The organism is Planktothrix rubescens CCAP 1459/22 (assembly GCA_904830895.1).
GTDB classification, from domain to species: Bacteria; Cyanobacteriota; Cyanobacteriia; order Cyanobacteriales; family Microcoleaceae; genus Planktothrix; species Planktothrix agardhii.
The window spans coordinates 4,737,230-4,852,572 of sequence record LR882958.1; the positions used below are offsets into that span (position 1 = coordinate 4,737,230).

Consider the following 115,343-nt stretch of genomic DNA (forward strand, 5'->3'; position numbering starts at 1 on the left):
GTCGCCGCCGCGAGGTTGGGTAAAGCAAGGGCATTGTCGGCCAAAATCACTGCACCCCCGACGGTCAAGGGCAAAAATAACTCAAATACCGAGAGGTCAAAACAAACCGAAGTGGAGGCTAAAACCCCTGCCAATTCGTCAAAGCTAAACACGGTTCGCGCCCAATCTAGTAGGGTGACGGTACTGCGATGTTCAATGACGACCCCCTTGGGTTTACCAGTTGAACCAGAAGTATAAATTACATATACCGAGTTAGAGGAACTGACTTGACTCTTAGGATTGGTTTTAGGCTGTTGGGCAATAATCGCCGCGTCTCTGTCCAACACCACCCGATCGCCTGAGTAGTGGGATAGGTGGCTCAGTAAAGTCTGTTGGGTCAGCAACACAGGAACTTGGGAGTCTGTCAAAATCAGTTCTAGTCGTTCCGTCGGATAGTGGGGATCGAGGGGAACATAGGCTCCTCCTGCTTTTAAAATGCCTAGAAGTCCCACCACCAGAGATAAAGACCGCTCCAGACAAATTCCCACTAAACTTTCCGATTCCACTCCCAGGTTTTGCAGATAGTGGGCGACTTGATTGGCCTGTTCATTTAACTGGCGATAGGTTAAGCGTTCCTGATTCCAAACAATAGCGACAGCATCGGGACTGCGTTCAACTTGGATTTCAAATAATTGATGAACGCATTGTTGGGGCGGTAAGTCGGTTTGAGTACGATTCCAGTCCCACAAAATTTGTGCTTGTTCTTCGTCGGACAATAAACAAAGGTCTTGAAAGGATTGGGAAGGGTTTTGGGCGATCGCGGTTAGCACTTTTTGGTAGTACCCCGCCATTCGCTCCATTTGTGCTTGTCCCAGGCGATCGCCGTCATACTTGAGCGTTAACTCCACCTCCCCCGATAGCGGATGCAGACTAAAATTCGTCAGCAGAGTGAAATTGGTTTGATTAAAAAACTTACCCCCTAACACTTCCAAGTCCTGCACCCCGATAATGGCTTGGTAAATGTGAAAATGAACAAAATTAAAAGCCGTATCAAATAACGGTTGACCACCCAATCTTTTTTGTAACTCCGCTAAGGGATAACGTCGCCAGGCCAGACTATCCCGTTCCGTTGCAAAAACTTGTCGTACTAAGTCTAACCAGGTTCCACCCGTTAGCTGTAACCGCAGAGGCAAAGTATTGAGAAAAAGCCCTAAAACCCTTTCCCCATCAGTTTCTTCCAATCGGCCATTAGACACTAAACCTGTCAGTACATCTGTTTGATTATTGAGTAAGCTTAAGACCCGCAAATGAGCCGATAATAAAACACTTTTGAGAGGAACCCCCGCTTTTTTTCCTAACCGTTTTAAGCTCTGGGAAACCTCCGTTGGAATCGGCACTAACCAATCCCAATTTTTGTTTTTTTGACTAACCTCTGGCCATTCAGGTAAGGGAGTAATAGTCAGGTCTTCTAATTGCTTTTGCCAATATTCTTGACAGGGTTGGGATTTTAAAATGGTTTGCTCTAGAGCCACAAAATCCCGAAAATTAATCGTTGGCGGAGCCGCAAGCGGTAAAATATTTTGACCCAACCGATACAAATATTGTTGCAACAATTCTGTCAGTAAGGAAGCCACACTCCAACCATCTAAAATAGAGTGGTGAAAACTCAACGTTAAATTAAAGGTTTCTGTACTGCGAAGATGGATATGAAAACGTAGTAAAGGCGGAACTTGCCAATCAAAGGGATGGCTTTTTTCCCTTTCAATCCAGTCATCTAGGGCGGCTTCTTGTTCTAGGCTAGTGAGGGAACTCAGATCCGCTAAGGCTAAGGGAATCTCTACTTGATGGTGGACTAACTGGAGAGGTTCGGCATAGTCTGTGAGGGCAAAACTTGTTCGTAAAATGCCATGACGAGCAGCAATTTCTTGGATAGTCTGGTGTAAAACTGTATAATTAAAAACAGTGCGAATATGGTAGGTAAAAACGTCGTGGTAAACAGGCACATTTCCTTGATATTCACTGTGGAAGATCATGCCTAATTGTAAGGCAGTTAGGGGGTAAGCATCTTCAATATCCGGGGGGAAATTGAGCGGTTGATTTTCAGAAATTAAACTAAATTTTTCTGTATTTTGGGTTGGTAAAGGATTTAATTCCTGACTAACTAAACTAGCTAATTCTTGAATAGTTTGGTGTTGTAATAGTTGGGAAAGGGACAAATTAAAGCTCATTTTTCTAGCTTTAGCAATCACCTGAATACCCCGAATCGAATCTCCTCCCAATTCAAAGAAATTGTCGTGAATCCCAACTTGTTCTATACCCAAAACTTCAGCCCAAATCAGAGCTAATATTTCTTCAATTGGAGTACAAGGTGCGACAAAATTATCCGCCAACGACCGATGAATTTGTTCTGGGGAAGGTAAGGCACGACGGTCAACTTTGCTATTAGAATTAAGGGGTAAGGCTTCCAAGATCACGAAAGTATTAGGGATCATATATTCTGGTAATTTAGCCTTGAGAAATTGCCTAATTTCCTCAATTGTGAGTGTTATTGACCGTTGCGGTACCACATAACCCACAAGACACTTATCTCCGGGAGTATCTTCCCGAACTACTACCACGCTTTCCCAGATAGCCGAATATTGGGCTAATAATGCCTCAATTTCCCCTAATTCAATCCGAAAACCCCGAATTTTGACTTGATTATCAATCCGCCCTAAATACTCTAATTCTCCCTTTGATAAATAACGGGCTAAATCCCCCGTTTTATATAATTTTGATGGCGAGAAGGGGCTAGGGATAAACCGTTCTTCGGTCAATTCCCGACGGTTGAGATAACCCCGTGTGACCCCCGCACCCCCCACATACATCTGGCCGGTCACGCCCAAGGGTACGGGTTGCAAATATTGGTCTAGTATATAAACCTGGTTGTCGGGAATTGGACGGCCAATTACACTGGCTGTACTACCCAGGTCAGCCATACTTAAGGGACGATAAGTAACATGAACGGTGGTTTCGGTAATCCCGTACATATTCACTAACTGAGGATGTTGGTCGCCATATCGTTCAAACCAAGGCTGTAAACCGTTTATTTCTAAGGCTTCTCCCCCAAAAATCACCAAACGTAACTTTAAATCATCTTCTGTTCCCCGCCCCCCCAAGCCCCCCGTGCACGGGGGGTTTGGGGGGGCCTTTTCCACTTGAATTAACGAACGGAAGGCGGTGGGAGTTTGATTAAGAATTGTGACTTTCTCTTGACATAATAACTCCCAGAACAATTCAGGAGAGCGGCTAATTAAGTAAGGTACAATCACCAGTCGGCCACCATACAGCAATGCACCCCAGATTTCCCACACCGAGAAGTCGAAAGCATAAGAGTGGAATAATGTCCACACATCTTGAGAATTAAAATGATACCAAGGGTCTGTGGCGGCAAATAGACGAACAACATGGGAATGATTAACTAAAACCCCTTTTGGCTGACCTGTGGAGCCTGATGTATAGATAATATATGTTAAATTATCGGGTTTAGCCCCACTTTCCGGGTTTGATGTTTTCTCTTGAGTAATTTTTTCCCATTCTGTATCTAAACAGATAATACTCGCTTGATGTTGAGGAATAGACTCGACTAATTTTTCTTGAGTTAAGATTAATTTTACCTGGGAGTCTTCTAATATAAAGATTAAGCGTTCTTGGGGATATTCTGGGTCAAGAGGAACATAAGCCCCACCCGCTTTGAGAATACCCAGTATTCCGATAATCATTTCTAAAGATCGTTTGACACATAAACCCACTAAAGTATCTGGTTTAACTCCTAATTTTTGGAGATTATGGGCTAATTGGTTGCCACGATTATTCAATTCCTGGTAAGTTAGGGATTCATTTTCATAGACTACTGCGATGGCATTGGGAGTGCGTTTTGCTTGTTCTTCAAATAACTGATGAATACATTTATCGGCTGGATATTCAGTTTGGGTATTATTCCATTTTATCAATAATTGCTCCCGTTCACCAGGGGTGAGGATATCTATTTCTCTCAACTCCACATCGGGATTAATGGTGACAATTTCCAGAATTTGTAGAAAATGTCCTAGCATCCTTTGAACAAAATCTTTTCTAAAAGTATCTGGGGAAAAAGTGACAGAAACGGAACTATCGGTTGCCTCAATTTCAAAAACTAATTGAAATTTGTTCAATAAAGAACTGTGTCTAGAAAATCCTTCTTGAATCACCGCAATATCAAAAATGGTTTCGAGATTTCCGCCTCTGGCCAAAAACGTTTCTATTAGACCATTTAGATCATAATTTTGATGGCGGTATCCCTCTTGAAGATGACTGCGAGTGATTTTAAGTAAATCCTTAAATGATTTCAAGTTTTGTTGATTGAATCGGCAAAAAATTAAGCTATCAGATGTTTCTATATTTAAGGCTCCCGTTGCTAAAACAAATTCTTCTTGGGCCGTGTATTTTAAGATTAAAAATTGAATAGCTGCTAGGTATAAAGCTAACTTGTTAACCAAATTCTTAGCAGTTAAATTGTATATCCGGTCGCGTAAATTGATAGATATAGGAGCAATTATTTTGTCTTTATGTTCGGTTTTATTTTGACTTATACTATTAAATAAAGGTGTGACTGGCTGGATTTCTCGAAGTTGCCGAATTTGGTAATCTGTGGCAACAAGATGGGTTTCCGTAACTTCTCTAAACTTTTCCATAAATAGTGTTTTTGGTTTAAGAGGGTGAAATTCAAAAAGGCGAGATCAAACCTTAATGTTTGAGAGTTTGATAATCAGAGATAGAAGCAAGTCGCCAACTAGAATCTTCTGAAAGTTCTAAAACCCATTGATGATAGTTAAACAAACTTTCTCGATGTCCTACACTAATAAACGTTGTTTGGGTTTGTTGCAACTGTTGATACAAAAGTTCTTCATTTTTCAAGTCCAAAGCACTGGTAGCTTCATCTAAAATAACATAGCTGGGATGGGTAACTAACAATCGGGCAAAAGCTAGGCGTTGTTGTTCTCCTAATGATAATATATTTTCCCAAGGCACTTCCGCATCAAAGCTATCAACTTTTGTCACCACATTTTGAAGATTAACTTGTTGTAAAATCCCTTCCAGTTCGGAATCACTCATTTGACGATTATTTTTAGGATAAAGTAACTGTTCTCGTAAGGTTCCTAAAATTATATAAGGACGTTGTGGTAAAAACAGAAATTGTTCTAAGGAAGGCCGAATTAATCGACCAGTTCCAGCATTCCACAAACCAGCAATTGCCCTTAATAAAGAACTTTTACCCCGACCACTGGGGCCAACAATTAATAAACCTTCTCCTGGTGCAATAGATAATGATAAATTTTTGACAATTACCTTTTCATAATCGGGTGTTTGTAGGGTAACATCCTCAAAAGTAATATGGTTTTTTTCGATAGTTTTTATGGTACTAACATCGGTTGGTTGTTGAGTAACAACTTCTAAGGCTTGCGAAAATTCAGATAAACGGTCAACATAACTAGAAAACCGTCCAGAAGACCCAAATTCATTGATTAATTCACTAAAACCATTAGCAAACATACTGCAAGCGATAATAGCTTGGTTAACTTGTCCGAAATCAATTTCTCCGCGAATATAGGCGGGAGCGAAGACGATAAATGGAAATATTTGGATAATAGACCGATAGCCTCTGCTAAAAAGGTCTTGATTTCTCTCCCAATCAGTTTTGCTTAGAGAACTTTTTAACAAATTATTAAATCGGCGATAAATAATGTTTAATTCTTGATTTTCACCTTGAAAAAAAGCAATAGATTCAGCATGATTCCGAACATGAGTTAAGCCGTAAGCATAGTTAGCTTTAGATTCAAGTTCCTCTTGAGTAATCCTATCTAATTCTTTACTTAAATTTAGGGCAATTAAATTACCGATGATTGTATAGGCCAGCAAAATAGCTGCGGCTAGTTTAGAAATCGACAAAAGAATAATTAAAAAAGTCGTCATTTCTAGGACTTTTTCTAACAAGGTAGTGGCAAAATTGAGGGCATTTCTGGCAATGGGTTCGATTTCTTGAGCCAGACGTTGATCCGGGTTATCCACATCCGATCTAAAATTGATTTTATAATAGGCGCGATTACTCAAATATTTTTCTAAAATCTGCTGATTAAGCCATTCATACCAATTAAGAGCAATTCTTTTTTTGACAAATTTAGAAAATGCTATAAATAAGGTAATTAACAACAGCCCCAAACCGTAAAGTGATACAAGCGTAAAAAATTTAGAAGTATCTTTATCCTGAATAATAACATCGACTAAATAGCGATTAACAAAGCTATTAGCTGCATTGGCAGCCACAAGTCCAATAATTAATAATACCAGAAGAATCAGCATTCCCCAGGAGCGGATTACTTCTGAAAAACTTCGTCCTTTGGGGTCTGTTGGATACCAATAAGATCCAGAAATAACTTTTAAAGCATCCCAAAATTTATTAAAATTAGCTAAGGGTTGTTGGCTCGAAACTTGAGTTTGCATATTTTACAGATAGAGTAGTTGTCTCGGTGGGAGCGGAGTAGTTTTAATTCAATATCTTGAAAGTGGTTGACAATTTCCAGCATATTATAATTTGGCTGATTTAATCACTTAAAAAGTCCTCCAATTCAGAAAGTTCTCGCAAAATTAAATCTGCATCGACATCCTGCTGAACTTCTGTAGAATCAACAGTGGTCTGCACTATTGTCTGAACTTGCCAACCTAAAACCTGCTGAATCAGATAATCAACTAATCGTCTAATATTGGGAAAATCAAAAACTAAAGAAGCAGGTAAAGTCACTTCTAATCCTTTTTCTAAACGATTTTTTAATTCGATAGACAACAAAGAATCAATCCCCATTTCTGAGAATCCTTGTTCCGGGTCAGGCATTTGTTTAATTCCCAAAATCATCCCCACTTGTTTGCCAATATATTGAAATAAATGTTCTCGACGTTCTCCTGGTGCTATATCTTCTAAAAGACGGCGTGTAGAACTTGAATCTTGAACAGATTTAATTATATTTTGAGATTGTCCTAATTTTTTCAGAAGGGGTTTATCGCCTTGAAATTCATAGATATTTTTGAAGCGAACCCAATCTACATCAGCAACTAAAATTTGTGTTTGATTAGACTCAATAATAGCATCCATTACAGAAAACGCCCTATCTAGGTCAATTTCCTTCATACCAATCTGTTTAAGCCAATCTTCATAGTCTGGGGAAACAATCCCATTTCCTGCTAATAATGCCCAATTTAAAGTAGTAGCAGGTAATCCTTGAAGATGACGCATAAGAGCTAAAGAATCCATTGAATTACTAACTGCATCATATAAACCTTGTGCTTTGGCTCCCCAAATTGCACCCGCCGAAGAAAATAGCACAAAATAGTCTAATTTAGTTGCTAAAGATAACCGATGTAAATTCCAAGAACCTCGAACTTTTGCTTGAAAAACTATTTCGAGATCAGCAAATGTACATTCGCTTAATTGCGCTTGGCGTCCTGAAACTCCAGCAAGATGGAAAACCCCGCGTAGGGGATAGGCTGTTTTTTCGATTTTGGCCCATATTGCTTGTATCTGCTCAAAATCCCCGACGTCAGCTTGACAAACTTCGACAGATACTCCTTTTTGCTCTAAAATCCTGAGATTTTCCATGATTTTGGCAAATTCTGTGGATATTTCCGAACTCGGGGGAAAGGGGCGACGGGTGGTCAAAATCAGATGTTTTGCCCCTAAATCAACCAAATGACCAGCCAGGGCCAAACCGAGATGACCAATACCTCCGGTAATCAAATAGGTCGCTTCAGCTTGAATAGTCAATGGTTTTGTCGGTGGAGATGTCGATGGGACTAGACGCCCCAGATAGGCTTGGCCATTGCGGAATAGCAGATGATCTTCGCTGATGGAATGGGTCAATCCTAATAGTAAATCAGCAATATTTTGAGTAATATCGGCGCTGGGGTCAAGATCGATCATTCCTCCCCATAATTCTGGGTTTTCTAAGGAAATAACCCGCCCCAAGGCCCAAAGTGGAGACTGGGTAACAAAAGTGGGCTGTTTGAGTTCAAAGGGTTGACCTCCTTGGGTAACAACAAATAATTTGGGAGAATTAGGGATTTTTTGAATAGCTTGGAGAAGATTTAACAAATAGTGACAGCGATTTAATAAAATAGATTCAGGTTGATCTTGATGATTATCATTCAAAAGATAAATAATTCTATGGGGCGATGGATTTTCCGCAAACCATGCCTTTATTTGTTCTGGTTGATGGGCATTTAAACTATACTCGAATTGTGATAATTTAATCTTGTTTTGTCCTTGATAAATTATCGTACAGGAGCCATAATTTTTGCTTAGTTGCGCTTGAATGAAACGGGGAAGATGATCTTTTTCGGGGTGACTATCGGTAAAAATTAACCAATTTTCTGAAATATTACTGGCTTGTCTAGGATTTTGAGCAATAATAATACTTTGCTGGAATAAAGCACTGCCAATTTTTTGATCGGGAGATACAAATTCCGCTTGAGCAAATCCAGATTTAAGCAGAATAGATTGCCAAGTAGATGCGCTAATAATGGGATGATGGGAGCGTAAATGATCATCGCTAAAACGCCACCAACCTTGGGTAATACCGAAAATCAAATCAATCCATTTAGACTGATGAGTCAGTTCTAGTAATAGTAATTGACCGCCGGGACGCAGTAAACTTTGAATATGAGGTAAGGTTTCTGCTTGTAAATCTCGCGTAGAATGCAAGACATTAGCCGCAATAATTAAATCATAGGAATTGAGGGAAAATCCTTGGGATTTCGGGTCTTTTTCTATGTCGAGAACTTGGTAGTTGATGTTAGGAAATTGAGTAAAATTCTCTCTAGCAGTCTCCAGAAAGAATGGTGAAACATCGGTAAATGTATAGTTAATTTGATCGGACTTACAAGCGTTAAGAACTTGATGGGTAGTTGCTCCGGTTCCGGCGCCAATTTCGAGAATACGGAGGGGTTCGGAGGGTGAATAGTTGGATAATAAAAGTTCAACAGCTTTAGAGATACTCAGGTTGAGAACTTTTGCCCAGGATGTGTTTTTATAAAATTCGGCGGCTCCGATTTTTTCATTTTGAGAAAATAAGATAGATAAAGGCGCAATTTTTCCTGTCAGGATGGCGGCTAAATTAGCAGCAACTCGCTGAAATAGGGTGAGTTCTATTAGAGCATTTGGATATTGATTAATTAAGTTTTCTACTGTTAAATCTGGATGGGATTGTTGCGGTTTATTGATGATTTTCCAGCCAGAATCCTGCTTTTCTAAAATGCCTGTTTCTGCTAAGATTTTGAAACAATGATTCCAGAGTAATTTATATTCTGCTTTAATCCCAGCTTGACTAAAACTGTCGTCGGGGGAAAGCAGTGTATTGAGTTGAAAGAGTTCTAAATCTTTTAAGGCTTTAATAATAAAATCTACACTGAGTTTTTCCATTTCAGCAAAAGCTAAAGAAACTCCTGTTAATGATGCGAATTGTATTTGTTTTTCCATATAAACATCTAAATCCGCTTGAATTGTTGCGAGATTTTCTGATTTTTGAGTTGCTAAATTATCGGGGAACCATTTTACCTGATAGAGTAGGTTTTCAAAATCAAAATTATTTGTCTGTTGGTGATGAAGTTGAATTAATTGTTGAACAATAGCCGATACCGTTTGTTTTTCTGTTTCGGAATAATTCCCGGTTTCTAAAAGGGTTTGCATCAAGCTCTTAGTATTTTTATTAGATAACATCTTGACCAAACTAGATTCTTGAGTAACCGTTGGTAATTGAGTTTTTAAGGGAATCCAATGGCGGCTTTGTTGAAAAGGATAAGTTGGTAAAGAACATCGGCTACAATGATAATCTTTGTGAAAGCCAAACCAATCAATATTTGAACCACGAACATAAAGTTTACCCAGACTTTCTAATAGGACTTCCCAATCAGAAAATCCTGAGCGCAAACTTGGTAATATTAGGGGGTTAGATGAAGATATTGATGATTGAATAATACCTAAAAGAATGGGTTGGGGGCCGATTTCAATAAAAGTATCACATCCTAGGGATTGGAGAGACAAAACTCCTTGATGAAATTGTACGGTATGTAATAAGTGTTGCAGCCAATATTCGGGAGTAATAATACTATCATCGGCAATTTCTCCCGTTAGGTTAGAGATTAGGGGAATTTGGGGTTGAGCAAAAGTAATTTCCTGTAGAATGGTTTTGAATTGTTCACAAATTGGTTCTATTAAGGGGGAGTGAAAGGCATGGGAAACTTTGAGTTGGCGAACTTTAATTCCTGTATTATTAAAGTGTTCACAAAGTTGTTGAATTGATTTTTTATCCCCTGAAATAACGGTATGTTGATCGGTATTAATGGCAGCGATCGCAATTTTTATTCCCTGATTTTGGCACTGTTCAAGAACTGATTTTTGATCTAGGAAAATAGCGGCCATTGCTCCTTGATTATCAGGAAATTGACCGATAAGACGACCTCGATTGATCACCAGTTTTAAGCCACTTTCAAGATCAAAAACCCCAGCAAAACAAGCAGCAGCATATTCTCCTAAACTGTGTCCTAAAATAGCGATCGGTTCAATTCCCCAAGACTGCCATAATTGAGCTAAAGCAACTTCAATTATAAATAAAGCGGGCTGGGTATAGGAGGTTTGAGTTAAGATTTCATCGGAATTAGCAAATATAATTTCTAGTAAGGATTTACCTGTTAGTTTTTGATAGATGCTTTCCCCTTGCTCTAAGGTTTGCCGAAAAGTAGGTTGAGTTTGATAAAGTTGATGCGCCATTCCCGCATATTGAGAACCTTGTCCTGTGAACAAAAAGGCAATTTTTGGCGGTTGCTTTTCATCAACTTGACCCTGAATAATTAACCCTTGATCTAGTTGTCCAAACTGACGTAATTTCGTGATAAAATCGCTGTTTTCGGAGCCTATTACTGCTAAACGATTTGAGAAGTGAACTCGACCCGTATTAGCGGTAAAAACGACATCAGAAATATCACTTTCGGGGTGATTTTCCCAAAATTCTACATAGCTATTGGCTAAATCTTTTAAAGCCTGTGGGGTTCTGGCAGAAATTGTGAGTAAATTAATCGGCCGTTTAGTTTGATTTTGTTGGGGAATAATCGTAGGAGCTTCTTCTAAGATAATATGAGCATTAACCCCTCCAATTCCTAGGGAATTAACCCCCGCCCGTCGAGGCAATTCTTGTCCATTTTGTTGTTTAGTTTTCCAAGGTATGGCTTCAGTATTAATATAAAAAGGAGTCTTAGAAAAATCAATTTGAGGATTGGGATTTTGGAAATGTAATGTCGGGGGAATAATTTGATGTTTGAGGGCTAAAGTTGCTTTAATTAAACCCACAATACCGGAGGCAATTTGCATATGTCCGATATTTGTTTTGACCGAACCTAAAGCACATTCTCCCTGATTTGCCGCACCATAAGCTTTAGCTAAAGCATCAACTTCGATGGGGTCTCCCAGGGTTGTTCCTGTACCATGAGCTTCGATAAAACTAATCGTATTTGCATCAACACCAGCAAAGGCTAAGGCTTCGGCTGCCACTGAAATTTGACCTTCTCCTCCAGGGGCAGTGAATCCCAATTTTGTCCCCCCATCATTATTAATAGCAGAGCCTTTAATAACGGCATAAATTTGATCATTATCGGCTAAAGCATCTGGTAATCTTTTTAGTAAAACCACCCCGACTCCACTTCCAAAAATAGTTCCTTGGGCTTGAGAATCAAAGGCACGACAATGCCCATCGTTGGAAAGAATTAAACCTTCTTGATATAAATAACCAATTTTTTGCGGCGAGTTAATTGAAGCGGCTCCCGCTAAAGCCATATCACTTTCTCCATTAATTAGACTCTGGCAAGCCAGATGGACTACAACTAATCCTGTAGAACAAGCTGTTTGAATATTAATACTTGGCCCGCGTAAGTTTAGTTTATAAGAAATTCTTGTGGTTAAATAATCTTTGTCATTAGCTACCATTGTTTGAAACCCCCCCATCGAATCTAATGTGAAGGGTTGTAATTCATCATTACTATCTAATTGACCGCGATTTGGATAGCAATTGTTAATTAAATATGTGTTCATACTTGCCCCAGCAAATATGCCAATTGCTCCTTGATAGGAGTTAGGATTATAACCAGCATTTTCTAAACATTCCCAACTCGATTGTAGGAATAAACGTTGTTGAGGATCAAGCAATTCTGCTTCTCGGTTTGTGTATCCAAAAAATTCGCTATCAAAATATTCAACTTGGTCGATAATTGGTCTGGCTCTAATATAATTAGGCTGATTAAATAGTTCAGGAGAAACCCCCGATTCTAATAGCTCTTCCTCAGTAAAGAAAGAGATGGTTTCGACTCCATTTTGCAGATTTTCCCAGAAAGTTGTGAGATTGTTGGCGCCAGGAAATCGTCCAGCCATGCCAATAATTGCAATATCATGGGTTTCCTGTTGACGACGGGAGCGATTTTCAGCCCGTTGACGGCTTTTTTGTTGCGTTGCTGGGGTGGAATTTGATTCTTTACTTAAGAAACGGGCTAAGGTGGCAACGGTGGAATTTTTAAACATTTCAGCTATAGGTAACTGACGATTAAAAAGTTTTTCTAGTTGGTTGTGTACTCGAATTAAGTGTAGAGAATGTCCCCCTAGTTCAAAAAAGTTATCGTTTAAACCCACGGAAGTTAATTGTAAAACTTCACACCAAACTGTTGCTATTTGACGCTCATTTTCCGATTGGGGTAAGCTGCGGTTTTTCTGGCGATCGCTCTCTAAATATTGATTAATTTCTTGAATCCGACCAGCAAATAATCCCTGTTCAAAATCTTTTTTTAATTTTGATTTTTGGACTTTACCAATAGAGGTTTTGGGAACTAAATTGGTCTCTAAAGGAATCACATAAGCTGGAGCAATTCCGACTTTTTGAGTTAAATGACTGCGAATTTTTCTAACGACTTTTACCCATTGCTCAAAATGTTCTGATTCTGGACTAAAAATAATAATTAATAAGTCAGTCTCTTGGATTTGATCAAAGAGGGCGAATGCTGCCGTATAGGAAACATTTACTCCCTCTAATTCTTCTATTACTGTTTCAATTTCATGGGCAAAGTAATTAATTCCATTAATAATAATTTCTTGTTTTTCTCTCCCTGTGATAAAGAGTTCTCCATCCAATAAATAGGCTAAATCTCCTGTGGTAAACCAACCTTCATCCTGAAAAACTTCTTGATTCAGTTCGGGATTGTGATAATATTCTTTAGTGACAGATTTTCCTTTGATTTGAAGTCGTCCAATCTCGGCTTCTGGTAAAACATTATTCTCTTGATCGACAATGCGAATAGTAGCCCCTGGAATTGGCTTTCCCAGAGAAATAATAATGTTTTCTTCTGTTAGTTTATCTTGGCTTAAACCAACAGACCAAGTAATTCCAGAACAGGATTCCGTCATCCCAAATGCTGGTTTAATGGCTCTATCTGGTAATTGATGTTTTTCGAGAATTTCTAAAAATAGGCGGATAGTTTTAATAGAAACTTGCTCTCCAGCATTGACTAAAAATTTCATGGAGGAGAGATTATAAGAAGATTGATTAAGTTGTTCAGACTGTTGATTAATTAAGGAAAATGCAAAGTTAGGAGCCCAAGAAATAGTCGCTTGATGGTTTTGAATTAGCTCTAACCATTTCAGGGGTTGACGTAAAATTAATTCCATCGGAACATGGATTTGATCACAAGCTAAATCCACCGCCATAATTCCTAAAAAGACGATGGCTCCTGCATGGTCTAAGGGCATCCAATTCAGGGTAACTTCTTGTTGGCTAAAGTTATTCATTGCCACTGTTCCAGCAGACATGGATAACAGATTATTATGAGTTAACATCACCCCTTTTGGCATCCCTGTACTGCCAGAAGTAAATAGTAATAAGGCTTGATTTTCTGGGGTAAGATCAGGTAATAAATAACATTTTTTAGGTGTTTTATCGGGTTGGGAATTTGATTGAGATTCTATAGATCTTAGATAATCAATTGAGACTACTTGCAATCCTTTCAGATGAGATTGAGTTTCTAATTTTTGGATTTCAGTAATTAATTCATTATCGGATAAAATTAATGGTTGTTCTAAAATTTTCCAGACATTTTCCAGTTTTTTAACTGCCGAGTTTTCTAGCTCATAATGAGGGGCAACGGTCAGAGGTACCGGAATAATTCCTCCTAAAAAACAAGCCCAGAGTGCGGGAATAAAATCTTTATTTTTAGCAATTTGTAAGATAACTTTATCTCCCAACTTGATCCCACGCTGATCAAGCCCATCTAAAATATTGAGAGCATCATTATATAAATCTTGATAAGTCTGAAAATATTCGGTTACATCATTTCCAATATAGGTAATTCCCTGATTTTCATATTTAGCAGCATTGGCTAAGACTGCTGAAAGTGTCCGCCAATTATCTTTTAATTGCCCTCCAGAACTGATTGAATGCTTAAACATTTTTCCTTCCTATGTTTTTCCATAAAATTGAGTTTACCATAGTAAGTAGTTGCACAAAATAAATTACCTAGTTGAGAGAGGGAACAGCCCCCCCCAAACCCCCCGTGCACGGGGGGCTAGGGGGGGAGGGAACAGGGTAGAGGATGTGTAATTAATTTTGTTTAGGTACTTATCACCCTGCCGTACAGAGCAATGTACTTGATTTTAATTTATAAATTTATTTGATAAATTTCGATGGTAATATTCCATCCCTTGCCTAGAAATTAAAATCTTCAGCGAATAAGTCGCTATATTCTTGGCCAAAATTGCTTGATTCTAAAGATAGCTTGATCAATGGTTTGTCAGGGTATTTTATCACTTGCTCCATCAGATTTTCTAATAAGTTGATCATCAATAAAATTCGCTCATTAATAAATATATCTGTATTGTAGATTAGCTTCAAGTATAATTCTCCTTCCTCAACAAAAATGAATTCTAAATCAAATTTAGCTGTAGTCATCTCTGGGTCAATGGAGTTAACTGTAATTCCTTCTAGTGCGAGGTCTACATTTTGATTATTTTGGAGGGCAACCGCCACATCAAAGAGGGTATTTCTACTAGGATCACGCGGTAAATTTAGATCTGAAACTATTTTATCAAAAGGATATTCTTGATTTTCATAAGCCTCTAATGTGGTGGTTTTTACTGTGGTTAAAACATTCAAAAAACTGTCATCTGCTCTAATTTGATCCCGCAGGACTAAAGTATTGACATAAAAACCAATTTGTGATTCTAAATCGGGATGATTTCTGCCCGCAATGGGAGAACCTACTGTAATCTCATTTTGTTCGGTATAACGAAACAAAAAACTCTTAACTAAAGTCAGCAACCCCATAAATAAACTAGCTTCTTTATCTTTAATTAATATCTGAAAATGCTCGATTAGTTCTGAATTTGGTTTCCAGATCACCGTATTTCCTTGAAAACTTTGAACGGCGGGTCGAGGATAATCAAAAGGCAAGTTAAGATGTTGAGGAGCCGGAGTTAACTTAGTTAACCAGTAATCACGTTGAGCTTGAAGTTTCGACGTTTTTAGCTGATTTTCTTGCCAGTCAGTATAATCTTTATAGTGAATTTTTAGAGGGGGTAGTAACTCTGAATTTTGTTGTCGATATGTATGATAATGCCCTAGGAAATCTTTAATTAAAACCCCGGCTGACCAACCATCAGAAATGATATGGTGCATATTAAATAAAACGATATAATTCTCTTGACTTAGTTTGAGTAAGTTAACTCGGAGTAACGGCCCTACTTCTAAATCAAAAGTAGTTTTGGCATTATGGGAAATCGCTTCAGCAATCAGTTTAGCTTGTTCTGTTTCTAAATAATTTGTTAAGTCTATTTGTTTAATACCAAAATTCATTTGATTGTGTACAACTTGGCGCGGTTGATTATCTATTAAGCTAAAGGTAGTTCGCAAAATTTCGTGGCGTTGAATTAACTGTTGAAAAGCATTTTCAAAAGCCGCAATATTCAGATTGCCGTTAAATTGATAAACACTGGGCATTCCATAGGCATTATGATTTTGATCAAGAAATTCTAATGCCCAAAGACGACGTTGCCCATGGGACATCGGATAGGATTTTTGCAGAGGAATTGTGGGGATGGGTTCTTGATAATCATATTCAGTTTTAGAGACTAAAACGGCTAATCCGGCAATGGTAGGAACTTTAAAGAAGTCAGCCAATTTTACCGATACATTTAATTCTTTATGAACGTGGGTTACGATTCTCGAAAGCATCAGAGAATGTCCGCCAATTTCAAAGAAGTTATCAAAAATACCGATGGGATGTTTGGTTAGAATCTTTTCCCAGATTCTAACTAGGTTTGACTCTAAATTATTACGCGGTGCAACATAATTTACTTGGGTAGATTTCCCGGTTTCATTGAGTGCAATCATTGAGTTTAAGTCAAGTTTGCCGTGTTTAGTTAGGGGAAATTGCTTTAAGAAAATAAAGTAACTAGGAATCATGTAAACTGGCAGAAAATTAGCTAAAAATTCTCTAATTTCGGAAATTTCTATCTGTTTATCTGTTTGACAATAGGCTGATAATTGAGTTTGATTATTGACTGATATCGGTAGAATAATAGCTCTCTCAATCTGAGGATAACGATTAAGTTGATATTCAATTTCTTCGGGGTCGATACGATAGCCATTTACCTTAACTTGATTGTCTTTTCTGCCCATAAATTCAATCACACCGGGAGCAGTTTGTTTCCCTAAATCCCCGGTTCTAAACATCGTTGTTTTCTGATCAAAAAAGCCAGGTTTAAATTTTTCTTTTGTGATTTGAGGAAGATTGTGATAACCCGATGCTAAGGCTGCACCTTCGACACAAATTTCCCCAACTATATGCAGAGGAACTGGATTATTAAATTCATCAAGGAGAAATAGCCGATTATTATGGAAAACTTGACCTAGGGGTACGTCTGTATCTAAATTTTCGTTGATTTTGTATTGAGATACTCCGACACAAGTTTCTGTTGAGCCATAAACATTACTAACAATTTCTCCTGGAAAAAGTTGGCGTAAAGCTAGTGCTGTTTCTCGATCTAATTTCTCTCCCCCTACGGAAATATATTTTAAGCTAGAGATAGTTTCTCCTGGTTCGAGTAAAGCTAAAATTTCTCGATAAATAGATGGTGTTGTGTGGAGCGCGTTAATTTGATTTTCCTGTAAAAAAGAAACTAAATGTCCGATATATTTGACTTCGTAAATATATAAAGGAGCGCCTATTGTTAAAGGTAGAAAAATATTACGAATAGATGGGTCGTGAGTGACAGCAGCCGTAAAAATATAGCGCCATTCAGGATATTTATCTAAATTAAAGGTGAGTCGTAAACTCTGAATTACGTTCAAAATAGAGAGATGACGACCCATGACTCCTTTAGGATTTCCTGTGGAACCAGAAGTATAGAAAATATAAGCAATTTGGCTAGAATCCGGTGGAATATTAGGCTCTTGATTGCCATATTTTGCTAAAATATTATCAATTTTATCTAAGCAAATTGTCTCTATTTCTTGAGGTAATTTGGAGATCAAATTACTCTCAGTTAGACAAACATGACAACCACTATCTTTGATAATAAAATCTATGCGATTATTCGGATATTCGGCATCTATGGGAACATAGGTTGCCCCGGTTTTAAAAATTGCCAGGATGCTAATAATTAGGTTTTGATTCCGTCCCATCATTAGCCCCATTACTTTGCCTGCACCTAGCTGATATTGATGTTGTAGATAATGGGTTAAACGATTAACTTTTTGATTCAATTCTTGATAGGTAAGAGTGGTTTCTCCACAAACTAAGGCGGGGGCATTGGGAGTCGAGTTAACTTGAGAAACAAAATCATCAATGATGGTAGCATTTTCAGGTAATTCTCTGGTTTCTCCGATTAACTCAGCTAGTAAGTTTTCCCGTTGTAATTTGGTTAATAAAGGTAACTGATGGAGCCAACTATTGGCATTATTAATTACCCCATCTAACAAAATTTCAAAACTTTCGAGAAACTGTTTAATCGTCTCTTGTTTAAACAGTTCTGTATTGTAATTACAGTAAATAATCAGGTTATTATTGACTTCAATAAAGTTAAATCCGACGTCGAAAGGAGTGTAACCAATTGGTTCTGGTGGCAGGGATACTTTTAATCCCTCAAAATCAGGTAGAGTTAAACTAGGGTCTATATTAAAAGATACTGAAATTAGAGGAGAACGGGAAAAATCCCGTTGTAATTGTAAGGCGGCTAACAAATCTTCTAAAGTGTAACTTTGATGTCTAAAAGCAGCGATGAGTGTCTGTTTAGTCCGTTGCAAATGTTCAACAAAAGAATGGGTGATATCTACTTTAATCCGAATCGGTAAAAATTGTGAACAAAAACCAACTAATTGGTCACTACCTTCTATTTGTCGTCCCGAAATGGGAATCCCAATGACTAAATCATTATGGCCAGAAATTCGGCTTAAAAAAGCTGTGTAGGCGGCGAACATTGTCATAAATAATGTTGCTTGATTTTGGCGTCCTACAGTTTGTAAATTTTGCCAAAGTTCAGGTGTAACAATTTTACTTTCTTGACCTCCAGTGTAAGTTTTAACTGCTGGACGGGGAAAGTCGGTAGCAAGCTCAAAGGCTGGAATTTCTCCCTGATAGGTTTTTAACCAAAAATCACGATGCTCTAACATCTGTGGACTTTGCGCTTCTTGCTCTCGTAAAGCTAAATACTGGCGAAACTGCATTGGGAGTTCTAAAGGGTCTGTAGTAGCACCAATTTGGGTGGAATAAAGTTGACCAATTTCATTCAAAATTAACCCTAGTGACCAACCATCTACAACGATATGATGGGTTTTTAAAGATAACAGGTAATGGTCAGAGTTTAAGCGGATTAAGATAACATCAAATAAAGGAGCTATAGACAAGTCAAAAGGCTTTTTAGAAAACTGAGATCTTAATCCTAAAGCCATTGCTTGAGGATTCTGTTCATCGTTCAAATTAATTAAGGTTAACTGAATTTTGACGCTATTAATAACTTCTTGTACTTCCCCTTGTTCTAATATTTGAGTTCGCAAAGATTCGTGACGATTGATAACTTGATTAATCGCTTCTTGTAAAGCTGAAATATCTAAAGAACCCCTTAACTCTAAAGAAGCCGTGACATTATAGGAGGCGGAAGCATTTCTATCTAATTCTGCTAATAACCAAAGCTGACGCTGGGCTTCACTGGTAGGAAATTGCTGATTTATTGGGTTTAAATTTTCCCTCCCATCTTCATCTTCGCGCTCAACATTTTTATCTTGCTTATTTACTTTTAGAAGTTTGGCATTTTCAAAAAAACCCCCTTGCTGTAATTCAATAATTGCTGATTTTACCGTAGCTATAACTTTATCTATATCTTCATTTGTATGGCAGGTAGAAAGGAAACAAACTCGTTTTTCCCATGTATAAATACCTTTAAGATTTAACAAGTAATAAAACAAAGGTAATTCAATAGGTTGTAGGAAAAGACTATAGGCTCCAAAAGGTTCAAAGCGAAACAAAGAACCAAAATTAACAATGCGAATGGGAATTCCTATTTCTTGAAAGAACTGATTTACCTCAGTCGCTAATCTTTGGGTTAATTGATTTACCCGTTCCTGAATGGTTGGACTTTGTTCTTTAAGATATAAAAGCACCGCGCGACAAGCTGCCAGTGCCAAAGGATGACGACAGAAAGTTCCTCCAAAAGCGGTTAATTCTGTTTGGGGATGGGAGTCATCACCGTATTTCCAGAAACCACCATCAACGGTATCTAAGAAATCTGCTTTTCCGCAAATCATACTGATAGGTAAACCCCCACCAATTGCCTTACCGTAAATAACGATATCTGCCTCAATATTGAACCATTGTTGCGCCCCTCCAGGAGCAATCCTAAATCCCGTAATAATTTCATCAAAAATCAGTGCAATCCCTTTTTCCTGAGTTAATTTTCTTAACTTTTGCAGAAATTCTTGAGGTTGTAAATCGGGTTTACGACTTTGAACAGGTTCTACTAATACTGCTGCTAAATCATCACTATGAGCCGCAATAATTTCTAAACTTTCTTCGACTCCATAACTCAAAACAATTACATCTTCAACCATTCCTGATGGTGTACCCAGACTTACGGGAATGCTGGTTGAATCCTCTCCCACTCGCGCTAGAATGCCGTCAAAAGTGCCATGATAGGAGCCGGAAAATATAACAATTTTTGGGCGTTTTGTGCGAGAACGAGCAATCCGAACGGCCGCCATAATTGCTTCGGTTCCAGTATTACTAAAAGCCACCCTTTCTACCCCGGCCATTTCACTAATTAAAGCTGCCGTTTCTGCGGCCAGATTAGACTGCATTCCTAATCCGATTCCTTGCTGCATTTGTTCCTGAACTGCTGCTATGACAAAATCAGGACTATGCCCAAAAAAGTTAACCCCAAATCCCATAGCTAAGTCAATATAATCATTGCCATCAATGTCACGAAAACAGGCTCCTTGGGCTGATTCTGAGACAATGGGATACTGAAATTCTTTTAATGTCATCCGAAAGTCAATGGTGGGTTTGACATCAACCATTGTTTGACGGCTATTTTGGGAATAGGCTTTTGATTTTGCAGTTTTTTGGTTATAAATAGTCTGGAGATTGTTGATAAAATCCTGCTGTTTTTCGGTTAAAGATTTACTCTCATTTAGCTTTAATGCTAGGGGATTTAAACTGGGAGAACTTGGTTTTTGAGGTAATTTAGTTTGCTCTCGTTGAGCAGGAGATACTGTTTCTATTTGATAATTTTGAGATGGAATAATTTCTGTTTGAATTATTGGTTTTTCGGTGATAATATTGGGTGTAATCCCTACGGATTGAAGGATTTCTAATTGCTTGATAATGGTTTTTTCATGGAGATCTTTTAGGTCTTTTAAAGATTGCAATTGAGCCATCATCAAGGCTTCTTTGCCAGAGGTTACGGCTTGGAATTGGGTTGCTTTAGGCGTTTGGGGAATCGGTAATATTTCAGCAGCAGCACAAGCAATAATTAATTCTTGGCCATTATAAATACTAATATTATTTTGTTTAGAAAAACTATTGGCAGTGGCAAAACCGCAGCGTTTTAAAACAGAACACCAACTTTCTCCACTCAATAAAGGCGTATCTGAACGTAATTCTTTGTCTTGGAAACGCCACCATCCAGGGGTCAATCCAAAGGTTAAATTAAGCCAGGAATTATTCTCGACGGTTTCGAGTAGAATTAAGTAACCACCGGGGAGCAGTAGCTCTCTAATATTAGTCAGGGTTTCTGTAATATTTTGGGTAGCATGAAGAACATTAGCTGCAACGACTATGTGATAAGAATGGGAGGATATTCCTTGAGAAATTGGTGATTTTTCAATGTCTAATTGATGAAAGTTGAGGTTATATTTGCTCTGAAATTTTTGACGAGCTTGATTAAGTAAAAATGGAGATAATTCGCTAAAAGAATAGCTGACCCGATTGAGATTTAAGTTATTAAGAATTGTTTCAGAAGTGGCTCCAGTTCCCCCTCCGATTTCGATAATTTTATAAGGGTTAATACTGGGAGAAAAATTATTTAAAGTTAGGTTAATTGCCTCAGCTACCCGTTGATTCATCAAACGAGAGACAGGAGAATTTCCGTAGATACTTTCGGCATGAGTAACTGAACCTTCTGGGAAAATTAACGTTAAAGGGTCTATATTTCCTTTGAGAACTTCTGCTAAATTTTCTCCGCAGCGTTGCAGCATTTCTAATTCCGGTTTTGCCGATGGACAAGTTTTTTGCAGATTTTCTATAGCTTCTGGTAAGGAAAAAGATGCAGGTAAGTTTTTAACTGTCCAGATATTACCTTGATTTTGAATAATATTAGCTTGCTCTAAATCCTGTAAATAACGAGTAACTAAAACCTGATATTTTGGGGCAATGGGTAAGGTTTGCTTGATGCTTTCTGTTGTCCAGGTTTCTCCAGGATTTAGTTTTTTTCCTAAAGTTTCTAATGCTTTAATAATATAAGCAGTTGCAATAGGTTGTAATTGAGAAATGACTTCTATATAATTATTTATTTCTGGGTCAAAATTGACAATTTCAGCTTGATTTAATTTAGTCTTTTCTGAAGAAGGTTCTAAGTTTTTTGGTTCAATAGAATTATAGATATATTCAGCGATATCGGCAATGGTTTGTAAGTCAGTGAATAACTGATCTATTTTGACTTTTACTTTAAACTTTTCTTCAACTTTGCGAGAAAAATCTGTTAAAATAATAGAGTCTGCCCCTAGATTTAATAGGGTTTCATCATCCCGAATATCATTTTGATTTTCTTTGAGCAGGAGGGCAAGAATAGACTTTAATTGCTGGCGGATTTCGAGTTGATGTTTTTGCATATTTTGTACCTTTAGTTCAGTGATTTTATTCGTTTCTGGTTCGGGATATATTTCTGTAATTTGGGTAGTTTCCTCCACAATATTAGGTTGAAATTGAAACCGTTTTCTTTGAAAGGGATAATTAGGTAATCTTACTTGTTTATATCCATAATTTTGATTAAATTTTTCCGGGTTAAAATAGACTCCATTGAGGTACAGTTGACCCAGTGCCGAGAGCATTGTCTGCCAGTTATCTAAACCTCGATTCAGTGAACTCAGCCAGATAGCTTCATCCTGATAACGACGCCCCTGTTCTGCGAGTATTGGTCTTGAACCAACTTCTAAAAACAGATTATACCCTTTATTTAATGCCGTGTTTAAACTTGCTAAAAATTGTACAGGTTGACGGCATTGCTGTCTCCAATAACTCGCATCCGGGGCATTTTCTAAAATTTTTCCGTCAATTCCTGAAAGTAACAGAATTTGGGGGCGATGGTAAGAAATTTGACCAGCTTCCTGTTCAAATTCATTTAAAATTGACTCCATTAATGGAGAATGAAAAGCTTGAGTAACGGAGAGATATTGAGCCGAAATTTTTTGCTGTTTACAGTTAATAATAATTTCCTCAATACTAGCACTTTCTCCAGAAATAACAATTTGTTGAGGATGATTAATAGCAGCAATGGCAACGGTATTACTATAGTTTTGAATTAGAGAAATTACCGTAGCTTCATCGGCGAAAATCGAAGCCATTTTTCCTGTTTTTGTGGTTTGCATTAATTGACCCCGTTTCACAATTAATGCTAGTCCTGCTTCTAAGCTAAATACTCCGGCGATACAAGCGGCTACATATTCCCCAACGCTATGTCCAATCAGTAAACTGGGTGTAATTCCCCAAGATTTCCAAAGCATGGCAACGGCATATTCTAGGGCAAATATGGCGGGTTGAGCGTAGGCGGTTTGATTCAGTAAATCGGTGTGTTTACCAAATAATATTTCCGGTAACGGATACTCTAAATAACTCGCTAAAATTTCTGCACATTGATCAATATATTGACGAAATGTGGGTTCAGTTTGGTATAGTTGATCACCCATCCCCGGATAACAAGCACCTTGACCCGTAAACATAAAGACAACTTTAGGCTGTTTTTCTTCGGTAAAGCGTTGATAAAAAGTCAAATTATCAAGGGTAGTTTGATCAGCAAAAGCGACTAATCTTTGTTGTAATTCGGGCAAAGTATTAGCAACAATTGCTAAACGTTCAGATAACTTTGCTCTCCCCACCGCAGCACTATAACAAATATCTCCTATTTCTGGATCGGATTCTAAGCGGGTAGAAAAACGTCGGGCTAATTCTTGTAAAGCGGTTTTGTTATGAGCAGAAATTGTTAATAGATGACTAGGAAGGGGTTGCTTAATTTCTGTTATTTTTATATCGGGTGCTTTTTCAACAATTACATGGGCATTTGTTCCCGAAAAACCGAAGGAACTCACCCCAGCCATAGGAATTTTGTTGCTATTAGGCCAAGGAATAGTTTGGGTCGGAATCTTGATAGAATTGTCCTGCCAATTAATCAGAGGATTAGGGGTTTGAAAGTGAAGATGGGCAGGTATTTCACCCTTTTGAAGTACCAGAATTGTCTTGATAATTCCCGCCATCCCGGCAGCGGCTTCGAGGTGTCCAATATTGGTTTTCACGGAACCCACATAAAGAGGTTGTGATCGTTTTCCATAAACAGAAGCGATCGCATTCATTTCTATCGGGTCTCCTAAAGAAGTTCCCGTGCCATGAGCTTCTATATATCCAACGTCTTCGGGGGTAATTCTAGCATCAGCAATGGCTTGACGGAGCAGTTCTTGTTGCGCCGGGCCACTGGGAACGGTCAACCCGGCGGCGGCCCCGTTATGATTGACCGCCGACCCCCGCAGAATGGCAAGAATGCGATCGCCTTTTTTCTGTGCCTCTGATAAAGTTTTTAAGACTAAAACCCCACACCCTTCTCCACGCCCATAGCCATTAGCAGAAGCATCAAAAGTTTTGCAGCGACCATCGGGGGACAACATTCCCGACTGGGAAAGATTAATCGTAATTGCGGGATTTAAAATTAGGTTGACCCCGGCAACTAAAGCCAGTTCACATTCACGATTTCTGAGGCTACGAATTGCTTGATGAACTGCTACCAAAGAAGACGCACAGGCCGCATCAATAGACAGACAAGGCCCCCTTAAATTGAAGAAATAAGATAGTCTGCCTGCGGCTGCACTCAGGGCATTTCCTGTGCCAAAAAAAGAGTCAATTTGATCATAACTACTATTATAAACCGTAATGGCATTATCAACACTGGTGATTCCAACAAATACTCCGACGGTGTTATTTGCTAAATTATTCGGTGGTAAATTGGCATTTTCTAATGCTTCCCAAGTTACTTCTAATAGTAACCTTTGTTGAGGGTCCATTGAGGTGGCTTCGCGGGAAGAAATAGAAAAGAAACGGGCATCAAATTCTGTAATATCCTGTTGAAGAAATCCACAATAAGCAGTGTTTATTTTTCCCGGTGTAGGTTCTTTTGCATAAAATTTTGAGCTATCCCAACGACTTTTAGGAACTTCTGTGATCGCGTCAAGTCCAGCTTGACAATAATTCCAATATTCTTCGGGAGATGTAATCCCACCAGGAAAACGACATCCCATCCCAACAACAGCAATGGGCTCCCTTTGTCCAGTTTCTAATTCGGTAATACGAGCCTGCATTACCTCCATTTTTGTTAAAGTTGTTGCGATTAATTTTTTATAATCTGTATTTTGAACCATGCAGGCTTCTGGTGTTTGTTTATCTCTAATTTTGTCAATGTATCAGATTTTGCTTGATTAGTCAAGCTCGATTAACTTTTGATTAAGTAATATAGCCAGTTCTTCCTCACTAAGACTATCATAGGGATTTAGAGACTCTGTTGGTGCATCTGTTTTGATCTCAAAATCGAGATCACCCGCTAATATTTCTGCTCGTAGGTAGGCACTTAAACTTAGGATATTAGGATAATCAAAAATAATTGAGGCGGACAAGGTGCAACCTAAATCATTTTCTAGGCGATTTTTAAATTCTATTACCATTAGAGAGTTTAAGCCTAAGTCTAAAAATGATGTTTGTTGAGGAATGACTTGATTAGCTTTTAACCCAGTAACTTCGCGTAATATCTGTTCAATTCCTTGAGATAAAGTGGTAATTCGCTCATCTATGGAGATAGATTTTAACTTCTGTAATAATTTGGCGGAATTTTCTGGTTTTTGTGCTTTTGGGGTTAATACTTCGGCAAAGAAGGGTTGCTTAATATTAAAAGATTGGTTAAAAATAGACCAGTCAATATCAATAATTACTCCTTGGACAACGTTACCTAGAATTAACGAATTGAGATATTTAAAAGCCGTATCAGCAGACAGACTTTGAATCCCCCAATTAGCAAAACGTTGTTGTTCAATTTCATTCCCTGTATTCCAAGCTCCCCAATTAATACTAATTCCTGGTAATCCTAAACTTTGTCGTTGCTGCATTAAAGCATCCATAAAAGCATTAGCAGCAGCATAATTACTTTGACCAGGTGAACCCAGAATCACGGCAGCAGAAGAAAAGCTAATAAAGAAGTCTAAAGATAGGGGGCGAGTATAGTGATCTAATAATAAAGTTCCTTCTACTTTAGGACGCATGACGTTTTGATATTTTTGCCAATTTTGATTAACTAAAAGTCCATCATCTAAGACAGCAGCAGCATGAATAACCCCTCGTAAACATGGCAAATTAGTGCCAAAACGAGAGAATAATCGTTCCATCTCTACGGGAGAACTAATATCAATACTGATAATTGTAATCTCTGTTCCTTTTTCGGCAAATGAGGCAATTAATTCGGGTTGAGATTTAATATTCCGACTGCATAAAACTAAGTGACTCGCCCCCATTTTCGATAACCATTCAGCGACTAATAATCCCAGTTTTCCCAAACCTCCAGTGATTAAATAAGCTCCTTCTTTGCTCACAAATTGCTGTTTTTGCGCTGCGGGAATAGCCCCCCCAAGCCCCCCGTGCACGGGGGGCTTGGGGGGGGCAGAAACTAACCTAGCTCCATAACAGTTTCCCTGACGTAAAGCCAGACGTAATTCATTATTTGAAGTATGCAATTGATTAAATAATAACTCAGCTTCCTCAGCTTCCTTAGTCGTTGATAAATCTAAACATACACAACGCATTTGGGGATATTCTTGATTAATAACTGCTCCTAATCCCCATAAATAAGATTGTTGAGGTTCTAAGGAAGGATCTTCTAATACTTGATTAGCACCACGAGTAATTAACCATAAATCAGGTAATTTTTGCCAGTTATTAGTTAGAGTTTGAATTAAGTTCAATGCCGCCTGACAACTTGTATAAAAGCTCTCTGTATCTTCTGCAAATGATACTGTTTCCCAAGAAAAAATTATGCCTGTGGGCAATTCTCCCGACGGATATGCTTGTTGATATAGACGCTGAAAATCAGTATTTTCAGCAGAATTGATCACAAAATAATCTTGAGAGTAGCATTGATAGTTGTTACCAATTTCTACTATTATAACTTTTTCTCCTGCTTTTTTCAATAAATTGATCAAGGGATTTAATGCTGTTTTAGGATGCACAAATATTAACCAAGAATTGTTAAGATTGTTAGTAACAGTTGGTAGTAAATCCAGTTTTTTCCATTGAATTTGATAAAAACAATTTTTCTCAGTTTCTTGCCATAAACGCTGTAAAATTTCTGGTTTAGTCCGCCGTGCTTTTAAGTTTGTAAAGCGAGCGCAAAGCTGTTTTTGCTGATTATAAATATCTACATCTACGCACATTTCACCCTGAGAATCAGATTTAACATCAACCTTTGTCCAAACTTGATCACCAGGATTTCGGAATAATTCTAATGAAGAAAACCCATAGGGTAAATGCAATTCTTGACCATGAATTTCAGAAAAAGCGGCACCAATACTTTGCAAGCAAGCATCTAAAAGGACAGGATGAAAACAATAACGCTGGTCTGCTAAACTGCGATCAATACTAATCTTAGCCTGAGAACCATTTTTTAAAGAAAATAATTCTTGAATCCCTTGAAATCCTTTTCCATAGCTGATTCCCATTTGCTGATAAAGTTCATAGAATCGAGAAATAGAAACCGCTTCCCCTTCTTCTGTTGCATCCTTTTTAAATTCTGATTCAGCAACTCCTTTTAAATTATTAGATTCAACCTCACCAGTAACATGAAGAATCCATTGATCTACTGTAGGATTATGACTAAATATTTCAAAACTATAGCTTTGTTTAGATAATTTTTGGGGTTTAAAAATCATTTGTAATATTATTGGGGTTTCCGATAATAATAATCCTTGATGAATTGAGACATTTTGAAGGATGATCAAATTATCAGGCAATATTTTCTGACTAGCTGCTAAAATTGCTTCTATAAATCCTGTCGCTGGAAATAAAACTTTTTCAAATACTTTGTGTTCTTGAAGATAATTTGGCTGATCAGAACTGATTTCACCCTCAAATACAATTTCCCCCGTAGCTAACTTTTTAAAATCCCGAATAAAAGGATGTAAATTAGTTTTTATGTCGGTGATAGAAAATTCAGAATTTGATATCCAATAACGTTCTCGTTGAAATGGATAAGTTGGTAAAGAAATCCGTTTCCCTTGTTTAAATACCTGCGTCCATTCTACAGAATAACCATTAACAAAAAGTGTCGCTAAACTTCTATACATTTGGGCTTGTTCATCTTGTCCAGGTACAATACTAGGGAGCCATAATATTTCTTGATTTGGCGAAATTAGTCGCGCCATACCCAATAATACAGGTTTAGAACCAACTTCCAGAAAACAGCGATAACCACTATCAATTAAGAACTGAAACCCTTGACTAAACTGCACCGTACTCCTAAGATGATTAACCCAATAATCGGGAGTCGCAATTTCTTGACCGATGGGTTTACCTGTGATATTACTAATAATCGTTAAGCTAGGTTTATGCAATGAAATATTCTCTAAAACCTTAGCAAAATCATCAAGAATTGGTTCCATTAAAGGAGAATGGAAAGCATGAGATACGGCTAAACGTTTAGTTTTATAGCCTTGATCTATAAAGATTTTCTCTAGTTGATCAACAATTTCATTTACCCCGGAAATCACTGTAATTGAGCCATTAGCCGAACCAATATTAACTTGATTTTGATAGGAAGTAAGGGCCGCCACTACGGTTTCATAATCAGCATAAATAGCTGTCATACTGCCATTCTGGGGTAATTCTCCCATTAACCGACCCCGTTGGGTAACTAATTTTAAAGCATCTTCTAAAGAGAAAACTCCGGCTAAACAAGCTGCTACATATTCGCCAATACTATGTCCTAAAAGTGCTGAAGGTTCTATTCCCCAAGATTGCCATAATTTAGCCAGTGCATATTCAAAAGAAAATAGCACGGGCTGGGTGATTTGAGTCTGTTCTAATAGCTGGCTATTGGGCAATTTAAAGATTAAATCTAACAGGGATTTTTCTAAAATAGGTTCTAGGATTTCATTACAAAGATCTAAAGTATTTTTAAAGACAGGTTCTCGGTGATAAAGGGTTTCTCCCATTCCTGAATATTGCGATCCTTGTCCTGAAAATAGAAAAGCTATTTTTAGCTTGTTTTCTGATAAAATTGGTGTAATTAATTGTTGAGAATCCTCACCTTTTTGGAAACTAACCAGTGCTGCTTGTGCTGTTGTCATTGATTCAGCTAAAATACATATTCGATGCTGAAAAATAGCCCGTCCTGTAGTAGCCGTAAAACAAACATCAGCAAAATTGACAGACCCATTCAAAGCATTTTGATAATTTTTAGTTAACTCTTGGAGAGATTTTTCAGAACGAGCCGAAAGCGGTAATAGGTAAAAGTTAGGCTCAGATTTTTTAGGTAAACTAGAGTCAATTTCTCCCACAATAATATGAGCATTTGTTCCACTAAAGCCAAAGGAACTTACCCCGGCAATTCTTTGGCGTTCACTGGGATTCCAGGTTTTTCCGCCTACAGGAACTTCAAAAATATTAGAACTCCAATCAAACCGAGGGTTGGGTTTTTTAAAGTGAAGATGGGGAGGAATTTTATGGTGTTGTAAAGCTAAAACTGTTTTAATTAATCCGGCAATTCCTGCTGCTCCTTCTAAGTGTCCTAAATTTGTTTTGACAGAACCAATAACTAAAGGTTGATTCGGAGGACGTTTACCAAAAACTGCCGCCATACTTTCTAATTCAATCGGATCTCCAAGGGCAGTTCCGGTACCATGAGCTTCGATATAATCTATTTGTTCTGGTTGCAGATTTGCTGTCTTCAGAGCTTGATATAATAATTTTTCTTGCGCTGCACCATTCGGGACTGTTAATCCACTACTGGGGCCGTCATGGTTAACTGCTGTACCATAAATTTTGGCTAAAATATGGTCGCCATTCTTAATAGCTTGACTCAATCTTTTTAGAACAATTATTCCACAACCTTCGCCTCGTACCATTCCATTTGCACTTTCATCAAAGGTCTTACAATGTCCATCGGGTGCCAGCATTTGGGCGCGACTTTCAATTAAAGAAATAACTGGGGTAATAATAACATTAACCCCCCCGGCTAAAGCCAGATCACACTCACCATTTCGCAAGGCATTGTAAGCTAAATTTACTGCCACTAATGAGGAAGAACAAGCGGTATCAATTGTCATTGATGGGCCTTGCAAACCCAGGATATAAGAAAGCCGACCGGAAACTACACTAACAGAAGTTCCCGAACCCGTATAGGCATTAATTGCCTTTGGAGAATAACTTAATTGGGCATAATCTTGAGTCATGCACCCAATAAAAACGCCCGTTTGACTATTGCGTAATTTTTGCGGATTTTGTCCTGACATTTCTAATGCTTGCCAAGCGGTTTCTAATAGTAAACGTTGCTGAGGATCGATGGCGATCGCTTCCCTGGGAATAATGCCGAAAAATTCAGCATCAAATTGATCAATTTGCTCTAAAAATGCACCATAAGGAGAGTATATTTTACCTGCTTTATCGGGATCGGGATCATACCAGATTTTCATATCCCAGCGATTTTCAGGAATTTCTCCGACTGCATCTTTTCCCTGTTCTAAAAGTTCCCAAAAGGATTTTAAATTATTAGCACCGCCAGGAAATTGGCAAGCCATACCGACAATTACAATCGGATCTTCTTCTATTTGTGGTTTGTCTGGGGTAGATTCTTTAATTTGTTTTTGATGGATTTTTGATGGTATTTTTTCGGGAATAGGAGTTAGTATTGGTTCACAAATATCTAAGACTTCCCGCAGTAAATAATCGGCTAAAGTTTCCACATTGGGAAAACGAAATGCAATAGTTGATGGCAGAGAACAATCAAAATCTGTTTGCAAAAGATTGCGAAGTTCTGTGGAGGTGAGAGAGTCCATTCCTAAATCAAAAAATCCTTGTTGGGGAGCAATAGTTTCATCATTTGAGTGTCCTAAAATATTGGATACACACAAACTCAGATGATTAATTAACCAACTACTACGCTGTTTTATAGGTAGGGTTTGCCATTGTTTTAAAATATCGGAAGATGGATTAGAAGTTTGGGGTTTGGCTTGAGATCGGAAGTTTTGATAAAAGTTTTGGTTAATATAAGGAAAACGTTGCCAGTCAATAGTAATTACACCCGCGCGAATAATCTGATTAAATAAGATTTTTTCTAGGGTATTAAGAGCTAAATTAGGTTTAATTGCTGCATAACCTTTAGAGGCTAATCTCTCTAAAACATTACGATCTACTGCCGCACCAATTTCGCTCCAAGGCCCCCAGTTGATCACAGTTCCTGGTAAATTATTCGCCTGACGATAATAGATAAAAGCATCTTCAAAAGCATTAGCAGCGGCAGCATTTGCTTGTCCTGCCGAGCCAATTAAAGACACAGCAGAGGTATAACAAACAAAGAAATCTAAAGGGTCATTTAAGGTGAGTTTATGTAGCAACCAAGTTCCTTTGACTTTCGGTGCTAAAACATAATTAAAACTCTCTGGTGTTAGTCGCAGTAATGTTGTATCATCTAGGGTTCCCGCAATATGAAAAATGCCCCGCACCGGATATTCTGAACGGCATTCTTCTAGTAAAATATGCAGTTTTTCTGCATCTGTCACATCACAGTCTTTAATTTTAATATCGACAAGATTAGACTGCAAACTTGCTAAATTTTCAGGGTTAATAGCTTTTGCACCACTGCGACTGCACAAAACTAAATGACGGGCGCCTTTTTCTATCATCCATCGGGCCGTAGCTAACCCTAAACCTCCGGTTCCTCCTGAAATTAAATAATAGCCATCGGGACTAAAATTGATCTTTCCTGCTGCGAGTTTTCGCTGTACTAAACGCGGACAAAAACGTTGTTCACCCCGCAGAGCGATACGATTTTCTGGGGTATTGCTGTAGATTTCTCGAAATAACTTTTCTGCTAAGTTTTGTTCGTTAGGGTCTAAATCAATGGCTCTAAAATTGAGTTCTGGATGTTCTAATACTAAGCTGAAAGCAATTCCTAATAGAGAAGATTGGGCGGGAGAAGTTAGAGTTTTGATTTCTTTTGCAGGTACGGCTCCTTGAGTCACAAGAATCAGATCTGGGGGATTTTTTTGTTGTAATAATGCTTGTAATAAAAACAGAAACCGTTGACAATGAATCTCTACTTCTTGATCAATTTCTCCTGCTATTTTTTCCAATCCCCAAAAGTACAATATTTGATGGGTTTCTGGTGTTAAAAGGGTTTGTAATACTGATAGGTAATCTTCGGCAGAATCAGGATTAATATCTTCAGGGAAAAGCATTGAACAACCAACGCCTCGCTGTTGTAATGGAGGAATTAAATTGTTAGCAATTCCTTGGGTATCAGCAAAGATGATTTGATTCCAGTCAGGTTTTGCATGGAAAGGGATCAATCTGTCGCTACTTTTAGCAATGATCACACTTTGTTTTAATAGATTTCGGGTTTGGGGTTGGCTGGGTTCAATAATATTAATCTCTGCAAATTGATGCTCAGTGAGTAAATTTTGCCAAGCTTCTGTATTAACTAAAGGATAACCATGCCGGAGAGGGTCTTGGCTACATAACCACCAGCCTTCCGTTAAGCCAAACGTTAAATCTACCCAACGTCTGGCTCCGGTACTTTCTAATAGTATCAGTAATCCATTGGGAGCGATTAAAGATCGTACATTTTCCAGGGTTTTTTGAATATCTGCTGTGGCATGAAGAACGTTAGCAGCAATAATAATATCAAAATTTCTAGGGAGAAAACCTTGATTAAAGGGATCTTTTTCTATATCTAAAGTTTGATATTGAATGAAGGAATAATTGTTGTTATTTTCCTTGGCTCTATTTAAAAAGCTGGAGGAAATATCGGTAAATACATATTCAATTTGTTCGGGAGATAAATGGGGTAAAATTGCAGCAGTAGTGGCTCCTGTTCCGCCGCCAATTTCCAGAATCCTTAGCTGATGATTGCTTGGTAAATTAGCGATAGCACAGTTAATAGTTACTGCTACTAACTGATTCATTAATTTAGCTCCAGCAGCTTCAGAATAAATTGAGGCGATCGCATTTATATCTCCTTGAGGGAATATTAATTCTAATGGCTCAATTTGATGACGCATGACTTCAGCTAAAGCTAAACCACAACGTTCTATCAGATTAATTTCGGCTGAATAATCAGGAAATTGTTGGCGGAGATCTTGAATTTGTGATTGAGATGAAAGGGTTTCTAATTCTTTTGTCAATAACCAGCCATTTTGTTGCCAAGTAACAATTTTTTCCTCAGCTAAAATTTCTAAGCATCGAGATAATAAAGGACGATAAAACTCAACTATTTCGCCTTGAATAGCAATCTGTTCTTCGGGGTAAGTTTGACCTAATTTGGGTTGCCAATTCAGTTGTTTTAATGCTTCCCAAATATAGGTAACGCTTAAACTTTCCATTGCTTCTAGTAAGCGTTCATATTGGGGTAATTTGTCTGCTAATTGCTGTTCTAATTGCGCGGGTTGAATTTGAGCTTTAATCAGATCAGGAGTGACTAAAGTATCTCTCCCATTAGCTAATAATGGTACTAAAGGAATCCATTCTTCTAGGTAGGTTTGGGGTTGATTTTCTTGAGGAATAATGTCTTGAGATTGTACAGGTTTTAGTTCTAGGCCTATAATTGATGCAATCAGTTCACCTTGGGGGGAATAGATATCAATATCAGAGATAATCATAAGAGGATGATCATGATTTTGCTGGAGTCGCGCAGCACTAATCACAATATCGTCGGGGGTGCGAAAAAATTGAAATTTAGCAATCCGAACAGGTACATAAGTTACCGATGATTCTTGCTTGAATAAAATAGCGGCAATCACCTGAAAGCAAGCGTCCAACATCGCGGGATGAAAATGATATTTTTTCGCTTCTAAGCGGAGAGTATCTGTTAATTTAATTTGAGCAAAAGCCGTATTATTACCCCTCCTAAGTTGCTCAATTAGCTGAAAGTTGCTACCGTAATTAACTCCCGCTTTTTGGTAAGTTTGATAAAAGGAATTAATCTCAACTTCTTCTGGACAATTTACTTTTATTTTTTCTAGGTTATCAACCGTTGAATTAATTGATTTTGATTGATCAATTTCCCCTGTCACCAGGATTTCCCAATTTTGCTCAACTTGATGATAAATTTGCCAACTTTTATCAGTGACAATTAATTGTAATATATCTTCTTTATTTGTTAAAATTAACGCTTTTTTGAATTGTATATTTTCTAATATAATAGTTTGATTTTGTGTAGCAGCCAAAGCCATTTCAATCAATGCAGACCCGGGAAATATGGATTGATTGAAAACTTGATGTTCTTGTAAAAAAGCGGGTTGACGCTGGCTAATACTCCCTCGATATTGAAGATCAGATAAAGGCGAAGGAAAACGATCACCTAGTAAGGGATGACCGGAGGAATAATTATTACCTTTACTAATTGCTTTGGGTTGATGATTAACTGAAGTTATCCAGTAACGTTTGCGGATAAAAGGAGAATTGGGTAAACTAATTTTTCGTCCTGCATGGGAATGATGAAATCCTTTCCAGTCAATATTTACTCCTCGGATATACAGTTCTCCCAAAACAATTTGCATTTGCTGATTACTATGACAATCTTTGACTAAACTAGACAACCAAAGTATCGAGTTTTCAGCTAAATTTTGACGACCAATATTGATTAAATCTGGGTAAGTTCCAATTTCTAGGAAGATTTGATACCCCATTTGATGTAGGGTAGTAATTCCTTTAGCAACCTGCTTTGGTTCGGTGAATTGTTGTCCCCAATAAGCAGAAGTTGTCAGAGCTTTATTAGCCAGTTCACCATTAGCAATTAAGGTCAGTTGGGGCTGGTGATAAGTAACTTCTTCGGCGATTTTTTGAAAATCTGCTAATTCTCTTTGATCGAGTTTTTGCGATAAAAAATGAGCACGACTTGCGACCAACTTAACTGCATCTTCTAGGGAAAAAACACCCGTTTGTTGGGCGGCAAGATATTCACCTAATCCCGAACCTAAAACCGCAGCAGGGCAAATTCCCCAAGATTTCCAGAGTTCACAAAGTGCATAGTGGAAAGCAAATAATATGGGTTGTACAGATAAAGGATCATGTTGAGAATCTAGGGCTTGATTTTTGTATAATAAATCTTCTAGGGAAAATTTTAAGTGCTTTTGAAATAGGCGATCGCATTTAATAAAAGCATCATGAAATACAGGCTCATTTGTAAATAAATCTTCTCCCATTCTCGGAACTATTTCTTCTTGATCATTGCAGAGAAAAGCGATTTTAGGATTACTTTGCGCCTCTCCATAAATTACTTGTTTCTGGTTTTCTTCCAAATTACTACTCAGAAAAATTTCCAGCCCTTTCTGCAAACTATCCAGACTAGAAACTAATAAAGATAGTCGATGTTTATGGGAAAAACGTCCGGTATTTAAAGAAAAGGCAATATCATTGATATTCCGATCTGGTTTTTGATCCAGATCAGCAATTAATTCGGAAGCAAAAATCCGCAACCGTTCTGGATCTTTAGCTGACAAAGTAATTAATATCGGGGATGTTTTGGGGATTAGGGGTTGGTCTTGAGGAGGTTCGCTTAAAATTACACTAGCATTGGTTCCCGATGCTCCAAAAGAACTCACAACCGCCGATTTATCTTTACCATTGTTGACAATCCAAGGACAACTTTTTGTAACTATATTGATAGGTAAAATATCCCAATTAATGTGAGGATTAGGGTTATTAAAATTAAGATGGGCTGGAATTTCTGAATAGTAGATAGATAATACAGTTTTAATCAAACCTGAAATCCCTGCCGCCGCAGCGAGATGACCCAGATTTGTTTTAACAGAACCGACTAATAATGGTTGAGATTTTGAGCGATTGACGCATAAAGCATCAGCTATAGCTTTAATTTCAATCGGGTCTCCTAAAGATGTGCCTGTGCCGTGAGCTTCGACATAATCAATCGCATCTGCATTTAACCGGGCATCGGTCAGAGCTTCACCAATTAACTCTGTTTGGATCGTACCATTGGGAACCGTAAAGCCTCCACTGGCGCCATCATTATTAACTGCTGTTCCTCGAATTAAAGCCCAAATCCGATCGCCATCTTCTAGGGCTTGACTCAATCTTTTTAAGACAATAACTCCACACCCTTCACCAATTCCAAAACCATCGGCACTTTCGTCAAAGGTTTTGCATTTTCCATCGGAGGCTAACATCTGATTTCGACATAGGGCAATCGGAACTTCTGGAGTTAGAATTAAGTTAACTCCTCCGACTAAAGCTTGTCTACATTCTTGGGAACGCAAAGAACGACAAGCCAGATGAACGGCGACTAAGGAAGAAGAACAAGCCGTATCTACCGCTAAACTGGGGCCATTGAGATTCAAAAGATAAGAAATACGCCCCGCAGCGGCATTGGTATGATTGCCAGAAATATGATAGGCTCCAATGGCACTATAATCATCCTCCGGTGCAATTAGGCGAGCATAATCATTGTTAGTAATACCAATAAAAACACCTGTCTTGCCGATTCTGGCCGTTGGTGTTGCCATGCCTGCATTTTCTAAAGCTTCATAAGCAACTTCTAACAGTAACCGTTGCTGAGGATCAATGTGTAGGGCTTCTTTCGGGGCAATACCGAAAAAATGCGGGTCAAACTTGGAAACATCATCGAGAAAACCGCCTTGGGAGACATAGATTTTGCCCGGTTTACTCCGATCTGGATCATAAAAATCATCCCGATTCCATCGATCATTAGGGAGTTCTCTGAGGGTATTTCCACCCGCTTTCAGAAAAGACCAAAAGCCATCAACCGTGGCAATATTATTGCCAAAACGACATCCTAAACCGACAATTGCTATGGGTTCACTTTGTTTAGCTTCAACAGCTTTTAATCTTTCTTTGGCTTCATTGAGTGCTTTAAAAACTCTAGTTTGGATTGATTTCTCGTGATCTGATAAGTTCTTTAGGTCGTTAGGCTCCATTATTTTTATCTATCCAGATTTTAAGGGGGTTTCAAGATGCTGAATCAGACTTAATGCTAAGGATACCTGTTTAGAACTACAATCGTCAAGAAATATTTACTAACTGCATTAAGCTTTGTTTAAATTAAAATTTGTTGAAGTTCCACTAAACAGAAATTTATGCAAATAGACCAACTAAAGCCCAATCTAACCCCAACTGCTAACTCCTGGGTAACATATCCAAAACCTAATCCTGAAGCTAAATTACGACTATTCTGCTTTCATTATGCCGGGGGTGGGGCCGCGATATTTCGTTCTTGGATTGATAGTCTACCATCAACGGTTGAGATTTGTCCAATCGAACTTCCCGGACGTAATTCTCGACTGCGGGAAACCCCTTTTACCCAAATGGAGCCTCTGATACAGGCTCTTGACCGGGCCATATTACCCCACCTAACTAAACCTTTTGCTTTTTTTGGTCACAGTATGGGCGGATTAGTTAGCTTTGAACTGGCGCGGCTACTTCGTAAAGAATATAACCAAAGTCCATTACACCTGTTCGTTTCGGGATACCGCGCTCCGCAAATTCCCGATCGCACTCCCCAAATTCACGCCCTACCAGAATCGGAATTGATCAAGGAATTGCGTCGCTATGCTGGTACACCGGAAGCGGTACTAGAAAATGCTGAGTTGATGGAACTGTTGCTTCCTACTCTCCGAGCCGATTTTTCGGTAGTTGAAACTTACTCCTACAAGGACTTACCGCCTCTGGATTGTCCAATTACTGCTTTTGGTGGATTAGAAGATTTGAAACCTAACGCCTTGGAGATAGAAGCTTGGCGGGAACAAACCAACTCGGCTTTCTCTGTGGAGATGTTTCCCGGAGATCATTTCTTTTTGCACTCAGCCAAATCTCTTGTCCTAGAATGCTTGGGAAAATCGCTATTGATCATTGATCAGGGGATCAATTAAGTCAATTATCTGTTCAAATTGAAATTTCCGCACTGCTTTTGTTAGAAATTGGATTAGAGGAATTTCTGGATCTGGAATTTCTTTAATTAATTCTATTACAACTTGGACATCGGGATCGCCGATTTCTACCATCAAAGGTTTTGCCATATCTTCTACCGCTTTTTGTCCACTACGATAGGAAAGATAACCGACTAATCCTACCGCGCCTACAATTTGCAATACAAAGGGGACAATCAATAGTAATCTCAGGGGAATTTGTCTGGTTTTTTTGGCAGTTTTGGGACGAGGATTAACCATGAATATTTTAGTTTTTTCTTGTGATCGTAAAGAGACTTTAGTTTCAGTTTGCATTATCTATAAATCTCCGTAGAATTGAGCGATCGCATTCCCCACCCTAATACAAATATTCACATTAAAATGGGACAAATCACCCAATTCCTGTGTCTTCCATCACCCATAACCCCTGATCAACCTCACAATTAGATCAGGATGATATCACGGTAAACCTCAATTGAGAATGGCACAATTTTAAAGATAAGGCTAAGTCTTTGGAGTGCTGACCTATGGCAACTCAACTTTCCGCAAAAGAACTACGCCCCAACCCCTTCATCGCCTACCGTGATCCCCAAACGGGAAAATGGATTGTTGTGAAACCTGAAGCTAAGGACGTTGAGGTAGTAGCCGCATAAAGGATAACAAGGTTTAAGAGAAAAAATTTTCTGGGTCATGGGCCATTTTCAAAGGATATAGCAACCGCCAAGGCAGTTAAGACACCAGACGGATCTTGGAACCCAGACGGTAAAGTGTTTTCCCCCGGTGTTCCCTCCTGCCCTAGCCCCCCGTGCACGGCAGGGCTGTTTCATTTTCCAAAATTGGGGACTCAATTTAACTCCCCAATTTTTGCCTCATTCGGCGAAAAAACCGAGTAATTCTAACTGAATTATCAGGAATATTGCTCAAGGTATCATCTTTCTGATTTTTAAGCAAAAAAAACTTCTCTATATCTTTACCATAGAGGATTTATATCTATTTTATTTGGATTTTTGCCGCTGATTTACTCGATTATCTTGAGGATTTCAGGGGAAACAGTTCCGAGATAATAAAAATTTTGTGCCAGTGATCAGTTAACCACCGTTGTCCTTCTGTTATTGATACAAAACCCCAACTTCTGAAAAGATTGATCACCAGAGTTTTTAGAGTTGAGAAGTTGGTAGCTGCTTGAAAGTTACGGATTCGGCTTTTATCTTCTTGAAAAATTACATCTTTTACCCAATGGCATTGATTCTCAATCCCCCAATGTCCTTTAATAATTTGAGCTAACGTTTTCGCCTCGTTGACTGCACTACTGATATAATATACTTTTTCTTTGTAGGGTTTTTTCCCTCTGTTGCCACTTCTTTCTATCTGAATCACAATTTTCAGATGTTTCCAGCCTTTGTGAAAGTTGCTATTCACTTGATAAACCGAAACTTTTTTGTTCTCCAACTTTTTCAGGTTTAATACACATCTCATTAAATATCTCGATTAAATTTGACCAATCTACCCCCTCTACTACCCTTCTTATTGTTGAGTATGATGGCAGTTTTTCCAGCTTAATTTTTACAACTTGACTGAGTTCTTTTTGATTAATTTTAGCAAAATTTTCGAGTTCTCTATAACCTAAATTTCTCTGCATCAGCCCCAAGATGACTATTAATAATACTAGCCAGAGCGGATGCCTTGTTCCTTGGGCTTTTCGGTAATCCTTGACTTTTTTTAGTTTTTCTATTAGAGTTGTTAGCATCTTTATTTTTATAAAAAGTTAGCGACCGCTCTTGATTTTATCAGGTAGCGATCGCTATTTCTTTACTCTTTTTCACCCGACTTTGAAACAGCCCTGCCCTCAAAAGGGGTTGGGGGAGAGGTCACACAGTTTTTCCTAGAGAATGAAACAGCCCTGGGGTTTGGGGGGCTGTTCCGGTGTTCCGGTGTTCCCTGCTATAGCAACTCGACACCCATCCAACCCATCAATAAATCTTAGTGTGATCTTGATTTTGTCCTGATTCCCGATTGACTGACCAGAAATGACTAAAACCCTAGACAGTTTTTCCCAACACGAACGACATGGCTGTGCCATTCTCGAACCTGTCTAATGCACCCTGGAACTTTAGCTTAATCTTTTGAGTCGGTTGTGTTAATAGGATGACTCGGAACTGGTCTAGTTTAAATAGTGTCACACTCCCCTGTATTTGTCAGAGTAAATATAAGTAAAGTAAGAACATCGAGTTAAATTTTAACCATGAAATCCAATCTGACTTTAACAACTTTTGAATCTACTGCCAGTTTTACTAACCCTTGTGATAGTTCCTTGAGTATTTCAGATTTGCAAGAAATTATTAATAAGATTGAAACTTTTACTGGAGATGAATGGCTTTCGTTGTGTCCTGATATCGATCAAGGGGAACTCTATCGGGAATGGTTTATCTGCTATGATTTTGAAGTCACTCAAACTTGGGAAGCCTACGATTATTTAACCGACGATTGGTTTGAATCCCAGGATTTATCGCAAGTTAAAGCAATTATTAATCGGATTGAAAATGCTAGAATCTATATCCCTATTGCCGCTTAATTGTTGCTGTTTCTTAACTGTAAAATCCTATGATAATTCCCAAGGGGCTAATTAGCCCCTATATTTTTGAGAACTAATTTGTATAGTAGGGAACACCGGAACAGGCAATAGAGATCAGTATCAGTCTTAACTGCCAAGGCCGACTGCTATGATTACGAATGAACGGCAACAGATGGCAGTTGTTCTAAAGTGGGATAATCGGTATAGCCTTTTTCATTTCCCCCATAAAATGAAGATCGATCATAAGGATTTAAGGAGGAATTAATCTCAAAACGTTTTGGCAAATCGGGATTAGAAATAAATAACCGCCCATAGGCAATTAAATCGGCATTTCCAGAAGCGATCGCTTGATTTCCACTGTCTCGATTATGAGATCCGGCGGAGATAATTGCCCCCTTAAAATAGTTACGGAAAAACCCCGCACTTAATTCGGCTAAAGGAATTTCTGCCTGATCTATTTTAGCCCAATTATTCAGAGCATCAGCATTTGATCGCGGTTCAACAATATGCAAATAGGCTAGATTAAATTGATTTAAAGCATTAGCTACATAACTAAAGGTTGCCACGGAATTAGAGTCGGATATACTATTAAATGTACCCGCCGGAGACAGTCTCACCCCGACGCGATCGCTTCCCCAAACACTAACAACTGCTGTTGTTACTTCTAATAAAAATCGGCTTCTATTTTCGAGTGTGCCACCATACTGATCGGTGCGTTTATTTGTACCATCTTGAAGAAACTGATCCAATAAATAGCCATTGGCACTATGAATTTCTACCCCATCAAATCCCGCAGCTAAAGCATTTTCCGCCGCCTTGCGATAGTCCTCTACGATTCCAGAAATTTCCTCGGTTTCTAAAGCCCGGGGGGTGACGAAGGGTTTTTCCCCTTCCATGGTACTCGCCGTGCCTTCGGGGGCGATGGCTGAAGGGGCTACGGGTAAAGCTCCATTGGGTTGCAATAAAGGATGGGAAATCCGGCCAACGTGCCACAGTTGCAGGAAAATCCGGCCTCCCTGTTGGTGAACTGCTTGGGTGACGAGTTTCCAGCCTTCGGTCTGTTCGGCTGAATGAATTCCAGGTGTGCCTGGGTAGCCTACTCCTTGGGGGGAGATTTGGGTAGCTTCGGTAATAATTAATCCCGCCGAGGCTCGTTGTCCATAATATTCGGCGTTGAGGGGGACGGGGACGTTTCCAACTCCGGCGCGGTTGCGGGTTAGTGGGGCCATAACAAGGCGGTTGGGTAAGGTATAGCGACCCAATTGGAAGGCAGAAAATAGGTTAGATTGACTGTTCATTATATCTTTTTGCCCTAGACTTGGTTTAGTAGTTAAACAACTGTTTAATAATCAGGATAAAACATTTACCCAAAAAAGTCAAGCAGTTATCTAACTGTTTGACTTTGGATGCAAAGGAGTTAGAATAGAAATAATACAGCATCCGTGTCAAGTGGTTGATACCGATGGAAATATAGCTCTAGTTTAAACCCATTATGTCCGACTCCTGCGAAAATCTCCATACCTATTCACCTTTAACCGTAACCATCAGTGATACGGAAAAACGAGCTAAAATATTTGCAGCTTTAGGTGATCCAACGAGATTGCGAATAATTGAGATGTTAGCACGACAAGAGGAAATGAGTGGCTCTAAGGTGGCATCCCGGGCAGGAATTAGTTTGGCTTTGTTTTGTCACCATTCTAAAATTTTAGCAGAAGCGGGATTAATTCAAATTAGAAAAGACGGGCAAACCAAGTATAATTCGATTAATTGGAATGTCTTAGAGGAGTGTTTTCAAGGGTTAATGCGGTCGGAATTTAAAAAGGAGTAATGCTTATGCAAGTATGGTGCAATCTTTTTCTCCGGTGCTCCCTATTCCCTATTCCCTATTCCCTATTCCCTGTTCCCTATTCCCCGCTATAACTGATTTCCTGGTAAAACGGTAAAATCATTGTAAAATCGCTTCCCTCTCCTACCTCAGAACTACAGGTTAAGGTTCCCCCATGTTTATCAACAATAATAGCATAGGTAATTGCCAATCCTAAACCCGTGCCTTGTCCCACAGGTTTTGTGGTAAAAAATTGATCAAAACTGCGACGAATTACTTCTGGGGACATCCCAATTCCATTATCACCAATATTAATCATTAATTGAGATTTATCGGTGTGAGGTTCAATTTTAATAGTAATTTTAGGGATAAATTCTTTCTCTGATGTGGTCTGATTTTTTGACGTTATGACTTTACTTTCAATCGCATCAATAGCATTATTCAATAAGTGAATAAAAACTTGATTAATTTCACTAGCATAGCATTCAATAGTCGATAATTTATCGTAATCTCGAATCACTTGAATTTCAGGACGATGGGAGGTAGATTTGAAGCGATGACTTAACAGCATTAATGTACTTTCAATTCCTTCTTTGAGGTCTACGGTTTTTAATTGTGCTTCATCCAGTCGAGAAAATACTCGCAATGATCGTACTAAATCTCGAATTCGATTTGCACCGACTTCCATTGAGGATAAAAGGTGAGGAAGGTCATTTTTCAAAAATTCTAAATCAATTTCTTCAGACCATTGTTCAAGTTCAGGAATATGCGGTGGGAGATACTGTTCATAAAGTTTAATGGTTTTGAGTAAATCTCCCACATATTGTTGAGCATAAAAGATATTTCCATAAATAAAATTAATCGGATTATTAATTTCATGGGCGACACCCCCGACTAACTGACCAAGAGAAGACATTTTTTCAGTTTGAATTAACTGAAGCTGCATTTTTCTTAATTGTAAATGCACATTAATTCGGGCTAATACTTCTTCCGGTTCTATGGGTTTAGTAATATAATCTACTCCTCCCACTTGTAACCCTTTAACTTTATTAACTAACTCACTGAGAGCGGTCATAAAAATCACGGGAATATCCTTAGTTTTAGGATTTTGTTTTAACTGACGGCAAGTTTCAAAGCCATCAATTCCCGGCATCATCACATCTAATAAAATTAAATCCGGTAAGGTGTCTTGAAGTTTTAGTAAAGCATTTTCTCCACTTTTGGCAATAGAAACTCTAAAGCCAGATTGATTTAAAATATCCAATAATAACTTAACATTAGTCAAATTATCATCAACAATTAAAATAGAATAGGAATAGGAATTTTTCATGGATTATTAATTATTAATATAGGGTTGAATAAAGTGGATAATTTGTTCGTCTTCAAAGGTTTCAGCCAATTGAATCATATAATCAGCAAAAGCAGTATATTGAGTATCTAACAGTTTAATCCGATTAGCTTCATTTTGAATATCTAAAATATAACCTCCCTTGGCAAAATTATACAAGTTAATCAGTTCTTGAGAAGGAGGAATAATTAAAGAACTAACAGACACAGGTGATCTTGATTTGTATACTACTGGCTCTGAACTTTCGTAAATCCAGGTTAATTTTAACATTTCTTGGAGTTGATTTAATAAAACTTCTTCTTGTATGGGTTTAGATAGAAACCCATTACAACCCGCCTTTAAACATTCTTCTTGATCTGCACTAAATACAGAAGCAGAAGAAGCAATAATAATTAGATCATAAAATTCGGGATCGGTTCTTAATTGTCGAGTCATTTCTAAGCCCCCCAGAATAGGCATCATTAAATCAGTAATTACGACATTAGGATACAATTGTTTAACTTTTTCTAATCCTTCTTGTCCCTGGGTTGCTTCGATGAGTTCAAAGCCGAGGGGTTCCAATAAATTAACCATAACGGATCTATTTTCCCAGCGATCATCTACAATCAAAATGGTCTGTTTTTCTCCTTGATAACCGACAATTTTTTGTGAAGTTTCAGTTTTCTTAATCGGTTGATCTTTGGCTGCGGGTAAATTGACATCAAACCAGAATTTGCTCCCAACTCCTGGAATACTCTTAACATTAATTTTGCCTGCCATCATTTCTACAATTTGATTACTAATGGCTAATCCCAATCCAGTTCCTTCGGCTTTTCTGGCGTGTTCTCCTACCTGTTCAAAGGGTAAAAATATTTTTTGAATTTGTTCAGAGGTCATCCCAATTCCCGTATCCTCAATTTTAAACCTTATCATATACATTTTGATAGAATCAGATTCGATTGATTCCGATAAAACCTTGACTTCAAAACAAACCGACCCGGTATCAGTAAATTTAATTGCATTTCCTAATAGATTTAATAAAACCTGACGCAACCGCTTTTCATCAGCATAAATTCCTTCGGGTAAAGAAGTTAAAGATTGATAAGTAAATTGTAATTCTTTTTGTTCAGCTTTCAGGCGACAAACTTCTATAATTCCCCATAAACAATGTTCTAAATTAAAATCTACAGGATAGAGTTCTAGTTTACGCGCTTCGATTTTAGAAAAATCTAAAATATCATTAATTAGGGTTAATAAATGAGAACCACACTCATAAATAATATGGAGTCCTTGTCGGTGTTTAGGAGTTAGAGTTGGTTCCCGTTGTAGAATTTGAGCATAGCCTAAAATCCCATTTAAGGGAGTGCGGAGTTCATGGCTCATATTAGCCAAAAATTCACTTTTAGCTTGGTTAGCAGATTCGGCATCTTCTTTCGCGGCTTGGAGTTGTGCTGTACGTTCTTCTACCCGTTGTTCTAAAGTTTCATTGGAAGTGGCTAAAATCGTAAAGGATTGTTGTAATTGTTGAGCCATTTGGTTAAAAGAATCCCCCAGAAGCATGATTTCTTTAATACCTTTAATCCGAATTTTTTGTCTGAGATTTCCACTGGCAATTTCCCGGGAAGCAATACTCAAATCCATGATTTTTTGGGTAATCCAACGGGAGGTTAATAGTCCAAATATCATAGCAATTCCCAGGGCAATTAAACAAAGAATAATGGTTTTTTGAGTATTCGCATTAATTTGCCCCATAAAATCGGATTCTGGAATTACCACGACAATTAACCAATCTAAACCCCATTGATCTTTCCAAGGACTAATATTGACAAATTGACGTTGATTATTGATTTGAATATGTAGAGATTGAGTTGTAGTAATTGAGTAAGTTTGACCAAATTTTTGAGTGATAGTATTAAAGGTTTCTCGAATTAGTGGATCTTGACTATCAGCAGCATTCAGTCGTTTTGCCACACCATCAACCATTTGATAAGGAGGTTTAGACGATGAACTTGCCACCAAAAGTCCGTTACGTTCTAAAATAAATATTTGTCCAGAGTTACTGGTTTTTAAATTTTTTAAAAATTCACTAATTTGTGATAAGCGTAAATTAGAAATCAAGACAGCAATTAAATTATTGCTATCATTATATAGGGGATAACTGGCGGAAATAGAGACAATATCGGGAAAATTATCCCATTGATAAATTTTACTCCAAATCGGTTTTTTTGCCCGAACTGCATCGGTATAAGCGGCTTCACTGCGGGGATTATAATTATCAAAAGATCCCATTAATTTAGTTCTATTCCCATGGGGATCTGTTGCATAAATATTAGAATTCCATTCGGTTTTAGGAGAAAGTTCATCAATAGTAGCTTTATTCAAATCTAAAAAATATCCGGCTCCGGCATATTCTCCCGTAGGTAATACATAATAAACGTAACCCACATCAAAGGCTTGAAGTTGTCTCCAAAAATAATGCCCAACTTCAGAATAATTGGTCAGATCTAATAACCCTAATTCAACAGCATCGGCATTAATTTTATTAATTTTATGGGGTGTAGAAAGATAATTATTTAAGTGTTGTTCGATCCGAGAACTAACTTCATTTTCAATTTCTTGTGCGAGTTTATTAATAGCTTTTTCTCCATGATTGAAAGTTAACCAACCTGTCAAACCAACAGCAATAGAAATTTCTAATAAAAAAGGAACTACAAGTGCCAAACTTAGGGGAATTCCTTGGGATTTATGCGATCGACGAAAGATGGGAAAGAATGATAATATCATAGTAATAAAAGCAGTTAACTTAAGGAGAATTTTGCAACTCTGGTGTTAAGCTGCGAAAGTCAAATTGCGATGCACCCGGATGACAACTGATGCAACTATTCACCGTCAAAGGTTGGGAAAGATCAACCCGGGGATGGAGGGCTTTAAAATAACGGGAACGATTAAAACGATAGGGGATGGTCTCATCCTTGAGAGCAATGGGACGGGAATAGGTCTGGAGATATTTCCACATTAACAATAATGATGGCCCTTCTAAGGGTTGCAGCGTTGCACCATAATGTTCTGGATCTTGAATCACTTGCTGCCAAGTTTGGGTGGGAAATACCTGGGGTGGGATAGCAATATGACAGCTTGAACAGGTGTTGAGATAAAGTTCATGTCCCAGTTTATATGCGGGTTGAATACTGTCCACACTGCCGATCTGATTGGGGCTAGGCGCGTTTTCAGCCAGGACTACTGGGGAGACTAAAGGGGGTGTTTGTGTTATCCCCAAGGCAATACCGATACTCCACAGCCCGACTATTACAATTAATACCCAGGAAGGAGAACGTCCCTTTTGCTTTTGAATTCTGTTTTGACTTAAAAAACCCATAACCAAGACAAATGATCTGGCAACATCACTGAAATCCTAGCTCAGATTAGCACTGTTTTTGGAGACTTTCAGTTAATTCAGGTTTAAGATCATGCCTTCCCTAGCAACAACCCCGTTGGGAAAAACAGCCTGAACTTGGGCTTCAATTTGATTCAGAATTTCATCGGTATGGGATGGATCATGTTGATACATAACCACCTGCTTGACTCCAGCTTTTTTGGCGACTTCTACACCAATTTCCCAGGTGGAATGTCCCCAACCAATTCTAGGCAATTCGTGATTGTGATATTCTTCGTTGGTATAGGTGGCATCATAAATAAAAACATCTGCGTCCCTGGCCAGATGTAAAACATTTTTATCGAAGTGATCGGGAAAATGTTCGGTATCGGTACAATAAACCGCCGTCTTTCCTTGCCAAGTAACTCGATATCCCACCGCCCCATTGGGATGATTCAGGGGTGCGGTTTCAATTTTGATATCATCTAAAGTTAATGTATCTCCCGGAAATAGGTCATAGAACTTCATGTCTGACTGCATGACCTGGATAGGGACAGGAAAATTGGGGTGAACCATCTGATCACAGAGACGATCTTTGATGGTACTGCCATCCGGTGCGATCGCCCCATAAATATGAAAACGATTAATTGGAATAAAAGCGGGAACGAAAAAGGGAAATCCCTGGATATGATCCCAATGGGTATGGGAAAAAAACATATAGGCTTCCACGGGCATTTGTCTGAGCAGATCCATTCCCAAGACTCTTAAGCCTGTACCTGCATCAAAAATTAAGCGTTTTTCACCCAAGCGCATTTCCACACAGGAGGTATTTCCTCCGTATTCAACCGTTTGCGATCCAGGCGTGGGTATACTGCCCCGCACCCCCCAGAATCTTACGGAAAAATCAGTTTCAGAGTTCTTGTCCATGGGGGTTGCTTGATCATAAGAATGTGGGTTCTGGGCTGAAGGATCAGAAACTGGCATCGTTTGTTTTAGCCTTGGACGTAGAAGGTTGACTCAGCCTACAATTGAAAAGGCATGGAATTGACATCCTCCCCGCCATAAACGGACGGTGATTCCCAAACCTCACGATTTAGGTTTCTGCTTCTTAGCAACTGCCTCTACCCACAAGGAGTTTTCTGGTCTTATGTTCGCTCCACAGACTATCCCCGCAAGCCCTGCGGTTCTTATGTGTCGAAGTCTCAAAAAGAGAATTCTTAAGTTTGTGTTGATTCTAGGGGTGGACTGCCCATTGCCCTATCCTCTTTTCCCTGTCTACCGATTTGTCTGCGCCGCCAGTACAACTGGGCTTCGCTCGTTAGGCTGTCTGAATCCATCGTCACGGGTGGGTCAGTGACCATCCACATTCTAACACAAAGCCGTCGTAGAACCACGGGGTTTCTACCCATTTTTTCGATAAATCTTAGCGTAGAGTAGTGTTTGGTGCATCTTAAACAATTATGAATTACGAATTAATAATTACGATAAGACACAATTCGTAATTCGTAATTCGTAACTCGTAATTAATTTCGTAATTCATAATTTGTAATTCACTGTTTACTGGCGGCTTTAATCCCTTTTTCTACTAGGGGCCCAACCTGATCCACATCCTGCCAACCCAGAATTTCAGTGACTTTCCGTTCTAGGTTTTTATAGGTTCGGAAAAATTCAGCAATTTCTTCTAGGCGATGATGGGGAATATCTTTAAGAGATTTTACATCTGCGTAGCGTGGATCGGCTGCGGGAACACAAAGAATTTTTTCATCCCGATCGCCACCATCGATCATTTCTAAAAACCCAACGGGTCGGGCTGCGATCACACAACCGGGAAAGGTGGGTTGATCCATAATCACTAAACCATCTAAGGGATCTCCGTCTTCCCCTAGGGTATTGGGAATGAAGCCATAATCAAAGGGATATTGGACAGAGGCAAACAAAACCCGATCAAGGGCAAAGGCTTGTAACTCTTTATCGTATTCGTATTTGTTTTTGCTTCCGGCGGGAATCTCAATCAAAACGTTAATTAAACCCGGTTTGGGTTGGGGTACAATCTTCGATAAATCCACGAATCGTTCTCCAAACTTTAGATAATCATCAACATCGGGGAAAGCTCCCCTCTAATATTCTAAAGGGGATGGGGATTTCCTCCAAGGGGGTTGGGCTGTTTGCCACCGAGATCAATTCAGTATCCCCATTTAACCAGCGCCGATTCCCCGACCATTTTGATTAAACTCTATAACAGTTTGTTCTGATAATTCATGGGTTGTGATTGCCCTTAAGATTTCTAAGGGTAAGGTTAAATGATGGGCTCCGGCTTGTAGGGTGGCAGCGGCTTCCTGGGGGGATTTAATACTGGCGGCTAATATTTTAGTCGGACTTCCTGTTAATATGTCGTTCATTTGTTTGACTAATTCAATACCATCCCCTAATAATCGAGTTGCCCGATTCACATAGGCGATCGCATATTTGGCCCCCGATTCCATCGCTACAGCAGCTTGGGCGGCACTATAAATGGCAGTCACAGAACAGGGAATTTCGGCAGATAAATAGGCAACTGTTTGAAATCCTACGGAAGTCGCTGGAATTTTTAAAACCGTTTGTTCTCCTAGTAATTCAAAGGCTTTTTTTCCTTCCCTTACCATTCCCTGAAAATCCGATGCCATTAATTGATAATAGATTTCCCCCGAAATTAATTGTTTTAACTGTTTTAAGGTTTCTTCAGGAGATAATTCACTTTTTGCCAATAAAGTAGGATTGGTTGTAAGTCCTTTCACCCATCCCCAATCTTTAACTATTTGTGCTTCTGAAATAATTGCCGAATCCAAATATAAAGCCATAGATTTAATTTTTTTTAGGTGTTGGTTTTTATAGAGCTAGGGAACACCGGAACACCGGAACACCGGAACACCGGAATAGGGAATAGGGAATAGTAAGTTATGCCCCTTGTTACAAGGTTTAGTATTATCCTATAACTCTCAACTGATAACTCTCAACTGATAACTCTCAACTGATAACTCTCAACTGATAACTCTCAACTGATAACTCTCAACTGATAACTCTCAACTGATAACTCTCAACTGATAACTCTCAACTGATAACTGATAACTGATTCATGACATTCCTTCAAATGGCCCTAAAAATGTCGGTTTGGGGCGAACAATATGCAGTTCTAGGATAGCTTTAATTACCGCTAAAATTTCTCTTTGGGTATAGAATCTCATGGAATCATCCTGAAATTTTCCCCAGTCTGGTGTTCCTAGACCTACCGAGTCTATACCCAATTTGTTACAGGTGTAAACCGCCCGGGGAAGATGATATTTTTGAGTAATTAAAACCGCCTTTTCTATGCCAAAAATTGCTCTAGCCCGATAACAACTTTCATAGGTACTAAATCCAGCATAATCTAACTTAATATCCTTATTTGGAACTCCCAAACGTTCTGCATATTGCTGCATTGCCACCACTTCATTATATTCGGGAGTCCCATTATCCCCCGTCATTAATATTTTATGAACTCGCCCCAAACGATATAATTTTACCGCCCCTTCTACCCGATCTGCTAACATAGGTGTCGGGGTTCCATCCGCCCAAACTCCTGCCCCAAACACAATTGCTACGGGTTCATTTGGGACTGTTTCCGGTTGAGTATATCGACGATTATTCGTAACAGTTTTAATATAAATTGTTAACAAAAAAGGGACTAATACTGTTCCCAAAACCATTAATAAAATCAGAAAACGCCAGTGCAAGACAAACCATTTAGGCATAAAATTAAAGTTGACCGTGGTAGAGACAAAGTTTGGTTTAGGAATAGGGTATCAGCAAAGCGGTTATTTCTACTTCAACGGGGAACCCAATTGGGTCAAATTTAAAACATAACCCCCCGTTACCAGATAAACAGAGTTCGCCATCGCCCCCAAATGACGCACTAACGCCCCTAAACGATCGCGGAAGGTTCTACCCATGGGATAGGCGGGAACCACTCCCCATCCCGTTTCTTCGGCCACTAAGATGATATTTCCTGGAAGTTTATCTAATATTTTTAATAATTGATCTTGAGTATTTTCCCAGGTCATTTGATCTTGATCTAGCAAATTAGCTAACCAAGTTCCTAAAGAATCTACTAAAATACAAGTATCTTGACTGGATATTTTTTCTAAGGTTGCAGTTAAGTCTATCGGAACTTCTAAAATTTCCCAGGACATCGGACGACGTTCTTGATGTTTTTGAATCCTAATTTGCCATTCTTGATCCGTTGGATCTAGTTGAGATGTAGCAATATAAATCACTTGTTTTTCAGACTTTCTGGCTAAGGTTTCCGCCCATTCACTTTTTCCTGAACGGGCTGGGCCAGTTACTACTATTAATTCAGAAGGAATAATTAAAGAATTCATATTAAGTTTTCCAAAATAATTTTAATCTTGTACACAAACTCACAAATAAAGCTATAATTAAAGTGTAAGATAATCCTCGCAAAAATCCCAGGGTGGGAGTATTAGTTAGGGCTTCAATTTTAGTAGTCCAACCCTTTAATTCTAAAATCGGCCATAATAAATTAGCAAAGGCGATATAACCAATCATCGGATTTTTACCCGTATCAATGAATAACTGAAACCAGGGTTTTTGCTGAAAACCATCAATCAAAATTGTTAAGATAATTAACAGAAAAATAGCGATCGCCGTGGTAATAAAAAAATAACTCATGGTGGCGGGATCTTTTTTAATTCCTCCTTGATAGGGTTCAAAAGCTAATCCTAAAATTAACCCATACATTCCCCATTGATACATTTGATATAATAACATTTCTAGGGGATGGTTAGGTTCATTGACTAAGCGATAACCGAAAATCAATAAAATTAAACTAATTCCTGTGGTTTGGGGGAGTAAGCGAGATTGTAAACCAATAATTACATTTAAAATGATTATTCCCATGACAATCACAATTCCAATTAAGCGATATTGGTTCCAATTTTTCGGGATATCTTGATCATCAACCTCTTGATAATTAAGAATTTCTTCCCCGACAAAAGTTCCGGGGATCGCAACAAATAAATATTTTAAATACTCAAATTTATATAACCAAGGAATCGGGGATATTGATAGAATATCTGTTATCCATCCTCCGGCGGATTTCGAGAGAATTAGACCTAATAAAACTCCCAGTAACCCGATCCTAAATTGGGGATAATTTCGAGTGACTAACCAAATAAAAGAAGTAAAAATAATAATATTAGTTAATACCAATAAAATAATATCACTCCGATAGAGAGAAAATTGAGGAAATTTAGGATCATGGGGATATTGAATTTGAGTTAAAATTGCGATCGCAGCACCCCAACCCATTAAATTTAAAGCCAAATTCAACCATTTAGGAATAAACTTAGGTAATTGTACAAACATTAAAAATAATATCATAAATCCAATTAAAGCCAGTTGCCATTTTTCCGAATTAGTTTCAGGACTAATAACTGTTGGTCTAAAATGTTGTAAAACAATTGCAAAAGTTGCTAATAAAAATCCCCGTTTTAAAATTCCTATAATGATATCAAAGGTTTTCCATCCTTGAGATAACCGTCGAGATAACGCTAAAGGAATCGCTATTCCTAAAGAAAATAGAAAGATAGGAAAGACTAAATCTACCCAAGTTAGTCCAGATACTTTAGGATTAAATTGATGGTTAGGAGGTGGAAATTGGGCGTGATACATCCAAGGCGGTAAAGTTCCATTAAAAGGAATTACACCGGATAAAACCATTGCTAAAACCGCTAGTCCTCGCAAAGCATCTAAGGCATCTATTCGTTTAATATTTGATCGATATTGATATAATAATTTCATTATGGTAAACCTTATATATAGCAAGTATAAATCAGTTGTACAAATAGCTGTAAATCTAAATAATCGTAGGGAGACAGCGCGCCTATTGGTGTCAACTTAACGCTAAAAGTAAGCTAGAAAACCGAAAGTTAGTTGATTTTTTTCTAGTCTGAGACCCCCCCACCCCCCTTGGAAAAATGGGGAATGATCCCCCTACAGGCCGAATGTAGGTATTTTTTTAGGGTTAATAACCCCAAACATTATGAGTGTACAATTCATAAAAACCTCATGGGAGTGTGGAAACGAGAGCGTCTTTAGACAACAGAGAAAACACGACTCAGAGGAATTTATTCCCCTGTAAAAAAACTAAAAGGAATAAAAGTAGCCGTCTTTTCTGTGAATTTTACGACAGTATTTATAATTTATTCCTTGTATTAATCCTGGGGAAGTCGAAACATTAAAACTACCAGTAGAACGGACTGCGATTCGTCCTATATATGTTCCTATTTTCTTTCCCTGGGTGACAACGGCTTTAATGATATCACCAGTTTGGAACCCTTTAACAAATTTAAAACGAGGGATGTAAAGAGAGGGAAAACCAAATTTATCTGTTCGACACATTTGTCTTGAACCATGACCTGTTGCCTGAATCAATAAGGGTTTATTAGTTAAAACTTTAAAAGTTTTAACTTTTCCAACGCAAGCTGCATCTATCCAATGGGTTTTGGGTAGGTTTAATCGGGTGCGGTTGAATTTGGTTAAACCACCGGAACCTGTTTCAACAGGTAAACCCGTTTCTTTTAACCGATTAAACAGTGACCATCGAGTTGAATTTACGGCAGTGGCATCTTTTAAGGGTCGTTTGGCTTGGGATAAAATTCGTTTAAGAACATCAGGTTTCTTGATTAGAAATTCCTCAATACTTTGAGTTCCTTTTTTAAGATTACATTTTTCACAAGCTAAACAAAGATTGGAAATCCGATTACTACCTCCTTTAGCTTTAGGATGGATATGCTCTACTTGAAAAGGGACGTTTTCTATTCCACAGTAAGCACATTTTCTTTGCCATTTTTCCAGTAAGTATTGTCGAACCTCGTATCCCTGTAGCTCTCCTTGTTGGTATTCAATCCCTGATATTTCAGGATTTTCAAGTTGTTGTAAGTCAAATCTGACTAACTCTTGAATAATTGAACCAATGGGTGCAATCTTAATTAATTTATTCACCCAAGTTAGGTTTGTTTTAACTCGATGTTGTAAGGAAGGTGCTAACCAATCTTTTTGTCGGGTACGATTCAAAAACCGTGCCTGACGATAACGGGTATGACGATTTCTTCGGGAACGACGCAATGAACGTCGAGATTCCAGAGACATTTTAATTGCTTGACCTCGATGAGTTAATTCCGCACCCCAAATCACCTTGTTACCCTGAACTAATGCAATTCCAGTGGTTTTAGAACCGGGGTCAATTTTGAGAGTTAAATGTTCTGTTTCTGATTCAGGCTTTGACTCCTTCAAGATAATAGTAAATGGATAACGGCGATAAACAGCAGCTTGACCTTGACTCAATAACAATCGAGCTTGGGCTGGATGTAATGGGTTTTGAGGTTGTTTATTTGTGTTAATAACAAAGACGTAATTAGACATAAAATGACTCCTATTTCTAGGGTAATGTTCGCTTCGCCAATGTTTTCTGAACTTGTTAGGTTAACAACACTGTCTTACCCCTCGTAAAACTGTTTAATTGTTAACAATAGAGCTACAAACTAGCGTCGCATTTGTAGGTATTATGATTCAGAAAACGTAGCCTTCAGGCTTAGGCTGGTCAGCTAACTAAAGTTAGAGGTATGAAGCCCCGTCACTTTAGTGCGGGGTGCTGACAAGTTCCGTTGTCCATAATTTTCCCTGAAAAAAAGTTAACTTAATTACAACTTAATTTTACTCCTATTTTCTAAAATGGCAATCATTCAGTTAAAAAAATCTTGTCACTTCTGCTGTTTATGATAGAATTTGGGCAAATGCTCAACCTATTGCTACCCCCAGGGTTAAAAACGATTGAGCAGAAATACTAAAAAATGGAGTGAGGATGATCAATTTTAAAATCTTAGCATTGTCTGTTATTCTATCTACATTGGGATTTGCAACTGTCGCTCAAGCAGAAAACGAATCGGATTTGCAACAATTAAGAACTACAAATCGTTGTCCCGAATGTGATTTAAGAGGCGCAAATCTGCAACAGTTTGATCTGCGGGGGGCTAATTTATTTAAAGCTCAACTGCAAGGAGCAGATTTAAGAGGTGTTGATCTTCGCAGTGCTAATCTGAATCAAGCTAATTTATATAGTGCCGATTTAACTCAAGCTAATTTAGCATCTGCTAACCTATTTGGTGCTAATTTAAGGAATACTATATTAGAACGGGTAGATTTCCGAGAAGCCGATCTTTCCCAAGCGGATTTAGCTCAGGCAAATTTAATCAAAGCGGATTTAAGAGACGCCAGTTTAGTCGGTACAAACTTTAGCCAATCCTATCTTAACCAAGCTAATTTAGAAAATGCTGATTTGCGTAAGGCATTTTTATTTCAAACTGATTTAGAAGCAGCAAACCTTACCCGTGCTAATTTATTGGGTGCGGATTTACGCAAAGCTAATTTGGATCGGACTATTTTAGAAAATGCTAATTTAACCGCTACAATTTTAGCTGATACTAACATTGATCGGGCTAAATTATCTCAAACAACCCTCCGAGGAAGCCTGCTACAAGGCACGGATTTATCTCCTGTTGTTTGTGTAATTACAAATGTGGTTAATTGTGTGGTGGTACCGATTTCAGAACAGGTTGAAAGTCAAGAATTTCCCTTGAATTAATGTTGATCAGATAATCTAAAAAATCTAGTAGGGCGGGTTTACAAATCTTATTTGTAGGAATTATAAATTGTGATGGAACCCGCCCTACGATTAATGTTATTGTGAGGTTTTATTTAACATTTCTTGAAGTTGGAGGACGGCTTTATTATTCCCTTGTTGTGTATATAATTCTAAGGCTTTTTTCCAAGCATTATTGGCTTCGGCGGTATTGCCTTTTTTCCATAAAGATTCCCCTAAATTTTTTAAGGCTTCCGCATAGTCAGGATTAATTTCTAAGGCTTTTTGATATTGGGCGATCGCTTCATCCCATTGTCCTTGACTGGCGTGTAAAAATCCCAAAGCATTATAAGCCAGCCCATATTGAGGATTCAAACTAATAGCTTCTTGATAGACTTGAGTAGCTTCTTCTATTTTTCGTTGATAAAATAAAGAATTTCCTAAATAAAAATGATATTTAGCTTCTTTGGGTTGATTTTCTACCAATTGACGAAAAATTGCTTCAGAATCGGCATAATTTCCAGTTTGATAGAGTTGAATTGCTTGACGAAATATTGCTTGTCGAGATTCTTTCTTGTCTAACTTTTCCTGTTCCGCTTCACTGGGTTTACCCCGCAACTCGCTGGGACTGGGTAAATCGTTTTGAGCTTGTACTTTGGATGATAATACAATAATTATTCCTAAAATTATTGTTGTTATCAGGGTTAAATTTAACGGTTTATTTTTCATCTTTGTAATTGTAATCTGATGTTAAATTTTTTCTTCACAATATTCCGATAGGTTGTCATCTATCGGAATATTGATTATATTTTAATTAATGCAGAAAATGACGAATACCCGTGAAAACCATGACTAATCCTAACTCATTGGCTGCCTTAATTGAATCTTGATCTCGCATACTTCCCCCCGGTTGCACAATAGCAGAAATGCCTGCCGCCGCCGCCGTGCGAACTGAATCATCAAAGGGGAAAAAGGCATCACTTCCTAAAACCCCGCCTTGAGCGTTGTCTCCGGCTTGTTTGAGGGCAATTTCTACTGACCCGACCCGATTCATTTGTCCCGCCCCAACCCCTAATGTCGTCTGATTTTTAGTAACAACAATAGCATTAGATTTAACGTGCTTAACTATTTTCCAAGCAAACATTAATTCCTCTAATTCTTCTGGAGTAGGTTGCTTTTCTGTCACCACTTTCCAGTCCGTAGATTGTTCCACAATATCATCGGCGGTTTGGACTAAAAAACCACCTGCAATTAGTTTAATTGTTTCTTTTGGCCCTTGAGTTAAATTAGGTAAAATTAACACCCGTAGGTTAGATTTTTTCTTGAGAATTTGAGACGCTTCTGGAGTACAATCTGGGGCAACAATACACTCTAAAAAGGTTTTGCTTAAAGCCGTTGCTGTCTCTTGATCAATAGTCCGATTTAATGCTACAATTCCCCCAAAGGCAGAAATTGAATCAGCATTAAAGGCTTTTTCATAAGCTGTAGATAGACTATTGGCAACGGCAACACCGCAGGGATTTGTATGTTTTAAAATGGCGGCGGCGGGTTGATCGGGAAACTCACAAATAATCCGTCTAGCGGCTTCTAAATCGACTAAATTATTATAACTTAAGGGTTTACCTTGTAAAATTTGACCCGATGCCCAACCTGTGGGTTGAGTTCCGGTTTGATACCAAGCCGCAGGTTGATGGGGATTTTCGCCATATCTTAAGGATTGAATTTGAGTTCCTGCTAAGACAAAACTTTGGGGTAAGGGAGATTCAGAATTGAGTTCTTGTTGTTCTAAATAGGCTGCGATCGCGCTATCATAAGCTCCCGTATGTTGAAATGCTTTTAAGGCAGAATGTTGACGAAATTCTAAAGAAATTTCCCCATTTTTTTGCTTGAATTCTTCTAAATAAGATCCATATTGTTCGGGATTACATAATACAGTTAAATGGGCATAATTTTTAGCCGATGCCCGTAATAAAGTTGGGCCGCCAATATCAATATTTTCAATCGCGTCTGCTAAACTTACATCGGGTTTAGCAATAGTTTGTTCAAAGGGATAAAGATTAACTACGACTAAATCAATAGCACGAATATTATGGGTTTCTAACTCACTTAAATCTTGAGGAACATCTCGACGGGCTAAAATTCCGCCATGAATGCGAGGATGGAGGGTTTTAACTCGTCCGCCTAAAATCTCAGGAAATCCCGTATAATCAGAGACTTTAGTAACAGCAAGTCCGGCCGCTTTTAAAGCTGTTGCTGTACCGCCACTACTAATTAAGTCGAAACCCAATTCTTCAACTAGGTTTTTAGCAAACTCAATCAGTCCTCGTTTATCAGATACACTCAATAAAGCTAAACGGGCCATTGGGCAAAACTCCGAATTCAAAAACAACAATCTACCATTGTTGCACCTACTGGCTCAATTTCTGTTCCTACCCATTGCCACCAATAACAAAACCGAACTCAAGAATTTAATTTGTAAGTTGTGGATGTTTTGGTCAGTGAAATCCGCTAGAATAGGATCAAGAAACGTAAAAACACTCTCAAAAATCCCTATATTCTAGCTTTTAATAGCCAAAATTAAAAATGACTACAGTGATGATTGTCGATGATAGCAACGCTCTCCGAGAGATAATTGCTAAGATGTTGCGAGACAGTGGGATGGAGGTGATCTCAGCCGAAGATGGAGTTCAAGCCTTAGAAAAAATTGAACAGGTCACACAACTGGATTTAGTGGTATTAGATATTGTTATGCCCAATATGAACGGCTATGAGTTGTGTCGCCATATTAAAAAAAATCCCAAAACCCAGAATATTCCCGTAGTTATGTGTTCTAGTAAAAGTGAGGACTTTGATCGCATCTGGGGAATCAGACAAGGGGCTGATGCCTATATTTCCAAACCTTTCCGTCCCGAAGAACTGTTGAGTACAATAAAACAACTCCTACCGAGGTAGGAATCAGTTATCAGTAATTAGTAATCAGTTATCAGTAATTAGTAATCAGTTATCATTGTAAGAGTAATCAGTTATCATTGTAAGAGTAATCGGTAATTAGATATTTTTTACCCTAAGTTGCCCGCATCTCATACTGGTAAGGCTTTTGACCGGCTTGTCACCCTGTCAGGCAATTCGTTCCTACAAAAATGCCTTGTGTTTCTGAACAAAAGGCGACAAATACTCAATCTTAAACCGTATTATGGAAACCAAAAGATTATTCAAGTTTAGTTGGATGGTTATGGCTTTGGCAGTATTGTCAAGTCCCCTGACTGCTCAATCTCAAGCCGAAGCACTGCCCGCAGGAGTTCCTGGGGCACGATGTGGAACCCTGTCCAATCCAACTATTGGAACGCTGTGTTACACAGTTACTCCAGGTGGCGGTAAGGTTAATGCGGGCGGGAGCCCCAAAAACTTTCCAGAAGTTATTATTCAGGCAACAGAACCAGAGTACGTTATTGCGGAGGTAATCCTTGAAATCATTAGTGTTGCTGGTGACAGAAACTTGCCAAGCGTAAGTCAACTTTCAGCAGGGGGACAGGCATCTGTTGTCACTAAAGCTACAGAGAAGTTGCGAGAGCTAAAGCAAACCAGAGCTGAGATTCAAGCAAAAGCAACAGTACTTTCTGGTCCAGCACTAATTGAGGCACAAGCAAAACTTAGCACTCTTCAAGAAGAGGAACGGATCTTTGAAAATACTGTAACATCAGTTACAGCAGCAGGGCAAGATGCGGGTAAGATTAAAGTTAGTGGTGCCTCGGCAAGATCTCGAAGTTGCGGATGGGCAAATACTGACACTTGTGGCTCGTGGGTTGAGTATAACATTTATGTAGTCAAGCGGTATATAGGAGATCCCATTGCTGCCTACAACAGGGCATTTGCAGTTGCCAATGATGCTAAAAATACAATTACTCGGTTAGTTGAAGAAAACCAAAGACAGAGTGTACAACCTAGCAGTCCTGCTTGCGTTTCTGTTGATTCAAAAAATGGATGGCAAACTTTCAATTTACCGGGTCAGTTTAGTCGTATAGTCGGTATCACAGGAGCTTGGACAATATTACAGGGAAATCATAGTTTTGTAGGTGCGAGTGGATATGCAGGAGAAGAAGCAAACATATTAGCGCCTTATAATGACAATAAAGCAGATCGAAATTCACCATTTGGTGCCTTGCTCGTTCAACTTCCCAATAGTGGTAATCAATGGATAAGTTCACCCCAAAGCTTGAATCAACCGATCAGCCAAATTGCTATGAGAATTAATGATGCTGATGGGGGTTTGGGTGATAATAGCGGAGCTCTTCAAGTATGCTTTGGTAACTAACGTGAAGCTCCAACGAAAAAGTCCCTGATTATGAGTTGTACGCTATCGAATGAAAGCTAAATTAAAAGTATAGGTTGGGATTGATTCATTGCATCAATCCCAACCCTTTTCTTCTTCTGGTTAATTTGGCTGATTTCTTAAAATAGAGCTAATAGAAAGCAAGGGAAAAGTTCATGTAGATAAAGCCGGATTTGATAAAGGAATTTAAAACCGTCAGAGAATGCGTGGATGGTGCCTTGATAAATCGTCCTAACGTATGCGCGTAGCGCTATAGCACATCTTTTTAAGATTTTCAGGGGAATTTATTCCCCTGAGTCGTGTTTCCTCTGGTGGTCTGAAGCCTGCCCTCGCAAAGACGGGAGACGCGCCCGTTTCCACACTCCCATCTTTATTCTTGAGTTAGATTGGCTTAATAGTCCCGCAGATTATTCTTCTTCGGTACTATCAATTTCCTCATCGTCTTCATCGTCTTCATAGTCTTCATCGTCTTCTTCAGGGGTTAAAGTCCCTTCGGGAACTAACTCAATCGTTGAGTTTTCTTCCAGCCAGGTGAAGGTTTTTTGTTGAACTAAATCTTCCGTAACAAAAGCGAGTAACCTTTGAGGATCAACATCTTGACCCTTGAGTTCGGCAAGAACTTTTGTAGCTTCAGCCTTAATTTCTTCCTCGGTGACGGTCAAAGATTCTAGTTTAGCCACTTCCTTCAGGGCCAAAGAACGTTTCAAAGCGTCAATCGCCTCTGGACGAGCTTGTTCCCGTAGCCGAGGTACCATTTCCCCCGTGAATAACCGTTTAACATCTAACCCCATCTTGCTCAACTGCATCACCTGTTCGGTAATCAGTCGGTCAACTTCTTGACGAATCAGGGTTTCAGGTAAATCGACTTCAATAGTTTCCGCCAAAGCTTCGACTAAAGCTTTGTGTTTATTGGCTCTAGTTTGATCATCCTTTTCCCCTTGAAAGCGCTTTTCCAAAGATTCCCGCAGTTCTGCCAAAGTGGAAAACTCACTGACTTCTTCGGCAAAATCATCATCTAACTCAGGAAGTTCTTTTTCCTTAATTTCATTGACAGTAATTGTAAAAGTGGCATCTTTCCCAGCCACATCCTTATCCCCATATTGATCGGGAAACTTTAGGTTTAAGGTTTTGGTTTCCCCCGAATTCATGCCCACAATGCCATCAACAAAACCAGGGATAAACCGACCTTCCTCTAAATCTACTTGGAAATTATCACCCTTAGCACCCGGAATTTCTTCAGGTTCGTCCGTTTCCGACTCTTGGGTAAAATACCCTTTAAAATCAACAAACGCCACATCCCCTAATTGGGCGGGTCTAGCTTCAACCGGAATTAAGGTAGCTCTTTTTTCCTGTTCCTGTTTTAATACCTGTTCTACCTGTTCGGGGTCAAACTTAACTTCTTCGGCTTGGACAGTTAAGCCCTTATATTCACCGAGTTGAACTTCGGGTTCCACATCCACAACCACTTTAATCGTCAGGGTTTGTCCGGGTTCAAATTGCTGAATCAGTTGATCAATATCGCCTTGGGGCTCAAAGTTGCCAATCGCCGGAATCTTCTCCTGTTCGACAGCTTTGGGTAAATACTGGTTCATCAAATCATCCAACGCAGCCGCCTTAATTCGTTCCTGACCCAAGCGCTGAACCAAAACGTGGCGAGGCACTTTGCCTTTGCGGAACCCAGGAATATTCACCGAACGGCTCATCTTCCGAACAACTTGCTCATAAGCATTTTTAGACATTTCAGGGGTAATCTCAATGTCTAATCCAATTTGACTTGCGGGAAGTTTTTCCTGGGTTACTTTCATAAAAAATCGTGATATTCTGAATTCAACACCCCCAACACATTTAACTCGCGGGGGAACCATAATCACCGGATTAGCAAGTTAAAATTGCTAATGTCGGTTTATGTAATCAAATAGTGATCGTAACTGATTATGCGCCCTTGTGTGACCATTTATTAGATTTTGTTAGATTTTGGTCGGAATCGGAACGGCCAAACTATAATAGATAAGGGAGATTAAGCCCCTACCCAAACGATTAATAATTATTAACCCAAAAGTTTTACGCCCTATAAAAATTTAGATTTATTAAAAATACTATTTTTTGATCACGGAGGTTACAATTTTGTCAAATTCTTATCGAGTTGCCATTCTAGGGGCAACGGGTGCGGTCGGGGCGGAGTTAATCGAACTCCTGGAAAGTCGAAATTTTCCAGTGGGGGAGTTAAAGTTATTGGCTTCTCCCCGTTCGGCGGGAACCTCCTTAACCTTTAGGGGGGAAAACTTGCCCGTTGAGGCGGTGTCGGAAACCAGCTTCGATCATGTTGATATTGTGTTGGCATCGGCTGGAGGAGCAACCTCTAAGCTTTGGGCATCAAAAATAGTCGCGGCCGGGGCGGTGATGATTGATAACTCCAGTGCCTTCCGCATGAACCCCGATGTCCCGTTAGTCGTCCCGGAAGTTAACCCAGAGGCTCTTAACCACCATAAGGGGATTATTGCTAACCCCAACTGCACCACGATTTTAATGACGGTGGCAGTTTGGCCATTATATCAGGTACAACCGATTCGCCGGATGGTTGTTGCTACCTATCAATCGGCAAGTGGGGCCGGGGCTAGGGCTATGGAAGAAGTGAAGCAACAGACTTTAGCCATTTTGCAAGGAGAAACACCCAAAACCGAGATTTTTCCCTATCCCTTGGCCTTTAATCTTTTCCCTCACAACACACCGATTAATGAATTGGGTTATTGTGAAGAAGAAATGAAAATGATTAATGAAACCCGCAAAATTTTTGGGGTCAGTGATCTGATGATTTCTGCAACTTGTGTGCGGGTTCCCGTGTTACGCGCCCATTCAGAAGCGGTTAACTTAGAATTCGAGCAACCCTTGAGTGTAGAAAAAGCCCGGCATATCCTCAGCACCGCCCCCGGAGTGGAACTGGTGGATGATCCCAAAGCCAACTATTTCCCCATGCCGATTGATGCGAGTGGACGTGATCCGGTGTTAGTAGGTCGGATTCGTCAGGATTTGTCCCATCCCTGTGGGTTAGAATTGTGGCTCTGTGGTGATCAAATTCGCAAGGGTGCAGCATTAAACGCGGTGCAAATTGCTGAATTGTTAGTGGAAAAACAACTTTTAGGTTTACGGCGTTGAGGTTTTAACCATGACAAACGCAGGAAACACCGATAACTGATATTAAAGACAAATGGTAAGTTTTGGACGAGTCATAACGGCTATGGTAACGCCGTTTCACGAAGACGGTAGTGTGAATTATGCAGTGGCGGAAAAGTTGGCCGCCCATCTGGTGAGCACCGGAAGCGATGCCGTAGTTGTGTGCGGAACTACGGGGGAATCTCCGACCTTGACTTGGGATGAAGAATACGAGTTATTTCAAGTCGTGCAGAAGGCGGTGTCAGGCAAGGCTAAGGTGATCGCTGGAACAGGATCGAATTGTACTCAAGAGGCGATCAATGCCACCCAAAAAGCAGCTAAACTGGGATTAGACGGCACATTACAGGTTGTCCCGTATTACAATAAACCCCCCCAGGAGGGTTTGTATCGGCATTTCCAAGCGATCGCCCAGGCCTGTCCCGATTTGCCAATTATGCTTTACAATGTACCCGGACGCACAGGACAAAATCTCCTCCCAGAAACGGTAGCGCGTTTGGCGGAGATTGAAAATATTGTGGGGATTAAGGAAGCCAGTGGCAATTTAGATCAAGTCAGCCAAGTTCGACGGTTGACACCTTCGGAATTTTCGATCTACTCTGGAGATGATTCTCTGACCTTGCCCATGTTAGCCGTTGGCAGTTCCGGGGTGGTCAGCGTCGCCAGTCATCTAGTGGGAACGCAACTCCAACAGATGATTCAAGCCTTTGAAGCGGGTCAAATACAAGTAGCAACTGACATCCATATCCGGTTATTAGGGTTGTTTAAAGCCTTGTTTGTCACCACCAACCCGATTCCGTTGAAAGTGGCACTTAACTTGCTAGGCTGGAATGTGGGATCGACCCGTTTGCCTTTGTGTGACCCAACGGCTGAAGTGACAAACGCATTGAAGGACGTGCTGAGTCAATTAAATCTAGTTAAGTAGGATCTCGGCACAGTTTTCTAGGCTTTGTGAAAACTAAATATCCACTCCTGATTGACAGAATTTTCAAAATAATTAGGATAATTCTGGAAATTCTATCAACTCTTAAATTTTGCCTTGATTATTTCAATTGTCAACCCCTAACAAAAAAGGATCAGCATGATTAAAAACAGCAACACTCCCGTGATTAGAAAAAAAAGCTCAACCATGGCTACCCCCACTTCAACTCCGGTATTTAGTTCCGGTTCTCTGAAAATTATTCCTTTAGGGGGATTACATGAAATCGGAAAAAACACTTGCATCTTTGAATATGAAGATGAAATTGTGATTTTAGATGCGGGTTTAGCGTTTCCAACTGATGGAATGCACGGCGTTAATATTGTTTTACCCGATGTTACCTATCTGCGGGAAAATAAAGAAAAAATCAAGGGGATGATTGTTACCCATGGTCATGAAGATCATATTGGAGGAATTGCTTTTCACCTCAAACAATTTGATATTCCGGTAATTTATGGCCCTCGGTTAGCGATGGCATTATTACAAGGAAAATTAGAAGAAGCCGCCGTTGCCGATCGCACGGAATTACGCTCAGTTCGTCCCCGGGAAATGGTCAGAATTGGGAAATATTTCCTAGTAGAATATATTCGCAATACCCACTCCATTGCTGATAGTTTTACCGTCGCCATTACTACTCCTGTGGGTGTGGTAATTCATACGGGAGATTTTAAAATTGATCATACTCCTGTAGATGGAGAATTTTTTGATTTCCAACGGTTAGCCGAATACGGAGAAAAAGGGGTTCACTGTCTATTAAGTGACTCTACAAATGCCGAAATTCCAGGGTTTACCCCTTCGGAAAGTTCCGTTTATCCCAACTTGGAGCGAGTTTTTGCCCAAGCTCAGGGTCGGATTTTAGTCACAACTTTTGCTTCCTCTGTTCACCGTCTAAATATTATTTTAGATATTGCTCAAAAGCAGGGAAGGTTGGTATCGGTGGTGGGTCGCTCCATGTTAAATGTGATTGCCCACGCTCGGACATTAGGATATATCAAATGTGAAGATCGGATATTTGTGCCCCTGAATGCAATTAGTGGGATTCCTAATGATAAATTACTGATTTTAACCACCGGATCTCAAGGTGAACCTTTATCGGCATTGACGCGAATTGCCAACGGCGATCATCGTCAAATTAATATTAAGCAAGGCGATACCGTGGTCTTTTCAGCTAACCCGATCCCTGGGAATACAATTGCAGTGGTGAACACCATTGATAAATTGATGATCCAGGGAGCAAATGTGATTTATGGACGGGACAAAGGGATTCACGTTTCCGGTCATGGATGTCAAGAAGATCAGAAGTTAATGTTAGCTTTAACTCGTCCGAAATTCTTTGTTCCTGTGCATGGAGAACACCGGATGTTAGTTCAACACCAAAAGACGGCCCAAAGTATGGGGATTCCAGCAGAAAATATGGTGTTAATTGATAACGGTTTTGTGGTGGAATTAACTAAAGAATCAATCCGAATTGCGGGTAAAGTTCAAGCCGGAATTGAACCTGTGGATGCCTCTCGCTCTGGGGTGGTTAAAGATGAAACCATGAAGGAACGGCGTCAGTTAGCCGAAGAAGGGATAGTTACAATGGCCGTAGCTGTGGGAACCGATGGTAAATTATTGGCACGGCCTGAGATTCATTTAAAAGGGGTTGTCAATAGTGTTAATCAGGCTTCTTTACAAGAACAATTAACCCAAACTATTGAGACGGTTTTAAGTGAACGTTGGACAGAATTTGCCCGCACTTTTGACTCAGAAATTAAAGAAGTGGATTGGGAAGGGTTAAAAGTTCAAGTCGAACGTTCAATCCAGCGTGTCCTGCGCCGTGAAATTGCTAGTAATCCTTTGTTGGTTTTATTAGTTCAAATTCCCGACGAAGAACCTGCTACAAAACTAACAGGTCGTCGTCGTCCTCGCAGCACCGCAAGAGTGGCTTCTTAGGGTAAAAAACGGTTTAGAAACCCGGCGACTTTCCTCTCGTTCCATCTTCCAGGTTCCACCTGGGAATGCGAACAGGGAGGCTCTGGCTCCGTTTGATTCAACAGCAGACGGAGCCTGCACTTCAGATGACTTCATTATTAGAATATCCAAAAGGTCGTAAGCCCTTGGGGGTTTTCAACATTGTATTAACATGACCTGTAAATTATTATTATGCCAACTTACACCGGAATTTCTAGCGAAGCCTTTCGTCATCCCCTGGATAAAGAAGCAGAAGTTGCTTTAAGAAGTGTTCCAGGCTTTGATTTAATCGCCAGTAAATTTGTTGAATTTATCTATGAACGTCCTCAATATGTTTACTTAATGGGAAATGCTCTCCAAGTAGGGCCCAGACAATATGCTAGTATTTATCATGTTTTTCGCGAATGTGTGAGGGATTTAGATATCTTTCCCGAACCGGGTTTATTTGTCTCTCAAAATCCCCAAGTTAATAGTTATGCTCTCGGACAGGAACACCCCTATATTATTTTGAATACGGGTCTTTTAGACTTAGTAGATGAAGCCGAACTAAGGGTCGTTTTAGCCCATGAATTAGGACATATAAAATGTGGTCATCCGATTTTAAATCAGATGTCAATTTGGGCGATGGGTGTGGCTTCAATGATTGGGGAATTAACTTTTGGGTTAGGAAATTTAGTCAATAGTGGCTTAATTTATGCCTTTTATGAATGGCGAAGAAAAGCCGAATTATCGGCAGACCGAGCGGCATTATTAGTAACGGATGATCTCAAATCCGTGATGAAATCCATGATGCAATTAGCGGGAGTGAGTACAAAATATGCCCATGAATGTAGTTTAGATGAATTTATTCGTCAATCCGAACAATATCGCGATTTAGATCAAGATGGTTTAAATCAAGTCTATAAGTTTTTATTTTATAATGGGGGTCAAGGCATGATGTTAAGTCATCCCTTTCCCGTGGAACGAATTCAATATTTAAAAGAGTGGAATGATTCAGTTGAATATAGTAAAATTCGTTCCGGTAATTATCAACAAGCTACCGCAGAGGGTTCGGTTAATGTGAAAGCCGAAAAATCTCAAGATGAAGTCGATGATTTGCGCCGACAAATTGAGGAGTTACAGAATCAAATTAATCAAATTAAGTTTAAATAATTTTGTTTTCTGTTAAACTCCTCAATAATTCCACCGCTACCCGTCGATAATCCGAAGCGGCTTCCCTGGAATTATGACTTTTGGCTTGAATAATTGGTACCCCTTCCAATGGACAACGTTCATGGGCTTTATAGGCGCGAATAATGTTTTTAAATACCGGAATCCCCGCTTCTTGTAAGGATTTTTGGGCATCAAAAGCATCCCCTAAACTGCGGGGGTCAACTTTAGTCATCAAGACCCGATGGGGAACTTTAGAAGGGGTAATCGCCGATCTGACGGTTTCAATTAAAGCCACTAAATCCATCGGGGCGGCTTGGGTTGGTAATACCAAATAATCGGCTACCTGTATCACGGCTAATAACGCATCGGACTTTAAAGCTGGAGGGGTATCGACCACTACCAATTCATAGTCCTTTACCTGCTTCAATCGAGACAGTAAACTGGGATCAGTCTCGGAAGAATGCTCAAAGGGCATTTCTCCCCCGTTACCCTGTTCAGCCCACCAACAAGCCGAACCCTGGGGGTCTGTATCGACTAAAAGGGTGCTAAAGTTGTGGGCGAGAATGGCGGCCAGGTTAATGGCGGTTGTGGTTTTACCCACTCCCCCTTTTCCATTGGCGATCGCAAGAATTTTGGCCATATTTATAGATCCGGTGGCAAGCACATTTCAGTTTAACGGATCAAGAGACAGCATTGACCAAAAAACGAGACGCAAGCCCCTGGCTTCAGACTCATGGATAAGTCGGTAGGGATTTTTAAATCCTGTGAAACGACTGTGTGGCTTCAGCCACAGTGGTATGATGAAGACAAAGCAAGTAAGAATAACCATCTACGTGTTGAACCATCCTAGTGCGGAGCAATCCCGGCAACGGACATATCCAACTTGATTTGGAATAGTTAAAGGGCGAATAATGGCAGGATGTTGAGCGTACCTAATTGGCGTTGTGATGGACTCGGAAAGCGTTAAAAAAATCAAAAGTAAGCGCAATTACAATACCTCTTGTACTGGTAGTTGTTTTGAGCGTCTAGGGTGTTTTTGCCAGCACCATTGAAACTTCGTTTGTGGAGTCTTCAAGAATCCCCCGGCTTTAGACGCGGGGAGTGTCAACTTTAATTGTTAACCGAAAAAGAGTTAATCTAAACCCATTATACTTTAAGCTAAAAATTAATATAGCGGAATTTAAGACTATGGATGCCACTGCACTCTGGCAACGCTACCAAGATTGGCTATACTACCACGACAGCTTAGGACTGTACCTGGATATTAGTCGGATGGGATTCGACAATGATTTTGTTGCATCCTTATCCCCCAAGTTTGATCAGGCTTTTAAAGCTATGGACGCCTTGGAAAAAGGAGCGATCGCCAACCCCGATGAAAACCGGATGGTCGGCCATTATTGGTTGCGTGACCCCGATCTAGCCCCAACCCAGGATCTCAAGCAAGAAATTGTTGAAACCTTAGAAAAAATAGAAACCTTTACGGCCAAGATTCATCAAGGGGAGATTAAACCGCCAAACGCAGCCCAATTCACTGATATTTTATCCATTGGCATTGGCGGATCGGCTTTGGGGCCTGAATTTGTGGCGGAAGCCCTAGCCCCAGATCACCCAGTCCTGAATATTCATTTTATTGATAACACTGATCCTAGAGGCATCGATCGGGTTTTGGCTAAAATTGGCGATCGCCTCAAAAGTACCCTAGTGCTGGTCATTTCTAAGTCCGGTGGCACTCCAGAACCCCGTAACGGCATGATTGAGGTACGAAATGCCTTTTCTGCCCAAAACTTAAACTTTGCCCAACAAGCCGTGGCTGTTACGGGTGTTGGCAGTAAACTCGATCAACAGGCCCATGCTGAAGGCTGGTTAACCACCTTTCCCATGGCCGATTGGGTGGGGGGACGAACTTCTGAATTATCGGCCGTTGGGCTATTACCTGCGGCCCTACAGGGGATTGAGATTCGGGAAATGTTGGCCGGGGGGAAAGCTATGGATATCGCTACCCGTAAACCGGAGGTAAAAACCAATCCGGCGGCCTTATTAGCCTTAGCTTGGTATTATGCCGGAAATGGTAAGGGCGAAAAAGATATGGTGGTTTTACCCTATAAAGATAGTTTGCTGTTGTTTAGTCGTTATTTACAACAGTTAGTTATGGAATCTTTAGGGAAAGAAAAAGACCTCGATAGTAATATTGTCTATCAAGGAATTGCGGTTTATGGCAATAAAGGATCAACAGATCAACACGCCTATGTTCAACAATTACGCGACGGAGTTCCTAACTTTTTTGCCACCTTTATTGAAGTCTTACAGGATCGATCCTTGCCTTCTATTGAAGTAGAACCTGGTGTAACATCAGGGGATTATTTATCGGGATTTTTACTCGGAACCCGGCAAGCATTGTATGAAAATCATCGGGATTCAATTACCATTACGGTTCCAGAAGTTAACCCCGAAATTGTTGGCGCGTTAATTGCTTTGTATGAGCGGGCGGTGGGTTTATATGCGTCTTTAGTCAATATTAACGCTTACCATCAACCGGGGGTTGAAGCCGGGAAAAAAGCAGCCGCAGAGGTTCTGGAATTACAACATAAAATTATTCAAGTCCTCCAAGATGCAGGTAAAGCTCTATCTCTGGAAACCCTGGCTCAAAAGGCGGGAGTCCCCGATCAAATTGAAGCCATTTATAAAATTCTGCGACATTTAGCTACCAATCAACGAGGGGTGTTATTAGTAGGAAATCCAGGAAAACCAGCATCCTTAATGGCAAGTATTCACTGGTAACTGCTGATTTTCAATTATTAATTGTTGAGGTATTGATGTATTGATTATTAGCGAGCGAGGACGCTCGCACCGCTTACTCCCCTACTCCCCCTGCTCCCCCTGCCCCCCTACCTCCCCTGCCCCTGCTCCCCCTGACCCTCTGCCCCTATGCCTCTAACAATTCTAGTTGTTGATGATGATTTAGGGACTCGCCTCTCGATTAGTGATTACTTGGACATTTCGGGCTATTCGGTAATTGCCGCGGAGAATGGTCGGGAGGCGCTGCACCTAGTGGAGCAATATCAGCCTCACCTGATCGTGACAGATATTGGTATGCCTGAGATGGATGGCTATGAACTGATCAAGAAAGTCCGTGCTCGTCCTGTTTTTCGTCTGCTTCCGGTGATTTTTTTAACCGCCCATACCAGTACCAAAGAACGAATTCGAGGGTATCAACTCGGATGTGATAATTATTTGCCCAAACCCTTTGAGTTAGAGGAGTTGGGGGTCGTGATCCGGGCTTTATTAGAGCGATCGCAATTAATTGAGTCGGAATGGCGAGTCCGTCTATCTGATCCGGTTGCGGATTTCCCTGATGGGGATTTAGATCCTGTAGCAAGGAGGTTACAACCCGCTTTAAAGATTAGTCTAACCGAACGAGAGCATCAAGTCCTAGAGTTGTTATCCGAAGGACTCTCTAATATTGCCATTGGCGATCACTTACACCTAAGTCCCAGAACTGTTGAGAAATATGTGAGTAGTTTATTAAGGAAAACAGATAGTAATAATCGTACAGAGTTAATCCGATTTGCTCTAAAAAATAATTTGATTTTTTGATAGGGTAGTCGCAAAATCTATTTTAATCAGGTTTGACAGAAGTGGGGAATAAATGTTTTAGTTTTTGTTGACGTTGTTGTTCAGATTCCTCTGACCAATTCCATAAACTTTCATAGAAAAAGAAAGATACCCCAGCAAATTTACGTTTGCGGATTTCTGCTATTTGTTGTTCTATAATATTCATCGGAGTTGAACGATTTTTTAACCCGCTTAAAATTCCAATGGCTACGGGAATATGATTTTTTGCCAAGGTGACTTCTGAACGTTCTAACTCCGTGATAAATCGGTTTAAATCAGGACGATAAATCTGTAAAACCAATTGTTCTATCCATCCTTTTCTTTCCCAAGTAAACCAATCTTGTAGGTAAGCAGGTAAGGAAAAATGTAGAGGATTTGGGGATAAAGATACAATACAATTGGGTTTAATTGATTTGATGGTTTCAAAGGTTTTTTTCATGAATTGATTAATTTTATCGGCTCTCCATCTGACCCAATAGGTTTCATAAAAATCAGGAGAAGGAGATTGTCCATTATGTTCCTTTTGATATAATTTAATGGTATGATCATCATAGCCAAATTCCGCAGGTAAACCGAAATGATCATCAAATTGAATCCCATCAATATTATAATTTTTAACAACTTCAGCAATTAAATCTAAAATAAATTGTTGAACTTCAGGATGGAAAGGATTTAACCAAACCCGTTCTTCAACTCCTTCTTTTTTAATCAAACTACCGTCTTGTTTTCGAGTGAGCCAACTTGGATGTTTTTTAACTAATTCTGAACTAGCAGGGGCCATAAACCCAAATTCAAACCAGGGAATAACAGTAAAATTCTGTTGATGTCCTTGAGTCACGATTTCCTGTAAAACATCTCTTTTTTTCAATCCCGGGTTAGGATCAATTGCAACTCCAAACACTCTTTGAGCAACGGGACTGGGGTATAAGGTATAACCTCCTTGCCAAATAGTCGGATATATGGTATTAAAATTTAAGGATTTTAAGCGTTGTAATCCAGAAGTTAAATGCTGGGAAGAATATAAAATATCACTATCAACATTAGTTAACCAAACCCCCCGAATTTCAGGGGAATGGGGTAGACCCTGACTCCAAGATTGTTGAAAATTAATGAATAAAAAAAGAGCGATCGCCAGGAAAAAACGAACGGAAACTTTTAAAATATTTATATTGAAAAAAAGTCGAATCGAGCTTTGAAAATATTTAAAAAACATGAATAAATAGAAAATTAATCAAAAAAAATTTTACAAGTTGTTCAACTTATGAGATATATAAGTATTAAGCTAATCTTAACCGAGAACCGAGGTTAATTCTATGAATGAATTCCAAGCCCACCGTATTCGAGAAAATAATAGCACAAATATTGTATTTAATCTGTTAAACTCTAGTCCTTCCTTTCATAATCAACCTGAAGTTACCATCAGCTTTAACCCAAAGGTCGAAATTCTCTCTCCAATTCCCCAAGGTAGGGAGGGCACTGGTGATATTCTTGAACCTCCTACCCCTGTTATTCCTCAACCTCAGCCCCCCGTAACTCCCCCAATTCCCACCCTTCCCCCTTCACCTCCCCCCACACCCACGACACCACCGACACCAACAACTCCTACTCCCACACCGACAACTCCTACTCCCACACCGACAACTCCCACACCGACAACTCCTACTCCCACAGGCCCTATAACGCCAACAACTCCTACCCCGACAACTCCCACACCAACTCCGATCACGTCCTCTTTGGTTCAGGGAAGCGAGGGAAATGATACCTTGTTAGGAACTGATAGACCGGATTTAGTCGCTGGTTTAGGGGGGGATGACCTGATTTCAGGATTTACCGGAGATGATTCTCTGAATGGGAATGCAGGTAATGATATTCTCTATGGCGGTCAAAATAACGATACCCTGGTCGGAGAAGGGGGAAATGACCTACTACAAGGAAATAAAGGTGATGATTTAATCAATGGAGGCGCGGATAACGATACCTTATATGGGGGGATTAATAATGACAGCCTATTAGGTGAGGATGGTCGAGATCTAATTATAGGTGATAAAGGTGACGATAGTATGAATGGGGGACTGCGTAGCGATACCCTTTATGGCGGCGAGGATAATGACACCATACTCGGAGCAGAGGATGATGATTTTATCTATGGTGGTCAGGGGGAAGATTCCCTTGTAGGGGGTCTAGGGAATGATTTTCTCCAAGGGGATAAGCAAAGTGATCAAATCAATGGTGGTAAAGGTGATGATAGCCTTTATGGAGGTCAAGTCGATGATACCCTGATTGGCGGTGCTGGCAATGATTTTGTCAGTGGTGATAAAGGAAATGATGTTTTGACTGGGGTTGACCCGAATTCTCAACCGGCGGGATTTGTGGAAATTGATACTTTAAGCGGAGGAGTGGGGAATGATACCTTTGTTTTGGGAGACGGAACTCAAACCTATTATGTTAATGGGGCAGGAAGTATCATTGGATTTGTGGATTATGCGCTGATTGTTAATTTTAATCCCACCGAAGATGTGATTCTTTTAGGCCCTGGTAATTATCTACCAGCCCCCGCCCCGGAAAATTTACCCCAAGGAACAGCGATATATTTATTAACTGGAAAAGAGACAGAATTGATTGCAATTCTTGATGGTATCACTGATTTTAAATTTGATACTAATATTGGTCAACCAGGTAGTCCGATTCAATTTGCTGGAGGAAGTTAATCAGTGTAGAGACGTGCCATGGCGCGTCTCTATCAGTATTTCAGTCTATTACCAATTACCCATTACCCATTACCCATTACTATTCCCTCTATTTAAAACCATGAAGTATAGCCCCGTTGCGATCGCATTTGGTAGTAATTTGGGAGACTCTAAAACAACAGTTAAAACCGCATTAACTCTCCTAAATCAGCATCCCCAGATCCAAGTTAAATCCTGTTCGAGTTGGTATCAAACCGCTCCTGTTGGCCCTCCACAGCCGGATTATATTAATGGTTGTGCTATTCTGGAAGTTCAACTCAAACCTGATAGTCTATTAGAAATACTATTAGCTATTGAAATCCAACTGGGGCGGGTGCGACGAGAACCTTGGGGGCCAAGAACCCTTGACCTAGATGTACTTTTGTTTGATAATTTAATCTGGGAAACACCGACCTTACAAATTCCCCATCCCCGGATGAGAGAACGGGCGTTTGTATTAATTCCTCTGGCGGAAATCGCCCCGAATTGGATTGATCCGGTGACACAAAAAACTGTCTTTCAACTCCTAGAAACCGTTGATTGTTCAGGAATTCAAAAACTTTAATTTTTTTAACCCTAATTACTCTTAAAATATTATGACAAAACCCGGATCGGAACCCCCAACTATTTTACAAAATCGTCTGTTTTATCAAGGACGAAAGTTTAGTTTTGATGTCAATACTTTACGTCTTCCTAATGGAGTAGAAGGGGACTGGGAATGTATTCGTCATCCCGGGGGGGCGTTAGTTATTCCCGTGACTTCAGAAAGTAAATTAGTCTTAGTCAAACAATATCGGTTTGCGGTCGCCGGACGAACTTTAGAATTTCCCGCCGGAACAATTGAACCAAATGAAGATCCCGCCGAAACTGTTAAGCGAGAAATCGAAGAAGAAACCGGATATCGCGCCCATCGCTGGCAAAAATTAGGACAATTTATATTAGCACCCGGTTATTGTGATGAAATTATTTATGCGTTTTTAGCCCAAGATTTAGAAAAATTAGAAACGCCCCCGCAACAGGATGAGGATGAGGATATTGAGACGGTTTTAATGACTCCAAAAGAACTAGAACAAGCAATTTTAGATGGTGAACCTGTAGATGCTAAAACTATTTCTAGTTTTCTATTAGCTAAACCATTTTTAAATATTTAATCTTCAATCCTAATTATTAATTTTAATTAAAATAGGATAAAATAAAGAGAGTTTATATACTGAAATCCAATCATGTCTGAAGATTTAATTTTATTTTGGCATCGACGAGATCTAAGAATTGATGATAATTTAGGACTGTTCAATGCTTGTGAATATAGTTCTAAAGTGGTCGGTTTATTTTGCTTAGATCCCAATATTTTAAACCGAGATGATATTGCTCCAGTCCGGGTTCACTATATGATTGGTTGTTTAGACTATCTACAGAAACAATATCAAAAACTAGGAAGTCAATTATTAATATTAGAGGGAAAACCTCAAGAAATAATTCCTAAATTAGCCAGGGAATTAAAAGCGAAAGCTGTTTACTTTAATTTAGATATTGAACCATTGGCTAGAGAACGCGATCGCATCGTTTCAGAAGCATTAAATTCGATGGGAATTATTACAAAAACGACTTGGGATCAGTTATTTCACCCCCCGGATCAAATTTTTACCCAATCTCAAGAACCCTATAAAGTTTATACTCCTTTTTGGCGTAATTTTAATCTTAAACCGAAAGCTAAACCAAAACCTCCCCTCTCTCCCAGCTTAATTAGTTTAACTGAATCCGAACAGGAATTAGCCGAAAAAATCGGCGTTATTCCCTTACCTTCCGCCCCAAAATTAGGCTTTATTTGGGAAAATTCCTTAATCTTGGAACCTGGAGAAATAGCCGCCCAAGAACGCCTAGAGGAATTTTGCGATCGCGCTTTATATGAATATGACGAACAGCGTAATTTTCCCGCCATTGATGGCACATCTCAACTGAGTGCAGCCTTGAAATTTGGGGTAATTAGTATTAGAAAAGTCTGGGAAAAAACCCTCGAAGCGATAGAAACTTGTCGCAGTGATGAAGCCCGAAAGCAAATTCAATCTTGGCAACAGGAATTGGCTTGGCGGGAATTTTATCAACACGCTTTATATCATTTTCCCGAATTAGAATTAGGCCCCTATCGAGAACCATTTAAAACCTTTCCTTGGCATAATAATGAACAACATTTTCAAGCCTGGTGCGAAGGAAAAACAGGTTATCCAATTGTTGATGCCGCCATGCGACAATTAAATGAAAGTGGCTGGATGCACAACCGATGTCGGATGATTGTGGCTAATTTTTTAACCAAGGATTTAATTATTAATTGGCAATGGGGAGAAAAATACTTTATGCAAACCCTAATAGATGGAGATTTAGCTGCTAATAATGGGGGATGGCAATGGAGTGCGTCCAGTGGAATGGATACTAAACCATTAAGAATTTTTAACCCCGCCAGTCAAACCCAAAAATTCGATCCCGAAGCCGAATATATTCGCCAATGGTTGCCAGAATTAAGAAGTTTAGAAATAGAACAATTAGTCACTGGAAAGATATCAACTCGCGATCGCAAATCCTGCGGTTATCCCGAACCTATTGTCGATCATAATCAACAACAACGTCTGTTTAAACAACTCTATCAAGCCCAAAAAATTGAGCAGAGTTAGGTGCTATAGCAGGGAACGCCGGATCTGGGAACAGCCCCCCCAAACCCCCCGTACACGGGGGGCTAGGGGGGGAGGGAACAGGGGGGAAAATACTTCACCGTCTGGGTTCCAAGATCCATCTGGTATCCTAACTGCCTTGGCGGTTGCTATATAAACTATTAATGGGTAAGAGAGGATGTGGGCAAATCATTACCCTCCTGTTTATCCTTTCCAAACAAAAACTTTAGCCTCATATTCAGGTAAATCGATCATAATATTATCATCTCCCGATTGAATATCATAATTACTTGTCCACTCATGCCAAGTTCCATTGGCTGGGAAGTGAGAAACTTGATAACCTGCAAAATAATTGTCAGAGAAATTCACAACCACCACAATCCGAGAACCTTGATCATTCCATCGGGTATAAGCTAAAACTTTATTATCAGGATCTTCATGGAAAAAATCAATATTGCCACTATATAAAGCATGATTAGTTTCCCGTAGAAAAATCAAGCCTTTATAATGTTCAAATAAACTCTGATTACTGTCATTTTTCAGTAATTTCCAATCCAGTTTAGCAGATTCAAAGGTTTTGGGTTTATATTCTCCAAATTCTTCTCCCATCCAAATCATCGGAATACCTACGGCCGTGATTAATAATGCCGCCCCTAATTTCACTCGTTTAAACACTTCATCATCAAAAATTCCCCGATTTCCTAATTCCACGATTAAGCGATTATGATCATGATTACCCAAATAATTTACAATATTATTCGGCCCCATAAACCCTTGACGTTTACCATCTAAAATGTCTTTAAGTTGTTCTAAATCAAAGGTATCGCCACATAAATGATCCGTGAGAGTATGATAAAAACTATCATGCCAACAGCCATCCATCGGCCCATCACTGTTGGTAATAGTGGGGGTTTCCGGCACATATTCAGCCACATTATAAAAGGGTTTTACCCCAGCTTCCTGTTTAGCTTCCTGCACGACCCAAGCCATAAAATCATAGTTGCCAATTTGCTTGGCTCCATCATAACGAATACCATCAATATGATATTCTTTAGTCCAAAATCTTACCGTATCCCCAATAAATTTCCGAGCCGGATAAGTGCCTAATTTTTCATCATAGTGTTCATAATTAAATTCTGGGCCCCAGTTATATTCCGTATCTTGCTGGCTATGGTGATACCAATAATCATGATCAATTTGAGTTAAAGGACAGGATGCTTCGGAATGGTTATAAACCCCATCAATTAACACTCGAATTCCTCGCCCGTGACATTCATCAATCAGGTTTTTTAATTGTTCCGTTGTGCCGTAACTAGACTCGGACGCGAAGAAATAGCGAGGATTATATCCCCAACTATGATCCCCTGGATGTTCTTTAACAGGCATTAATTCAATCGCATTTATCCCTAATTCATACAAATAATCTAACTTTTCCATAACGTGTTGATATTTACCCCGGGAATGGATATCATCTTCTCCTCCCGAAAAATCCCCGACGTGCATTTCATAAATCACTAATTTATGATCGGGGGGTAAGGGTTTGTCATCATTTTTCCAAACATAAGTATCAACAATTTTTTCCCCATCTTTAATCCTAATTATGCCGTTTTGAGTCGCATCATCAATATCCGTGGCGTAGGGGTCAACAACTTCTATCCACTCATCGGGTTCTAAAAACCAACTTTTTGAACGGACTCGAAATTTGTATTGATAGATTTCGTCTTCTAACTCAACTTGAGTCCGAAAATAACCCTTGTCATCCTTTTGCATCGGAATATCTTTCCAGTTAGAAAAATTTCCGATTAAAGCTACTTCTTTGTTATAAGGAGCGAAAAGATAAAATTCAATTAAATTAGACATTTTTTATTGATAAAGCTATTTGTACTCCCGATTATATAGAAAAGCATTTCATAAATCATCTATCAAAAGAATGAGACACAATTTCTGAGTTATTCATATAAGTAATTGCACAAAATAAATTACCTAGTTGAGAGAGGGAACACCGGAACAACCCCCCGTGCACGGCAGGGTTTTTTCATTTTCAAAAATGCGATCGCTATATTCAAAAAAAATTGATGATTTTTTCGGTCAAATTCTCTCTAGTTTCTATCAAATAATTTGGAAATATTAAACATGAACGATTTTGATATTTATTGATAACAAAAGATAGCCATTATTTTTATTAAAATTCACATCTTTGACCCAATGTACTTGATTTTCAATTAACCAATGTGCTTTAATTTTTTCTGCAAATGTTTCGTCCATGACTAACATCTTTTTCTTCATATACTGTTAAAGGTTTTTCTGTTTTTGCTTATAAGTAATATTGCTAGTTAGCAGTGCCAAAATAATGATAGTCAACACTACCCATAAAGCAGACGGATTAGAACTTTTTAATAGTTTAGGACAACCCGGTTTATTAGTGGTGTATGATTCGCCAAATCCTACGCGAATTTTATCTGAGCGGGAAGTGTTTGCAGATATTTTCCATTTGTCCCACTATAGCGCTACGCACTAGGGAACACCGGAACACCGGAACACCGGATCAGTAAGCAGTGAATGAGTTTCAGGATTTAGAAGTGTCCTAACTTTAATGCGTAGCGCTATAGACTCCGACAAAATAACCCCCAAAAAATAATAGAGAGTCACAATCGATAACTCGATTGAATTGACTCTCTGTTTCCACCAGACTAACCAGAGGGAATAAAGGATTGCACCCAGTACGCTTATCAATATAGGGGACTCTCCTCTAGTCGTGCCTCTATCTATAGATAGAGATTAGCAGAAAAATCTTTAACAATCAAACGGTGTCTGGTTTGACCGGAATCTTGAGGGGAGTCAGGACTTACGCAGAATACCCAATTATACACCATCTGTAGGGGCTAACGGCCGTTCGCCCCTACTAGATATGGTTGTTTTGCGTAAGTCCTGGGAGTGCTGGGTCTGATACCTAATTGGTTTCTTCCTTCACCTTCTAACGATAAAATTCGGGTTTTAAATCCCTTTCCATTAAGGCTTCTACGGCTTTTTGGGGGGTGATTTGATGATTTAAAAGCTGATAAACTTGCCAGGAAATTGGTATGGGAATCTGTTCCCGATGGGCAATTTCAATTAAAACATTAGTAGTATTTACACCTTCAGCCGTACTTCCTAATTCCGTTAATACTTGTTCTAAGGTTTTGCCTTTTGCTAATCCATAACCTACCCGATAATTACGGCTTAAAGCGCTATTACAAGTGGTTAACATATCCCCCAAACCGGATAATCCAAAAAACGTTTCTGTTTTCCCCCCTAAATGGGTTCCAATTCTAATAATTTCGGTTAAGGCGCGAGTTAATAATGCCGATTTAGCATTAGTTCCTAACTGTAACCCATCGCAAACCCCCGCCGCGATCGCAATTACATTTTTTAGGGTTCCTCCTAATTCTGTTCCCATCGGATCGAAACTGGTATAAACCCGAAAGCGATTAGAAGCAAATACCTGTTGCACAATCTTTGCCGCCTCTAAATCTTCACTCGCTACCACCGTGGCGGCGGGTAAACCCTGTTCAATTTCTGCGGATAAATTCGGCCCAGATAAAACTACAATTGGATGGTCAGAAAACCCCATTCCCCAAAGTTGGGAAGGAGTTAGGGTACTATCAGGATCTAAACCTTTTGTAGCGGTGACAATCGGGATTTTATCGGGTAATTTTAGGGTTTGCAGTTGTTCGATGGTGACGGCAACTCCTCTCATTGAAATTGCAGAAACTAAGACATCAATGGAGTCAATACTTTCGGCTAAGGAATTATCTAAACGCCGTGACCACAAATGGACGGTATGACCATTATAACGAGCTAATTGGGCGAGGGCTGAACCCCAAGCCCCCGCACCTAAAATGGCTAAAGTTAAGGGTTCATTTGATACTGAGGAGTCAGACATAATAGTAGAATCTTGAATCATAAAGCCCATCAGATTTTAGAAGGTTTGATTATAATATTGAATTCCATCAAAAATTCCTGTAACTCCAGGGAAATTACTATAATAAACATTTTTTAAAGGTTTGATTTTATCGAGTAATTTTAATTCGGAGTTTCCTACCGCAATACTTTTAAGTCCGGTTTCAAATAAGGGTAAATCATTTAAGGAATCCCCAGATGTAATCACTTGATGGGAAGCAATTTTTAAGTAATTCATTAGTTTTAGCAACGTTGAACCTTTAGCAATACCTTTGGGCAAAATATCTAAATATTTATCCGCCGAGGTAATACAATCAAATCCGGCATCTTGAATTTTTTTAATGATTCGATCTTGATTTTGATCGGGTTTATAATAATAGGAAACTCGATATTTAGGGGATAGGGGTTGTAGGATTAATTTCGGTTCATCGACTAATATTTTGGTAGCAAATTCGCTAGAATTTCCCCAAATATCGGCAATCCAATTTTGGACTTGGGCAACGGGTGTTAAGGTTTTTCCCTCATAAACGGTTGTTCCTACATCCCCAATAATATAATCAGGTCTGGGAATGATTAGGTTTTTTTCTTCGTATAAACGCAAGGTCAATTCTAAACTACGACCTGTGACAAAAATTAATAATAAGCGATCGCGTTTTGACTGCAAATAGTTATAAAATTTCTGTCGTTCCTGTAGAGAACCCCCTAAAAATGTCCCATCTAAATCCGTTGCTAAAACTAAAGTGTTATGGGTGATCATGGTTCCGTTTTGAGTTATGCTGAGTTTACCTCCTGATCATATAGTAGTAAGCCCTTTAGGGCTATCTAAGTCCTTTTGTCCTTAAATTGATTATGGATATCAGTTTTTTAGCTAAGGGTTTAATCATTGGTTTTTCCATTGCCGCCCCCGTTGGGCCCATCGGGATTTTGTGTATTCGTCGTTGTTTGTCTCAAGGGTATTGGGCGGGATTTTTTACCGGATTGGGGGCCGCTACTGCTGATGCTTTATATGGCTTTATTGCGGGATTTGGATTGACCATCATTTCTAATTATTTGGTGAGTCAACAAATGGGATTAAAACTGATGGGTGGATTATTTTTATGTTATTTGGGATTTAAAATAGCCTTAGAAAAACCAACAGAAGAAGTGGCAAAAACATCGAAAAAAATGATAAGTGCTTACGCTTCAACCTTTTTTCTAACAATTACCAATCCCATCACTATTTTATCATTTATTGCTATTTTTGCTGGATTGGGTTTAGGCATAACAAACAATTATTGGGATGCGGGAATCCTGGTTTTAGGAGTCTTTTTAGGATCGGGATTATGGTGGTTAATTTTAGTCAGTGGGGTTAGTTTATTTCAAGATAGAATTAACACTCATATTTTACAATGGATTAACCGGATTTCAGGAATTATAATTATTGGGTTTGGTTTAGCTGCATTATTAAGCCTGATGATAGGAGATTAAGTTATATAGGAATAATAGAAACTATTCAACTTTTAACTCTAAACTAGGTAAAAATTTCTTTAAATTCTGTAAAGATTTATCTTGCCAAGCCACTTCTTTAGATCCTAAAATAATTAATTGAATATTGGGTCTTTTGCGTAATCCCATGACAAATTTTGACAACAAACTAATCCCCGAACTATTAAGAAAAGATAGACTTCTCAAATTCAGCGTCATGATTGTAGGTTCCGTGGCGGTTACTTCTTCAAGTAAGTCTTTAATCGGTTTATATTCAACTGGCCCACCTAAACTGAGTTCTCCTTGAAAACAAATGGTTACGGATTCAGGATCGTATTGAACGATATGGTCTTCACCTTTAATTTCTTGTATTACCATGTTTTCTACCTCTATCTGATTCTGTAAATACATTAATTCTACACGGTTACTTGAGCCATTGTGGTCACTAAAACTAGAGTCACTTGATTGGAAATCGATTCAAATTTCCAACCCAGTTGAGCTTGATAATCATTAATCATCGTCAGTAAACCCAAACCGGAAGTATTATCACTGTCATCTTCTACACTCCGTTCAACTTGATGAAAATACAACTCATTGGGATCTTGATGCAATAATTCTTGAATAAAATCCTGAAACTTTTTTGCTCCTTCTAAATTAATTGAATTTGTGGCAAAAATAGCGGCGGTGACCGTATGTTCAGCTTCAATAAAGTGAATGCCAAATTTGATTTTAGATTTTACACTTTCATCATTAAATTTCATGGCATTTTCTAATAACTCATTGGCGACATAACTCACCGCTCCTTTACCCTCTTGAATCCTTTTTTCCCGGCTAGGGTTATCGGCATCCAAAGGTAAAAATGATGAGAAGTAATCAGCAACAAAATGGGCTGATAATCGATTATTGCGCCAGCGCTGTTTAATCGGTCGGGATGTGGGAGTAAAGGTCAACTCTAAAGAATCATGATCGGGAGGAAATTGGTGCAAAAACTCTCCAAAAATTTGGATCATAATAACTTAACCTTTAGTGGAACAAATCAGATTATAAAATAACAACTTCTCTATTATATAGCAATCCTAAATGATTTTCTATATATAAGTATACTGATGAATTTTGGGAAAATCAAATTTATGTTCCTTAGTAAAAAACTCGAACAAAAATTTGATAATCTTAAACGACCTGCATAAATACCAATACTTCCTCAAAAAGTTTTTCGCTTGTAACCAAATATCTTCAACCGGATTTTGTTGCGGAGCATTAGGAGCAAATAAAATACAAGTAATTAAAAAATCATCAGGTTCTTTATCACCATTTATTTCTGATAAAAATTCTCTAAATTCTCCAAATCTATGATAGCTCGCTCCATCCCAAATTAAGATAATTCTCTTGTTTTTATATTGGTTTTGTAAGTATTTTATAAATTCAATTGTTGATTTTCCATCCCCAGATGGGTAACTTTTAACATGGAATCTTTTGCTTTGATAATTCAGTGCTCCAAAATAAGTTTGTCGCTCTTTTTCATTGGTAATTGGAACTTCAATTCTTAGATTTGATTGACCCCAAACGTAGCCATTAACATCTCCATGAAGTAGATGACATTCATCTAAAAAAAATACTATTACTTCCCCCGATTCTATGCCAGCCTTTTGTTTTGATAACATCTCATTAATTTCTTCTCTCTTTTTTTTTACTTGCTCTTCGTTAAATTTTGGATTCACCTTTTGAGACTTCTTCCAACTAATATTTGCCTGGTCAAAAAGTTTATAGTAGCTTTGTTTCGATTTATATATTACCCCAAATTCTTGATCCACATAAGTAACTAATTCATCTAAATCCCAATACTTTTTATTCTTTAACCACTCAATTACTTCTGTTTTTTCTTGAATACTTAAATACCCTTTTGAGCCTTTATATCCTAGTTTTAATCCAGCGATTCCTTTGACTTTAAAAACTTTTTTCCAATGCCCAACAAAAAATTCGCTTACACCTAAAATTTGGCTGATTTCACGGTAAATTTTACCGGTGAGTGCCATCCTGACAGCTATTGCTCGTTTTAGTTCTCTTGCCGAAAGATTACTCTCAATTAAAATTTCTAATTCAGCTATTTCTTTGTTCCGCTCTTTTTCTGCCTGTTGTAAGTCATTCATAATTTTTATTGTCATAATCAAGTAGTGTATATCATTATATCATGCTCTTGATAATGATTTAGGACTGCTATAGCATGATTTTGCTTGATAGAAACTAAAATTTGTATTATCTTAATAATGTCCAATGTCCGTTAGCGTTGCTTTAAAATCAATAGGGTAATATCATCAAGCTGTTGTTGTTCTCCCATAAATAGCTTAACATCCGCAATCACATCCTGCTTAACTTTCTCCGCCGAATTATCCCAACTTTTACCGACAACTTCACAAAGTCTTTCCAAACCATATTGAGCTTTTTTGATATTTCTAGCTTCGGTGATGCCATCGGTATAAAGAACAATAATATCTCCGACCTTTAACTCAATCATAACTTGACCAATAAATTCAGAAATATCTTCATCTAAACCAATGGGCAGGCCTAAATCTATAGTATTAATTCGTTCAACTTTTCCCCCATGACGCACCACTAATATTTCCTCATGTTGACCAGTAATACTCAGATGACCATTTTTATAATTTAAAATTGATAAAGTTAAATTTTTATCGGAATTCATTCTTTGAAGATTACGATAAATCGCTCGATTCAAAATATTTAAAAACTTCACTGGATCACGTTCTTGCATTTCCTTGAGAACCCGAACAGCAGCCTGGGTCATTACCATTAAAATTCCACTTTCTAATCCATGACCAGTAACATCTCCAATCCCAATAGTAACAACATCATTCATATATAAAACATCATAATAATCTCCTCCCACTTCATAAGCAGGTTCCATATAAACCGCAATTTCTAATCCTTCAATTAAAGCTAATTCTTCGGCTTTGGGTAGAATTAATTGCTGCATTCTTTTAAGTAAGTCTAGTTCACCACTCATCCGATAGTTATCGGCTTTTAACCGTTGATTTAAAACTAAAATTTGAGCATGGGCAGAGGCTAGTTCCGCCGTTCTTTCTATAACTTTTTGTTCTAAGTTTTCAAAGGAATCTTGAAGTTGATCCGCCATTTTATTAAAAGAATAAGCCAGTTGTCTCAGTTCAATAATCCGTCTGACTTTAACCGATTGATTCAAGTCCCCTGTGGAAATTTTTTGAGACGCTCGATTTAGGCTCAAAATCGGTTCCGTAATCCAATGGGCAATGACAATTCCCATACCCGTTGCGATCGCTAATGCCATTAAACATAATATAACAGTTCGGCGGGTATTCCGATCAATTTCTTTCATAAAATCCGACTCAGGAACAGCAACCACAATCAACCAATTTAAGCCAAATTGATCTTGCCAAGGATGCACCCGGACAAAAATATTTTCCCCATCTAATTGAAAATTGATACTCTGTTTATTTTGAATTTTACTCAAATCGCTAAATCGGTTTAGGAGATATTGACTCGATGCTTTAATTAAGGGATCACTGCTTTGAAAAGCACTCAACCGTTGAGCTTCTCCGTTAACTTTTAAATAGGGTTTTTCATGACTGGAACTGGCAACAATTAAACCATTGCGTTCCACAATAAAAATTTTACTCGAAGGAGTCACTTCTAACTGTTTTAAAAAATTACTAATTTGGGTTAAAATCAGATCAATTCCGATCACTCCTACTAATTTTTTTTGTTGATCATAGATAGGAGAACTAGAAGCAATAGAAATCACTTCCGGGCGATCGCCCCACTGATAAATTTCACTCCAAATCGGTTTTCCTGCCGCCACTGCATCACTATACCATTTATCTTCTTTGTAAAGATATTTTTCACGGGTAATTAGGGTTGTGGGATCACCTTGATCATTTAATAAATAACGGTTATAATAAAATTTATCCGTGGGTTTCATTAATTCTAAATAGAGTGTTCCATCATCTTCTCGACCAACTCCAAGAAACAGATTATCCACAGTACCCAAGTTAAAATAGCTCAGGGAAGGATAGACTTTCATCTGCTTCCAAAAATGGCGTCGAATACTGTCTAAATCTTGGAAATTTAACAATCCTAAATTCAGCAAATTAAGATTGACTTCATTCACCTGAATGGGCAATGCTAAATAATTATCTAACTTTTGACTAATGCGATCGCTAACCTCATTTTGGAGTTGATTTGCTAAATCATTAACCGCCCGTTGTCCATTTTGAAATGATAACCAACCCACTAATCCAACGGCGATAAAAATTTGGAAAACAAAGGGAAAAATCAGAAGATTTCTCAGGGAAATTTTTTTAAACAATGGTTTAAACGAAAGAAGGGGAAATTGATTTGACATAGGCTTTATTTATTTCCAATTGGGGAATATAAATCATCCTTTGTTGTTTGTTGTTTGTTGTTTGTTGTTGTGCTTTAGCACCATCTTCAGAGTGCGCTGAAGCGCAACAACGGGGTAATAAAATTTTACGTTGTTGTGCTTTAGCACCATCTTCAGAGTGCGCTGAAGCGCAACAACGGGGTAACAACGGTGCAACAACAGGTTTTTAACAAATATCCCATTTTTGACCATAATCTCGCACAGGATATTCAACCCAACAATTTCTTAACCAGTCTCTCCCTTTTTCCTCTAAATATCTATGAACACTACTATTTTCCCAACTATAAGGAGAATCTGTAAAGCCATGTTTAACCGGGTTATAATGAATATAATTAATCACTTGATAATAGTGCTGGTCATTTCTAATGGCGCGATCGCTATAACAACACCATAATTTCCCTTTGACCTGATCTTCTAAATTCCATTGACGGGCTGTTCTTCCATGAATTAATCTTAACTGTTTACCTAACCATTCAAAATCAACAGTTGATGTTAAAATGTGATAATGATTGGGCAAAATCACCCAAGCTATAATTTCAATTTCTTCCTGAATTAATACTTCTGATAACTCCTGAAAAAGTTGTTGACGACGGGTGACATTATGCAAGCGATGTTGATGTTCATAGCAAGCGGCTGTTAACAGATAAAAAGGTTGATTTTCAATTAAATGGGGGGGACTATGGCGTGGATATCCCTTTTGTAAACGTTCTTCTATTAATTTTTGCTGTTGTTCAGGGTTAAGTTTACGATACTCGTACATTTTTCCTCCTGATTATCTATCGTAAAATTATTGTTAGGTTTTAGCCCAAAAAAATTAGTGCTTCACAACAATAGTTGGGTCATTCTATTATAAACTATGTTGTTGTGCTTCAGCACCATCTTCAGAGTGCGCTGAAGCGCAACAACGGCGCAACAACGGCGCAACAACGGCGCAACAACGGCGCAACAACGGTGCAACAACGGCGCAACAACATGGTTACTTCTTTTTGATGACTAATAAAGTAATATCATCAAATTGCTTTTGTTCACCCATAAATGATTTTACATCCTCAATCACAGCATTTTTAATCCCTTCTGCTTCCCGATACCAATTTTGACTAATAATGCTACAAAGTTTTTCCAGTCCATAGAATTTTTTCTGCCTATTTTTGGCTTCGGTAATACCATCGGTATATAAAACCGCCCCATCTCCAGAATTTAAGCTAATTAAAGTATGACTAATAAACTCAGCAATATCTTCATCTAAGCCGATGGGTAATCCTAAATCCATTGTACTAATTCGTTCAATATTTCCTCCTTGACGTACAATTAAGATTTCCTCATGTTGTCCACTAATACTCAATAAACCTTCCGAATAATTTAAAATTGCTAAGGTTAAATTTTTATCAGAGTTCATTCGTTGAATATTATAATAAATCATTCGATTTAAAGTATTTAAAAATTTGATTGGGTCATGTTCTTTTACTTCCTTTAATGTTCTAACTGCTGATTGAATCATCACCATTAAAATTCCGCTTTCTAGTCCGTGACCCGTGACATCTCCAATCCCAATTGTCACAACTCCATGGGTAGTTAAAACATCATAATAATCGCCCCCAATTTCATCGGCGGGTTCCATATATCCCACAATATCTAAATCTTGAATTTCCTCTAATTCATGAGGTTTAGGAAGAATTAATTGCTGCATTTCTCGTAAAATATCGAGTTCTGCACCCATGCGTAAATTTTCAGCTTTAAGTCGAGTATTTAAGCTACTAATTTCTTGATTCGCTTCCGCCAGTTGTCCGGTACGTTTTTTAACTTTTTCTTCTAAGGTATCAAAAGACTCTTTCAATTGTCCCGCCATCCAATTAAAAGAATTGGCTAAGGTTTCTAATTCTTTAATTCCTCCTACTTTTACCTGTTGATTTAATTCTCCTTTTGCCATTTTATGGGAAGCTTGATTGAGTCTGGAAATCGGTTTTGTAATCCAACGGGCAGTTAAAATTCCTATACCCGTAGCCCATCCCAAGGCAATTAAACACAACCCAATAGTAATTTGAGTATTGCGTTTAATTTCTGTCATAAAATCCGCTTCTGGAACCACAACCACAACTAACCAATTAATTCCCCGTCCGTCTTTAATCGGTAAAATTTGAGCGTAATACCATTGGCGATTTTGTTGAAATTTAACTTGTTCACTATTTTGAATTTCCACAAAACTACCAAACTTTTTCAGTAAAGCATTAGCTGTATTACGAATAGTGATATCTTCACTTTTATTAGCGGGAAAACGTTGGATTTTCGCATCCTCTCCTTTCCCTGTAATTTGAAAAGTTTTTTCAATCTTAGAACTGACAACTAAATCGCCAGAACGTTCGATAATAAAACTTTGTCCATGGGGACTAATATAAAGATTTTTTAAAAAATATGTAATTCTTAATAAAGTAATATTAATACATAGAACTCCTTGCAGATTTCTATCCTGATCAAATACTGGCCAAACCGCCGACATTCCTAATGCTGTATCTGTATTTTGACGAGAAAAGAAGGGATAAATGGAACTCCAGGTGGGTTTTTGAGCCTGTTTTGCCGCTTGATACCAAGGACGTTGACGGGGATCATATTCGGCTTGTTTTAAAAATTCAGCCCGGTTTCCCCATTCATCTAAACGGTAAACTTCACGCATCGGTTCAGTCTCCAAGGTACGAATTTTCAATTGAACTTGATTAGTTTCTAAATGTTCAACACCAATAAATTCCCCCTGTTCGTTTCCGTAGGAAAGATAACTTTCTAAATCTCCCTCAGCAACCACATTCCAGAAATACTGTTTTAACCCTTCAAAATCATTCAGATCTAATGTTCCAGCTTTGACATTATCTTCTGTAATTCGCAGAACTTGAAAGGATTTATTAAAATACTCTAAAACATGATTTTCAATCCGAACACTCACGCTTTCAATTAACTGTTGAGCTAAATTTTCAACCGCTTTTTGACCATTTTTAAAGGAAAAATAACCCACTAATCCTACGGCGATTGTAATTTGCAAAATAAACGGAAAAACCAAGGCTGTTTTTAATCGGATTTTGTAGAAAGATTGCAACCTAGAACGGGTTATGTCAGAGCAATTCATAAGTTTATCAAATGCTAGGTTTTAAATATTAAGTGTCATATATCGGGTATAACGTCGCGAAACTAACAAATTCCCAGGGGAAAACCGGAGTATACTAGAATCGTGAAACATTTTTGAATGATTTCTGCGTGGAACTCTCTTGCAAAAGTCAGTATGCCCTTCTCGCCCTGATGGAGTTGGCAACTCACTATGATGATCCAGAACCGAGGCAAGTCCGCCAAATTTCCGCCCAGCATAACATTCCTGATCGCTATCTTGAACAATTGCTGGCTACCTTGCGGCGCTGTGGCCTTGTTCGCAGTCAACGAGGCTCAAAAGGTGGATATTATCTGGGGAAGGAACCAGGGAAAATTACTCTGTTTGATGTGGTGAAGTGCTTAGAGGGATCAGATCCCGAAGCGTCTCCTCAAAATTCTTGCCCTAATACCGTTGAAGGTACGGTGATCTGGGAATTTTGGCAGGAAGCAGAGCAAATGGCGAATTCTGTATTACAAAAATACAGCTTAAAAGACCTTTGTGAACAAAGAGATGCCCGACAACAGAAGGATATCATGTATTACATCTGAAGGCTTAGGGATGAGTTCCTCAAACTATTTGTATCATTGTTGTTTATCTTCAAGTTAATTATGCGTATCGCCCATAACATTACGGAATTAGTCGGTAACACCCCCCTCGTCCAACTCAACCGGATTCCCAAGGCGGAAGGGTGTGTGGCTCAAATAGTGGTCAAATTAGAAGGCATGAACCCCGCGGCTTCGGTCAAGGATCGAATTGGGGTGAATATGATTAATGTTGCTGAAAAAGAAGGACTGATTACTCCGGGTAAAACCGTATTAGTCGAACCCACATCGGGTAATACTGGAATTGCCTTAGCAATGGTGGCCGCCGCTAGGGGCTATCGTTTAATTTTAACTATGCCGGAAACCATGAGTTCAGAACGGCGGGCAATGTTAAAAGCCTATGGTGCCGAATTGGAACTCACCCCCGGAATTGAAGGGATGAGTGGCTGTATCCGAAGGGCGCAGGAAATTTTGGATACCCTGCCCGATGCCTATATGTTGCAACAATTTCAGAATCCGGCCAACCCCCAAATTCACCGCAAAACCACCGCCGAGGAAATTTGGGCCGATACCGATGGCTCTGTAGATATTTTAATCTCTGGAGTGGGAACTGGAGGGACTTTAACCGGGATAGCTGAAGTCCTGAAACAACGCAAACCCGCCTTTCAAGCCATTGCAGTTGAACCCGCCAATAGTTCGATTTTATCAGGTGGTAAACCTGGCCCCCATAAAATTCAAGGCATTGGGGCCGGGTTCATTCCTCCAGTCTTGAACGTAGATATCATTGATGAAGTGATTCAAGTTACTGATGAAAATGCCATGATTTTTGGCCGTCGGATTGCCCGGGAAGAAGGGATTTTATCGGGAATTTCCACCGGGGCGGCCTTATATGCAGCAATTCAAGTGGGTAAACGTCCTGAAAATAAAGGAAAACTGATTGTGTTGATTCAACCTAGTTTCGGTGAACGTTATTTGAGTACACCGTTATTTCAAGAGGGTTGACGGGTAATCGTCAAGAAATATTAACGGAAATCGTTAGAATTAATCTAGTGACAGAATCATGTTCTGAACTTCAGGGCTGATTCTGTTCCTGATCAACCCGCACCCGCATATTTTATGTTAACTGGCCCAAAAGAGGAAACGGCACAACACAATGGGGAAGTAAAACATCCCGTTCAGTTCTCGGAAGTTCCCCGACGGCGATGGAAACCTTGGATGATTGCAATTTTGGCTTCGGGACTATTGGCTATTCTGGCAACGGTTTATTTGGCCCGGAGTCGGAATCAAATTAAGCCCGATGCGATCGCGACCCTGACGGTTCCGGTGGAAGCGAAGGATTTAACGGTGAAAATTACCGCCAGTGGGGTAGTTCAACCCGTGCGCCGGGTAAACCTCAGTCCCAAAACCCAAGGGCGGTTAGCGCAATTATATGTGGAACAGGGGGATATTGTCCAAGCTGGGGATATTGTGGCGCGGATGGAAAGTGGCGAAATTGAAGCCCAACTGTTCCAAGCCCAAGCCCGTTTGGATCGGGTTAAAGCTAATTTAGACAAGCTGCAAACCGGAACCCGACCGGAGGAAATTGTTCAAGCTCAAGCTCGTTTAAATCAGGTTAAAGCTAATTTATCTCAACTGCGATCGGGGACTCGTCCCGAAGAAATTGCTCAGGCAAAAGCTCGCTTAAAAGAATCGGAATCTCGTTTAAAAGATACCCAATCAGGTAGTTTAATTGATGAAATTGATCAAGCAAAAGCTCGAATTGATGCCAACAAAGCCGAATTAAAATTAGCAGTAGAACGGGTACAACGCTATCAAGATTTAAAGGGAGAAGGGGCAATTTCTCAGGATAAATTAGATGAATATTTACGCGATGAACGCAGGTTAGAAGCACTACAAAATGAAGTCGAAAAACGTTTAGAACAATTACAACAAGTTCAGCGATCGCAAATTCAACAAAGACAAGCTAATGTTGAACAGGAACGTCAAGCCTTAAATCAACTAAAAAATGGCACTCGTTCAGAAGAAATTGCTCGTTCAGAAGCTGAAGTTGCTGAATCCCAAAGTAAATTAAATCAGTTAAAAAATGGCACTCGTTCAGAGGAAATTACCTCCGCAAAAGCGGAAGTTGCTGAAGCCGAAGGACAGGTAAAATTCTATCAAGTTCAAATCGAAGATACCAAAGTTCGTGCCCCGTTTTCGGGAATTATTACCCAACGTTATGCCGTTGAAGGTGCCTTTGTTACCCCAGCAACTTCAGCTTCCGAAGCCACTTCAGCCACTTCCACTTCTATTGTTGCTTTAGCCAAAGATATAGAAGTTTTAGCTAAAATTCCAGAGGCGGATATTGCTCAAATTAAACCTAATCAACCCGTTGAAATTATTGCCGACTCCTATCCCGATCAAGTATTTAAAGGTCGAGTTAATATTATTGCCCCCGAAGCGGTAAAAGAACGGGATGTTACGTTATTTCAAGCTCGAATTATTATCGAAACCGGAAAAGATCAACTTCAGTCGGGAATGAATGTTGATTTACGTTTTATTGGGGAGAAACTCAAACAAGCGTTAGTGGTTCCCACCGTTGCTATTGTAACAAATAAAGGTCAAGCGGGGGTGTTACTTCCCGATGCTAATAATAAGCCACAATTTCACCCCGTTACCGTTGGTTCCCAAATCGGTAATCAAATTCAAGTATTGAAAGGTTTACAAACTGGAGATCGGGTTTTTATTGAGTTACCCAAAGGACAAAAATTAGGTGATATTTTTAAGGAGAAAATGGATAACCCGTAGGGGCGGGTTCTGTAATATAGCAGGGAACACCGGAACAGCCCCCCCAAATCCCCCGTGCACAGGGGGCTAGGGGGGGAGGGAACACCGGGGGAAAATACTTCACCGTCTGGGTTCCAAGATCCGTCTGGTGTCCTAACTGCCTTAGCGGTTGCTATATACCTTGTTCCCCTTTCCGGTAATCATTGACTTTTTTCAGTTTCTCTAAGCGACCCAAATTTAAACCCAGAGGGATAGCGAGGCTCCCGACAAGAGAACAGACATTATAGCCATTTTGCCTGAGCCTTGCAGAAACCATCAAATAATTATTGATTTAATACCCCTAAAACCGTATCATGAATAATCCCATTACTAACAATAATACCCCGGTTATCTAACATCTTAGGATTAGAGGCAAAATCCAAAGGTTTACCAAACATATCACTCACCCGTCCCCCCGCTTCTTCTACTACAATTGCCCCCGCCGCATGATCCCAAATATTCTCCCGATAATTAGGGGTTTTAGGAGAGGGAAGTCGCAAATATAAAGCCGCTTTTCCAGACGCCACCGCCCCATATTTTGCCTGAGAATCCATCTTAACTGCTGGGGCAATAATTCCCACCGCTTTAGCCACAGCATCCTGGCGTTCAATATCACCATGACTGGCTTCAATACTACCTACAAATCGCAGATTTTCCATATCATTTTCCGGTACAACTTGAATCGGAATTTCTTCCCCCGTGGCTACTATTATCATCGTTGCACCCTGTCCCCTAACCGCCACAAATAGGGCCCCAGGTTGATGATTTTCCACCGGATAAGCTGGGCATCCCATCACCCCAACTTTCACCTCTCCATCCTCAATTAAAGCCAAGGCGATCGCATATTGATCCTGTCTTAAAAAGCCCTTTGTACCATCAATTGGGTCTAATGTCCAAAACCTTTTTTCAACCTTGCCATTCCCTTGATTAATCCAGTTTATAATTTGTTCTGAAGTAGCATCAGGAATAATTTCCTGTACATATTCAGTAATTTTTGCTAAATTTTCCGCCATTTCTGGAGTTTGTAATTCCGTGGCATCTTCTTCCCCGACAACGGGATCATTAGGGAATACTTCTGCTAAAGCTTTACAAATAATAGCTTGAGAACCATAATCAGCCACGGTGACAGGACTTTTATCATTTTTCTCCATAGCTTGGGGAATATTTTCCCGCACTCTTTCACACAGTTTCCAAGCACTTAATGTGGCTGTAATCGCAATTTCTTTTTCTTTTTCGTAGGACATAAAAACTCCAATAATGGGGATCACAGATTTAAAAGGATTTCACGGATTTCACGGATTTTAATCTGCGTTAATCTGCGTAATCTTCTTAAATCCGTGTTTATTATTTTAAACAATAAAAGGTTAAAGCACAATTGCCGTAGGTTTTTTCTCGACAGATTTCTAGGTCTGTAATTGGTTGAATCTGCCAACGATGGGTATGGTGTTCTACGGCAATTTCTCCGTGATCAGATAGAAGTTGATATTGAGATATGGCTTCTAATACAGGTTGATAAAGATTGCTATTATAGGGCGGATCAAAATAAATACAATCAAATTTTTGCCCCGATAATATCTTTAATTTCCCTAAAATATCTCCCCGAATTACTTGAATTTGTTGGGAAGAATCCGCCATTGTTTGCCAATTTTCTTGAATAACTTTACAGGCTTTCCCGTGTTGTTCAATCCCGATCACAACCGCCGCCCCCCGACATAATGCCTCGGCCCCCATTGACCCACTACCCGTACATAAATCTAACCAGCAACAGCCTTTTATTTTAACCTGCCAAATATTAAAAACCGCTTCCCTCACCCTAGCTAATGTCGGTCTGGTTTCTTCTCCAGGTAAGGTTTTTAATAGGCGGTTTCCATAGATTCTTAAACTCAAAAATTTATTCCTCTAATCAATAATAAACTGGGTTTATATTATACAGAAACTTGGTTTCTCATCTCAATGGTTTGAGGTTCACCCTGAACTAATTCAACAAAATTATCCAATATTTTTAACCCGGCGTTAGAGGATTTTTCCGGGTGAAATTGTACCGCCATCACGTTATCTTTTGCGATCGCAGCCGTGATAATTTGACTTCCATGTTGAATGGTAGCGGCGGTTAAATTCCTATCAGTTGGATCAACATAATAGGAATGCACAAAATATACCCAAGGTTGGGAACCAATGGTTTTCCATAATGGTAAATCAGGTTGAATTAAAGATAGTTGATTCCAACCAATATGGGGTATAGTTAACCCAGGTTCGGACTGAAAACGTCGGACTGTTCCAGGGAATATTCCTAAGCCTTTTTCTTGACCTTCTTCTGAAGATTCAAACAGAATTTGTAACCCTAAACAAATCCCTAAAAAGGGAATACCGGAAGCAATTACATCTTGAATTGGTTCGACTAAATTGCGCGATCGCAAATGTTGCATCGCGGGGTCAAAGGAACCCACCCCAGGTAATACAACCGCATCAGCATTTTTAATAATTGTAGCTGAGTCAGTTACTTGAGGTGTTACCCCGGCTTTTTCTAAGCCTTTACAAACGGAGTGCAAATTCCCCATATCATAGTCAATTACCGCGATCACAGACATTGATTTATTTCCTTATCCTGTGGTTTGAAACTATTTTAATTTTACCATTTTTTCTGCTTTGTTAAAATATTTTTTTGTAAGATGATCCCCCCTAACCCCCATTAATAAGGGGGATTTAGGGGGATCTCAACTAAGATTTAGAAACCAATAAAGTTGTCGATGCACTGCGGCCAAATTGTTCGGGAGTATGTTGTAATTTCGCTTCCGCACCCGGCCATAAATATTCCCCTGGAGTAACAGCACGAACTAAATAATGTAGTTGATAAATCCCCGGTTCTAAGCGATCGCTATAGGCAGTAATTCGGTCATTATGAACCGTTTGATAGTCAATTTGCCAACTACTTTTTTGAGCTTCTACTGCTAAATTACTGGTTTTAAAACTAGCATTAATAGCTTCAAATCCAGCCGGAAGTGGATCGGTAATCATTACTTGATTAACGGGACGGTCAGTAATAATATCTAAACCGATATCAAACACTTGTCCGGGTGTCACTTTGAGCAGATCTTTAGGGGAATTAAGGTCAATTATCTGTAGAACTTTATCCTCATTGGCAGGGCGAATTGTGCGGGTAATTCTTAACCCATTTAAACGTCCGGGTTGATTTCCTTCTAAACGATATCGATAGGCGACCCAATAATTTAATTTACCTTGATTAGACGGTTCTAAAATCAAATTATTTTCGCCCTTGGGTAATTCCGACATAGGTATATTCAAACTAAAATTAGAATCTTTATACCCTTTGAATTGAGTTTCTCCTAATGTTTGATCTCCTAAATTAATCGCCACATTAAAGTTAGGTGGTGTAGCTTCAGTTTGACTGTATGCAGTTAAAGCTGTTAACGCCTGGGCATTATCATAACTGCCTCCCCAGGTTCCATCTCGACGCAGATTTAATAAACTTTCCACTAGCTTATCAACGGTGGCAGATTGGGGATTTTTAGTTAACAATAAACGTAACCCTTGGGATTGAATCGTTGTATCAGAATTCAACCAACTATAACCTTGAGGTAAGTTCAGAGTTGCTGTTCTTCCGGTTACATAAATCTGTTTTTGCACTTGCTCAAATAGACGATTATACTCCTGTTTCCATTGGGGAAATTGAGATAAATATTGTACAAATTTAATCTGGGTAACTTGATCAAATTTATCAAAATTTTGCAAGATATCATCTAAGAAATCACTGCGTTTTTCTCCCAGAGCATCTAAAGCAATTAAGGCATTTAAACGGATTTGATTTTTGCAAACTTCATCGGTACAAAAATCATATTTTAGGGGATCATTTACTCCTTGAGTTAGATAGGTTTTGAGAGATTTAATTAACTCAGAATTAACCGAAAATCCAGCATTTTGAGCTTGAGCTAAGGCTTCCCCAGTATAAGCAGAAAGGAAAGGACTAGAGACTATTGAACCAGGATAGGCTGTAATTCCACCGTCTTCTAGTTGCAGTGTTTTAATATCTGTTAAAGCGGTTTTAGCCCGTTCAGGTAACTGCAAATTACTGAAATTTTGACCGTATTTTTTACCCAAAATCTGCATATTAGCAGCAATAATTAATTCACTAACAGCAGGTTCGAGAAACGGCCATTTTTCTCGATTAAATACCTGTTGAGCGGAAGCAGTTAGTTGGGGAATTAGGGTACTCGCTAAATTAATATCTAATCCTCCGAAATCGGGAACTACTTTTTTACTGATATTCAGGGGAATTGTGACAGTATTGGTTGTCCGTCCTGACTCAATTACTTGTTCATTTACGTCAAAAGTTTTAACAGTTAAAGGCACTTCAAACCCATCGGATTTACCGTTAAATTCCGTGGTAAATTGAACTTGAGCCTCCCCCGCTTGTTTAACTAAAATTGGAAAGCGATAGGCATTTGTTCCCGCTTCTGCGTTGGTTTTTAAGGTTTGTTGATTGGCGTTTCCAGGGGAAAATTGAATCCCACCGTTAACAGTTCCAGTAATATTTAATTTGCCCTTTTCTTCGGTTAAATTTGTAATAGATAATCCGGCTAAAATGCGATCGCCAGGACGGGCAAATTGTGGTAAAATGGGGTTAGAAATTAATGCTTGAGTGGTCATAAATGTAGTTTCAGCCGACCCAAATTTTTGACTCCCATCCGTTGCTATTACCATCACTCGCCAGGTAGTTAAATCATCAGGAAGTTTAAAATTAACCGTGGCTTTTCCTTGATTATCGGTAACAATTGAACCATTATAAAATGCTAGGGCTTGAAAGTTTTTACGAATTCGAGGATTAGCTGTAGCAGTAGACAAACCGCCTCCATAACCCCAACCTTTTTCTAAAGCAGAGGCTAATTGATTTAAAATAACCGCCGGACGATTATCACTAAATCTTGTGGAAATTGGTTGTTCCGCATAGACGGTTTCTATTAAATTCGGAGGTCGATAATTATTGAGTTGTAAAACTGAATCATTGACCACCATCACGGTGAATTGTCCGCGAATAGGTTGATTTTTGGTATCAGTTAAAGTTAGGTCTAAGGTCTGTTGGGAACCAGGTTCTAGTTTGGCTTGTTGGGGATTAACTTGGACTTGCAAATATTGATCTTCTAGGTTAATTTTAAAGGGCGTAAATCCAATTTTAGCTAAATTTTCTAAACTCCCAGGTTCGAGTTCGGAAATCGGTTTTCCTTGTCGAACTAATACCGCTTCAACTGCCGCATTTGGTAACATTTCCGGGGTGACTTGAAACTGAATTTCTGGCGCACCACCTTTAACTTTAATTAGCTTTTCATAAAGGGGTTTATCCCGTACTACGGCAAAATATAATTCTGCTTCTGGATAGGGAGATTGAATTAAAGCCGTTGCAGTTTCTCCGGGTTTATAAGTAGTTTTATTCAGTTTAATTATTAATTGTTCTTCATCTCCTCCCCAATAAACTAACCCACTTCCTGTCACCCAAATTTGTAAATCCGTGGCGGTAATTTCATTATTCCCATCGCTAAAATTAGCACGAATGCGATAGGAACCGGACTCTGGGGCGGTTAAATCAACCTTTTGTTCCTTTTGACCCGACTTAATATCAACTTGAGCAACGGTTTGATATTGAATTTGATTTTTAGGGGTTCGCGCTCCTTCAACAACCCGCGTCACTTGGCTATAATCCATTTTTTGCAGTTGCAAATTTACCCCAATATTTTCCAGGGGTTTTCCTTGAATATCAGTGACAATCATATCAATGGGAAATGCCTTACCCGCTTCGGCAATAAATGGTGTTTTTAACCCAATAAAACGGTCACTGGGAAGGGCGGTAAAGGATTCAGAATTGGCAACGGATAAGTTAGAAATATCCGTAACTTCCACATCAACCCGATAGGTCATGGGATAGGGTAAATCCTTATCAACGGTGATGGTTTTACTCCCCTGACCTTGTGCATTTAACTGTTGATTTTCTTGCAATACACTATCAGAAACATTGGGTTTTTCTTCCGGCCAAAACCATTGACGACCAAAGGAATAATTTTCCCATGCTTTCGGAATAAAATCCGTTCCATTCCGAGTAACATAATATTTAGCAGCACCGTCGGCTACGGGAGCCCCAAACAGATATTCACTCTGAGCATTTGCCGTAATAGTTTCTCCAATTTTGGCGAATTTTTGATCTAAATTTAGGGATACTTTAAAATTAGGTGGTTTAAATTCAGCAACACGGAATTCACCTAAAAGTTCTACCCCATTTTTGTCTTTTGCATGAATAATATAATTTCCCAAAGGTTGGTTAGATTCTAAGGAAAATTCTACAGAAAACGTCGCAAATTCATTGCTTTTATATTCTCCTAATGCTTGCTTTTGTTTTTTGGGATTTTCCAAAGTCACCGTATAATTTTGATTCTTATTCGGTTTTAACGTACCATTTTCTAGGGAATAGGCGACACCAGTTAAGGCAACTTTTTCCCCTGGTTGATACAGTTGACGGTCTGAAAAAATCACGCCCCGGGATAGGGTTTGTTTATCTTCCCAATTGGCATCAATTCCATATCCATATTCTCCACTATAGGATAATGTGCGAGTAAATGCCCAATCTTTGCCTTCTTTAGCAATCACTAATAATTCCGGTGCTTTGGCAAATCTTTCCCCCTGCATACATTGTTTTAACTGTTGAGAATTTAACCATAATATGCCTTGATTATTGGTAATTCCCTTTGCACAAGTTTGAGGTTTAGGATGGGATTTAGCATCGAGTTTAGAGAGATAAATTTCAACGGTTGCTCCTGCAACAATGGAGCCATTATCTAAGTGATTAACCCGCACCATTCCTGACTCTGGAAACCATTGGGCAAAAACGCCTAAATTAGTTAATTGTACCAGTCCATTAAATTCTGGTTCACCCCATTTTTTTTCACCTTCTTGTTGATAACGGGTGGTTTTTGCCTTGACTCCGTAGGCTAACATTCCCGTATTTCCTCCTAATTTATCTTTTAAATTAATTGAGGTTTCTTGAATGTTATTTTTCGGGGTGGGAACAGCAAAATTTGTCCATTTTTCCTGGGGAAGTAATAGATTTTTTCTTCCTTCATCTCTCGAATAAGCCGTATCGGTATAAACTAAATCCGTGGGTTGCACCACTTTATAAGCGGCTTGATATTTGGATTCTGGTAAATTTAAAGTAGAAATATTCAGTTCTAAATTTTGTTGAGAGGGGAAAATATTTAATCCCGAAGGTACGGAAATATCTGGGGTTAAATCTCCAGTTTTATAACTAACAGTAACTGGTTTTCCTAATTTCTGGTTAAATGTATCTTCGACTTCTGCACCAATCGTAATAGTATAATTGGTTTGGGGTTCTAAAGCCCAAGGATTGATGGTAACTCGCTCATAATCATTATAGGCTTGAATGACTTTAATATCGGGTTTAGGGGCAGGTTTAATGGTAATATTTTTTAGGGCTGATTCGGCAATAATTCCATTATTAAATTGCAGTTGAGGATTTCCAGTTACAAATCGTCCTGATGTTCCTTCTTCGGAAGCTTTACCCTGAAGTTCTAAACTGACAAATTTTAAATTATCATAGGTTTGAATCTGGCTAGAAATCTCAACTTGGGTTTCTAAATTTCCTTGAACTGGACGTAAGCCAGGTGTGATTTTAAGTTGATATTTAGTAGCAGATTGTAATGGTTGTTTGGTAGTAACAATATATTCTGGATTTTGAGTTGCCGAATTGAATCTTTTTAAAGGTTCAACGGGGTTTTTATTGTCTTCTGATTGGGCAATTTTAACTTCGACAGGAATTGCTTTATTGGTTTTTTGAGAAATTAGTTGTAAGTGTTCTGTTAAAGAGGCTAAATCTAATTCTACGTTGGAATTAAATTTGAGTTCGGGATTTAATCCTATGGGATTATCTGGAGAACCGGGTTGTTCTTCACTTCCGGGTAAATTAGATAATTTAATCGGTTCGGTGGCAAATGTCCAGCTAATATCCTGGTCTAATTGATTTTTGTTTAAATCGGTTAATCCTTTTTTGATAGTAACTTGTAAGCGGGTAGCTAAGGGTAGGGCTTTATCGGCTTGAAACCCTATCATTCTAGGTGTTAAAAATCGAAATTCGCCAGGTATTTTTGGGGTAATTTCAAAATTATTCAGGAGTTTTTTTTGTCCTGAACTATCTAAACTTTCTAGGGGAATTAAAGGACTTTTAAAAATAACATGAATTTGACTTAATTCTGGACTTTCACCGATAGGATTAATTGTTTCAATCCATTCAGGAATTTGAGGTTTGGGTAAGTCAGCAATCATCGGGATGACTTCGCTAACGGGGGAATTACTGATAATTCGGCATCCCACCAAGGTTAATATAAATAGAAAAACGAAGACAAACTGCTTGCGAATCAAGCGAAATCGGCTAGAATTTATCATCGGATTCGGTTATGATAGTTTCTTATGTAATAACAGATATTCTAATCAAAATCCCAGAATATTCCAGAAGATTTAATTTTAGTTTATGTTTGGGCTTCAAAAATGGGAAAAAATCTGAATCTCTGATCAGTTTTGTAACAAAAATTAACTTCAACTAGAGATGAGTTTGTTCATCATGACAGTTAATTCTAATATTCCTTATTATATAATAGAACAAATCTCCATTACCCATTACCCATATTACTATGGAAACAAATATTCTAACCTTACCGCCGATTTTAAAATTAAAACTGGATTTAACCTCGGAACAATTTTGGCAATTGTGTCAAGAAAATCATGATTTTAGATTTGAACGCACGAACTCAGGAGAGTTAATTATTATGCCACCAACTGGAGGAAATACAGGAAAACGGAATGTTAAAATTACCACTCAAATTGATTTATGGAATTCAAAAACCCGTTTAGGTGAAGTTTTTGATTCTAATACAGGTTTTACCCTTCCTAATGGTGCTGACCGCGCTCCTGATGCTTCTTGGGTAAGTCGAGAACGTTGGGAATCTTTAACACCTGAACAACAAGATAAATTTGTGCCTTTGTGTCCTGATTTTGTGGTGGAATTAATGTCTCCAAGTGATAGTTTAGAAAAAACTCGTCAAAAAATGCAAGAATATCAGGAGAATGGGGCAAAATTAGGTTGGTTAATTAATCGTAAACAGCAACAAATTGAAGTTTATCGTCTGCATCAAGATGTAGAAATCTTGGCACACCCTAATCAAGTTTCAGGTGAGGATATTTTACCAGGTTTTGTGTTAGATTTAACTTCGATTTGGTAAGCGATTTAGTATTTAATCCCCATTCCCTTCAAAAACCCAAATTACTATGGAAACCAATATTCTGACTTTACCGCCGATTTTAAAATTAAAACTGGATTTAACATCGGAACAATTTTGGCAATTGTGTCAAGAAAATCATGATTTTCAATTTGAACGCACGACTTCAGGAGAGTTAATTATTATGCCACCAACTGGAGGAAATACAGGTAAACGGAATGCTGATTTAATTTTTCAACTTTTAGTCTGGAAACGTCAGAATAATTTAGGTGAAGTTTTTGATTCCAATACGGGTTTTACCCTTCCTAATGGTGCTGACCGCGCTCCTGATGCTTCTTGGGTAAGTCGAGAACGTTGGGAATCTTTAACACCTGAACAACAGGATAAATTTGTGCCTTTGTGTCCTGATTTTGTGGTGGAATTAATGTCTCCGAGTGATAGTTTAGAAAAAACTCGTCAAAAAATGCAAGAATATCAAGAGAATGGGGCAAAATTAGGTTGGTTAATTAATCGTAAACAGCAACAAATTGAAGTTTATCGTTTACATCAAGATGTGGAAATCTTGGAATATCCTAATCAAGTTTCAGGCGAGGATATTTTACCAGGTTTTATATTAGATTTAACTTCGATTTGGTAAGCTATTAAGTATTTAAACTGGGGAAGGAGAAGCAGGGAGAGCAGAAGCAGTGCGAGCGTCCTCGCTCGCTGAATATCACCCAAAACCCAAAACCCATTCGTAATTCCCTATTCCCCACTATAAAATCAATCTATTCAAAAACGCTAATTAATGATATCCTAGAGGTATTTGAATTTCCCATTTAAGTTAAGGTAGGGTAATTATGCAAGTTAATGATTTAGGATTTGTTGCCAGCATTTTGTTTGTGTCAGTTCCTGCGGTTTTTCTGTTGATTCTGTATATTCAAACCCAAAGTCAGGATGGTAAACAAGGTTAATACCAGTTTTTCCTGAATTTTGATTGAATTTTAATTCAAAAAAAGCGCCATCAGACTGTTACTGTGGCGCTTTTTATTTTGACATCCACCCCGCCGTAAAATGAAACAGCCCTGGGTTTGGGGGGGCTGTTCCGGTGTTCCCTCTCTCAACTAGGTAATTTATTTTGTGCAACTACTTATTTGTTAATTAACAGAGGATTATTTTGCTGTTGTCCGTGTTAACAAAACAGGACAAGTAGCATAAACTCGCACATAATCTGAGAGGGAACTTCCTAACAATCGGTCTAAGTCAATAAAACTCTTAGCCATGTTGGGGCGACGGTCTGGGGAACCTAACATTAATAAATCCGCCCCCAATTCTTCAGCAACGCTACACAATTCTGGGCCTGGTTTACCAATCCCACTAACACAACGATAGCTGATTCCCATGCGTTTTACTTCTTCAATTGCCGGGGCTAAAATAGGATCTTTTTCGGCATTATTACTGAAATCTTGGCTCGATTTCCCTGATATATCTTTATTAATGTGGACTAAAATTAGTTGAGTCCCAGCGATATCTTTAGCAAAGGAAATTGCCAATTGTAAACACTGTTTGGAGGCTTCGGAATTATCCACCGCCACCATAATTTTACGCAGTTTTTTGACATAGGTATCGTCCTTGACTAATAGCATCGGACGAGTAGTTAATTGAAACACATACTGACTGACGGAGTTTTCCAGAATTGCTTGGATGCGTCCCAAACCCCGGGAACCCATAATAATTAAATCCACACCTTCCTCATCAGCCACTTGACAAACAATATCTTTAGGATCACCTTGTTTAAGTAGAGGATTAATTTGCTTAGGGTCGAGTTTAATCAAGGTAACAGCTTCGGCCAGAATTTTTCCAGCTTCGGTTAACTTTTCCGACATCGTATCCGAACTCACTTCAGGGAAAACAACGTGTAGAAGCGTGACCGATGCTTGCTGGAAAGAGGGGATATCCAACATCATATTCAGCATTTCTTCGCATAATCCCCGACCAGCAACCGCAACTAGAATTTTTTTTATCATGGATTTTCCTTGTGATTAAAATAGGTGATTTATCAGGGGTCAGATCTACCCGACACGGATTAAACAGTATCCATACCTAGAATAATCCCCCGTGTTGACAGATAATTTGTAGAAATGTTGCGTTCTAAATCTATTTGTAAAGTGTTTGAAACAAATCCTTTCCCCCAGTCCCCGTCCTCAAAGGATACCTCCTGGTCAACCCCTTGGTTTGACTATGTTGTGCGGGTTTCTCCCCACCATACCGATTATGGTGGTATTGTTTGGCATGGAACCTATATATCTTGGATGGAAGAAGCCCGGGTAGAACGGTTACGTTTGGCGGGATTAGAGTATCATACCTTAGTAGAAATGGGTTGCGAATTACCCGTTATCGAGTTGAACATTCGCTACCATAAACCCGTGAAAATGGGAATGCAGGCTGTGGTTAAAAGTCGAATTCTACTGATTAAGGGGGTACGAATTCCCTGGGAATACCGGATTGAATCCCTAGATGGCCAATCCCACTATCTCAGCGCCCAAGTGACTTTGGTTCCTATTGATGGAAAAACGGGGAAAATTATGCGTCGTTTACCCCCGGTATTGCAAACATCTTTGGCTCAACTACTGGGAACATCTACGCTATAATTTATTATACTATTCGGTTGTATTTTTCTAATCTCCAAAAGCAATTTGCCCTTATTGAAAGCTGCCTTTTTCAGCCCTCAAATTGATTAATTCCGATACTGAATATCACCAAACCAGATTACCCTAATTTTTGATCACAACCCGGGTTATAAAAATGGATATATCCTCCCACCGATTTCTTAGCTATTTTGAACTTCCCGAAGCTCAACAACTCTGTGAAATAGCCATAGTTGAACAGTTTGCAGACCAACATATTATTTTTGAAGAGGGAGAAGCTCCTAATTTTTTATATTTAGTCTTAGAAGGTCGGGTGGAGTTTAAAAAAGAAGTTCCATTGAGCCAATATCAAACCATTGCTGTTGCCCAAGCTAATGACTTTTTTGGAGAATTTGGAGTCTTAGATGGACAACCTCGCAGTGCCAGGGCAATAACCGCCGGACAGGTGAAATTAGCTAAAATTTCTCAACCGGATTTGCTGCAAATTTTAAGCAATGCTAAGGGTAAAGTGATTCTGAATTTATTTGCTTATATTATTAGTCATTTGCGCGTTACTACGAATCAATATGTCCATCAATTAGTCCATAAAGAAAAAATGGAATTAGTTGGGGAAATGGTTAATACCATTTTGCATGATTTTAGGAGTCCGTTTACCGGAATTCAGTTATCCAGTTCCATGCTCAAAGAAATGCACCCCGATGAAGAAACTCAAGAATGGTGTGATTTGATTTCTATGCAGATTCAACGGATGTTAGGCATGGCAGAGGAAGTATTAGAATTTACTAAAGGCAGTACACTTTTATACAGAAAATCAATTTCTGTGGCAAAAATGCTGCAACGTTTTGAAAAATTAAATCGGGTTTATTTTCAATCGACCCAGGTTAAATTTTCTGTGCAAACTGATGAAAATTGTCAAATTTATGTCGATGAAAATAAACTGATTCGAGTATTTCAAAATTTAGTTGGAAATGCGGTAGAAGCCTTTGAAAAACCAGGAGGAACTATTTTAATCACAGCTAAATTAACGGGAGATTGGACGGAAATTGCCATTGCTGATAATGGCCCTGGAATTCCTGATATGATTCGTGAACATTTATTTGATGCCTTTGTTACCCATGGAAAACGCAGTGGTACGGGGTTAGGAACTGCGATTGCTAAATCTATTATTGATGCCCATGGCGGTCAAATTCGGTTTAAATCCGTTCCCCATCAAGGCACTACTTTTTATATTAAACTCCCCCAAACTCAACTAAAAGAAATGCACGCTGAAGTTGCCGAAGAAGTCAAATTAAACTAGAATTAAACCTATTACCCAAAACCCAAAACCCAAAACCCATTACCCATTACCCATTCCCGATCACGGATTCAAGAGGATGACGCAGATTAACACAGATTAAAATCCGTGAAATCCGTGAAATCCTCTTAAATCCGTGATCCCCATTACCCATTACCCATTACCCATTCCCTTGAATTCTATTCGTCCTCTCCCCAAAGATGTTGTTGATTTAATTGCGGCGAGTGAAGTTATTGACTCCTTAGTGGCAGTGGTTCGGGAATTAGTTGAAAATGCCTTAGATGCCCAAGCAAACCGGATTACAATTTCAGTCTGGCCGGAGTCTTGGCGGGTACAAGTGGTAGATAATGGTGTGGGCATGGATTTAACTAATTTAAAACAAGCCGCCGCCGCCCATAGTACCAGCAAAATTAACACAATTACGGATTTATTTAAAATTAATAGTTTAGGATTTCGGGGGGAAGCATTACACAGTTTAGCCCAATTATCCGATTTAGAAATTATTAGTCGTCCTAATTCTCCTTCCCTTGCTGATGCCGGTTGGCGTGTTAGTTATAATCATCAAGGAGAAGTTGTTAAAACCGAAACCATTGCTGTCGCCCAGGGAACAGTTATTACGGTTTCTAATTTGTTTGAAAATTGGCAAAATCGACGTCAATCTTTACCTGCTTCGGCTCAACAATTGCGCGGTATTCAGTTAATAATTCAGCAAATTGCTTTATGTCATCCCCAAGTAACTTGGCAACTGCGTCAAGGTCATAATCCTTGGTTTCAAATTAGTCCGGGGGTGAATGCTCAACAGATTTTACCTCAGATTATTAAAAATGTTCAATTCAGTGATTTATTTTATTTGAAAATTCCGCCAGATTATGATAATATTAATCTAAGAGAAATTGAATTAATATTAGGATTACCCGATCGCTGTCATCGTCGCCGACCCGATTGGGTTAAGGTTGCTATTAATGGCCGAATGGTACGATCGCCGGAATTAGAACAAACCCTATTAACCGCCCTAGCACGCACCTGTCCCCGCGATCGCTATCCCATTTGTTTTGTACATTTACACCTGTTCCCCGAACAAATAGACTGGAATAGAAACCCGGATAAAAGTGAAGTTTATCTCCAGAATTTGAACCAATGGCAAGAGCTTATTAGTCAAGGAATTGAACGGGCTTTAAGGTTAAATTTTGAGAGAATTTCTCCGACTCAAAATCGCATTGAGAAGTTATTGAAAGTATCAGAAGACAAGGGAAATTATAACATTAATTCCGAAACTCAATTAGATGCTCAAAGATCCCAAACTGAATTAGGAATATTAGAAATAAAAGCGATCGCCCAAGTTTTAAATACCTATATTATTGCCGAACATTCTAGCGGATTATGGTTAATTGAACAACATATTGCCCATGAACGGATTTTATATGAACAAATCTGTGATCAATGGCGATTAATTCCCCTCGAACCAGGGATTATTTTACAATCCTTATCAACAGCACAATTAGAACAAATGCAGCGTTTAGGATTAGAAGTTGATCCCTTTGGAGACGGGATTTGGGTAGTCAGAAATGCACCGGAATTATTAATTAAACGCAGTGATTGTCCAGAAGCCTTATTAGAATTAAGTTTAGGAGGAGATTTACAAACCGCCCAAGTTGCCACCGCCTGTCGGAGTGCGATTAAAAATGGCACACCCCTGAGTTTAAGCCAAATGCAAACTATATTAGATCAATGGATTAAAACCCGCAATCCTCGTACCTGTCCCCATGGTCGTCCAATTGTTTTACAATTAGAAGAATCGGCCCTATCCCGTTTTTTCCGTCGGAATTGGGTGATTGGGAAAAGTCATGGAATTTAGGAAGTTTTGTTAAGTACCTAAACAAAATTAATTACACATCCTCCACCCTGTTCCCTCCCCCCCTAGCCCCCCGTGCACGGGGGGTTTGGGGGGGCTGTTCCGGTGTTCCCTCTCTCAACTAGGTAATTTATTTTGTGTAACTACTTAAATATTGTAATCCCGTTGAAATGTTGAGAAAATCTAAAATTTTCATCGAAGACAAGCCGGAAAAATTATTAGTTTGTGATCTCAAAAATATAGATTAGAATAATTACCGAACTGATTCTGATTTAATTCCATAAAATCTATGAAACTCAAACTTCTAACGACGGTTGCTTTAGTAGGAACATTTTTGTTTGCTACTCCAGTTATATTCTCCCCTAGTCCCAGTTCTGCCCAGGTTTATACCGGATTTCGGGTAAAAACCGATCAAAAGGTTGCAGTTCGACTCATCAATGAATCGGGAAAACCTATTCAGTATGGTTTAAGCCAAAATTCGTCTAAAATTTTAGCCAGTGGACAATCAACTGTTCTGCCATTTTCCCAGATTAAAACGGGGGCAGTCAACATTTTAATTTATACCCTAGATGGGACTCCTTTGGGATTTAAAGGCAATTTTGATGCAGAAAAAAATGAACTAACCGTCAATATTTACTCCGGCGGCGCAGGTCATAAGAGTATTAGTATTGGTTCTAATGGAATCGTTGAAATGATTTAATTTCTTCTGATTGAATTTCTGTAGAGGTGTTATTTTTAACGCCTCTATAAAACACTAATATGCTAATATGAAATTTTAAATCAGTTGTAATATTTACATTTATTTTTACCCCTCCCAACCCTCCCCTTAGTAAGGGGAGGGCTAGGGTGGGGTTTTATTCTAGCTCCCATTTATCAAAAGTAGGGAACAAGAAGGATCAAAATTTTAGGAAAAATTAAGCGAAATTTAGCCTAAAATTTTAATTCTGACAATATTCTTCATAAACACCGTCTAAAAGCAAGTTAAACGCATCAACGGCTGTTTGTACGGAGTCTAATGCGGCTCGTTGTTGTTCGGTGGTTTGACACAGTTGTAACAAGGCTTTACGAGTCATTTGACTATGGATTTCATCAGCTTTTTCATGAACTTTAAAAAAGGATAAAGCTGATTCTTCTTTAATACCATAAAATTCTTCTAATCCGGCAATTTTTGTGGTAGAAACTTCAGGAAATTGGGATTCATAAGCATAGAGTGCGGCCAACCCTTTTTCTGCTTCTTCACTACGCGATAATTTTTTCAGAATTTTAACAGATTCTTGGGTTTTATTTAAAGGTTGACGGTCAAGAACAGCACTCCGTTCTACTCCTAAACCTTCTGCAAACTGTAACCATAATTCGGGATGATGGGCCGAGCCCCGTTCTTCTTCAATCAGGTTTTCTAATAACATTTTGCGAATGTTGATGTCATCACAAGCCGCATGGGTGGCACTGACATAGGTGGGGAAGTTATGAACGTGCAAATAATATTCCTGGGCATACTCTTGTAACATGGTTAATGTCAGCTTCCCTTCCGTCCACATTTGATAAAAGGGGTGCTTGAGCAGGTGATTACTTTCAATAATTTCGTTGAGTTTAGCCAGAAATACCGTTTCAGTTAAAGGCTGATCTTGGGTTAACATTCGCTTTCCTATAAATATCGGTTCCCCAGAATCTTATCTTAAAATCAATATTTGTCAAGCATTATCATTTGTAGGGGCGGGTTCATCGAGATGCGCGGTGATTAACAAATATCTAACACCAAGCCGCCCTTACTTACCAGTTATCAGTTTATTACCCATTACCCATTACCCATCACGGATTTAAGAGAATTACGCAGATTAACACAGATTAAAATCCGTGAAATCCGTGAAATCCTCTTAAATCCGTGATCCCTATTGATTATTCTGGATTTAAAAGCGATCGCAAAGCCTCTTTCATTTCCTCAATTGTTGTTGTTGCTGTTCCAAATTGACGCACGACTAAACTAGCGGCTAAATTCCCTAAAACTGCCGATTCCCACAACGATGAACCCGTACATAAACCCAAGGTTAAAGCCGCCACGACCGTATCCCCAGCCCCGGTAACATCAAAAACATCCGTGCGATTAAAAGGTGGGATTTGAAATTGTTTTTCTCCCTCAAACAAACTCATTCCTTCCTCGCCGCGTGTAATTAACATGGAATTGGCTTGAGTTAATCTTAATAAATCCTGTCCCGCCTGTTGTAAAGTTTGCTGATTTTTAATCGAATATCCCACAGCTTTTTCCGCTTCAGGAAGGTTAGGAGTAAACAAAGTTGCACCCGTAAATCTAGGTAAATCTTTTTGAGTATCAACAATAGTTAAAGGAGCTTTTAATGCCGATTCAATTACCAATTGGGTTAAAACTCCATCCCCATAATCTGAACAAACCACCGCATCTACAGTATCAATATTTTCACTAATATATTCAGCTAATTTTAACTGTAATTTAATATCCGGTAATTCGTCAGATTTGCGATCAACTCTAACAATTTGTTGGGTAACAGATTGACGAGCATGACCCGAAATCCGAGTTTTCGTTACCGTGGGACGGTTGGGATCAATAAAAATTCCCCCAATATCAATTCCCGCCTGTTCAAAAATTCCACAAAGGGCAATTCCTTGATCATCATTTCCCACCAGTCCAGCAACCTTTACCGATGCCCCTAATTTTGCCAAATTGTAAACCGCATTCGCACCCCCCCCAGGAATTTGATGGGTATGTTCATGACGGAGAATTAATACCGGAGCTTCACGGGATAAACGTTCCACTTGACCTGTCAAAAATTCATCTAAAGTTAAATCCCCTACCACCAAAACCCGCGCCTGGGAAAATAGATTCATTCGTTTTAATAATGAATCCATTGCGGCGTTTAATTGGGTCAAAAATGAAGCATCCAGTATCATATTTCTGATCAGTTGTCGGTCAACTATTAACAGTCAACTATCAACAGTCAACTGTCAATATTTCTACTTTAATTTCCCCTGAATGAATCTTTTCAGTTGCAACACTTGTTTTTTCAAGGCATCCAGTTCCGCCTGCATTGTATCCATTTGAGCCTTAATTGCTGCAATATCCGTCGCGTCTCCAGCAGGAGAAACTTGAGGAGCAGGTGCAGAAGTCGGTGCAGGAGTTCCAGGGGTGGATAGGGGTGGCCGGGGGAGATTGGCTTTTTGGAAGGCCAATTTAATTGCAGAAATTAGTTGATTCTTCTCAAAGGGCTTTTCAATAAATTCAAAATATTGAAAGGGTTCAGAAATTTTTTCGGTGACTTCTTCCTTCCGTCCCGACATCAGGACAAGGGGAATGCGCCGCAAGGTTTCATCCGCTTGAATTCGCTGAAACACATCCCAGCCACTTAACTTAGGCAGGAGGAAATCCAGCATAATTAAATTGGGATGTTCTTTTTGCACGAATTCGAGTCCTTCTTTGCCATCTTTGGCTTCTAATACCTCAAAGTTACCAGGGGGTAACATTTCTCTGACTCGAACTCTAATTACTTTACTATCATCAATAACCAGTATTTTCCGACCTGCCACAACTAACTCCCATAACGATAATGATGCGTTAACTATTATTATATTGGGTTAAAGTGATCCAATGATTAAAAAGACCTGCATCTTTAGAATACATAACTAGATTAATCTGAGAAGAAGCCAAAATAACAACGGAACTTGAATATGTCCGCCCCTTCTGATTTAGCACTAGAACAATCTTATCGTGATCGGGATCAAAATGCCATTGAACCTATCCCGGCCTGGTTACGTCGTCCCATCGGTAAGGCCAGTGAATTATCCTCTGTACAACGGATTATCAAACAGCGCCAAATTCATACGATTTGTGAGGAAGGTCGTTGTCCCAACCGGGGGGAATGTTATGCCCAGAAAACCGCAACATTTTTATTAATGGGGCCGACTTGTACCCGCTCCTGTGGCTTTTGTCAAGTGGATAAGGGTCATGCACCGATGCCCCTTGATCCCGAAGAACCCCAAAAAGTGGCCGAAGCTGTACAAATTTTAGGGTTAGGCTATGTGGTCTTAACTTCCGTGGCGCGGGATGATTTGGCCGATGGGGGGGCCCGGTGGTTCGTGGCGACAATGGACAGAATTCGACAGCTTAACCCCGAAACCCAGATTGAAGTCCTGACGGCGGATTTTTGGGGCGGTCAAGGGGGCGGTAATCTCCAAGAACTCCAATATCAACGGATTGCCACCGTAGTTGGAGCGGAACCTGCCTGTTATAACCATAATGTCGAAACAGTCCAAAGACTGCAAGCACCAGTGAGAAGGGGGGCTAAGTATGGGCGATCGCTGGATGTATTAAGAATTGTGAAACAACTTGATCCCCGCATTCCGACAAAATCCGGCTTAATGTTAGGACATGGAGAAACCGAAGCCGAAATTATTCAAACCCTGGAAGATTTACGGGAAGCTGGATGTGACCGAATTACCCTGGGTCAATATATGCGTCCGTCCCTGAAACATCTTCCCGTGCGAAAATATTGGACACCAGAGGAATTTCAGTATTTGGGAGCGATCGCCACCAAAATCGGGTTTGCTCACGTCCGCTCTGGGCCATTAGTGCGGAGTTCCTATCATGCTGGAGAGTCCGATCCCGATGCAGTTGCTTCTGTGGTTTAATTGAATCATTGTATTTAGGAACCAAATATGGCTACCAAAACTCAAACATCCAGTGGCTCTTATACCTTTCGTGCATTTTGGGCAATTCTTCTGTTAGGAATTAACTTTTTAGTTGCCGCTTACTATTTCGGTATCATTGTGTAATTTAAACATCATCAATTTTTAAAGACTGTGCTGCTCTTGATCAATCTTCTAAGATGAGGAGAACATCTTTAACTCCTCAGATCATGGCAGCACCTATTTTTTTATGAATTATTAGCTTACTAATTTTAACCCTAAATTATTGAGTTTCTAATTGCGCTTTTAACTCCGCTATTTGTTTCTGAAGTTCTTGGACATCTTGCTTGGTTTCAATCACTAATGTTGCTAACCGATCAAACATCGGATCACCGGACATCAAGGGATTTTTGAGTTCGGGAGTAGGATTTGTTGGATCGGGTTTAACCTGGATCACCGTTGTACCTGACGCTTGATATTGCAGACTATTAATCTGTCCAATTAGTTGAGATACTTGTGATTCTAGGCGGCTCATCCGATATTCAAGTTGAGTGGTAGAACCTTGTGCTAAAGTTAAATTATTCCAACCTAGCCCAATTCCTAGAGTGATCAGAATAACCAGAATAATATTTTGGAGATTAAGACACCTTTTTAACATATTTTAACCTTTTATCCCGTTTCATTTAGGATTACTGACCCATGACTCAAACAAATGTTGCTATTTTAATTTTTAATGGGGTGCAACTATTAGATTTTATCGGCCCTTTTGAGGTATTTTCGATTACATCAGAAATTAATGAGGATCAACCTTTTAATGTGTTTCTAGTCGCAGAAACCTTAAATTCAGTTCAATGCCATTATGGTTTGAGCTTTAATCCAGATTGTACTCTATTAGATAGTCCTCCTCCCGATATTATTATTATTCCTGGTGGTATAGGGACTAGAGAGGCTCTGAATCAACTGCAAATTCTAGCTTGGATTCAATCTAAAGGATATCATGCCGAGTTAATTTTATCAGTTTGTACGGGTGCTTTACTGTTAGCAAAAGTCGGTTTATTAGATGGTTTAGTAGCGACAACTCATCATCAAGCATTAGATCAATTACAGGCGATGGCACCCCAAACCACTGTTGTTGATAATCAACGATTTGTTGATAATGGAAAAATTATTACGGCGGCGGGAATTTCGGCAGGAATTGATATGTCTCTTTATGTTGTGGCTAAACTTTTGGGGGATAGTAAGGCTTTAAAAACGGCTCAATATATGGAATATGATTGGAAACCAAAAGCCAAAGTTACCCCGATTCCTAAAATATCAAATTCTCTGGGTTTTTGACACTCCCACCCCTAAAGATCCAGTGATCCATCGGTTGAAACCGTGGCTACACAAACAAAACCCGCCTGCGCGGGTTTTAAACCCTTGATCAAAGGAGGTTAATCGAAGAACAAACCCTCGCCGCAAAGGAGGTTAATAGTCCGCGCAGGCGGACTTCGTTTGTGTAGCCACGATTTCAATCGCTGGATCTTCTTGTTTCTTGTTTCCCTAACTCCTGTAGGATAAAAAAAGAAGATTGTAATCTAGGCTATAGCCTACACTGAAATGATCAGTACAACAACTGCTAACTTGATGTTACCATCGGGTACATTATGGCAACGGATAATCACTCAAACCGAATTGGCTCTCAACTGTGACGCTTTACAATCAATTCCAACGGAATATGATTTTATAGAGGCGGGAAGTATTCAGTTTTTGGTGAGAATTCTGTCTAACTTAGCTCGAAAGCAGAAAGCCAAGAAAAAACAGCAAAAAAAATTAGCTAAATCCGGTAAGGAGTTTAATCCATTTCTGCCTTATGAACAGGATTTATTTGTAGGTAATTTGTCAGAAACTCATTTATGTTTACTGAATAAATTTAATGTTGTTGATTATCATTTATTAATCATTACTCGACAATTTGAAGAACAGGAAACTTGGCTAACCCAGGCAGATTTTGAGGCGATGTGGCTGAGTTTAGCCGAAATTGATGGTTTAGTTTTTTATAATGGGGGAAAATTAGCCGGGGCGAGTCAGCGTCATAAACATTTACAATTAGTTCCGTTTCCATTAGTCCCAGATGGAATTAATCTTCCGATTGAACCAGCGATCGCTTCTGTACAGTTTAATAATTCTATTGGTATAATTCCTGAATTTCCTTTTGTTCATGCGATCGCGACTTTTAACCCTGACTGGATTAATCACCTATCAGAAGCAGCTATTTTTACCTTAGAATTGTATTTTGAGCTATTAGCAAAAGTGGGTTTATCCGTCAGGGATAATCCCTTTCAATCTGGGGCTTATAATTTATTAGCTACTCGAAATTGGATGATGATTGTTCCTCGATCTCAAGAAAAATTTGAGGGAATTTCGATTAATTCTTTAGGATTTGCCGGGGGGTTATTAGTTAAAAATTCCGAACAACTGCACGCACTTAAATCCTATAATCCTTTAACAGTTTTAAAACAAGTAGGGGTGTAGGGGCGAGGTCTCCTCGCCCAGCAGAGGAATTAAACTAAATCAGGGAAAACTTCCCTAACAGCAGGATGAACTAAATGATGATTTTCCACATTTAATCCTTTGGCTAAAACCGGATTTATTTCTAAAGCCTTGAGTCCCTTATCTGCTAACTGAATAACATAAGGTAATGTACTATTATTTAAGGCTTGGGTTGCTGTCCAAGGCACAGCCCCAGGCATATTGGGAACACCATAATGAACGATACCTTCCTCAATATAGGTAGGATTAGTGTGGGAGGTCGGACGGAGGGTTTCAATACATCCCCCTTGATCTACCGCCACATCGACAATCACAGAACCGGGGCGCATTTGGGCGACTAAATTACGAGAAACTAACTTAGGAGCGCGTTTTCCTAGGATTAAAACCGCACCAATTAATAAATCAGCTTCG

Annotated in this window: 76 protein-coding genes and 1 pseudogene (2 of these 77 running past the window's edge); 33 read left to right on the forward strand and 44 right to left on the reverse strand. The window is 39.1% G+C overall.

Going from position 1 to position 115,343, the window contains the following annotated elements; all coding sequences use genetic code 11:
- From NMG86_RS21585 to NMG86_RS21605, 5 genes are all read right to left on the reverse strand, one after another.
- A protein-coding gene (locus NMG86_RS21585; protein WP_026796478.1) for a non-ribosomal peptide synthetase crosses the window boundary here: on the reverse strand, positions 1-4,691 show its 5' portion. 2,536 nt of this gene lie to the left of the window's left edge; the window shows 4,691 of its 7,227 coding nt (coding positions 1-4,691); the start codon lies at positions 4,689-4,691; its stop codon lies off the left edge, out of view.
- A 52-nt stretch (positions 4,692-4,743) separates the two neighbouring features.
- Positions 4,744-6,498: an ABC transporter ATP-binding protein/permease gene (locus NMG86_RS21590; RefSeq protein ID WP_026787624.1), complete on the reverse strand. Its 1,755-nt coding sequence runs from the start codon at positions 6,496-6,498 to the stop codon at positions 4,744-4,746.
- A 100-nt stretch (positions 6,499-6,598) separates the two neighbouring features.
- The gene (locus NMG86_RS21595) at positions 6,599-14,524 is read right to left on the reverse strand and encodes a type I polyketide synthase (protein ID WP_026796479.1); all 7,926 of its coding nucleotides are present in this window, start codon (positions 14,522-14,524) and stop codon (positions 6,599-6,601) included.
- Positions 14,525-14,780: 256 nt separating this feature from the next.
- The gene (locus NMG86_RS21600) at positions 14,781-25,244 is read right to left on the reverse strand and encodes a hybrid non-ribosomal peptide synthetase/type I polyketide synthase (protein WP_026796480.1); all 10,464 of its coding nucleotides are present in this window, start codon (positions 25,242-25,244) and stop codon (positions 14,781-14,783) included.
- A gap of 57 nt (positions 25,245-25,301) precedes the next feature.
- Complete coding sequence (locus NMG86_RS21605; RefSeq protein WP_026796481.1) at positions 25,302-37,031, reverse strand: type I polyketide synthase; 11,730 nt, start codon at positions 37,029-37,031, stop codon at positions 25,302-25,304.
- A 159-nt stretch (positions 37,032-37,190) separates the two neighbouring features.
- Here NMG86_RS21605 and NMG86_RS21610 point away from each other — a divergent pair, with 159 nt between their 5' ends.
- Positions 37,191-37,982 (forward strand): thioesterase II family protein, encoded by a 792-nt coding sequence (locus NMG86_RS21610; protein ID WP_036843513.1) that lies wholly within the window; start codon positions 37,191-37,193, stop codon positions 37,980-37,982.
- Here NMG86_RS21610 and NMG86_RS21615 read toward each other — a convergent pair.
- Positions 37,953-38,333, reverse strand: coding sequence for a hypothetical protein (locus tag NMG86_RS21615; protein WP_026787629.1), 381 nt, complete (start codon positions 38,331-38,333; stop codon positions 37,953-37,955). The genes NMG86_RS21610 and NMG86_RS21615 overlap by 30 nt on opposite strands.
- Positions 38,334-38,545: 212 nt before the next feature.
- Between NMG86_RS21615 and NMG86_RS21620 the strand changes: the two genes are divergently transcribed.
- Complete coding sequence (locus NMG86_RS21620) at positions 38,546-38,671, forward strand: hypothetical protein (RefSeq protein ID WP_264477052.1); 126 nt, start codon at positions 38,546-38,548, stop codon at positions 38,669-38,671.
- Positions 38,672-39,044: 373 nt separating this feature from the next.
- On the opposite strand, the pseudogene NMG86_RS21625 reads toward NMG86_RS21620, so the two are convergent.
- Positions 39,045-39,765, reverse strand: a pseudogene (locus tag NMG86_RS21625) (ISAs1 family transposase).
- Positions 39,766-40,260: 495 nt separating this feature from the next.
- Between NMG86_RS21625 and NMG86_RS21630 the strand changes: the two are divergent.
- Positions 40,261-40,590 (forward strand): hypothetical protein, encoded by a 330-nt coding sequence (locus NMG86_RS21630; protein WP_043937721.1) that lies wholly within the window; start codon positions 40,261-40,263, stop codon positions 40,588-40,590.
- A 152-nt stretch (positions 40,591-40,742) separates the two neighbouring features.
- On the opposite strand, the gene NMG86_RS21635 is transcribed toward NMG86_RS21630, so the two are convergent.
- A complete protein-coding gene (locus NMG86_RS21635) occupies positions 40,743-41,888 on the reverse strand; it encodes an alkene reductase (protein ID WP_026787631.1) in 1,146 nt (381 codons plus the stop codon).
- A 194-nt stretch (positions 41,889-42,082) separates the two neighbouring features.
- On the opposite strand from NMG86_RS21635, the gene NMG86_RS21640 reads away from it, so the two are divergent.
- Positions 42,083-42,418, forward strand: coding sequence for an ArsR/SmtB family transcription factor (locus NMG86_RS21640; protein WP_043937722.1), 336 nt, complete (start codon positions 42,083-42,085; stop codon positions 42,416-42,418).
- Between the two features lie 76 nt (positions 42,419-42,494).
- Here NMG86_RS21640 and NMG86_RS21645 read toward each other — a convergent pair whose 3' ends face one another.
- The 11 genes from NMG86_RS21645 to iscB all read right to left on the reverse strand — a co-directional run bounded on the left by NMG86_RS21645 (position 42,495) and on the right by iscB (position 54,573).
- On the reverse strand, positions 42,495-43,745 hold the full coding sequence (locus tag NMG86_RS21645) for a sensor histidine kinase (RefSeq protein ID WP_026787633.1): 1,251 nt from the start codon (positions 43,743-43,745) through the stop codon (positions 42,495-42,497).
- A gap of 6 nt (positions 43,746-43,751) precedes the next feature.
- Positions 43,752-46,526 (reverse strand): hybrid sensor histidine kinase/response regulator, encoded by a 2,775-nt coding sequence (locus NMG86_RS21650; protein WP_043937723.1) that lies wholly within the window; start codon positions 46,524-46,526, stop codon positions 43,752-43,754.
- A gap of 19 nt (positions 46,527-46,545) precedes the next feature.
- On the reverse strand, positions 46,546-47,118 hold the full coding sequence (locus NMG86_RS21655) for a hypothetical protein (RefSeq protein ID WP_026787635.1): 573 nt from the start codon (positions 47,116-47,118) through the stop codon (positions 46,546-46,548).
- Positions 47,119-47,190: 72 nt separating this feature from the next.
- A complete protein-coding gene (locus NMG86_RS21660; RefSeq protein ID WP_026787636.1) occupies positions 47,191-48,099 on the reverse strand; it encodes an MBL fold metallo-hydrolase in 909 nt (302 codons plus the stop codon).
- 233 nt (positions 48,100-48,332) lie between these two features.
- Positions 48,333-48,524 (reverse strand): hypothetical protein, encoded by a 192-nt coding sequence (locus NMG86_RS21665; protein WP_141292899.1) that lies wholly within the window; start codon positions 48,522-48,524, stop codon positions 48,333-48,335.
- A 141-nt stretch (positions 48,525-48,665) separates the two neighbouring features.
- Positions 48,666-49,181, reverse strand: coding sequence for an inorganic diphosphatase (locus NMG86_RS21670; RefSeq protein ID WP_026787637.1), 516 nt, complete (start codon positions 49,179-49,181; stop codon positions 48,666-48,668).
- A gap of 129 nt (positions 49,182-49,310) precedes the next feature.
- A complete protein-coding gene (locus NMG86_RS21675; protein ID WP_026787638.1) occupies positions 49,311-49,952 on the reverse strand; it encodes a transaldolase family protein in 642 nt (213 codons plus the stop codon).
- A gap of 273 nt (positions 49,953-50,225) precedes the next feature.
- Positions 50,226-50,882 (reverse strand): SanA/YdcF family protein, encoded by a 657-nt coding sequence (locus NMG86_RS21680; RefSeq protein ID WP_026787639.1) that lies wholly within the window; start codon positions 50,880-50,882, stop codon positions 50,226-50,228.
- A gap of 69 nt (positions 50,883-50,951) precedes the next feature.
- Positions 50,952-51,509, reverse strand: coding sequence for a bifunctional adenosylcobinamide kinase/adenosylcobinamide-phosphate guanylyltransferase (cobU, locus tag NMG86_RS21685; RefSeq protein ID WP_026796482.1), 558 nt, complete (start codon positions 51,507-51,509; stop codon positions 50,952-50,954).
- 1 nt (position 51,510) lies between these two features.
- Positions 51,511-52,950, reverse strand: coding sequence for a DUF5009 domain-containing protein (locus NMG86_RS21690; protein ID WP_026796483.1), 1,440 nt, complete (start codon positions 52,948-52,950; stop codon positions 51,511-51,513).
- A gap of 345 nt (positions 52,951-53,295) precedes the next feature.
- The gene (gene iscB / locus NMG86_RS21695) at positions 53,296-54,573 is read right to left on the reverse strand and encodes an RNA-guided endonuclease IscB (RefSeq protein WP_026796484.1); all 1,278 of its coding nucleotides are present in this window, start codon (positions 54,571-54,573) and stop codon (positions 53,296-53,298) included.
- Positions 54,574-55,012: 439 nt separating this feature from the next.
- Here iscB and NMG86_RS21700 point away from each other — a divergent pair, with 439 nt between their 5' ends.
- The gene (locus NMG86_RS21700; protein WP_043939028.1) at positions 55,013-55,792 is read left to right on the forward strand and encodes a pentapeptide repeat-containing protein; all 780 of its coding nucleotides are present in this window, start codon (positions 55,013-55,015) and stop codon (positions 55,790-55,792) included.
- Positions 55,793-55,888: 96 nt separating this feature from the next.
- Here the strand turns inward: NMG86_RS21700 and NMG86_RS21705 are convergent, their stop codons facing one another.
- A complete protein-coding gene (locus NMG86_RS21705) occupies positions 55,889-56,518 on the reverse strand; it encodes a tetratricopeptide repeat protein (RefSeq protein WP_026796485.1) in 630 nt (209 codons plus the stop codon).
- An 85-nt stretch (positions 56,519-56,603) separates the two neighbouring features.
- Complete coding sequence (gene purH, locus NMG86_RS21710) at positions 56,604-58,151, reverse strand: bifunctional phosphoribosylaminoimidazolecarboxamide formyltransferase/IMP cyclohydrolase (protein ID WP_026796486.1); 1,548 nt, start codon at positions 58,149-58,151, stop codon at positions 56,604-56,606.
- Between the two features lie 221 nt (positions 58,152-58,372).
- On the opposite strand from purH, the gene NMG86_RS21715 reads away from it, so the two are divergent.
- Positions 58,373-58,741 (forward strand): response regulator, encoded by a 369-nt coding sequence (locus NMG86_RS21715; protein ID WP_026787647.1) that lies wholly within the window; start codon positions 58,373-58,375, stop codon positions 58,739-58,741.
- A gap of 241 nt (positions 58,742-58,982) precedes the next feature.
- Positions 58,983-60,101 carry a hypothetical protein gene (locus tag NMG86_RS21720; RefSeq protein ID WP_026796487.1) on the forward strand — a complete coding sequence of 373 codons (1,119 nt, stop codon included), beginning with the start codon at positions 58,983-58,985 and terminating at the stop codon, positions 60,099-60,101.
- 425 nt (positions 60,102-60,526) lie between these two features.
- Here NMG86_RS21720 and tig read toward each other — a convergent pair whose 3' ends face one another.
- Complete coding sequence (tig, locus tag NMG86_RS21725; RefSeq protein WP_026796488.1) at positions 60,527-61,924, reverse strand: trigger factor; 1,398 nt, start codon at positions 61,922-61,924, stop codon at positions 60,527-60,529.
- Between the two features lie 319 nt (positions 61,925-62,243).
- Between tig and NMG86_RS21730 the strand changes: the two genes are divergently transcribed.
- The 4 genes from NMG86_RS21730 (at position 62,244) to NMG86_RS21745 (ending at position 67,371) form a co-directional block, all read left to right on the forward strand.
- On the forward strand, positions 62,244-63,272 hold the full coding sequence (locus NMG86_RS21730) for an aspartate-semialdehyde dehydrogenase (protein WP_026796489.1): 1,029 nt from the start codon (positions 62,244-62,246) through the stop codon (positions 63,270-63,272).
- A 52-nt stretch (positions 63,273-63,324) separates the two neighbouring features.
- Positions 63,325-64,212 (forward strand): 4-hydroxy-tetrahydrodipicolinate synthase, encoded by an 888-nt coding sequence (gene dapA, locus NMG86_RS21735; RefSeq protein WP_026796490.1) that lies wholly within the window; start codon positions 63,325-63,327, stop codon positions 64,210-64,212.
- 204 nt (positions 64,213-64,416) lie between these two features.
- The gene (locus tag NMG86_RS21740) at positions 64,417-66,201 is read left to right on the forward strand and encodes a ribonuclease J (protein ID WP_026796491.1); all 1,785 of its coding nucleotides are present in this window, start codon (positions 64,417-64,419) and stop codon (positions 66,199-66,201) included.
- Between the two features lie 210 nt (positions 66,202-66,411).
- Positions 66,412-67,371, forward strand: a complete 960-nt coding sequence (locus NMG86_RS21745; RefSeq protein ID WP_026795513.1) for a M48 family metallopeptidase — start codon at positions 66,412-66,414, stop codon at positions 67,369-67,371.
- On the opposite strand, the gene NMG86_RS21750 is transcribed toward NMG86_RS21745, so the two are convergent.
- Positions 67,364-68,011, reverse strand: a complete 648-nt coding sequence (locus tag NMG86_RS21750; protein WP_043937730.1) for a ParA family protein — start codon at positions 68,009-68,011, stop codon at positions 67,364-67,366. The genes NMG86_RS21745 and NMG86_RS21750 overlap by 8 nt on opposite strands.
- A gap of 548 nt (positions 68,012-68,559) precedes the next feature.
- Between NMG86_RS21750 and NMG86_RS21755 the strand changes: the two genes are divergently transcribed.
- Both NMG86_RS21755 and NMG86_RS21760 read left to right on the forward strand, forming a co-directional pair.
- Positions 68,560-70,149, forward strand: coding sequence for a glucose-6-phosphate isomerase (locus tag NMG86_RS21755; protein ID WP_026796492.1), 1,590 nt, complete (start codon positions 68,560-68,562; stop codon positions 70,147-70,149).
- Positions 70,150-70,296: 147 nt separating this feature from the next.
- The gene (locus NMG86_RS21760; RefSeq protein ID WP_026787655.1) at positions 70,297-70,965 is read left to right on the forward strand and encodes a response regulator transcription factor; all 669 of its coding nucleotides are present in this window, start codon (positions 70,297-70,299) and stop codon (positions 70,963-70,965) included.
- Positions 70,966-70,987: 22 nt separating this feature from the next.
- Here NMG86_RS21760 and NMG86_RS21765 read toward each other — a convergent pair whose 3' ends face one another.
- Positions 70,988-72,196 carry a glycoside hydrolase family 10-like protein gene (locus NMG86_RS21765; RefSeq protein ID WP_081694407.1) on the reverse strand — a complete coding sequence of 403 codons (1,209 nt, stop codon included), beginning with the start codon at positions 72,194-72,196 and terminating at the stop codon, positions 70,988-70,990.
- A 100-nt stretch (positions 72,197-72,296) separates the two neighbouring features.
- On the opposite strand from NMG86_RS21765, the gene NMG86_RS21770 reads away from it, so the two are divergent.
- The 4 genes from NMG86_RS21770 (at position 72,297) to NMG86_RS21785 (ending at position 76,375) form a co-directional block, all read left to right on the forward strand.
- Positions 72,297-73,691 carry a calcium-binding protein gene (locus NMG86_RS21770; RefSeq protein ID WP_052338565.1) on the forward strand — a complete coding sequence of 465 codons (1,395 nt, stop codon included), beginning with the start codon at positions 72,297-72,299 and terminating at the stop codon, positions 73,689-73,691.
- Between the two features lie 100 nt (positions 73,692-73,791).
- Positions 73,792-74,274: a 2-amino-4-hydroxy-6-hydroxymethyldihydropteridine diphosphokinase gene (gene folK, locus NMG86_RS21775; RefSeq protein ID WP_026796494.1), complete on the forward strand. Its 483-nt coding sequence runs from the start codon at positions 73,792-73,794 to the stop codon at positions 74,272-74,274.
- Positions 74,275-74,305: 31 nt separating this feature from the next.
- Positions 74,306-74,860, forward strand: a complete 555-nt coding sequence (locus NMG86_RS21780) for an NUDIX hydrolase (RefSeq protein WP_026796495.1) — start codon at positions 74,306-74,308, stop codon at positions 74,858-74,860.
- 72 nt (positions 74,861-74,932) lie between these two features.
- A complete protein-coding gene (locus tag NMG86_RS21785; RefSeq protein WP_026796496.1) occupies positions 74,933-76,375 on the forward strand; it encodes an FAD-binding domain-containing protein in 1,443 nt (480 codons plus the stop codon).
- A gap of 201 nt (positions 76,376-76,576) precedes the next feature.
- On the opposite strand, the gene NMG86_RS21790 is transcribed toward NMG86_RS21785, so the two are convergent.
- A complete protein-coding gene (locus NMG86_RS21790; protein ID WP_026796497.1) occupies positions 76,577-78,232 on the reverse strand; it encodes an alpha-amylase family glycosyl hydrolase in 1,656 nt (551 codons plus the stop codon).
- Between the two features lie 267 nt (positions 78,233-78,499).
- Positions 78,500-78,637, reverse strand: a complete 138-nt coding sequence (locus NMG86_RS21795) for a hypothetical protein (RefSeq protein ID WP_158442131.1) — start codon at positions 78,635-78,637, stop codon at positions 78,500-78,502.
- Between the two features lie 85 nt (positions 78,638-78,722).
- Here NMG86_RS21795 and NMG86_RS21800 point away from each other — a divergent pair, with 85 nt between their 5' ends.
- Positions 78,723-78,890: a DUF3616 domain-containing protein gene (locus NMG86_RS21800; RefSeq protein ID WP_144018136.1), complete on the forward strand. Its 168-nt coding sequence runs from the start codon at positions 78,723-78,725 to the stop codon at positions 78,888-78,890.
- Positions 78,891-79,346: 456 nt separating this feature from the next.
- Here NMG86_RS21800 and NMG86_RS21805 read toward each other — a convergent pair whose 3' ends face one another.
- Positions 79,347-80,294 (reverse strand): NAD(P)H-dependent glycerol-3-phosphate dehydrogenase, encoded by a 948-nt coding sequence (locus tag NMG86_RS21805; protein ID WP_026796498.1) that lies wholly within the window; start codon positions 80,292-80,294, stop codon positions 79,347-79,349.
- A 36-nt stretch (positions 80,295-80,330) separates the two neighbouring features.
- Positions 80,331-81,068: an HAD-IIB family hydrolase gene (locus NMG86_RS21810; RefSeq protein WP_026796499.1), complete on the reverse strand. Its 738-nt coding sequence runs from the start codon at positions 81,066-81,068 to the stop codon at positions 80,331-80,333.
- Positions 81,069-81,160: 92 nt separating this feature from the next.
- Here NMG86_RS21810 and NMG86_RS21815 point away from each other — a divergent pair, with 92 nt between their 5' ends.
- The gene (locus tag NMG86_RS21815; protein ID WP_026796500.1) at positions 81,161-81,778 is read left to right on the forward strand and encodes a LysE family translocator; all 618 of its coding nucleotides are present in this window, start codon (positions 81,161-81,163) and stop codon (positions 81,776-81,778) included.
- 21 nt (positions 81,779-81,799) lie between these two features.
- Here the strand turns inward: NMG86_RS21815 and NMG86_RS21820 are convergent, their stop codons facing one another.
- The 6 genes from NMG86_RS21820 to NMG86_RS21845 form a co-directional block, all read right to left on the reverse strand.
- Entirely contained in the window at positions 81,800-82,153 is a 354-nt protein-coding gene (locus NMG86_RS21820; RefSeq protein WP_026787665.1) for a slr1659 superfamily regulator, read from the reverse strand.
- Positions 82,154-82,191: 38 nt separating this feature from the next.
- Positions 82,192-82,785 carry a slr1658 family protein gene (locus NMG86_RS21825; protein WP_026787666.1) on the reverse strand — a complete coding sequence of 198 codons (594 nt, stop codon included), beginning with the start codon at positions 82,783-82,785 and terminating at the stop codon, positions 82,192-82,194.
- 78 nt (positions 82,786-82,863) lie between these two features.
- On the reverse strand, positions 82,864-83,922 hold the full coding sequence (locus NMG86_RS21830) for an IS630 family transposase (protein ID WP_042152127.1): 1,059 nt from the start codon (positions 83,920-83,922) through the stop codon (positions 82,864-82,866).
- A 131-nt stretch (positions 83,923-84,053) separates the two neighbouring features.
- Positions 84,054-86,168, reverse strand: a complete 2,115-nt coding sequence (locus tag NMG86_RS21835) for a SpoIIE family protein phosphatase (RefSeq protein WP_026787667.1) — start codon at positions 86,166-86,168, stop codon at positions 84,054-84,056.
- A 205-nt stretch (positions 86,169-86,373) separates the two neighbouring features.
- Positions 86,374-86,967 (reverse strand): REP-associated tyrosine transposase, encoded by a 594-nt coding sequence (locus NMG86_RS21840; RefSeq protein WP_026787669.1) that lies wholly within the window; start codon positions 86,965-86,967, stop codon positions 86,374-86,376.
- A 216-nt stretch (positions 86,968-87,183) separates the two neighbouring features.
- Positions 87,184-89,319 (reverse strand): SpoIIE family protein phosphatase, encoded by a 2,136-nt coding sequence (locus NMG86_RS21845; RefSeq protein WP_043937734.1) that lies wholly within the window; start codon positions 89,317-89,319, stop codon positions 87,184-87,186.
- Between the two features lie 128 nt (positions 89,320-89,447).
- Here NMG86_RS21845 and NMG86_RS21850 point away from each other — a divergent pair, with 128 nt between their 5' ends.
- From NMG86_RS21850 to NMG86_RS21860, 3 genes are all read left to right on the forward strand, one after another.
- A complete protein-coding gene (locus NMG86_RS21850) occupies positions 89,448-89,885 on the forward strand; it encodes an RrF2 family transcriptional regulator (protein ID WP_026787671.1) in 438 nt (145 codons plus the stop codon).
- A 60-nt stretch (positions 89,886-89,945) separates the two neighbouring features.
- Positions 89,946-90,881, forward strand: a complete 936-nt coding sequence (gene cysK / locus NMG86_RS21855) for a cysteine synthase A (RefSeq protein ID WP_026787672.1) — start codon at positions 89,946-89,948, stop codon at positions 90,879-90,881.
- A 114-nt stretch (positions 90,882-90,995) separates the two neighbouring features.
- Positions 90,996-92,666, forward strand: coding sequence for an efflux RND transporter periplasmic adaptor subunit (locus NMG86_RS21860; protein ID WP_026796502.1), 1,671 nt, complete (start codon positions 90,996-90,998; stop codon positions 92,664-92,666).
- Positions 92,667-92,968: 302 nt separating this feature from the next.
- Here the strand turns inward: NMG86_RS21860 and NMG86_RS21865 are convergent, their stop codons facing one another.
- From NMG86_RS21865 to NMG86_RS21880, 4 genes are all read right to left on the reverse strand, one after another.
- Positions 92,969-93,928 carry a 3'(2'),5'-bisphosphate nucleotidase gene (locus NMG86_RS21865; RefSeq protein ID WP_026795502.1) on the reverse strand — a complete coding sequence of 320 codons (960 nt, stop codon included), beginning with the start codon at positions 93,926-93,928 and terminating at the stop codon, positions 92,969-92,971.
- 100 nt (positions 93,929-94,028) lie between these two features.
- Positions 94,029-94,571 carry a 16S rRNA (guanine(966)-N(2))-methyltransferase RsmD gene (gene rsmD / locus NMG86_RS21870; protein WP_026796503.1) on the reverse strand — a complete coding sequence of 181 codons (543 nt, stop codon included), beginning with the start codon at positions 94,569-94,571 and terminating at the stop codon, positions 94,029-94,031.
- A 38-nt stretch (positions 94,572-94,609) separates the two neighbouring features.
- Positions 94,610-95,272: an imidazole glycerol phosphate synthase subunit HisH gene (gene hisH, locus NMG86_RS21875; RefSeq protein ID WP_026796504.1), complete on the reverse strand. Its 663-nt coding sequence runs from the start codon at positions 95,270-95,272 to the stop codon at positions 94,610-94,612.
- Between the two features lie 130 nt (positions 95,273-95,402).
- A complete protein-coding gene (locus NMG86_RS21880) occupies positions 95,403-101,144 on the reverse strand; it encodes an alpha-2-macroglobulin family protein (RefSeq protein ID WP_026798780.1) in 5,742 nt (1,913 codons plus the stop codon).
- A gap of 245 nt (positions 101,145-101,389) precedes the next feature.
- On the opposite strand from NMG86_RS21880, the gene NMG86_RS21885 reads away from it, so the two are divergent.
- The 3 genes from NMG86_RS21885 to psbM all read left to right on the forward strand — a co-directional run bounded on the left by NMG86_RS21885 (position 101,390) and on the right by psbM (position 102,927).
- Positions 101,390-101,977 carry a Uma2 family endonuclease gene (locus tag NMG86_RS21885; RefSeq protein ID WP_026796506.1) on the forward strand — a complete coding sequence of 196 codons (588 nt, stop codon included), beginning with the start codon at positions 101,390-101,392 and terminating at the stop codon, positions 101,975-101,977.
- A 46-nt stretch (positions 101,978-102,023) separates the two neighbouring features.
- On the forward strand, positions 102,024-102,611 hold the full coding sequence (locus NMG86_RS21890; protein ID WP_026796507.1) for a Uma2 family endonuclease: 588 nt from the start codon (positions 102,024-102,026) through the stop codon (positions 102,609-102,611).
- A gap of 202 nt (positions 102,612-102,813) precedes the next feature.
- Positions 102,814-102,927 (forward strand): photosystem II reaction center protein PsbM, encoded by a 114-nt coding sequence (gene psbM / locus NMG86_RS21895; protein ID WP_026787680.1) that lies wholly within the window; start codon positions 102,814-102,816, stop codon positions 102,925-102,927.
- Between the two features lie 198 nt (positions 102,928-103,125).
- On the opposite strand, the gene NMG86_RS21900 is transcribed toward psbM, so the two are convergent.
- Positions 103,126-103,980, reverse strand: a complete 855-nt coding sequence (locus NMG86_RS21900; RefSeq protein ID WP_026796508.1) for a universal stress protein — start codon at positions 103,978-103,980, stop codon at positions 103,126-103,128.
- A gap of 114 nt (positions 103,981-104,094) precedes the next feature.
- On the opposite strand from NMG86_RS21900, the gene NMG86_RS21905 reads away from it, so the two are divergent.
- The 4 genes from NMG86_RS21905 (at position 104,095) to NMG86_RS21920 (ending at position 108,447) form a co-directional block, all read left to right on the forward strand.
- Positions 104,095-104,604: an acyl-CoA thioesterase gene (locus NMG86_RS21905; RefSeq protein ID WP_043939025.1), complete on the forward strand. Its 510-nt coding sequence runs from the start codon at positions 104,095-104,097 to the stop codon at positions 104,602-104,604.
- 154 nt (positions 104,605-104,758) lie between these two features.
- Positions 104,759-105,898 carry an ATP-binding protein gene (locus tag NMG86_RS21910; protein WP_043937739.1) on the forward strand — a complete coding sequence of 380 codons (1,140 nt, stop codon included), beginning with the start codon at positions 104,759-104,761 and terminating at the stop codon, positions 105,896-105,898.
- Between the two features lie 133 nt (positions 105,899-106,031).
- On the forward strand, positions 106,032-107,750 hold the full coding sequence (mutL, locus tag NMG86_RS21915; protein ID WP_237747557.1) for a DNA mismatch repair endonuclease MutL: 1,719 nt from the start codon (positions 106,032-106,034) through the stop codon (positions 107,748-107,750).
- A 286-nt stretch (positions 107,751-108,036) separates the two neighbouring features.
- Positions 108,037-108,447: a hypothetical protein gene (locus tag NMG86_RS21920; protein WP_026795496.1), complete on the forward strand. Its 411-nt coding sequence runs from the start codon at positions 108,037-108,039 to the stop codon at positions 108,445-108,447.
- Positions 108,448-108,685: 238 nt separating this feature from the next.
- Here the strand turns inward: NMG86_RS21920 and NMG86_RS21925 are convergent, their stop codons facing one another.
- From NMG86_RS21925 to NMG86_RS21935, 3 genes are all read right to left on the reverse strand, one after another.
- Entirely contained in the window at positions 108,686-109,384 is a 699-nt protein-coding gene (locus NMG86_RS21925) for a CADD family putative folate metabolism protein (protein WP_026796510.1), read from the reverse strand.
- A gap of 259 nt (positions 109,385-109,643) precedes the next feature.
- The gene (locus NMG86_RS21930) at positions 109,644-110,669 is read right to left on the reverse strand and encodes a bifunctional heptose 7-phosphate kinase/heptose 1-phosphate adenyltransferase (RefSeq protein ID WP_026796511.1); all 1,026 of its coding nucleotides are present in this window, start codon (positions 110,667-110,669) and stop codon (positions 109,644-109,646) included.
- 63 nt (positions 110,670-110,732) lie between these two features.
- Positions 110,733-111,302 (reverse strand): response regulator, encoded by a 570-nt coding sequence (locus NMG86_RS21935; protein ID WP_026787687.1) that lies wholly within the window; start codon positions 111,300-111,302, stop codon positions 110,733-110,735.
- A gap of 141 nt (positions 111,303-111,443) precedes the next feature.
- Here NMG86_RS21935 and lipA point away from each other — a divergent pair, with 141 nt between their 5' ends.
- On the forward strand, positions 111,444-112,403 hold the full coding sequence (gene lipA, locus NMG86_RS21940; RefSeq protein WP_026796512.1) for a lipoyl synthase: 960 nt from the start codon (positions 111,444-111,446) through the stop codon (positions 112,401-112,403).
- 27 nt (positions 112,404-112,430) lie between these two features.
- Positions 112,431-112,547 (forward strand): photosystem I protein PsaX, encoded by a 117-nt coding sequence (psaX, locus tag NMG86_RS21945; protein ID WP_071782595.1) that lies wholly within the window; start codon positions 112,431-112,433, stop codon positions 112,545-112,547.
- Positions 112,548-112,683: 136 nt separating this feature from the next.
- Here the strand turns inward: psaX and NMG86_RS21950 are convergent, their stop codons facing one another.
- Entirely contained in the window at positions 112,684-113,058 is a 375-nt protein-coding gene (locus NMG86_RS21950) for a hypothetical protein (RefSeq protein WP_026787689.1), read from the reverse strand.
- 41 nt (positions 113,059-113,099) lie between these two features.
- Here NMG86_RS21950 and NMG86_RS21955 point away from each other — a divergent pair, with 41 nt between their 5' ends.
- Both NMG86_RS21955 and NMG86_RS21960 read left to right on the forward strand, forming a co-directional pair.
- A complete protein-coding gene (locus NMG86_RS21955; protein WP_043937741.1) occupies positions 113,100-113,735 on the forward strand; it encodes a DJ-1/PfpI family protein in 636 nt (211 codons plus the stop codon).
- Positions 113,736-114,026: 291 nt separating this feature from the next.
- A complete protein-coding gene (locus NMG86_RS21960) occupies positions 114,027-114,914 on the forward strand; it encodes an ATP adenylyltransferase family protein (protein WP_199918616.1) in 888 nt (295 codons plus the stop codon).
- 29 nt (positions 114,915-114,943) lie between these two features.
- Here NMG86_RS21960 and ald read toward each other — a convergent pair whose 3' ends face one another.
- On the reverse strand, positions 114,944-115,343 hold the final stretch of the coding sequence (gene ald / locus NMG86_RS21965) for an alanine dehydrogenase (protein WP_026796513.1). It continues 686 nt past the right edge of the window; 400 of the gene's 1,086 nt are visible here — the last part of the coding sequence; the start codon falls outside the window, past its right edge; the stop codon is at positions 114,944-114,946.

What these genes read in the sequence shown, in the direction of transcription:
- NMG86_RS21590 (WP_026787624.1), bottom strand. Translation starts at nt 6,498, where the DNA reads ATGCAAACTCAAGTTTCGAGCCAACAACCCTTAGCTAATTTTAATAAA.
- NMG86_RS21595 (WP_026796479.1), bottom strand. Translation starts at nt 14,524, where the DNA reads ATGTTTAAGCATTCAATCAGTTCTGGAGGGCAATTAAAAGATAATTGG.
- NMG86_RS21600 (WP_026796480.1), bottom strand. Translation starts at nt 25,244, where the DNA reads ATGGTTCAAAATACAGATTATAAAAAATTAATCGCAACAACTTTAACA.
- NMG86_RS21605 (WP_026796481.1), bottom strand. Translation starts at nt 37,031, where the DNA reads ATGGAGCCTAACGACCTAAAGAACTTATCAGATCACGAGAAATCAATC.
- NMG86_RS21610 (WP_036843513.1), top strand. Translation starts at nt 37,191, where the DNA reads ATGCAAATAGACCAACTAAAGCCCAATCTAACCCCAACTGCTAACTCC.
- NMG86_RS21615 (WP_026787629.1), bottom strand. Translation starts at nt 38,333, where the DNA reads ATGCAAACTGAAACTAAAGTCTCTTTACGATCACAAGAAAAAACTAAA.
- NMG86_RS21620 (WP_264477052.1), top strand. Translation starts at nt 38,546, where the DNA reads ATGGCAACTCAACTTTCCGCAAAAGAACTACGCCCCAACCCCTTCATC.
- NMG86_RS21630 (WP_043937721.1), top strand. Translation starts at nt 40,261, where the DNA reads ATGAAATCCAATCTGACTTTAACAACTTTTGAATCTACTGCCAGTTTT.
- NMG86_RS21635 (WP_026787631.1), bottom strand. Translation starts at nt 41,888, where the DNA reads ATGAACAGTCAATCTAACCTATTTTCTGCCTTCCAATTGGGTCGCTAT.
- NMG86_RS21640 (WP_043937722.1), top strand. Translation starts at nt 42,083, where the DNA reads ATGTCCGACTCCTGCGAAAATCTCCATACCTATTCACCTTTAACCGTA.
- NMG86_RS21645 (WP_026787633.1), bottom strand. Translation starts at nt 43,745, where the DNA reads ATGAAAAATTCCTATTCCTATTCTATTTTAATTGTTGATGATAATTTG.
- NMG86_RS21650 (WP_043937723.1), bottom strand. Translation starts at nt 46,526, where the DNA reads ATGATATTATCATTCTTTCCCATCTTTCGTCGATCGCATAAATCCCAA.
- NMG86_RS21655 (WP_026787635.1), bottom strand. Translation starts at nt 47,118, where the DNA reads ATGGGTTTTTTAAGTCAAAACAGAATTCAAAAGCAAAAGGGACGTTCT.
- NMG86_RS21660 (WP_026787636.1), bottom strand. Translation starts at nt 48,099, where the DNA reads ATGCCAGTTTCTGATCCTTCAGCCCAGAACCCACATTCTTATGATCAA.
- NMG86_RS21665 (WP_141292899.1), bottom strand. Translation starts at nt 48,524, where the DNA reads ATGGGTAGAAACCCCGTGGTTCTACGACGGCTTTGTGTTAGAATGTGG.
- NMG86_RS21675 (WP_026787638.1), bottom strand. Translation starts at nt 49,952, where the DNA reads ATGGCTTTATATTTGGATTCGGCAATTATTTCAGAAGCACAAATAGTT.
- NMG86_RS21680 (WP_026787639.1), bottom strand. Translation starts at nt 50,882, where the DNA reads ATGCCTAAATGGTTTGTCTTGCACTGGCGTTTTCTGATTTTATTAATG.
- cobU (WP_026796482.1), bottom strand. Translation starts at nt 51,509, where the DNA reads ATGAATTCTTTAATTATTCCTTCTGAATTAATAGTAGTAACTGGCCCA.
- NMG86_RS21690 (WP_026796483.1), bottom strand. Translation starts at nt 52,950, where the DNA reads ATGAAATTATTATATCAATATCGATCAAATATTAAACGAATAGATGCC.
- iscB (WP_026796484.1), bottom strand. Translation starts at nt 54,573, where the DNA reads ATGTCTAATTACGTCTTTGTTATTAACACAAATAAACAACCTCAAAAC.
- NMG86_RS21700 (WP_043939028.1), top strand. Translation starts at nt 55,013, where the DNA reads ATGATCAATTTTAAAATCTTAGCATTGTCTGTTATTCTATCTACATTG.
- NMG86_RS21705 (WP_026796485.1), bottom strand. Translation starts at nt 56,518, where the DNA reads ATGAAAAATAAACCGTTAAATTTAACCCTGATAACAACAATAATTTTA.
- purH (WP_026796486.1), bottom strand. Translation starts at nt 58,151, where the DNA reads ATGGCCCGTTTAGCTTTATTGAGTGTATCTGATAAACGAGGACTGATT.
- NMG86_RS21715 (WP_026787647.1), top strand. Translation starts at nt 58,373, where the DNA reads ATGACTACAGTGATGATTGTCGATGATAGCAACGCTCTCCGAGAGATA.
- NMG86_RS21720 (WP_026796487.1), top strand. Translation starts at nt 58,983, where the DNA reads ATGGAAACCAAAAGATTATTCAAGTTTAGTTGGATGGTTATGGCTTTG.
- tig (WP_026796488.1), bottom strand. Translation starts at nt 61,924, where the DNA reads ATGAAAGTAACCCAGGAAAAACTTCCCGCAAGTCAAATTGGATTAGAC.
- dapA (WP_026796490.1), top strand. Translation starts at nt 63,325, where the DNA reads ATGGTAAGTTTTGGACGAGTCATAACGGCTATGGTAACGCCGTTTCAC.
- NMG86_RS21740 (WP_026796491.1), top strand. Translation starts at nt 64,417, where the DNA reads ATGGCTACCCCCACTTCAACTCCGGTATTTAGTTCCGGTTCTCTGAAA.
- NMG86_RS21745 (WP_026795513.1), top strand. Translation starts at nt 66,412, where the DNA reads ATGCCAACTTACACCGGAATTTCTAGCGAAGCCTTTCGTCATCCCCTG.
- NMG86_RS21750 (WP_043937730.1), bottom strand. Translation starts at nt 68,011, where the DNA reads ATGGCCAAAATTCTTGCGATCGCCAATGGAAAAGGGGGAGTGGGTAAA.
- NMG86_RS21755 (WP_026796492.1), top strand. Translation starts at nt 68,560, where the DNA reads ATGGATGCCACTGCACTCTGGCAACGCTACCAAGATTGGCTATACTAC.
- NMG86_RS21760 (WP_026787655.1), top strand. Translation starts at nt 70,297, where the DNA reads ATGCCTCTAACAATTCTAGTTGTTGATGATGATTTAGGGACTCGCCTC.
- NMG86_RS21765 (WP_081694407.1), bottom strand. Translation starts at nt 72,196, where the DNA reads ATGTTTTTTAAATATTTTCAAAGCTCGATTCGACTTTTTTTCAATATA.
- NMG86_RS21770 (WP_052338565.1), top strand. Translation starts at nt 72,297, where the DNA reads ATGAATGAATTCCAAGCCCACCGTATTCGAGAAAATAATAGCACAAAT.
- folK (WP_026796494.1), top strand. Translation starts at nt 73,792, where the DNA reads ATGAAGTATAGCCCCGTTGCGATCGCATTTGGTAGTAATTTGGGAGAC.
- NMG86_RS21780 (WP_026796495.1), top strand. Translation starts at nt 74,306, where the DNA reads ATGACAAAACCCGGATCGGAACCCCCAACTATTTTACAAAATCGTCTG.
- NMG86_RS21785 (WP_026796496.1), top strand. Translation starts at nt 74,933, where the DNA reads ATGTCTGAAGATTTAATTTTATTTTGGCATCGACGAGATCTAAGAATT.
- NMG86_RS21790 (WP_026796497.1), bottom strand. Translation starts at nt 78,232, where the DNA reads ATGTCTAATTTAATTGAATTTTATCTTTTCGCTCCTTATAACAAAGAA.
- NMG86_RS21795 (WP_158442131.1), bottom strand. Translation starts at nt 78,637, where the DNA reads ATGGACGAAACATTTGCAGAAAAAATTAAAGCACATTGGTTAATTGAA.
- NMG86_RS21800 (WP_144018136.1), top strand. Translation starts at nt 78,723, where the DNA reads ATGATAGTCAACACTACCCATAAAGCAGACGGATTAGAACTTTTTAAT.
- NMG86_RS21805 (WP_026796498.1), bottom strand. Translation starts at nt 80,294, where the DNA reads ATGTCTGACTCCTCAGTATCAAATGAACCCTTAACTTTAGCCATTTTA.
- NMG86_RS21810 (WP_026796499.1), bottom strand. Translation starts at nt 81,068, where the DNA reads ATGATCACCCATAACACTTTAGTTTTAGCAACGGATTTAGATGGGACA.
- NMG86_RS21815 (WP_026796500.1), top strand. Translation starts at nt 81,161, where the DNA reads ATGGATATCAGTTTTTTAGCTAAGGGTTTAATCATTGGTTTTTCCATT.
- NMG86_RS21820 (WP_026787665.1), bottom strand. Translation starts at nt 82,153, where the DNA reads ATGGTAATACAAGAAATTAAAGGTGAAGACCATATCGTTCAATACGAT.
- NMG86_RS21825 (WP_026787666.1), bottom strand. Translation starts at nt 82,785, where the DNA reads ATGATCCAAATTTTTGGAGAGTTTTTGCACCAATTTCCTCCCGATCAT.
- NMG86_RS21830 (WP_042152127.1), bottom strand. Translation starts at nt 83,922, where the DNA reads ATGAATGACTTACAACAGGCAGAAAAAGAGCGGAACAAAGAAATAGCT.
- NMG86_RS21835 (WP_026787667.1), bottom strand. Translation starts at nt 86,168, where the DNA reads ATGTCAAATCAATTTCCCCTTCTTTCGTTTAAACCATTGTTTAAAAAA.
- NMG86_RS21840 (WP_026787669.1), bottom strand. Translation starts at nt 86,967, where the DNA reads ATGTACGAGTATCGTAAACTTAACCCTGAACAACAGCAAAAATTAATA.
- NMG86_RS21845 (WP_043937734.1), bottom strand. Translation starts at nt 89,319, where the DNA reads ATGAATTGCTCTGACATAACCCGTTCTAGGTTGCAATCTTTCTACAAA.
- cysK (WP_026787672.1), top strand. Translation starts at nt 89,946, where the DNA reads ATGCGTATCGCCCATAACATTACGGAATTAGTCGGTAACACCCCCCTC.
- NMG86_RS21860 (WP_026796502.1), top strand. Translation starts at nt 90,996, where the DNA reads ATGTTAACTGGCCCAAAAGAGGAAACGGCACAACACAATGGGGAAGTA.
- NMG86_RS21865 (WP_026795502.1), bottom strand. Translation starts at nt 93,928, where the DNA reads ATGTCCTACGAAAAAGAAAAAGAAATTGCGATTACAGCCACATTAAGT.
- hisH (WP_026796504.1), bottom strand. Translation starts at nt 95,272, where the DNA reads ATGTCTGTGATCGCGGTAATTGACTATGATATGGGGAATTTGCACTCC.
- NMG86_RS21880 (WP_026798780.1), bottom strand. Translation starts at nt 101,144, where the DNA reads ATGATAAATTCTAGCCGATTTCGCTTGATTCGCAAGCAGTTTGTCTTC.
- NMG86_RS21885 (WP_026796506.1), top strand. Translation starts at nt 101,390, where the DNA reads ATGGAAACAAATATTCTAACCTTACCGCCGATTTTAAAATTAAAACTG.
- NMG86_RS21890 (WP_026796507.1), top strand. Translation starts at nt 102,024, where the DNA reads ATGGAAACCAATATTCTGACTTTACCGCCGATTTTAAAATTAAAACTG.
- psbM (WP_026787680.1), top strand. Translation starts at nt 102,814, where the DNA reads ATGCAAGTTAATGATTTAGGATTTGTTGCCAGCATTTTGTTTGTGTCA.
- NMG86_RS21900 (WP_026796508.1), bottom strand. Translation starts at nt 103,980, where the DNA reads ATGATAAAAAAAATTCTAGTTGCGGTTGCTGGTCGGGGATTATGCGAA.
- NMG86_RS21905 (WP_043939025.1), top strand. Translation starts at nt 104,095, where the DNA reads ATGTTGCGTTCTAAATCTATTTGTAAAGTGTTTGAAACAAATCCTTTC.
- NMG86_RS21910 (WP_043937739.1), top strand. Translation starts at nt 104,759, where the DNA reads ATGGATATATCCTCCCACCGATTTCTTAGCTATTTTGAACTTCCCGAA.
- NMG86_RS21920 (WP_026795496.1), top strand. Translation starts at nt 108,037, where the DNA reads ATGAAACTCAAACTTCTAACGACGGTTGCTTTAGTAGGAACATTTTTG.
- NMG86_RS21925 (WP_026796510.1), bottom strand. Translation starts at nt 109,384, where the DNA reads ATGTTAACCCAAGATCAGCCTTTAACTGAAACGGTATTTCTGGCTAAA.
- NMG86_RS21930 (WP_026796511.1), bottom strand. Translation starts at nt 110,669, where the DNA reads ATGATACTGGATGCTTCATTTTTGACCCAATTAAACGCCGCAATGGAT.
- lipA (WP_026796512.1), top strand. Translation starts at nt 111,444, where the DNA reads ATGTCCGCCCCTTCTGATTTAGCACTAGAACAATCTTATCGTGATCGG.
- psaX (WP_071782595.1), top strand. Translation starts at nt 112,431, where the DNA reads ATGGCTACCAAAACTCAAACATCCAGTGGCTCTTATACCTTTCGTGCA.
- NMG86_RS21950 (WP_026787689.1), bottom strand. Translation starts at nt 113,058, where the DNA reads ATGTTAAAAAGGTGTCTTAATCTCCAAAATATTATTCTGGTTATTCTG.
- NMG86_RS21955 (WP_043937741.1), top strand. Translation starts at nt 113,100, where the DNA reads ATGACTCAAACAAATGTTGCTATTTTAATTTTTAATGGGGTGCAACTA.
- NMG86_RS21960 (WP_199918616.1), top strand. Translation starts at nt 114,027, where the DNA reads ATGTTACCATCGGGTACATTATGGCAACGGATAATCACTCAAACCGAA.